This is a genomic window from Niveispirillum sp. GW835-FHT14G11, from assembly GCF_058793615.1.
On the sequence record NZ_JBXAFZ010000010.1, the window covers coordinates 173,015 to 288,357 of the forward strand.

Annotated in this window: 84 protein-coding genes (2 of these 84 running past the window's edge); 33 read left to right on the forward strand and 51 right to left on the reverse strand. The window is 66.2% G+C overall.

The genetic code is table 11. The annotated features are described in order from the left end of the window. A protein-coding gene (locus tag AC1Q7F_RS19275) for a hypothetical protein (RefSeq protein WP_492509820.1) crosses the window boundary here: on the reverse strand, positions 1-326 show its 5' portion. Its footprint begins 91 nt before the window's first position; 326 of the gene's 417 nt are visible here — the first part of the coding sequence; it begins with the start codon at positions 324-326; the stop codon falls past the left edge of the window. Between the two features lie 69 nt (positions 327-395). Further along, a complete protein-coding gene (locus AC1Q7F_RS19280) occupies positions 396-1,598 on the reverse strand; it encodes an FAD-dependent oxidoreductase (RefSeq protein WP_492509822.1) in 1,203 nt (400 codons plus the stop codon). A gap of 189 nt (positions 1,599-1,787) precedes the next feature. Here AC1Q7F_RS19280 and AC1Q7F_RS19285 point away from each other — a divergent pair, with 189 nt between their 5' ends. The 4 genes from AC1Q7F_RS19285 (at position 1,788) to AC1Q7F_RS19300 (ending at position 6,522) form a co-directional block, all read left to right on the forward strand. Beyond that, entirely contained in the window at positions 1,788-2,657 is an 870-nt protein-coding gene (locus AC1Q7F_RS19285; protein WP_492509824.1) for a hypothetical protein, read from the forward strand. 104 nt (positions 2,658-2,761) lie between these two features. Next, positions 2,762-4,258: an MFS transporter gene (locus AC1Q7F_RS19290; RefSeq protein WP_492509826.1), complete on the forward strand. Its 1,497-nt coding sequence runs from the start codon at positions 2,762-2,764 to the stop codon at positions 4,256-4,258. Positions 4,259-4,326: 68 nt separating this feature from the next. Beyond that, positions 4,327-5,673 (forward strand): metal-dependent hydrolase family protein, encoded by a 1,347-nt coding sequence (locus tag AC1Q7F_RS19295; RefSeq protein WP_492509828.1) that lies wholly within the window; start codon positions 4,327-4,329, stop codon positions 5,671-5,673. A gap of 273 nt (positions 5,674-5,946) precedes the next feature. Then, positions 5,947-6,522, forward strand: a complete 576-nt coding sequence (locus tag AC1Q7F_RS19300; RefSeq protein ID WP_492509830.1) for a hypothetical protein — start codon at positions 5,947-5,949, stop codon at positions 6,520-6,522. Here AC1Q7F_RS19300 and AC1Q7F_RS19305 read toward each other — a convergent pair. Then, on the reverse strand, positions 6,495-7,415 hold the full coding sequence (locus tag AC1Q7F_RS19305) for a LysR family transcriptional regulator (protein ID WP_492509832.1): 921 nt from the start codon (positions 7,413-7,415) through the stop codon (positions 6,495-6,497). The two genes, AC1Q7F_RS19300 and AC1Q7F_RS19305, sit on opposite strands and share 28 nt — an antisense overlap. A gap of 101 nt (positions 7,416-7,516) precedes the next feature. Between AC1Q7F_RS19305 and AC1Q7F_RS19310 the strand changes: the two genes are divergently transcribed. Further along, complete coding sequence (locus AC1Q7F_RS19310) at positions 7,517-8,509, forward strand: aldo/keto reductase (RefSeq protein WP_492509834.1); 993 nt, start codon at positions 7,517-7,519, stop codon at positions 8,507-8,509. A gap of 184 nt (positions 8,510-8,693) precedes the next feature. Here the strand turns inward: AC1Q7F_RS19310 and AC1Q7F_RS19315 are convergent, their stop codons facing one another. Continuing rightward, positions 8,694-9,332: a TetR/AcrR family transcriptional regulator C-terminal domain-containing protein gene (locus AC1Q7F_RS19315; RefSeq protein ID WP_492509836.1), complete on the reverse strand. Its 639-nt coding sequence runs from the start codon at positions 9,330-9,332 to the stop codon at positions 8,694-8,696. 134 nt (positions 9,333-9,466) lie between these two features. Here AC1Q7F_RS19315 and AC1Q7F_RS19320 point away from each other — a divergent pair, with 134 nt between their 5' ends. The 4 genes from AC1Q7F_RS19320 (at position 9,467) to AC1Q7F_RS19335 (ending at position 15,235) form a co-directional block, all read left to right on the forward strand. Beyond that, positions 9,467-10,573, forward strand: a complete 1,107-nt coding sequence (locus AC1Q7F_RS19320; protein ID WP_492509838.1) for an efflux RND transporter periplasmic adaptor subunit — start codon at positions 9,467-9,469, stop codon at positions 10,571-10,573. Continuing rightward, the gene (locus AC1Q7F_RS19325) at positions 10,570-13,662 is read left to right on the forward strand and encodes an efflux RND transporter permease subunit (protein WP_492509840.1); all 3,093 of its coding nucleotides are present in this window, start codon (positions 10,570-10,572) and stop codon (positions 13,660-13,662) included. Before AC1Q7F_RS19320 ends, AC1Q7F_RS19325 begins: the two co-directional genes overlap by 4 nt. A 188-nt stretch (positions 13,663-13,850) precedes the next feature. Further along, entirely contained in the window at positions 13,851-14,435 is a 585-nt protein-coding gene (locus AC1Q7F_RS19330; RefSeq protein ID WP_492509842.1) for a PadR family transcriptional regulator, read from the forward strand. A gap of 2 nt (positions 14,436-14,437) precedes the next feature. After that, complete coding sequence (locus AC1Q7F_RS19335; protein WP_492509844.1) at positions 14,438-15,235, forward strand: siderophore-interacting protein; 798 nt, start codon at positions 14,438-14,440, stop codon at positions 15,233-15,235. A gap of 45 nt (positions 15,236-15,280) precedes the next feature. On the opposite strand, the gene AC1Q7F_RS19340 is transcribed toward AC1Q7F_RS19335, so the two are convergent. Then, on the reverse strand, positions 15,281-15,886 hold the full coding sequence (locus tag AC1Q7F_RS19340) for a DedA family protein (protein WP_492509846.1): 606 nt from the start codon (positions 15,884-15,886) through the stop codon (positions 15,281-15,283). 311 nt (positions 15,887-16,197) lie between these two features. On the opposite strand from AC1Q7F_RS19340, the gene AC1Q7F_RS19345 reads away from it, so the two are divergent. Then, the gene (locus AC1Q7F_RS19345) at positions 16,198-16,431 is read left to right on the forward strand and encodes a hypothetical protein (RefSeq protein WP_492509848.1); all 234 of its coding nucleotides are present in this window, start codon (positions 16,198-16,200) and stop codon (positions 16,429-16,431) included. Between the two features lie 108 nt (positions 16,432-16,539). On the opposite strand, the gene AC1Q7F_RS19350 is transcribed toward AC1Q7F_RS19345, so the two are convergent. The 3 genes from AC1Q7F_RS19350 to AC1Q7F_RS19360 all read right to left on the reverse strand — a co-directional run bounded on the left by AC1Q7F_RS19350 (position 16,540) and on the right by AC1Q7F_RS19360 (position 21,813). After that, positions 16,540-17,871, reverse strand: coding sequence for an MgtC/SapB family protein (locus AC1Q7F_RS19350; protein ID WP_492509850.1), 1,332 nt, complete (start codon positions 17,869-17,871; stop codon positions 16,540-16,542). A 145-nt stretch (positions 17,872-18,016) separates the two neighbouring features. After that, the gene (locus tag AC1Q7F_RS19355) at positions 18,017-18,349 is read right to left on the reverse strand and encodes a PilZ domain-containing protein (protein ID WP_492509852.1); all 333 of its coding nucleotides are present in this window, start codon (positions 18,347-18,349) and stop codon (positions 18,017-18,019) included. A gap of 218 nt (positions 18,350-18,567) precedes the next feature. Then, a complete protein-coding gene (locus AC1Q7F_RS19360) occupies positions 18,568-21,813 on the reverse strand; it encodes a TonB-dependent receptor (RefSeq protein WP_492509854.1) in 3,246 nt (1,081 codons plus the stop codon). Positions 21,814-22,099: 286 nt separating this feature from the next. Between AC1Q7F_RS19360 and AC1Q7F_RS19365 the strand changes: the two genes are divergently transcribed. Then, the gene (locus AC1Q7F_RS19365) at positions 22,100-24,061 is read left to right on the forward strand and encodes a bifunctional 2',3'-cyclic-nucleotide 2'-phosphodiesterase/3'-nucleotidase (protein WP_492509855.1); all 1,962 of its coding nucleotides are present in this window, start codon (positions 22,100-22,102) and stop codon (positions 24,059-24,061) included. After that, positions 24,058-24,588, forward strand: a complete 531-nt coding sequence (locus AC1Q7F_RS19370; protein ID WP_492509857.1) for a nucleoside 2-deoxyribosyltransferase — start codon at positions 24,058-24,060, stop codon at positions 24,586-24,588. Before AC1Q7F_RS19365 ends, AC1Q7F_RS19370 begins: the two co-directional genes overlap by 4 nt. Positions 24,589-24,600: 12 nt before the next feature. Here the strand turns inward: AC1Q7F_RS19370 and AC1Q7F_RS19375 are convergent, their stop codons facing one another. Next, positions 24,601-24,810, reverse strand: a complete 210-nt coding sequence (locus tag AC1Q7F_RS19375; protein WP_492509859.1) for a hypothetical protein — start codon at positions 24,808-24,810, stop codon at positions 24,601-24,603. A 145-nt stretch (positions 24,811-24,955) separates the two neighbouring features. Beyond that, positions 24,956-25,429, reverse strand: a complete 474-nt coding sequence (locus AC1Q7F_RS19380; RefSeq protein ID WP_492509861.1) for a MaoC family dehydratase — start codon at positions 25,427-25,429, stop codon at positions 24,956-24,958. Between the two features lie 170 nt (positions 25,430-25,599). Between AC1Q7F_RS19380 and bfr the strand changes: the two genes are divergently transcribed. Next, positions 25,600-26,076 (forward strand): bacterioferritin, encoded by a 477-nt coding sequence (bfr, locus tag AC1Q7F_RS19385; protein WP_492509863.1) that lies wholly within the window; start codon positions 25,600-25,602, stop codon positions 26,074-26,076. A gap of 99 nt (positions 26,077-26,175) precedes the next feature. Next, positions 26,176-26,625: a hypothetical protein gene (locus AC1Q7F_RS19390; protein ID WP_492509865.1), complete on the forward strand. Its 450-nt coding sequence runs from the start codon at positions 26,176-26,178 to the stop codon at positions 26,623-26,625. 196 nt (positions 26,626-26,821) lie between these two features. Here the strand turns inward: AC1Q7F_RS19390 and AC1Q7F_RS19395 are convergent, their stop codons facing one another. The 5 genes from AC1Q7F_RS19395 to AC1Q7F_RS19415 all read right to left on the reverse strand — a co-directional run bounded on the left by AC1Q7F_RS19395 (position 26,822) and on the right by AC1Q7F_RS19415 (position 35,370). Next, positions 26,822-30,319, reverse strand: a complete 3,498-nt coding sequence (locus AC1Q7F_RS19395) for a hybrid sensor histidine kinase/response regulator (RefSeq protein ID WP_492509867.1) — start codon at positions 30,317-30,319, stop codon at positions 26,822-26,824. A 327-nt stretch (positions 30,320-30,646) separates the two neighbouring features. Then, the gene (locus AC1Q7F_RS19400; protein WP_492509869.1) at positions 30,647-31,618 is read right to left on the reverse strand and encodes an ABC transporter permease; all 972 of its coding nucleotides are present in this window, start codon (positions 31,616-31,618) and stop codon (positions 30,647-30,649) included. Positions 31,619-31,621: 3 nt separating this feature from the next. After that, positions 31,622-32,746, reverse strand: coding sequence for an ABC transporter permease (locus tag AC1Q7F_RS19405; RefSeq protein ID WP_492509871.1), 1,125 nt, complete (start codon positions 32,744-32,746; stop codon positions 31,622-31,624). Next, positions 32,743-34,326 (reverse strand): ABC transporter ATP-binding protein, encoded by a 1,584-nt coding sequence (locus AC1Q7F_RS19410; RefSeq protein WP_492509873.1) that lies wholly within the window; start codon positions 34,324-34,326, stop codon positions 32,743-32,745. The genes AC1Q7F_RS19405 and AC1Q7F_RS19410 overlap by 4 nt, the downstream gene beginning before the upstream one ends. Positions 34,327-34,362: 36 nt before the next feature. After that, on the reverse strand, positions 34,363-35,370 hold the full coding sequence (locus tag AC1Q7F_RS19415; RefSeq protein WP_492509875.1) for a BMP family lipoprotein: 1,008 nt from the start codon (positions 35,368-35,370) through the stop codon (positions 34,363-34,365). 273 nt (positions 35,371-35,643) lie between these two features. Here AC1Q7F_RS19415 and AC1Q7F_RS19420 point away from each other — a divergent pair, with 273 nt between their 5' ends. Together AC1Q7F_RS19420 and AC1Q7F_RS19425 are read left to right on the forward strand one after the other, a co-directional pair. Beyond that, positions 35,644-37,692 carry a PhoX family protein gene (locus AC1Q7F_RS19420; RefSeq protein ID WP_492509877.1) on the forward strand — a complete coding sequence of 683 codons (2,049 nt, stop codon included), beginning with the start codon at positions 35,644-35,646 and terminating at the stop codon, positions 37,690-37,692. A 211-nt stretch (positions 37,693-37,903) separates the two neighbouring features. Then, positions 37,904-39,505 carry an alkaline phosphatase D family protein gene (locus AC1Q7F_RS19425; protein ID WP_492509879.1) on the forward strand — a complete coding sequence of 534 codons (1,602 nt, stop codon included), beginning with the start codon at positions 37,904-37,906 and terminating at the stop codon, positions 39,503-39,505. A gap of 91 nt (positions 39,506-39,596) precedes the next feature. Here the strand turns inward: AC1Q7F_RS19425 and AC1Q7F_RS19430 are convergent, their stop codons facing one another. The 16 genes from AC1Q7F_RS19430 to ccoN all read right to left on the reverse strand — a co-directional run bounded on the left by AC1Q7F_RS19430 (position 39,597) and on the right by ccoN (position 53,662). Continuing rightward, positions 39,597-40,259, reverse strand: a complete 663-nt coding sequence (locus AC1Q7F_RS19430) for a response regulator (protein WP_492509881.1) — start codon at positions 40,257-40,259, stop codon at positions 39,597-39,599. 173 nt (positions 40,260-40,432) lie between these two features. Continuing rightward, on the reverse strand, positions 40,433-42,145 hold the full coding sequence (locus AC1Q7F_RS19435; RefSeq protein ID WP_492509883.1) for an MFS transporter: 1,713 nt from the start codon (positions 42,143-42,145) through the stop codon (positions 40,433-40,435). Positions 42,146-42,376: 231 nt separating this feature from the next. Continuing rightward, positions 42,377-42,883, reverse strand: coding sequence for a GAF domain-containing protein (locus AC1Q7F_RS19440; protein ID WP_492509885.1), 507 nt, complete (start codon positions 42,881-42,883; stop codon positions 42,377-42,379). A gap of 95 nt (positions 42,884-42,978) precedes the next feature. Then, on the reverse strand, positions 42,979-43,803 hold the full coding sequence (locus AC1Q7F_RS19445) for a ParB/RepB/Spo0J family partition protein (protein ID WP_492509887.1): 825 nt from the start codon (positions 43,801-43,803) through the stop codon (positions 42,979-42,981). A 76-nt stretch (positions 43,804-43,879) separates the two neighbouring features. Continuing rightward, positions 43,880-44,476 carry a helix-turn-helix domain-containing protein gene (locus tag AC1Q7F_RS19450; RefSeq protein ID WP_492509888.1) on the reverse strand — a complete coding sequence of 199 codons (597 nt, stop codon included), beginning with the start codon at positions 44,474-44,476 and terminating at the stop codon, positions 43,880-43,882. Positions 44,477-44,689: 213 nt separating this feature from the next. Beyond that, a complete protein-coding gene (locus AC1Q7F_RS19455) occupies positions 44,690-44,869 on the reverse strand; it encodes a hypothetical protein (protein WP_492509890.1) in 180 nt (59 codons plus the stop codon). Continuing rightward, complete coding sequence (gene ccoS / locus AC1Q7F_RS19460) at positions 44,866-45,060, reverse strand: cbb3-type cytochrome oxidase assembly protein CcoS (RefSeq protein ID WP_492509892.1); 195 nt, start codon at positions 45,058-45,060, stop codon at positions 44,866-44,868. The genes AC1Q7F_RS19455 and ccoS overlap by 4 nt, the downstream gene beginning before the upstream one ends. Next, positions 45,057-47,432, reverse strand: a complete 2,376-nt coding sequence (locus tag AC1Q7F_RS19465; RefSeq protein ID WP_492509894.1) for a heavy metal translocating P-type ATPase — start codon at positions 47,430-47,432, stop codon at positions 45,057-45,059. The genes ccoS and AC1Q7F_RS19465 overlap by 4 nt, the downstream gene beginning before the upstream one ends. Beyond that, on the reverse strand, positions 47,429-47,908 hold the full coding sequence (locus tag AC1Q7F_RS19470; RefSeq protein WP_492509896.1) for a FixH family protein: 480 nt from the start codon (positions 47,906-47,908) through the stop codon (positions 47,429-47,431). The genes AC1Q7F_RS19465 and AC1Q7F_RS19470 overlap by 4 nt, the downstream gene beginning before the upstream one ends. Positions 47,909-47,911: 3 nt before the next feature. Next, positions 47,912-49,456 (reverse strand): cytochrome c oxidase accessory protein CcoG, encoded by a 1,545-nt coding sequence (ccoG, locus tag AC1Q7F_RS19475; protein ID WP_492509898.1) that lies wholly within the window; start codon positions 49,454-49,456, stop codon positions 47,912-47,914. A 146-nt stretch (positions 49,457-49,602) separates the two neighbouring features. Continuing rightward, positions 49,603-49,854, reverse strand: a complete 252-nt coding sequence (locus AC1Q7F_RS19480; RefSeq protein ID WP_492509900.1) for a toxin-antitoxin system HicB family antitoxin — start codon at positions 49,852-49,854, stop codon at positions 49,603-49,605. After that, positions 49,851-50,288, reverse strand: a complete 438-nt coding sequence (locus tag AC1Q7F_RS19485) for a putative toxin-antitoxin system toxin component, PIN family (protein ID WP_492509902.1) — start codon at positions 50,286-50,288, stop codon at positions 49,851-49,853. The genes AC1Q7F_RS19480 and AC1Q7F_RS19485 overlap by 4 nt, the downstream gene beginning before the upstream one ends. Before the next feature lie 92 nt (positions 50,289-50,380). Further along, positions 50,381-51,250, reverse strand: a complete 870-nt coding sequence (gene ccoP, locus AC1Q7F_RS19490) for a cytochrome-c oxidase, cbb3-type subunit III (RefSeq protein ID WP_492509904.1) — start codon at positions 51,248-51,250, stop codon at positions 50,381-50,383. 4 nt (positions 51,251-51,254) lie between these two features. Next, on the reverse strand, positions 51,255-51,425 hold the full coding sequence (locus AC1Q7F_RS19495; RefSeq protein WP_492509906.1) for a cbb3-type cytochrome oxidase subunit 3: 171 nt from the start codon (positions 51,423-51,425) through the stop codon (positions 51,255-51,257). A 13-nt stretch (positions 51,426-51,438) separates the two neighbouring features. Further along, entirely contained in the window at positions 51,439-52,167 is a 729-nt protein-coding gene (gene ccoO, locus AC1Q7F_RS19500) for a cytochrome-c oxidase, cbb3-type subunit II (protein WP_492509908.1), read from the reverse strand. 13 nt (positions 52,168-52,180) lie between these two features. Further along, positions 52,181-53,662 carry a cytochrome-c oxidase, cbb3-type subunit I gene (gene ccoN, locus AC1Q7F_RS19505; protein ID WP_492509910.1) on the reverse strand — a complete coding sequence of 494 codons (1,482 nt, stop codon included), beginning with the start codon at positions 53,660-53,662 and terminating at the stop codon, positions 52,181-52,183. A gap of 343 nt (positions 53,663-54,005) precedes the next feature. Between ccoN and AC1Q7F_RS19510 the strand changes: the two genes are divergently transcribed. Beyond that, on the forward strand, positions 54,006-54,806 hold the full coding sequence (locus tag AC1Q7F_RS19510) for a DUF2189 domain-containing protein (RefSeq protein ID WP_492509912.1): 801 nt from the start codon (positions 54,006-54,008) through the stop codon (positions 54,804-54,806). A gap of 15 nt (positions 54,807-54,821) precedes the next feature. Here the strand turns inward: AC1Q7F_RS19510 and AC1Q7F_RS19515 are convergent, their stop codons facing one another. The 3 genes from AC1Q7F_RS19515 to AC1Q7F_RS19525 are packed head-to-tail and all read right to left on the reverse strand — an operon-like array spanning position 54,822 to position 58,588. Next, positions 54,822-55,565, reverse strand: coding sequence for a polysaccharide deacetylase family protein (locus AC1Q7F_RS19515; protein WP_492509914.1), 744 nt, complete (start codon positions 55,563-55,565; stop codon positions 54,822-54,824). Positions 55,566-55,625: 60 nt separating this feature from the next. Further along, the gene (locus AC1Q7F_RS19520) at positions 55,626-56,141 is read right to left on the reverse strand and encodes a DUF6702 family protein (protein WP_492509916.1); all 516 of its coding nucleotides are present in this window, start codon (positions 56,139-56,141) and stop codon (positions 55,626-55,628) included. Then, positions 56,138-58,588 (reverse strand): M1 family metallopeptidase, encoded by a 2,451-nt coding sequence (locus AC1Q7F_RS19525; protein ID WP_492509918.1) that lies wholly within the window; start codon positions 58,586-58,588, stop codon positions 56,138-56,140. Before AC1Q7F_RS19525 ends, AC1Q7F_RS19520 begins: the two co-directional genes overlap by 4 nt. A gap of 274 nt (positions 58,589-58,862) precedes the next feature. On the opposite strand from AC1Q7F_RS19525, the gene AC1Q7F_RS19530 reads away from it, so the two are divergent. Continuing rightward, a complete protein-coding gene (locus AC1Q7F_RS19530) occupies positions 58,863-59,633 on the forward strand; it encodes a 4'-phosphopantetheinyl transferase family protein (RefSeq protein WP_492509920.1) in 771 nt (256 codons plus the stop codon). Between the two features lie 182 nt (positions 59,634-59,815). Here the strand turns inward: AC1Q7F_RS19530 and AC1Q7F_RS19535 are convergent, their stop codons facing one another. Together AC1Q7F_RS19535 and AC1Q7F_RS19540 are read right to left on the reverse strand one after the other, a co-directional pair. Further along, the gene (locus AC1Q7F_RS19535) at positions 59,816-60,847 is read right to left on the reverse strand and encodes a LacI family DNA-binding transcriptional regulator (protein WP_492509922.1); all 1,032 of its coding nucleotides are present in this window, start codon (positions 60,845-60,847) and stop codon (positions 59,816-59,818) included. 130 nt (positions 60,848-60,977) lie between these two features. Further along, positions 60,978-66,827: a pre-peptidase C-terminal domain-containing protein gene (locus AC1Q7F_RS19540; RefSeq protein ID WP_492509924.1), complete on the reverse strand. Its 5,850-nt coding sequence runs from the start codon at positions 66,825-66,827 to the stop codon at positions 60,978-60,980. Between the two features lie 184 nt (positions 66,828-67,011). Between AC1Q7F_RS19540 and AC1Q7F_RS19545 the strand changes: the two genes are divergently transcribed. Continuing rightward, on the forward strand, positions 67,012-67,884 hold the full coding sequence (locus AC1Q7F_RS19545; RefSeq protein ID WP_492509926.1) for an alpha/beta hydrolase family protein: 873 nt from the start codon (positions 67,012-67,014) through the stop codon (positions 67,882-67,884). A gap of 6 nt (positions 67,885-67,890) precedes the next feature. Here the strand turns inward: AC1Q7F_RS19545 and AC1Q7F_RS19550 are convergent, their stop codons facing one another. The 7 genes from AC1Q7F_RS19550 to AC1Q7F_RS19580 form a co-directional block, all read right to left on the reverse strand. Continuing rightward, on the reverse strand, positions 67,891-68,343 hold the full coding sequence (locus AC1Q7F_RS19550; protein ID WP_492509928.1) for a Crp/Fnr family transcriptional regulator: 453 nt from the start codon (positions 68,341-68,343) through the stop codon (positions 67,891-67,893). A 196-nt stretch (positions 68,344-68,539) separates the two neighbouring features. Next, positions 68,540-70,483: a CHASE2 domain-containing protein gene (locus AC1Q7F_RS19555; RefSeq protein WP_492509930.1), complete on the reverse strand. Its 1,944-nt coding sequence runs from the start codon at positions 70,481-70,483 to the stop codon at positions 68,540-68,542. A gap of 5 nt (positions 70,484-70,488) precedes the next feature. Further along, positions 70,489-71,169, reverse strand: coding sequence for a hypothetical protein (locus AC1Q7F_RS19560; protein WP_492509932.1), 681 nt, complete (start codon positions 71,167-71,169; stop codon positions 70,489-70,491). A gap of 4 nt (positions 71,170-71,173) precedes the next feature. Then, a complete protein-coding gene (locus AC1Q7F_RS19565; RefSeq protein WP_492509934.1) occupies positions 71,174-74,185 on the reverse strand; it encodes a CHAT domain-containing protein in 3,012 nt (1,003 codons plus the stop codon). After that, the gene (locus AC1Q7F_RS19570; RefSeq protein WP_492509936.1) at positions 74,185-83,706 is read right to left on the reverse strand and encodes an MBG domain-containing protein; all 9,522 of its coding nucleotides are present in this window, start codon (positions 83,704-83,706) and stop codon (positions 74,185-74,187) included. The genes AC1Q7F_RS19565 and AC1Q7F_RS19570 overlap by 1 nt, the downstream gene beginning before the upstream one ends. A gap of 11 nt (positions 83,707-83,717) precedes the next feature. After that, positions 83,718-85,400: a ShlB/FhaC/HecB family hemolysin secretion/activation protein gene (locus AC1Q7F_RS19575; protein ID WP_492509938.1), complete on the reverse strand. Its 1,683-nt coding sequence runs from the start codon at positions 85,398-85,400 to the stop codon at positions 83,718-83,720. Between the two features lie 196 nt (positions 85,401-85,596). Next, entirely contained in the window at positions 85,597-86,448 is an 852-nt protein-coding gene (locus AC1Q7F_RS19580) for an MBL fold metallo-hydrolase (RefSeq protein ID WP_492509940.1), read from the reverse strand. A gap of 209 nt (positions 86,449-86,657) precedes the next feature. Here AC1Q7F_RS19580 and AC1Q7F_RS19585 point away from each other — a divergent pair, with 209 nt between their 5' ends. After that, positions 86,658-87,389 (forward strand): cyclic nucleotide-binding domain-containing protein, encoded by a 732-nt coding sequence (locus AC1Q7F_RS19585; RefSeq protein WP_492509942.1) that lies wholly within the window; start codon positions 86,658-86,660, stop codon positions 87,387-87,389. A 15-nt stretch (positions 87,390-87,404) separates the two neighbouring features. Here the strand turns inward: AC1Q7F_RS19585 and AC1Q7F_RS19590 are convergent, their stop codons facing one another. Further along, positions 87,405-90,059, reverse strand: a complete 2,655-nt coding sequence (locus AC1Q7F_RS19590) for a calcium-binding protein (RefSeq protein ID WP_492509944.1) — start codon at positions 90,057-90,059, stop codon at positions 87,405-87,407. A gap of 89 nt (positions 90,060-90,148) precedes the next feature. After that, positions 90,149-91,180 (reverse strand): substrate-binding domain-containing protein, encoded by a 1,032-nt coding sequence (locus tag AC1Q7F_RS19595; protein WP_492509946.1) that lies wholly within the window; start codon positions 91,178-91,180, stop codon positions 90,149-90,151. A gap of 226 nt (positions 91,181-91,406) precedes the next feature. On the opposite strand from AC1Q7F_RS19595, the gene pgmB reads away from it, so the two are divergent. The 3 genes from pgmB to AC1Q7F_RS19610 all read left to right on the forward strand — a co-directional run bounded on the left by pgmB (position 91,407) and on the right by AC1Q7F_RS19610 (position 98,320). Then, positions 91,407-94,409, forward strand: coding sequence for a beta-phosphoglucomutase (gene pgmB / locus AC1Q7F_RS19600; protein WP_492509948.1), 3,003 nt, complete (start codon positions 91,407-91,409; stop codon positions 94,407-94,409). 96 nt (positions 94,410-94,505) lie between these two features. Next, positions 94,506-96,950 carry a TonB-dependent siderophore receptor gene (locus AC1Q7F_RS19605; RefSeq protein WP_492509950.1) on the forward strand — a complete coding sequence of 815 codons (2,445 nt, stop codon included), beginning with the start codon at positions 94,506-94,508 and terminating at the stop codon, positions 96,948-96,950. 152 nt (positions 96,951-97,102) lie between these two features. Further along, entirely contained in the window at positions 97,103-98,320 is a 1,218-nt protein-coding gene (locus AC1Q7F_RS19610) for an MFS transporter (RefSeq protein WP_492509952.1), read from the forward strand. 34 nt (positions 98,321-98,354) lie between these two features. Here the strand turns inward: AC1Q7F_RS19610 and AC1Q7F_RS19615 are convergent, their stop codons facing one another. The 3 genes from AC1Q7F_RS19615 to AC1Q7F_RS19625 are packed head-to-tail and all read right to left on the reverse strand — an operon-like array spanning position 98,355 to position 100,947. Then, positions 98,355-98,867, reverse strand: coding sequence for a HutD/Ves family protein (locus AC1Q7F_RS19615; RefSeq protein ID WP_492509954.1), 513 nt, complete (start codon positions 98,865-98,867; stop codon positions 98,355-98,357). Further along, on the reverse strand, positions 98,864-99,598 hold the full coding sequence (gene hutC, locus AC1Q7F_RS19620) for a histidine utilization transcriptional repressor HutC (protein ID WP_492509956.1): 735 nt from the start codon (positions 99,596-99,598) through the stop codon (positions 98,864-98,866). Before hutC ends, AC1Q7F_RS19615 begins: the two co-directional genes overlap by 4 nt. After that, entirely contained in the window at positions 99,595-100,947 is a 1,353-nt protein-coding gene (locus tag AC1Q7F_RS19625; RefSeq protein ID WP_492509958.1) for a formimidoylglutamate deiminase, read from the reverse strand. The genes hutC and AC1Q7F_RS19625 overlap by 4 nt, the downstream gene beginning before the upstream one ends. Positions 100,948-101,265: 318 nt before the next feature. On the opposite strand from AC1Q7F_RS19625, the gene hutI reads away from it, so the two are divergent. From hutI to AC1Q7F_RS19660, 7 genes are all read left to right on the forward strand, one after another. After that, entirely contained in the window at positions 101,266-102,474 is a 1,209-nt protein-coding gene (hutI, locus tag AC1Q7F_RS19630; protein WP_492509960.1) for an imidazolonepropionase, read from the forward strand. Then, positions 102,471-104,003 carry a histidine ammonia-lyase gene (gene hutH, locus AC1Q7F_RS19635; RefSeq protein ID WP_492509962.1) on the forward strand — a complete coding sequence of 511 codons (1,533 nt, stop codon included), beginning with the start codon at positions 102,471-102,473 and terminating at the stop codon, positions 104,001-104,003. The genes hutI and hutH overlap by 4 nt, the downstream gene beginning before the upstream one ends. Positions 104,004-104,075: 72 nt before the next feature. Beyond that, a complete protein-coding gene (hutG, locus tag AC1Q7F_RS19640) occupies positions 104,076-104,915 on the forward strand; it encodes an N-formylglutamate deformylase (RefSeq protein ID WP_492509964.1) in 840 nt (279 codons plus the stop codon). Next, complete coding sequence (hutU, locus tag AC1Q7F_RS19645; RefSeq protein ID WP_492509966.1) at positions 104,912-106,570, forward strand: urocanate hydratase; 1,659 nt, start codon at positions 104,912-104,914, stop codon at positions 106,568-106,570. The genes hutG and hutU overlap by 4 nt, the downstream gene beginning before the upstream one ends. A 66-nt stretch (positions 106,571-106,636) precedes the next feature. Beyond that, entirely contained in the window at positions 106,637-106,837 is a 201-nt protein-coding gene (locus AC1Q7F_RS19650; RefSeq protein WP_492509968.1) for a type II toxin-antitoxin system HicA family toxin, read from the forward strand. Between the two features lie 35 nt (positions 106,838-106,872). Further along, the gene (locus AC1Q7F_RS19655; RefSeq protein ID WP_492509970.1) at positions 106,873-107,256 is read left to right on the forward strand and encodes a type II toxin-antitoxin system HicB family antitoxin; all 384 of its coding nucleotides are present in this window, start codon (positions 106,873-106,875) and stop codon (positions 107,254-107,256) included. Between the two features lie 79 nt (positions 107,257-107,335). Continuing rightward, positions 107,336-107,956 (forward strand): hypothetical protein, encoded by a 621-nt coding sequence (locus tag AC1Q7F_RS19660; protein WP_492509972.1) that lies wholly within the window; start codon positions 107,336-107,338, stop codon positions 107,954-107,956. A 196-nt stretch (positions 107,957-108,152) separates the two neighbouring features. Here the strand turns inward: AC1Q7F_RS19660 and AC1Q7F_RS19665 are convergent, their stop codons facing one another. Next, positions 108,153-110,375, reverse strand: a complete 2,223-nt coding sequence (locus AC1Q7F_RS19665) for a TonB-dependent receptor (RefSeq protein WP_492509974.1) — start codon at positions 110,373-110,375, stop codon at positions 108,153-108,155. A gap of 513 nt (positions 110,376-110,888) precedes the next feature. On the opposite strand from AC1Q7F_RS19665, the gene AC1Q7F_RS19670 reads away from it, so the two are divergent. Next, on the forward strand, positions 110,889-112,187 hold the full coding sequence (locus tag AC1Q7F_RS19670) for a cation:proton antiporter (RefSeq protein ID WP_492509976.1): 1,299 nt from the start codon (positions 110,889-110,891) through the stop codon (positions 112,185-112,187). A gap of 261 nt (positions 112,188-112,448) precedes the next feature. Here AC1Q7F_RS19670 and AC1Q7F_RS19675 read toward each other — a convergent pair whose 3' ends face one another. Both AC1Q7F_RS19675 and puuE read right to left on the reverse strand, forming a co-directional pair. Continuing rightward, positions 112,449-112,976 carry a hypothetical protein gene (locus tag AC1Q7F_RS19675; protein ID WP_492509978.1) on the reverse strand — a complete coding sequence of 176 codons (528 nt, stop codon included), beginning with the start codon at positions 112,974-112,976 and terminating at the stop codon, positions 112,449-112,451. A 1-nt stretch (position 112,977) separates the two neighbouring features. Then, positions 112,978-113,931, reverse strand: coding sequence for an allantoinase PuuE (gene puuE, locus AC1Q7F_RS19680; protein WP_492509980.1), 954 nt, complete (start codon positions 113,929-113,931; stop codon positions 112,978-112,980). Positions 113,932-114,028: 97 nt separating this feature from the next. Here puuE and uraD point away from each other — a divergent pair, with 97 nt between their 5' ends. After that, the gene (gene uraD, locus AC1Q7F_RS19685) at positions 114,029-114,568 is read left to right on the forward strand and encodes a 2-oxo-4-hydroxy-4-carboxy-5-ureidoimidazoline decarboxylase (protein WP_492509982.1); all 540 of its coding nucleotides are present in this window, start codon (positions 114,029-114,031) and stop codon (positions 114,566-114,568) included. Continuing rightward, positions 114,565-115,343, forward strand: partial view of an NAD(P)-binding domain-containing protein gene (locus AC1Q7F_RS19690; protein WP_492509984.1) — the 5' portion only. The gene runs 658 nt beyond the window's last position; 779 of the gene's 1,437 nt are visible here — the first part of the coding sequence; the start codon lies at positions 114,565-114,567; its stop codon lies beyond the right edge, outside the window. Before uraD ends, AC1Q7F_RS19690 begins: the two co-directional genes overlap by 4 nt.

The following is a 115,343-nucleotide window of genomic DNA, read 5'->3' on the forward strand; positions in this document are numbered from 1 at the left end:
ACCGGACTCAAATTCCACCACCACACCACTGGACCTGTGGCCAGACCCCACAGCAATCCCAACGCCATTCCCGACAGCCCGCCGGCCAATATATAGGACCATGCGGCCTGCCAGCCCCGGCGCTGCATCAGCCGGTCGACAGGAATGCCGATGGTCACGGCCAGGACCAGCACGACGGGGAAGGCCATGACATAGCCAAGGAACATGGCCTTTGCCAGAAGTGCCGCAGCGTCCGGCCCGAACCTCAGGTCGGAAAAATACGTGCCGACACCGGCAATCAGCGCCGGCTTCACCAGCAGCCACGGCCCGACCAGGGCGCCAACCATGACTGCCTTCAGCAACCGCCATAGCATCGCGCGCTCCGTTCTGGTGGCAAACTCACGGGCCTGATCCTATCAAACCCCGGTGAACAGGCCCGCGATGGTGGTGACGGCGCGTTCGGCCTCGGCCCGGTCGGGCGTCGTGTCCTCAATCCCGAAGCCGTAATATTCATCCGGTCCCGTCACCTGGAACACCCAGCCGTCACGGCGCGGCACAAAGGACACCTGGTTGAAGTACAACCCATGGCGGATGTCCCCATCCGGGATCATGCGGGCCAGCTGCCCGCGCACAGGCACCAGGGACTCATCCCCGAACAGGGCCTTGGCGCCATAGCCGGTGCAATTGACCAGGGTTTTCTGCGGCAATGCCGACAGTTCGGCCGGGCTGTGGAATGCCCGCACCTCGATCCTGCCGCCCAGTTCCAGGAAGCTGGACAGCAGGTAATGGGAATATGAGGCGATGTTGAACATCAGGCCGGACACGGACAGAACCTCGCGGTCACCGAACGGGTGGCTGCCGGGGCCATAGGTCACCCGCGGCGCCCGCAGTTCCGGCGCCATTTCCGATGTCAGGGAATGGGCGAAGGCAGGGCGGTCATCGGCGGCGGGAACCGGGGCCGGCGCCGCAACCTTGCGCGGGGTGCGGACGATATGGGTGTCGATCCATTCGATGGGCGTGCCTTCCAGCCCCAGCAATGTCTGGTACCGGTCAAAGCTGGCCCGCGTCATGGCCGCCCACAGCACCTTGAAATCCGGGGTGGCGTGCGCTTCCAGGCAGATGCGGCTGTCGGGCGACCAGACACCGGTGGCCAGGGACGACCGGGTCTGCGGCGGCAACTCCTTGGCATAGATCGTGACCTTGGCGCCGGCGCGCTGCAATTGCAGGGCCGTGGTCAGGCCGATGGCGCCACAGCCGATGACGGCAATATCCGTTGCCCCGGTGCGCATGGCCAGGTCGGTGGCGATGCTGCCCGATCCCCAGGACAGCGACCATCCCGACCCGCCATGGCCGTAATGATGCACCAGATCCTTGTCGCCCATCTTCACCCGTTCGATCCGGGGCCCTTGCGGCCGGAACGGGCGGGTGCAGACAGTGATCTGGGTGATCCGGTCGCTGCTGGCGCGCAAGGGGGCCAGGGACAGAACGGGACCCTTGGGGGCGGCCACCACAGCGCGATGCCCCACCCCACCCGTGGCGCAGCCGCCCAGCAGGGCCATGGATAGGGCGGCACTTCCGCCGGTCAGCAGGGAACGGCGGGCGAGGATGGGTTGGGTCATTCGGGGCCTTTTCGCTTTCGGCGCATGGTACGGGGCGAAGCGTAAGCTATCAGGTCTCCAATAACAAAGGCCTGGCATTGATACATTCCCACCCGATCCACGATTTTTGCTCGGGCTTGCCCCCAAGTTTTCCTATGGCAGCATGCCGGGATGCCGCATGCTTCCGTCCTGCTCCCCTGGAGGCATTCGATGCCCGCTTTCCGCGTATTGGCTGTCTGGGCCGTACTATTGTGCCTGCCGCTGCTGTCGGCCTGTACCGGCGGGCTGGCGCCATCGGACGCCGCGTTCAGCAAGCGCCAGCTCTGGGACATGCCGGCCGATACCGCCGCCGCGCGGGTGATGGCGCAGATCACCGGCCGGCTGGAACCGCAACCCGCCCACCGGAAAGGCCAGCCGCCGACCCGGATGCTGGGCAGCTGGTTCAGCAGCATGAAGCCCGTCTCCACCGCCTTCGACGGCCTTTGCCGCCGGGACATGCTGCGGGTCGGGTTCGAGGCGGTGGGCCAAGTGATAACGGGGGAGGAGGATGCCGATACGCGGGTCCAGGCCCGGACTCTGGATGTCTCTCACTACTATACCATGCAGGGCACGCCCGATCCCACGGCCTGGCCGGAACCGCGCTACCAGGAACGGCGCACGGACTGTACCGGGATGCCGTCGAGCGAGTTTGACATGTTCGCGGCCGATGATGACGACACCGCCGCCGCCGGCTATTGGCTAACGGCACGGGTGCAAGACGCGCTGGCGGCGGGCCGGCCGCTACCCTTGACTCTTGACTGCAGCCAGCCCGAAGGCTGGACGGGGCCGAGCTGCATGGACGAGATCGTCCGGGACGTCCGCACCGGCCGGCTGCGCGAGGTGGTAGCGCTGGATGTCGTCTCGCGCTGTGCCGATGGCTTGCCGAAGCAGGCCGCCTATCGATGCTACCGGCTGGATTTCACCGATACTGTCCTCATGGCGGTGGCGGATGTCGATCGCGTATCGAAGGAGGGGCCTGGTGGTATCGTCAGTCTGGAGGCCAGCTCACAGATCGTGATGTGGCATGAGCGGGTGGAATAGCCCCGTCTGACTACGTATTCAACCGGGCCGCCCGTTGACCTGTATCCCCACCCCCCGCATGGTCGCCGGCAAGAAAACATAAATCTTCAGGGGGGAACGGGACCATGCAGAAGCCCAGGCTGAGCCTGATCCAGATCTGGAACATGTCCATCGGCTTCCTGGGCATCCAGGTGGCCTTCGGCCTGCAGAACGCCAACGCCAGCCGCATCTTCCAGACGCTGGGCGCGGATATCAACGAACTGGCCATCCTCTGGGTCGCGGCCCCGTTGACCGGGTTGCTGGTGCAGCCGATCATTGGGCACCTGTCGGACAAGACCTGGGGGCGGCTGGGTCGCCGCCGGCCCTATTTCCTGCTGGGCGCCATCCTGGTCACGCTGTCGCTGCTGATCATGCCGTCATCGCCGGCCCTGTGGTTCGCGGCATCGATGCTGTGGATCCTGGATGCCAGCATCAACATCACCATGGAGCCGTTCCGTGCCTTCGTGGGTGACCTGCTGCCCGATGAACAGCGGATGAGCGGCTTTGCCGCGCAGAGCTTCTTCATCGGCGTCGGTGCCGTGGGTGCATCGGCCTTGCCCTGGGTGCTGACCCACTGGATCGGCATGGACAATACGGCGGAGCCGGGTGTCGTGCCACTGACGGTGCATGTCGCCTTCTATGTCGGGGCCGCCGCCATCCTGGTTGCGGTGCTGTGGACCGTGCTGACCACCAGGGAATATTCACCCGAAGAGATGGCGGCATTCGAGGTGGCACGACTGGCCCAGCGCGGGGTCGATACGGTCGCCCGTGCCGCAAGGCCGGCCAGCACCTTCCGCCGCTGGGGCCTGCTCTCCGCGATCATCGGCGTCGCCATCACCCTGGCGGTGGGAGCCGCCGGGCTGGAGAAGGAGGTCTATATCCTGGGTGCGGGGTTGATCGGTTTCGGTGCCGCCCTGCTGGTCCATGCCGGGCTGAAGGCGGGTGGCAAGGGCGATAACGGCTTCAGCGAGGTGATGGAGGATCTGTTCGCCATGCCTTCCGTCATGCGCCGGCTGGCCGTGGTGCAGTTCTTCAGCTGGTTCGCCCTGTTCGCCATGTGGATCTACACCACCTCGGCCGTCACCGGCTTCCATTATGGCACCAGCGATACCGCGTCCCAGGCCTATAATGACGGGGCCGACTGGGTCGGCCTGCTGTTCGCGGTCTATAATGGCGTCGCCGCCGTGGCCGCCTTTCTGCTGCCCGCCATCGCCCGGCTGCTGGGCCGGCGGGGCGCGCATATGGTTTGCTTGGTCCTGGGCGGGGCGGGGCTGATCAGCTTTCCGCTGATCGCCGATCCTTCCCTGTTGTGGCTGCCGATGATCGGGGTGGGCTTTGCCTGGTCATCGATCCTGTCAGCCCCCTATTCCATCCTGTCGGCGGCGGTGCCGGCGGCGAAGATGGGGGTCTATATGGGCATCTTCAACATCTTCATCGTCGTGCCGCAGGTCCTGGCCGCCAGCATCCTGGGCGCGGTGCTGCGCGCCGGCTTCGGCGGGGAGGCGATCTGGGCCCTGGTGCTGGGGGGTGGGTCGATGATCATGGCGGCACTGTCCATGCTGGCCGTCAGGGATGAAAGCTGACGCTTGCCTTCCCTGCCCAACCCGGTCATTCCATCCGTAACGGAAAACAATACCGGGTGAGGCAATCCATGTCGTTTCCTTCCAACTGGACCCGCAAACTGGCCGGGGCCGCCGCCACGGTCGCGCTGCTGACCGGCACTGCCGGGGCTGAGACCGTCCTGATCCAGGCCGGCACGCTACTGTCGGTGCCGGGCAAGGCACCCCTGTCGCAGCAGACCCTGGTCGTCACCGACGGCAAGGTCAGCGCGGTCAAGGCCGGCTATCTGGATGCCGCCGGGGCCGGGGCGCCGGCCGGGTCGCGCGTCATCGACCTGCGCGACAGTTTCGTGCTGCCCGGCCTGATCGACTGCCATGTGCATCTGACCGGTGAGCTGGGCCCCCGCTCGCAGCTGGCCGAGGTGCAGGACGATCCGGAGGAGACGGTGCTGGACGGCGTGGCCTATGCTCACCGCACCCTGATGGCCGGCTTCACCACGGTGCGCGACCTGGGCGCGCCGGCCCGCACCGGCTTTGCCCTGCGGGACGCCATCAACAAGGGGGAGGTGCAGGGCCCCACCATCCTGGCGGCGGGCATGATGATCTCCATCACCGCCGGCCATGGCGACGTCAATGGCTTCAGCGAGGAGGTCACCCACGCGCTGCGACCCGAAAGCATCTGCAACGGCGCCGATGATTGCCGCCGCGCCGTGCGCGAGCAGATCCGCAAGGGGGCCGACGTCATCAAGCTGGCCACCACGGGCGGGGTGCTGTCCAACATCGCCGCCGGCACTGGTCAGCAGATGTTCGATGACGAAGCGAAAGCCATCGTCGACACGGCCCACCTGATGGGCAAGAAGGTGGCCAGCCACGCCCATGCGGCCGGCGGCATCAACCTGGCCCTGCGCAGCGGTGTGGACAGCGTCGAACATGGCTCCTATCTGGATGCGGAAGGCATCAAACTGCTGAAGGAACGGGGGGCCTATCTGGTGCCCACCTTGCTGGCGGGATACACGGTCGTCGGCATGGCCAAGGCCAGCACGACCCTGACCCCGGCCCAGGCGCAGAAGGCGCTGGAGGTGGGTGAGCGCATGAAATCCAGCTTCGGCAATGCCGTGAAGCAGGGTGTGAAGGTCGCCTTCGGCACCGACAGCGGTGTGTCCGCACATGGCACGAATGCTTACGAGTTCACGTTGATGGTGGAGGCCGGGATGCCCGCCTCCGACGCCATCAAATCCGCCACCGTCAACGCCGCCGACCTGCTGGACCGCGGCACCCGCATCGGCACGCTGGAGTCCGGCAAGGATGCCGACATCATCGCCGTGGCCAAAAGCCCGCTGGACGATGTGACGGAACTGTCCCGCGTGCGCTTCGTCATGCGCCAGGGCACGGTACACAAGGAAGCTGGCGCCCCGGTCGCCTTCGTGCCCAAGACCTGAGGTGTGAACGGAAATCCGGAATGGTCATGGCAATCATTCCGGATTTCCGTTTCAAAATCGCCCAAGTGAAACATGATGCAACATAGAACGCGTTGCGGTTTCACCTGCGGATCGGATTTCCGGAATATCCTCAGATAGGATATATTACCTATACCCGATATCGACATGCCGGGCAATAATCCCGGCGGTCACCCTGTTGCCCGCTGGCACGCTCCCGTTTGCCATCCGCCATCGTCAGGTGTTTCTCGCCGCGCCACGCGCTGAACAGGACCCATGCCGCTTTATAAAGACCCTGAAGGCCATCTCTACTGGCGTGATCGCATCGCCGCGACGCTTGCCCCGGTGGCGCCGACCGAACAGCAGGCCGCGCACGGCATCTGGCCCAAGATCGCCCGTATCCGTCCGGATCGCACGGGGTGGCTGCAACAAGGCAGCCTGGGCCTGATCGCGGCTTCACTGGCGCTGGCCGCCCTGTCGATCCCGGTGGCGTCGCATGACTGGCCGCTGTCCCTGGGGCTGGCCGTCCTGGGCTTCCTGGTGGCGGCGTTTGCGAAAATCTTCTTCATCGAGACGCTGTGTTCGCAGCGCGTGCGGTTCGACCGGTCGCTGACCCTGGCACCGGCCCAGCCCTGGGCGTCGGGCTTGCTGAGGCTGGCCCTGGTTCTGTCGCTGGCCGGGCCGGTATATGTGCTGACCTGGGAAAAGGGGCTGGACGGGATGGGCGGCCCATCGGTGCTGTCCGCCCTGGTCTGGGTCTGGCTGGTCTGGCGGCAGGTACGGCGCTGGGGACGGATGCGCAGGGCCGTGGCATCAACCGTAGGTCAGGGCTCGGCTGACGCCTCGACCTGACCGACGGCTTGGCGCAGCCACTCCACCAGCGCCCTGAGCGGCCCCGGCACATGCCGGCGGCTGCTGTAATAAAGGTAAGGTCCGGAGAACCGCAGCGACCAGTCCGGCAGCGCCTCCACCAACTCCCCCGCCGCGATGTGCGGGGCCACCAGTTCCGCGAACGTATAGATCCAGCCCAGCCCGTCCAGCGCGGCACCGGTCAGCACATGGCTGTTGGAGGCGACCAGGGGGCCGGACGGGTTCAGCTTCACGCCCTGCCCGTCGCGCTCGAACTCCCAGGGCAAGAGCGCGCCGCCGGGGAAGGACTGGCGCAGGCAGGGGCGCGACAGCAGGTCGGTGGGATGAAGCGGCAGCCCATGCTGCGCAATATGGGTCGGGGACGCGGCCAGAACATAGCGCTGCACGCGCGGCCCCATCGGCACCGCCACCACATCCTGGGCCAGCGCCTCCTCATACCGCACACCGGCATCGAAGCCGGCGGCGAAGACATCGACGAAGGCGTTCTCCTCCTCCACCTCCACCCGCACGCCGGGATGCGCCGCCATGAACGGGCCGAGAATGCCGGGCAGCACCACCCGCGCCACGATGCCTGGCACGTTCAGGCGCAGGGTGCCGAACGCCGTACCGCGATATTGGTCCAGGCCATCCAGCGCCTGGGTCACCGCCGCCATGGCCGGGGTCAGGCTGTCCACCAGCCGTTGGCCTGCCTCCGTCGGTGTCACACTGCGCGTTGTGCGGTGCAGCAAACGCATGCCGGTGGCTTCTTCCAGATCGCGCACGGCCTGGGACAGGGTGGAGGCGGAAACACCGCGTTCACGCGCCGCGCGGCGGAAGCTGCGGTGCCTTGCCACGCACAGGAAGGCGTCCAGGTCGGCCAGGGAATGTGATTTCATTGTACGGATTTCCGAACAGGTCATTCAGATATGCACGGATTATCGCATAATCCAGGTTCTGGCAGAATGGCGCCATTGCAATCTTCTGCCGGAGCCGCACCATGCTGAACCGCCGCAATCCCTGGGCCCATGGGCCCGCCACCGCCCCGCTGGCCCTTGGCTGCATGGGCATGTCCGACATGTATGGCCCGTCCGACCGGGCCGAGAGCATCGCCACCCTCCATTCAGCATTGGATGCCGGCATCAACCTGCTGGATACAGGCGATTTCTATGGCATGGGCCATAATGAGATGCTGATTGCCGAGGCGTTGAAGGAACGCCGTCGCGAGGATGTGGTGATCTCCGTCAAGTTCGGTGCGCTGCGCGGACCGGATGGCGCCTTCCTGGGCTATGACGCCCGGCCCAAAGCCATCCGCAATTTCGTATCCTACAGCCTGAAGCGGCTGGGCACCGACCATATCGACATCTACCGCCCGTCGCGCCTGGACCCCGACGTGCCGATCGAGGACACGATCGGCGCCATCGCCGATCTGGTGAAGGAAGGCTATGTCCGCCATATCGGCCTGTCGGAAATGGGGGCGGACACCATCCGCCGCGCCGCATCCGTGCATCCGATCAGCGACCTGCAGATCGAATATTCGCTGATCAGCCGGGGCATCGAAGACGCGATCCTGCCCACCTGCCGCGCGTTGGGCATCGGCATCACCGCCTATGGCGTGCTGTCACGCGGCCTGATCAGCGGGCATTGGACCAAGGACCGGAGCAGCGCCGGTTTCCGCGCCATGAGCCCGCGCTTCCAGGGTGACAATCTGGACCACAATCTGGCCCTGGTGGAGACCCTGCGCGGCGTGGCCGACCGGATCGGCGCCAGCGTGGCCCAGGTGGCCATCGCCTGGGTCGCGTCGCGCGGGCCAGACATCGTGCCGCTGATCGGCGCGCGGCGCCGCGACCGGCTTGCCGAAAGCTTAGGCGCGGCGGGTCTGGTGCTGTCGGCGGACGAACTGGCCGCCATCGAGGCCGCGATGCCCGCCGGTGCGGCGGCCGGCGACCGCTATCCGGCGGCGCAGATGCACCATCTGGATAGTGAGCGCTGAGGAAAGTCAGCTTTCCTTCTGATCGCCTTCCCGGCGAAGGCCGGGACCCAGGGGCCGCCGGATCAAGCCTTTACGCAGCGTCGATCAAAGCTGCCGACAGGTCGGGCGCGTGGCCCCTGGGTCCCGGCCTTCGCCGGGAAGGCGGTTAACAGCATCCAAGCCATTATTATGGCTGGGCTTCTTCTTATGGCACCGCCACCATCCGCATGAACATGTCCACCATGGTCCGCACATGCCGCTCCCGCTCCGCCGGGTCCAGCGGGGGGCGCAGGCCGGTGGCGATGCGGAAGAATTGTTCGCCATGCACCATCATGCAGAAGGACTCCGCCCCGGCCATGGCATCGGGGCAATGAACCGCGCCACGTTCATGCAGCCCCGCCAGATAGTTGCGCAAGGCCGCCAGCAGGATGTCCGGGCCGCAGCGGAAATAGATCTCCGCCAGGCCGGGGAACTTCACCCCCTCCCCCATCACCATGCGCCACAGGCCCTGGGCTTCGGGGTCCATCAGCAGGTCCAGCAGGGCACGCGCGATGCGGGTCAGCGTCTCGCGCGGGCATTGCGCCGAGAGATCGGGGGCCGACAAGGGCTCCATGATTTCCCCGCAACGCTGGGTCATCATGGCCTCGAACAACCCCTCCTTGCTGCCGAAAAGTTGGTAAAGTGTGGACAGCGAGCCGCCCGACCGCGCCACGATGGCGGAAAGGCTGGCCCGCTCGAACCCGTGTTCGAAGAAAATGGCGGCGGCGGCATCGATCATGGCCTGGCGCCGGGCAGCCATGCGGGGGGAATGGTCGGCGCTGTCGGCGGCTTGTTCGGTTGTCATGGCACCGATCTTGGCATTTCCGGTTCGCGTCCCGCAACGATCGGGAAAGCGGGCGTGATCACCGTCACTGGCGAAGTGTAATGTAGGTTACATTATCCTACCCATCATCATAGGGTTTTTCGGGGGATCGTGACATGGCGGGGGTTCGGGGCGCCGGCGGCGTGCGGCGGGGGGCGGTTCTGGCCGTGCTTTTGCCATTGGTGCTGGCCGGCTGCGGCGGCAAGGAGGCGGAGACCGCGCAGGTCCGGCCTGTACGCGTGGCGCCGGTCAGCTTCAAGGACAGCCATGCCGACCGCGGCTTCACCGGCACCATCGTGCCCCGGACGGAGGTGCAGGCCGGCTTCCGCGTCGGCGGGCGCATCGCCGCCCGGATGGTGGAGGTGGGCGACCGGGTGAAGCCCGGCCAGGTGCTGGCACGGCTCGACCCGACCGATCTGGCCCTGTCGCTGCAAGCCGCCGAGGCGCGGCTGGCCCAGGCCGAAGCGCAGTATCGCCAGGGGGCCGCCGACCTGAAACGCTATACCCCGCTGCTGGCCAGCGGCACGGTGTCCCAGGCGCAGTATGACCGGGTGCGGGCCACCGCCGATGCCGCGTCCGCCCAGCGGCGAGAGGCGCAGTCCGCGCTGGAGATCGCACGCAACCAGCGCGCCTATGGGTCGCTGACCCTGGACCAGGGTGGGGTCATCACCGCCGTCCTGGCCGATGCCGGGCAGATGGTGGGCGACGGTCAGACCGTGCTGCGCATGGCCACCGACCTGGGCAAGGAGGTGGCCATCGACGTGGCGGAAGCCGACCTGGCCCGCCTGTCGGTGGGCGGCCCGGCCCAGGTCTCGCTGTGGGCCGACCGCGACCTGACGCTTTCCGGCACGATCCGGGAGATCACGCCGGTGGCCGATGCGGCCAGCCGCACCTTCCGCCTGCGCATCTCCCTGCCTGCCGATGCGCCCGACATCGTGCGTCTGGGCATGACGGCCAATGTCCGCTTCCCCGATGCCGGTGCGCCGTCGCTGGCGCTGCTGCCCTCATCGGCGCTGTTCCAGCAGGGCAACAAGCCCGCAGTCTGGGTCCTGGCCCCATCGCGTGACCGGGTGCAGCTTCGCCCGGTGGAGGTCGCCTCCTACCGCCCCGACGGGGTGGCGGTGAAGGCGGGCGTCAAGGAAGGCGAGCTGGTGGTCACCGCCGGCGCCCACCGGCTTGACGCCAACCTGCCCGTGCGCGTCTGGGATGGGGGCCTGCCGTGAGCGGATTGAACCTTTCCGCCTGGGCCATCCGGCATCAGGCGCTTGTGCTGTTCATGATCGTCATGTCGCTGGCCGTGGGCGCCTATGCCTTCGTGACGCTGGGCCGCGCGGAAGACCCGCAATTCGCCATCCGCACCATGGTGGTCACGGCCCAGTGGCCGGGGGCAACCGCGCGCGAGGTGCAGGAACAGGTCACCGACCGGATCGAACAGACCCTGCAGCAGGTGCCGAACTATCACTTCACCCGGTCCTATGCGCGGCCGGGGGAGACGGTGATCTTCATCAACCTGCATGATTATACCCGCTCCGACACCCTGCCCGACATCTGGTATCAGGTGCGCAAGCGGGTGGGCGACATGGCCAACACCCTGCCCGCCGGCGTGATCGGGCCGCAATTCAATGACGAGTTCGGCGACACGTTCGGCATCATTTATGCCTTCACCGGCGACGGGTTCAGCCAGACGGAAATGCGTCAGGTGCTGCTGGCCGCGCGTCAGCGCCTGCTGACGCTGCCGTCCATCGGCAAGGTCGATCTGCTGGGCGTGCAGGAGGAGAAGATCTATGTCGAGTTCGACACCGGTCGCCTCGCCTCCCTGGGCATCACGGTTCAGCAGATCGGCCAGGCGCTGGCCGCGCAGAATGCCGTCAGCCCCACCGGCACCATCGATACCGGCACCGACCGCATCCGCGTGCGGGTGACCGGCGCCTTGAAGACCGAGGATCAGGTCCGCAACGTGCCGATCCAGGCCGGCGGCCGCTTGCTGCGCCTGGGCGACATCGCCACGGTCCAGCGCACCGCACAGGACCCGGCGGAAACGCTGATGCGCCATAATGGCCAGCCGGTCACCGGCTTGGCCATCGCCATGGCCGCCGGCGGCGACATCCTGAAGCTTGGCGACGCCGTGAAGGCGGAGATGGCTTTGGTTCAGGCGGCATTGCCGCAAGGCATCGACATCTCCCTAGTCGCCGACCAGCCCACGGTGGTCCGCGAAAGCATCAATGAATTCGCCTCGGCCCTGGCCGAAGCCCTGGCCATCGTGCTGGTGGTCACCTTCCTGAGCCTGGGCCTGCGCACCGGCATCGTCGTAGCCCTGTCGGTACCGCTGGTGCTGGCCGTCACCTTCGCGGTGATGAAGGCGGCGGGCATTGATCTGCACAAGATCTCCATCGGCGCCCTGATCATCGCCTTGGGCCTGCTGGTGGATGATGCCATCATCGCGGTGGAGATGATGATGGTGAAGCTGGAACAGGGTTGGGACCGGGCCAAGGCCGCGGCCTTTGCCTGGACCTCCACAGCGTTTCCCATGCTGTCAGGCACGCTGGTCACCGCCGCGGGTTTCGTGCCCGTGGGCTTCGCCCATTCGGCGGCGGGCGAATATACCGGTGCCATCTTCTGGGTGGTGGCCACGGCCCTGCTGGTCTCCTGGCTGGTGGCGGTGATCTTCACCCCCTATCTGGGCTTCAAGATGCTGCCGCAGGCCCATGAGCCGGGCCCGGCGGAGGACCACAACGCCGCCTATGACAAGCCGCTTTATCGCCGCCTGCGCGCCAGCCTGGTCTGGACCGTGCGGCACCGCTTCATCGTCATTGCGGCAACGGTGGGGGCCTTCGTCCTGTCCATCGTCGGCTTCGGCTTCGTGCAGCAGCAATTCTTCCCCAATTCCGCGCGCCTGGAGCTGGTGGTGGATCTGGAACTGCCCGAAGGCACTTCCATCAACGTCACCGCCGCCCGCGTGCATGAGCTGGAAGCGGTGTTCGCCAAGGATGCCAGCCTGGAAAGCTACAGCGCCTTCATCGGCAGCGGCGCTCCGCGCTTCTATCTGCCGCTGAACCAGGAGCTGAAGCGGCCCAATTTCGCGCAGTTCATTATCGTCACCAAGTCGCTGGAACGCACCATCGAGCTGGCCAAAAGCCTGCCGGGCGAACTGGAAACCCGCTTCCCCGATGTGCGCACCCGTGTGGCCCGGCTGGAGAATGGCCCGCCCGTGGGCTATCCGGTGCAGTTCCGCATCATGGGCCGCGATCCGGAATTGCTGCGCAGCATTGCCGGTGAACTGCGCGACCTGATGCGCACCAATCCGCATACCACCGACGTCAATCTGGACTGGACGGAGAAGGTCAAATCCGTGCGGCTGGTGGTGGACCAGGACCGCGCCCGCGCCCTGGGCGTCACCAGCCAGGACCTGGCCCAGTCGCTGCAGACGGTGATGACCGGCTATACCGCCACGCAGTACCGCGAGGGGATCGAGCTGATCGACGTCGTCCTGCGGGCCGGACAGGATGAGCGGGTGGCATCCGACCGCCTGGCCGAGCTGCGCCTGCGCGGACCCAACGGCCCGGTGCCGCTGTCGCAGGTGGCGCGGCTGGAATATGGGCTGGAGGATGGCATCCTCTGGACCCGGTCACGCGACCTGACCCTGACCGTGCGCGCCGATCTGAAGGGCAATGTCCAGGCCCCGACGGTGATGGCGGAGATCGAAGGGGTGCTGGGCCCCCTGCGCGCCAAGCTGCCCACCGGATACCGGATCGAGGTGGGCGGGGCCGTGGAGGAAAGTGCCAAGGGTCAGGCATCCATCATGGCGGTGGTGCCGGTGATGATCGTCCTGATGCTGACGGTGCTGATGGTGCAGCTGCAAAGCTTCCAGCGGGTGGTACTGGTGTTCCTGACCGCACCCTTGGGCCTGATCGGGGTGACCATCGCCCTGCTGCTGTTCAACCAGCCCTTCGGCTTCGTGGCGCAGCTGGGCGTCATCGCCCTGGCCGGGATGATCATGCGCAATTCGGTGATCCTGGTCGATCAGATCGAACAGGACATCGCCGCCGGCCATGGCCGTTTCGACGCCGTGGTCGACGCCACGGTCCGCCGCGCCCGGCCCATCGCGCTGACCGCCGCTGCCGCCGTGCTGGCCATGATCCCGCTGTCGCGCAGCAATTTCTGGGGTCCCATGGCCATCGCCATCATGGGCGGCCTGATCGTGGCCACGGCGCTGACCATCTACTCCCTGCCCGCCATGTATGCCGCCTGGTTCCGCGTCAAGGCCGACGAGACCGGCCCGACGGCGCCGGGCGGATGGGGTGCGGCGGAGTAGGCTCCGACCCTGCTTGTTCATCGCCTTCCCGGCGACGGCCGGGAAGGCGATGAATGTCGGGGTGGCGTTCAGCCCCGCTATCTCGTCATAACTCGATATATCTGATATGCATCGAATCCCTATCGACTTTGCCGGTGCTCGCGCTCATATCAGATATATCGAGTTACGATCTGATAGGGAGACACGACATGCGCGGTTTCTTTGGACGCGGTGGCGGGTTCGGCCGGGGCGGGGGCTTCGGCGGCGAGGATGAGGACGATATGCGCGACTTCGGGCGCGGTGGGCATCATGGCGGCGGGCGTGGCCGGCACGGGCGCGGCTTCGGCCATGGCGGGCTGCGGCTGGTGCTGCTGAAACTGATCCAGCACAAGCCCAGCCATGGCTATGAGTTGATCAAGGAGATCGAGGAACGGTCGCAGGGCCGTTACGTCCCCTCCCCCGGCGTGGTCTATCCGGCGCTGAGCTGGCTGGAGGATGGCGGCTTCATCACCATCGAGGCGGGGGAGGATGGCCGCAAGCTGGCCCGCATCACGCCGGCAGGCGGAAAATTCCTGGAGGAACAGGCCGGCGAGGTGGACCGCCTGGCCGCCATGATGCAGGGCGGCGCCGAGGAGGGGCATGGCGGCATCCATGAATATGCCGCCCTGTTCCGCGCCATGCACAATCTGAAGGGGGCCTTGCGCACGCGCGGCCTGCGCCCGCTGTCCAAGCCAGAGGTGGAGACCATCGTCGACTGGATCGACGAACTGGCCCGCAAGATCGAAAGGCAATAAGCATGCCCGATACCATCATTCCGGCCCGCGAGCCGCGCCGCGTCCGCTTCGACGCGCGCCGCCGCGACCTGACCGTCACCGCCACCAGCCTGCTGTCCCCGCATATGAAGCGCATCGCGCTGTCGGGCGATATGGAGGGGTTCCAGTCCCTGGGCTTCGACGATCATCTCAAGCTGTTCTTCCCCGATCCGCAAACCGGCCAGATCGCCTTGCCGGGCGGGGAGGCCAAGCCCATCGGCCGCGACTATACGCCCCGCTTCTTCGACGTGGCGGCCGGTACCCTGGTCCTGGATTTCGCCCTGCACGGGATCGATGAGGGCACTGCCGGCCCCGCCACGCGCTGGGCGCATGACGCCCGGCCGGGCGACCGGCTGGTGCTGGGGGGGCCGCGCGGGTCGGCTGTCTGGCCGATGGATTTCGCCCTGCATCTGCTGATCGGCGACGATACGGCCCTGCCCGCCATCGCCCGCCGGCTGGCGGAACTGCCGGAAGGGGTGCGCGCCATCGTGCTGGCCGCCGTGGACAGTCCCGACGACCGGCTGTCCTTCACCACCAGGGCCGATGCCAGTATCCATTGGGTGTTCCGCGACCCGGCCCATGGCGGGCACGATCTGGCGGCGGCCGTGGCCGGCCTATGCCTGACGGAACGTGACGTCTTCGCCTGGGTGGCCACGGAGGCGGCCCAGGCCCGCCTGATCCGCGAGGACCTGGTGGGGCGCAAGGGGCTGAACCCCAGCCATCTGAAGGCCGCCGGCTATTGGCACAAGGGCGAAGCCGGGGCGCATAGCACGATCGGGTAGACAGGCAACGGCCCGGCGGCCATCAGGACCGCCGGGCCGCCGCCCCTACCGCTTGCGCCGTACCAGTCGCCAGGCCATACGGCCCAGATAGATCGCGATACAGCCATAGACCACGATTTTGGACACCGGATCGACCCAGCTTTCCACCCGGTCGTAATGGTTCTCCAACAGATAGCCCGCCGCCGTCAGAAACCCGGTCCAGACCAGCGATCCGGCGGTGGTCAGCGCCAGGAACAATGGCATCGGCATGCGGGCCATGCCGGCCGGCACGGAGATCAGAGTGCGGATGGCCGGCACGATGCGGCCGATCAGCACGGCCTTGTGCCCATGCTTGCTGAACCAGCCGAAGGCCATCTCCACGTCCGGCGGGTCCATGGTCATGATGAAGCCGAACCGGTCCGACAGGGCGATCAGCCGGTCATGGCCGAAGAAACGGCCAAGATAATACCAGGGCAGCGCCCCCAGCACCGACCCGGCGGTGCCGACCAGCACCACCAGGATTGGGTCCATCTTCCCCTGCGCGGCCAGGAACCCGCCCAGCGGCATGATCAATTCCGACGGGATGGGCGGGAACAGATTTTCAAGGAACATCAGGAACAGCAGGCCCCAATAGCCCATCTGATCCACCAGATTCAAAAGATTGTCGAACATCTGTCTTTCCAGTCGGCGCCCTGCTTCCCGTCCCTGTAGCGCATCGCCGCATCCGCCGCCATGGCAAAGGTGTTTTGGCACCTTCTACCCGTTCGACAGAGCTTCACGCATGAATCACCCCATGACCTAAGCCGGATGGTCTATTCCTTAGGGGCAAATTTCGGCTATCATAAGGGCGTGGGTAAGGTATTCTTGCGTGATCCCCGCTCAATGGCGCCGACCTGATAGGGTCTGGCGGCCAGTTGGCAGCGGTAACCGGTTTCGCCACCGTTCCGGATGGAAACGGCGGCGCGTCGTTCAGGAGAGTGGCTATGGTGTTGTCCAGGCGTGTGGCGGAGCCCCCCAAGGCCGGGGAATGGTTGGAAGAACTGAAGATGCCGCGGCGCCGGTTGCTGGTGCATGCCGTGCATCAGCATACCGCCCGTCCCACGCATGTGGAGTTCCTGGTCGAAGGCCGCAACAGCGACCGGTTGTCGCTGGCGCTGGAAGTGGTGCTGGACGCCACCCGCTTCCGTCGCCTGGGGCCCAGCCAGCACGCCGCCTGACGCCTGTCCCCGGCCATCCCCGGAATGATGGACGCCGCCAGGCCCTCCGGGGCCGGGGCGGCGTTTTGATGATGGGCGGCTCAATTCGGCCGGTTGTGCGCCCGCGTGTCATCCCGCCTGCGTCTGGAACGCCAGCAGCCAGTAGGCGGCACCCCCCGCCGCCATGGCCAGCAGGCTGGGCAGCGCGACAAACAAGCCCAGGCGGCCGCCCCCCACCGATCCGGCCATCACCGTCTTGGACAGGGTATTGACACCCACCGCCAGCAGGATTGCGGCCGTGGGCAGGTGGAAACCCGCACCGGCGACCGGCGCGCCGCCCTGACGGGCCATGGCGATGGTGATGGCATCCACGTCGGCAATGCCCGACACGGCCGCCCCCAGCAGCAGGCCGGCATCACCCACGAACCGGCGCAGCAGCTCCGCCCCGATCAGTACGAAGGCGATGAAGGCCGCCAGCTTCAAGGCCGTGCCCAGTTCCAGCGGGTTGGACAGGGTCAGGCCACCCTGCGTATCATCGGCGCCATCCGCCTCCCCCCCCTTGCCGCCCAGGGGGCCGCCATCCCTGTCGCCCCGCCATACCATCAGGCCGGCGGCGACGCCCAGCACCAGCAGCATGGCGCCCGCCGGCCCGGCCAGGGGCATCAGCAGCGACCGGTTCAGCAGGCTCGCTACCAGCACGACGCGAGCCACCATCACCATGCCGGCGATCAGTACCCCCGCCGCCAGCAGGCCGGTCCCCCCCTCCTGCTGTCTGGCCAGCCGGGACAGCGTCAGGGTGGTGGCCGTGGATGAGGCCAGCCCGCCCGCCGTGGCGGCCACCAGGATGCCGCGCCTTTCCCCGAACAGGCGCACGGCGACATAGCCACCGAAGGAGATGGCGGCGATCAGGATGGCCAGGAACCAGATCTCCGCCGGGTTCAGCACCCCCCACGGGTCCAGCGGCCGGTTGGGCAGGATGGGCAGGGCCAGGAAGCTCATCACCGCCAGGATCAGCACGGCCTGGATCTCCGCCCATTTCAGCTGCTTCAGCCAGCCATGCAGTTGATCGCGCAGCAGCAGCAGCAATGTGGCGGCCACACCGGCGGCCACCGCCACCCGCACCTCCCCCAGCACGGCATAGGCGCCCAGCAGGAAGACCAGCAGGCCGGAAATGACGCCGGTGACGGAATTCTTCCCCTCCTCCCGCGATTCCTTCCAGTGGAAGATCGTGAAGGCGCCGGTGAAACCCAGGAAGGCCATGCCCAGGAAGGGGAGGTTGTCCAGCCCATGGGCCAGCGCGCCAGCCACGCCGCCCAGCAGGCCGGAAATGGCAAAGGTGCGCAGGCCTGCCGCGCGCTGTCCCTCCGCCATCTCACGCTGCTGCCAGCCGCGTTCCAGCCCCACCAGCAAGCCAATGGCCAGGGCCACGCCCAGGCGCATCAAGAGTTCAAGATCGGTCACGTCGCTTCCCCCGCGGAACCGTTGACCGGCCCGCCCAACTGCCATTGAAGCGTATCGGCGTGCATGCCGCCTTGCGCCTTGTCAATTCCCGGTATGCCGGGGTTTCAGGCGAGGGAACGAGGGCAACAGGGTGGTTGTTCCGCCCTTAAGCCCGGGCCAGGGAATGGTTGAACAGTTCCAGCAGCAGCGGGAAGGCCGACAGCCGGTCGACCAGCATCACGCCCAGGGCGCCCCGGTCGTCATGGTCGATATGGCGGATGGTGACGGGCAGCCGGGCCCAGCTGTGCCCGTCGGGGCGCAGCACCGTGACATCCACGCGCTGGCCGATGACGAAACCACCCGCCCCTTCCTCCGTCCGCACGCGCAGGCCCCCGAACGACCAGTCGAGCAGGCGTGCAGGACGGCCAGCCACCATCAAATAGATGGGCTCCGTCGGGTTGCGCGGATGGGTCCGGCGTTCGGCCGGGGTGTCGGACATGGCAATCATGGATACAAATTTATCAAAATGTATCCCAATCCGATACTGCCCGGAGGATATAGAAAGATCATTACCGACCGCGCGCAATGCAAAGCTGCCATTTGCTTTCGCATTCCCTCAAGGACAGAGGGCAGCGGCCGCCACCGTGGCCCTGAAACGAAAAAGGGCAGCCCGCAGGCCGCCCTTTCCCAACACGTTGATCCGGCGTGAAACCAGGATCAGAAGTCGTACTTCACGCCCAGCTGAATCTTCCAGACCGACTCACGGTTTCTGATCGACTCAGTCACGTCGCGGCCGACGGCCGAGAAGACGTACTTGCCGTCGCTCCCGATCGTGGCGGTCGGGCCAGCGATGGACTGAAAGAACGCCACGCTCTGCTGACGACCCCAGTTCTTGTTGAGCAGGTTCGTCAGGTTCAGGATATCCAACGTGACCGTTGCCTTGTGGCCTTCGATCGGCGCCGGGATTTCCTGGGCCAGCTTGGCATCGACCGAATAGGTCCAGGAGCTTTCCAGCGCACCGCGCGGAATGATGCCGCCACGGTACTTGTCCAGGCCGTTGCGGGCGATATAGGCGTCCATCACGTCGGCCTTGACCGTGCTGGCCGTCCAGTTGACCAGCGGGTCGCTGGCACCGTTCGGCACATACATGGCCTGACGCGAACGGTTGCTGCGGCAGGCCGGATCGCCGAACGGATTAGCCGTGGACGAGCAGGTGAAGCTGAACGTATAGGGCTTGCCCGAATTGGCCTGGCCGAACAGGCTGAGCGACGACTTGAACCCGTCGAAATATTCGATGCTGTAGCTGGTGTTCAACGTGACGCGATGCTTCGTCTCGTAAGACGAGGTGCCCAGCAGATCCGTGTTCGGATCGGTGGTCACGAACTGCTCGTAGTTGGAGCTGGCCACCGAGCTGGTGCCCTGGCTGGCATCATCGCTGTCCTGATAGGCATAGCCCGTGCCGAAATCGATATCGCCATACTCGGTCTCCCAATATTTGGAAGCGTACAGCGTCAGGATCAGGCTCTTGCCCTTGTCGGTGTTGGTCAGCAGCAGGTCGGAACCATTGCCGCGCGTATCGCCGGCCTGGATGTTCTGGGTGTAGATCGGGCGGCCATCGGGGGCCGTGCCGGTCTTCACCAGACGCAGGTCGCGATAGAAGTTGGCGTCCTTCACGCGGGTATAGATCGCCTCGCCGGTGAACAGCCAGTTATCGCCCAGGCCCGGAATATCCAGTGTCTGATCGACGGCCAAGCTGAACTTCCAGGAGGACGGCATCTTGTAGTTCGGGTCGAGCGCATTGACGAAGCCCTCGCCGACGGTGGTCAGGCGGGTGGTCGCCGAACTCGGCACCTGACCGGTGACGCCGTTCAGCAGCAGGGCGTTGGCGGCGCTCAAGGTGCCGGAGCGGGAAATATCCAGCGAACGCTGGGTCACACCGTCATTGCTGTAGCCATTGGACAGCCACACGGCCGCACCGACGCCGGAGAACAGGCCGGCACCACCGCGGACAACCGTGCTTTCCGTGGCGTCATAGGTGAAGCCCAGGCGCGGCAGCCACAGGTCGGCACCATCGATCGTCGCGTTGTTGGAGAAGCCGTAGCGCGTGAGGAAGTTGGCGTTGGCCAACGGCTCATCATCGGTCTTGTACAGCTCATAGCGCAGACCGCCCTGGAGCTGGAAGCCCGGGGTGATGTCCCACGTATCCTGCAGGTAGAACGAGTGGACGGTGTAATCCCACTTGGCCGCCGCATCTTCCGGGTTGCCCGAAACGGCGTTGGCGTACCGGAAGCGCTGGGCCTGGCGGTTCTGGAAGGCCTCGATAGAAGCGAACTCCCAGTAGCCCAGGCTGCGCTGCAGGAACAGGTTGTAATAATCGACGTTTTCGTATTCGTAGCCGCCGGTGATCTTGTGATCGCCCAGCAGGTAGGTGCCCTTCAGCTTGGCGCTGTCGGTCTTCGTGCTCAACACATTGCTGTGCGACGAGATGTCGGGACCGATAACGACCTGGCCGAAGCCGTTATTATTGACGGCCAAGCCGGTCGGGTTGGTGCTGATGCGCATCTCGGCAAAGCCGAGGCCGTTCAGCGGCAGGCGCAGGCTGTCCACTTCCTTGCGGGCTACCTTGACCTCGGTGGAGAAGTCCGACGTCCAGTCGGAGAACAGCTGGAACGAGTAGCTGTCCATGATCTGGGTGTAGTCGTAATAGTTCGACAGCAGCGACAGCGAGCGCGGGGTGGCGCTGGTGCTGGACCCGCCGTCACGGATGTTGTTGCCCTCATTGTGCTGATAGGCGAACGAGGCGCGGTGGTCGTCCGTGATGTTCCAGTCCAGCTTGGCGAGGATCTTCTCATCCTCTTCCGGCAGGCTGCCGTCGGGCAGATCCAGCGTGTCGTAGCCATAGACGCTCTGCGCAATCGCGCGGATCTGGGCGACCTGGGCGGAGGAGACACCGGCGACGGCGTTGGCAAGCCCGCTGTCGGACGTGCCGAACACGACCGGCGCCTGGCTCTTGAACTTCTCGTAGCTCGTGTAGAAGAACACCTTGTCTTCGATCAAGGCGCCGCCCAGCGAACCGCCCCAGGTCTTTTCCTTGTACGGGCTGATCAGGTTGGTGCGGCCGCCCGAGCGGTTGCCCGACAGGCTGTCATCGCCATAATAGTAATAGAAGGAGCCGTGCGGATCATTGGTGCCGGACTTGGTGACGATGTTGATCGTGCCACCCTGGAAGCCGGAATATTCGACGTCATACGGAGCGGTCAGCACCGACAGGCCTTCGATGGCGTCGATCGACAGCGGCGAGCGCTGGGTCGGATAGCCACCGGCGTTCAAGCCGAAATCGTCGTTCTGCTTCACGCCATCGATGGTCAGGCTGTTGAAGCGATTGCTGGAACCGGCGATCTGGATCGAGCTGGAATTGGTGATGTCGATGAAGACCTTGGGATCGTTGCGGATGATGTCCTTCAGGTCACGGCTGATGGACGGCGCGTTGGCGATCTGCTCTTCACCGAAATTCGTGCCGATGCCGACGGTCTTCGCAGCGATGCGCTGACCGGAGACCACGATCTCTTCCATCTGGCTGCCCAGCGCCAGATCCAGGGCGAACGGCTCGCCCAGGGAGATGAAGATGCCTTCCAGCACCTGCGGCTCGGTGCCGGAGGCGGTGATGGTGACGGTGTAGGGGCCGCCGACGCGCAGACCGCCGGCCTGGAAGCGGCCACCCTCGTTCACGGTGGTGACGGAGCGCGTGCCCGACGGCGTATGGACGATCGTGACCTCGGCGCCGGCGGCCGGCGCGCCCGAAGCGGTCGTGATCTGACCCGTCATGGACGAGGTCGTCTGCTGCGCGATGGCCGGAATGGCCCAGGAAGACGCCACGGCCAGCGCCAGCGCGCCCGTGCCGATATTCAAAACGGAAAGCTGACGGCGGAGGATGGCCGCCGCCTTGTTATTTTCGATGGTCATACGAAAGCCCCCAATAAGCCGGACCGGATCGGATTGCGCGGACAACACCAGATGCCCATGACGCTTAGGTAACGAATAAATTACAGTTCCATGACAAGCACCTCCCGAGCTATGCCTGCAGGGGCCTGGGCGGCTATATCTCGGGCAGCGTATCATTAGCGCCACAGTTTTGCGGCGCAGCATGCCGGTTCCGGGGGGCTCCACCCGCGTCCCCTGCATTTTTTAACCGCGTTTGCTGCGACGCACCTGCTGCGTGGCGGCAACAGAGCCCGATGGAGCGTGTCCCGTGATTCGTAGCTTGCGCGCAAGCACCCTGATGGCGGGTGCCCTGTTCCTGGCCCTGGCGGGCAATGTTGCCGCCCAGGAGAAGGTCGAACTGCAAGTCCTGTCGACCACCGACTTGCACATGTATTTGGAAGATTATGATTATTATGCGGATCATACGGATGCGGGCGTCGGCCTGGTTCGGGTGGCGCCGCTGATCCGGGCGGCGCGGGCGGCCAATCCCAACACGCTGCTGGTCGATAATGGCGATCTGATCCAGGGCACGCCGATGGGCGACTGGGTGGTGCGCGAGCGCGGCGTGACCAAGGACAAGCCGGCCCACCCCGCCATGGCCGCCATGAACCTGCTGAAATATGACGCGGCCATCCTGGGCAACCACGAATTCAATTTCGGGCTGGAGGTGCTGCAGAATATCTATGCCAGTGCCCAGTTTCCCGTGCTGTCCGGTAATGTCTTCAAGGTCGATGGGGCCAAGAGCGACCAGCTGATGTTCAAGCCCTACGCCATCCTGGACCGCACGGTCACGGACGCCAATGGGGCCAAGCACAAGATCAAGGTCGGCATCCTGGGCCTGCTGCCGCCACAGATCATGATCTGGGACAAGGACAAGCTGGAAGGTCGTGTCACCACCCGCGACATGGTGGACATGGCCAGGATCCATGTGCCGCAGATGAAGAAGGAAGGGGCCGACGTGGTCATCGCCGTCGCCCATACCGGCCTGACCTTCCTGAACCGCGAGGGCGGGGAGGAAAATGCCGCCAACTATCTGGTGGAAATCCCCGGTGTGGACGCCCTGGTCACCGGGCACAGCCACCGTGTCTTTCCGAGCAAGGAGTATGAGGGCCTGCCCAAGTCCGACCTGAAGCAGGGCACGGTCAACGGCAAGCCCGTGGTCATGGCGGGATATTACGGCTCCCACCTGGGCGTCATCACCCTGTCGCTGGAAACCAAGGGCAAGGGCTGGACCATCACCGGCGGCAAGGGTGAGGTGCGGCCCATACAGGAACGCCAGGACGGCCGCACCGTGGCGACCGATCCCGATGCCGAGGTGGCGACCCTGCTGGCGCCCAGTCATGAGGGCACGCTGGCCTATGTCCGCCGCCCGGTGGGCAGGACCACAGGCCGCATCCATTCCTTCTTCAGCTTCCTGGGCGACAGTGCCGGGGTGGAACTGGTGGCCGAGGCCCAGCGCGCCTATGTGGCCAAGGCGCTGGCCGGCACGGCCGACGCCAGCCTGCCCATCCTGTCGGCCGTGGCGCCGTTCAAGTCCGGCGGCCGTCCGGGGCCGAAATTCTATACCGACATCCCGGCCGGCGAGATCGCCATCCGCAATGTCGCCGACCTCTATGTCTATCCCAACCAGATCGCGGCCGTGAAGCTGACGGGTGCGCAGGTCAAGGACTGGCTGGAAATGGCCTCACGGGCTTTGTCGGTGATCGATCCCAAGAGCAATATCCAGCAGCCGCTGGTGAATACCAAGGTGCCGGCCTATGTCTTCGACATCATGGACGGCATCAATTACACGATCGACCTGACCCAGCCGGAACGGTTCGACCGTGACGGCAAGCTGGCCAATGACCAGGCGCATCGCATCAAGGATGTGATGTTCCAGGGCAAGCCGCTGGACGACAAGCAGACCTTCATCGTCGTCACCAACAATTACCGCGCCAATGGCGGCGGCTCCTATCCGGGCCTGGACGGCACCACCGTCATCTATCAGTCGCCGGACACGGTGCAATCGGCGGTCATCGACTATATCCGCGCCAAGGGTGTGATCGATCCGTCCACCGACCACAGCTTCCGCCTGGCGCCGATGCCGGCCAATGTCAATCTGCTCTATGAAAGCGCGCCGCTGGCCCAGGAACTGATCGCCGAACAGCCGGCGCTGACCTATGAGGGACCGGGCGAGAACGGCTTCGCCCGCTTCCGCGTCGATCCTGTGAAGGTGGGGGGCCCCAAGTGACGGCCCGCCCCCGGCTTTATCTGGCCGGCCCTGACGTGTTCCTGCCCGACCCGCTGGCCGCATCCCAGTCGATGAAGGCCATCTGCGAGGAGCTGGGGCTGGAGGGCATGTTCCCCATGGACAATGCCCTGTCCCCGGCCGTGGGCGAGGGCGGGGCGGCGTTTGCCGCCCGCATCCGCCAGGCCAACCTGGACCTGATCCGGGCTGCCGATGGGGTCATCGCCAACTGCATGCCCTTCCGCGGGCCCTCGGTCGATGATGGTACGGCCTATGAAATGGGGTTTGCGGCGGCCCTGAGCAAACCGGTCTTTCCCTGGTCGGGCGATATCCGCCCGCTGCTGCAACGCACGCAGTCGCGCCAGTATCTGGCCCATGATGGCCGCGTCTGGCGCGATGCCGACCAGATGGAGGTGGAGGAGTTCGGGCTGCCCGTAAACCTGATGCTGGTCGACCCGGCCACCGGCCCCGTGCATCCCAGCTTCACCCAGGCCGCCCGCGCGGCGGCGGCATGGTTCAGGGCGGGGTGAGGGGCGCCTCCCTCAGCGCACGCGGCGGAAGCGTTGCAGGTCGGCCAGGGCGAAGATCGACAGGCTGAGCCGGTGGACGGGGTTGCCGTCAACCGCCAGTTCGACATTCGGCGCCGGCGTTCCGGGCTTGGTATGGACGGCCATGATCTGAAACCGCCGCTTCGGCGGCGTCAGTTCCTCCACCCATTCACCCGGTGAAAAATCAATCACTTCCCGCGCCATGATGGCTCCCATTGCACCGTCTGGGGGACATCATACGCGATTTCCCAACCTTTTGGGAAGGGTGCTGGAAGAGAGGGATAGTCCATTCGGAGTAACCCAACCCGACGCCTATGTCAAAACACGCCTGTGATCCGATTTTAACAAGTTAACTTGGCGAATTTTCAGCAATCGTGCGGGCACGGACCATGCCGATGGAAATCGTCGACATGACGACTTCATCCTTGTGGTTCAGTACCTCCGTCGTCTGGTGGATGGTGCCCATGTCGGGGCGCGAGCGCGAGCGCTTCACTTCCTGGATGCACACCCGCACCCGCAGCCGGTCGCCCGGCCGCACCGGCTTCAACCAGCGCAGCTGGTCCAGGCCGGGGGAGCCCAGCGATGTCTGCGGCGACAGCATATTGTCGACCAGCATGCGCATCATGAAGCCTGCCGTCTGCCAGCCGCTGGCCACCAGCCCGCCGAAATGGGTTTGCTTGCCCGCCTCCTCATCCAGGTGGAAGGGCTGCGGATCGTACTGGCGCGCGAACGCCACCACCTCCTCGGCGGTGACCAGGCGGTCGCCGAATTCGAACACCATGCCAGGGGCGAAATCCTCCAGGTAACGGACGGGCGGGCTCATGCTACTCCTTTCGAATTGGGATGCACGCGATTGGTTATCAATCGCTTTTCCCTTCAATTGCAAGACGTTATCAGAAGACAAAGCCGGTCGGGCATGCCAGTATCGGGGTATGGAAACGGGCTGCCGGCCTGATCCGAATCAATTGCAAACCGAACATTGCGAAGGTCCCCATGCAAGGCGACGCCACCGTCATCCGCCATCTCAACACCATCCTGGTCAACGAGTTGACGGCGATCAACCAGTATTTCCTGCACGCCCGCATGCTGAAGAACTGGGGCTTCCTGCGCCTTGGCAAGAAGGTGTACGAGGAAAGCATCGGGGAGATGAAGCATGCCGACCTGCTGATCGAACGGGTGCTGTTCCTGGAAGGGCTGCCGAACCTGCAGGATCTGCACAAGCTGAGGATCGGTGAGGATGTGCCGGAATGTTTTGCGGGCGACCTGTCCATCGAAACCCGCAACCGCACCGAGCTGCTGGAGGCCATGCAATATTGCGAGACGGTGCGCGATTACCAGTCCAAGGAGATTTTCCGCCGCATCCTGGAGGATACGGAGGAGCATATCGACTGGATCGAGACGCAGCAGGCCCTGATCAAGAGCGTCGGTCTGCAGAACTATCTGCAAGAACAGATGGGCCGCGACGACTGATCCCTTATCCAGGCACCCCGGCCCGCGCCCGAATTGGGACCCTCGGGCCGGGTAACTTGCGATAAGCTCCCTCCCCAGATCAAGCGGGGGGAATTGACGATGGCACGACTGGCACCGACGATCACCCTGGCGGGTCTGGCCGGTGCCGCCATCGACGGGGCCTATGCCTCTTCTCTGGGCATCATCCGAGATATCGGCGTGATGCGCGTCTGGCAGGGTGTGGCGGGCGGCTGGATGGGTCCGGCGGCGCGTGAGGGCGGATGGGCCACCGCCCTGCTGGGCGTCGCCACCCATATCGCGATTGCCCAGGTGATGGCGGCACTTTTCGTACTGGCCCTGGCGCGCCTGGAAACGCTGCGCCGCCACCGCTGGGCGGCGGCCACCGCCTATGGGCTGGTTCTCTACGCGGTCATGTATCTGCTGGTCCTGCCGCTGCGCTGGCCGGAAGTGTTCCCCCGCTGGACCGGCCTCTATTCCCTCACCGACATCGCCGCCCATATCGCCGTCGCCATGGCCATCGCCGCCGTGGCGAAATGGCGGGGCGTGTAGGCGTCTTCGTGGCGCGGGTTAGGATTGTCTGGCCCAGATGGAATCTTCTTTCCCGCCTTCCCGGCGAAGGCTGGGACCCAGGGGCCACAGGATCGAACCTCGAAGCTGCCTTGATCAAAGCAGCCGATAGGTTGAGCGTTTGGCCCCTGGGTCCCGGCCTTCGCCGGGAAGGCGGACTACGCTACGCTAATCCGCTCTACGCTGCCCGGCCCCGCCGTTTCTCCGCCAGCATGTGCGACAGCAGGGCCCGCAGGGCCCCCGGCTTCACCGGTTTGTAAAGGATGCGGCAGCCGGCATGGGCGACGCTGTCCTTGACCGCGTCGGTGCGGTCGGCGGTGATCACGGCGGCCGGCAGGTCCGCACCGTGCCGCGCCCGGATCAGGGCCAGAGCCTCCAGCCCGCTCTTGCCATGGTCCAGGTGATAATCGGTCAGCACCACATCGGGCACCTTTGAACCCAGTGCCGCCAGCGCCTCCTCCCCCGTCGGCCCCCAGATCACCTCGCACGACCAGCCCGACAACAGCGCCATGGTGGCCTGGGCAATGGCGGGTTCATTCTCCACGCACAGCACCAAGGTACCCTCCAGACCCGTCACGCTGGGCCCGGCCACCGGCCGTGCCGGGTCGGCGGCACGGGTCGACAGCGGCACCTCCACCGCAAAGCACGACCCCTTGCCCACTTGCGACCGCAAGCTGACGCGGTGGCCCAGGATGGCCGCAAACCGCTCCACGATGGACAGGCCCAGGCCCAGCCCCTTGTCGCGGTCGCCCTGGGCGTTGCCCAGCTGGCGGAATTCCTGGAAAATCTCCAGCCGTTTTTCCTCCGGAATGCCCGGCCCCGTATCCCACACCTCCACCCGTACCGCACCGGACAGCCGGCGGCAGCCCACCAGGATGCGGCCGCGCGGGGTATAGCGCAGGGCATTGGCCAGCAGGTTCTGCACGATGCGGCGCAGCAGCACGGCATCGGTATCCACCGTCACCGTCGACGGCACCCAGTCCAGGCGCAACCCGTGGCGCTGCGCCACCACCGCCAGCTCATCCGTCAAGGGGCGCAGCACATCGTCGATGCACACGGCCGTGCGGTTGGGCTTGACCACGCCCGTATCCAGCTTGGTGATGTCCAGCAGGTCGCCCAGCAGCTGTTCCACCGACCGGAGCGCCGCATCCGCCTGATTGACCAGCGCGTCGGGCCCCCGGTCCAAGGCGGCGGAGATGAACAGGCGGGCGGCGTGCAGCGGCTGCAACAGGTCGTGGCTGACGGCGGCCAGCAGGCGGGTCTTGGACTGGTTGGCGCGGTCGGCATCCGACTTGGCGACGGCCAGATCGATGGTGCGCTCCGCGATGCCACGCTCCAGCCCTTCATTGGCGGCGCGCAGATCCTCGGCCGCGCGGTGGCGTTCGGTGACATCGGTATAGACGGCCACGAACCCCCCGTCGGGCAGGGGGTTGGAGATGATCTCCAGCACCGACCCGTCGGGCCGCACACGGTGGAAACTGTCGGGCTGGTCGCGGCGCCTGGGGTCCAGGCGGCGGGCGAACAGCGTCTCCACCTCACCGCCCTCTCCGAACTCGCCCTGGCCCTGCAGGTAATTGACCAGCTCGCCCATGGGCGTGCCCACCTTGATCAGCCCGTCTGGCACCTCCAGCATCTCCAGGAAGCGGCGGTTCCACAGGCGCAGGCGGAAATCCTTGTCCACGGCGCAGATGCCCTTGCCGACATTTTCCAGGGTGGAGCGCATCAGCACATGGCTGTCCAGGATGGCGCGTGACGCCTCGTCGATGATCGACCGCGCGTCGGACCGCGACAGGCGGCGGTCGGACAGCAGGCTGGCCACCACCACGCGGGCCGACGCCGACCCGATGGCGCCGGCCAGCAGCCATTCGGTGGCGGCCACCGCCTCCTCATCGATGCGCAGTTTCAGCCCTTCCTCGAAATCCTCCTCGCCGGGCGTGCGGGTGGCGGCCAGTTCGCGGAAAACCGGATCGGCGCGGGTCCTGCCGACATAGCGGGCGGCCAGTTCGTACAGGTCGGCCAAGGTGGCACCGCGCGCCGGCCCCACCCCGTCATGCGCATCATGGCGCATGGAAACGAAACGGCGGGCCTGCTGCTTCTCCAGGTCCGACTGACCGGTGATGCCCGATACCAGGGCGATCATGAACAGGTTCAGCGCCAGGCTGGTCAGCGCGCCATGGGCCAGCGTGTCCAGGTCATGGATGCCGCCCAGCCCGGTGGGCGTCAGCCAGTCCAGCCCGAACAGCCCCTGGTCCATCAGATGCGCCGGGATCAGGCCGGCCACCGCGAAGGACGGGATCAGCACCGTATAGACCCAGGCGCCGAAGCCGGTGATCAGGCCGGTGATCGCCCCGGCCTTGGTCACCCGCCGGAAGAACAGACCCATCAGCAGGGCCGGCGCGAACTGCGCCACGCCCGCGAAACTGACGGTGCCGATGGTGGCCAGCGGAAAGGTGGTGCCGATCAGCAGGTAATAGAGATAGGCCATGCCCAGCAGCGCCACCACGGCCAGCCGCCGCACGGTGAGCAGCATCGGTTTGGGATCATCGTGCCAGCGGCGCATGGCCGGCGGATAGGCCATCAGGATCGGCACGATCAGGTCGTTGCAGACCATGGTGGACAGGGCCACGGCGCCGACGATGATCATGCTGGTCGCCGCCGACAGGCCGCCCAGGAAGGCCAGCACCGCCATCCAGTCCATCCCCAGTTCCATCGGCAGGGTGACCAGGAACGTGTCGGCATTGACGCTGCCATCCGGGTACATCAGCAAGCCCGCCAGCGCCACGGGCAGCACGAAGAGGTTGATGGCGACGAGATAAAGCGGGAACAGCCAGCTGGCAGTGCGGATATCGCCGACATGGGTATTCTCCACCACCGTCACATGGAACTGGCGCGGCAGGCACAGGATGGCCAGCGCTGCCAGCAGGGCGATGGCCCACCAGCTGAAACCCAGATGCGGCGTCAGCAGGTGGGCCAGCCGCGGATCGCCGGCCGCGCGTTCGAAAATGCCGGCCGGCCCGCCCGCCACCGCGAAGATGATCCCCGCCCCCACCAGCATGGCGGCGGCCAGCTTCACAAAGCTTTCGGTGGAAATGGCCATCATCAGGCCGCGATGATGCTCGTTCGCATGGATGTTGCGCACCCCGAACAGGATGGCGAACAGGGCCATGGCGCAGGTGATGATGAAGGTGGTCTCGCCCGGTATATCCATCACCCGGTTGGCAAACGGATCGCCGGCCAACGCCTCCAGGCTGATGGTGATGGCCTTCAATTGCAGGGCGAAATAGGGCAGCACCACCGTGACGGCCATGATGGTGATGATGGCGGCCAGTGCCCGGCTCTTGCCATAGCGGGCGGAGATGAAGTCGGAGATGGAGACGGTGTTCTCCGCCTTGGCCACCCGCACCATCTTGGCCAGGATCGGCCAGCCCAGGCCGAACAGCAGGATCGGCCCGACATAGATCGACAGGAAATCCCAGCCGCTGGACGCCGCCCGCCCGATGGCGCCATAGAAGGTCCAGGACGTGCAATAGACGGCCAGCGACATGGCATAAAGCAGGGGGGCACGGCGCTCCTGCACCTGCGGCTGGCGCGCGGCATGGCGGTCGCCCCACCAGGCGATGGCAAACAGGGTGGCAATATAGCCCAGCGCCAACCCCAGTACCGGCCAGTTCGACATGGATGCCCCTTCGCCTGTTTTTAAGGGCAGTCTACGCCGGTTCGGGGGCCGGCGTCAGGGGGGGCGATGGTCGGGGGGCGGGTGACGTTTGGGCTGCCGGGGCCCCACCAATATCCACCGTCACCCCGGCGAAACTCTTGGGCACCGTCGGTGCCACTCTCTCTACCGTCACCCGGGCGGAGGCCGGGGCCCAGATGATAAGCGCTTCGCTCTACGAAATGGGCCCCGGCCTCCGCCGGGGTGACGGTAGATATTGTGGAGCCCTCACAGCGCAGACTTTCGCAGAGGTCTCGCTTTCCCGCGGATGACGGCAGAGAAGGCGCCCCCTCACCGGTCCTTCACATAGGGCCGGCCACTGGCCTTGGGCGGCACGGCCTTGCCGACAAAGCCGGCCAGCAGCAGGACCGTCAGCAGATAGGGCAGCGCCTCGATCAGCTGCACCGGCACCTCGCCGATGCCGGGTAGGGACACGCCCTGCAACCGTGTCTGCAGGGCATCGGCAAAGGCGAAAGCCAGACAGGCGAACAGGGTCGGCACCGGCTTCCACTTGCCCAGGATCAAGGCGGCCAGGGCCAGGAAGCCCTTGCCGGCCGTCATGTTTGTCTGGAACCCCGCACCCTGCGCGGTGGACAGGTAACTGCCGGCGATGCCGCAGAGCACACCCGCGATCAGCACCGCCTGATAGCGCAGGGCCGTGACCGAGATGCCGGCCGTGTCCACGGCCGCCGGATTCTCCCCCACCGCGCGCAGGCGCAGGCCGAAACGGGTGCGATAGGCGATCCACCAGGTCAGCGGCACGATGGAAAGCGCCAGATAGACCAGGATATTATGGCCGCTGATCAGCTCGTAATAGAGCGGGCCGATCACGGGCACGCCGCGCAAAGCTTCCGCCAGCGGCAGCGTGATCTCCCCGAACCTGGCATCGGCCGGCAGGTTGGGCGTGCGGCCCCCCATCTGGAACCAGGCATTGCCCAGCACCGCCGTCAGGCCCAGGGCCACGATGTTCAGCGCCACGCCGGAGACGACCTGATTGCCCTTATGCGTGATGCAGGCGAAACCGTGCAGCAGGGCCAGGGTCAGCGAGGCCAGGATGCCGGCCCCCAGCCCGACCCAGGCGGAACCGTAAATGGCAGCGGCGGCGGCCGACGCGAAGGCCGCCACCAGCATCTTGCCCTCCAGCCCGATATCCACCACACCGGCGCGTTCGGAATAGAAGCCGGCCAATGCTGCCAGCAGCAGCGGCGTGGCCAGGCGGAATGTGCTGTCCAGCAGCGACAGGAGGCCCAGAAGCGTATCCATGGCTCAGGCCCCCGCCGGCTTGGCTGCCGCTGTCGGGCGGCGGGTGAACAGGCGCACCAGCGCCGGGCGGAACATATGTTCCAAGGCACCGGCGAACAGGATCACCACGCCCTGGATCACCACCACCAGCTCCCGGCTGATATTGGGATAATCGAACACCAGCTCGGTGCCGCCCTGATACAGCGCGCCGAACAGGATGGCGGCGGGGATGATGCCGGCCGGATGGTTGCGGCCCATCAGCGCCACGGCGATGCCGGTGAAGCCCAGCCCGGCCGGGAAATTCAACATCAACCGGTGCTGCACCCCGTGCAGCTCGTTCACGCCCAGCAGACCGGCCAAGGCACCCGACAGGGCCATGGTGACGACGATGATCCTCTTCGGGTCGATGCCGGCATAAAGGGCGGCATTCTCGTTCGCCCCCGTGGCACGCAGCGCGAAGCCCCAGCGCGTGTGCCAGATGAAGGCCCAGACGGCCGCACAGGCCAGCAGCGCCAGGAACAGGGAGAAGTTCAAGGGCGAGCTATCCATCTCCACCCCGATGGCGGCCATCATGTCGGCCATCATCGGCAGGAACATCGACGCGCTGAACGCCTCGCTCTCCGGCGACATCTGGCCCGGCTTGATCAGCACATTGACCATCAAATAGACCATCAGCGACGACGCGATGAAATTGAACATGATGGTGGTGATGACGATGTGGCTGCCGCGATAGGCCTGCAGCCAGCCCGGAATCGCCGCCCACAGCGCCCCGAACGCCGCCCCGCCCAGCACCGACAGCGGCAGGGCCGCCCACCAGGGCCAGCCGGGCAGGGCCAGGCAGACCAGCCCAACGCCCAGCCCGCCAATATAGGCCTGGCCCTCGCCGCCGATATTGAACAGCCCGCCATGGAAGGCGATGGCCACGGCCAGGGCCGTGAAGATCAGGCTGGTGGCGTAATAAAGCGTATAGCCGATGCCCTCCCCCGTGCCGACGGCACCGCGCAGCATGGTGCCCAGCGCCCCGACCGGGTCCTCGCCGATGGCCAGGATGACCAGGGCGGAGACCAGCAGCGCCAGGGCGACATTGATCACCGGCAGCAGCAGGCCCGTCACCCACCAGGGAAGATTGTCGGAACCGCCCGCACTCATGCCGACACCCCTTCAGCAACAACTTCCGTGGCGGGTGCGTCCTTGATGCCCGCCATCATCGTGCCGATCCGGCCTTCGGTTGCCTCTTCCGCCGACAGCTCGCCCACGATTTCCCCGTCGCACATCACCAGGATGCGGTCGGACAGGGCCAGGATCTCGTCCAGCTCGGCCGAGACCAGCAGGATGGCCCGGCCCCGGTCGCGCAGGCCAACCAGCTGGCGGTGGATGAAGGCGATGGCGCCGATATCCACGCCGCGAGTCGGCTGGCCCACCAGCAATATATCGGGCTCGCGCTCCATCTCCCGCGCCATCACCAGCTTCTGCTGGTTGCCGCCGGAGAACAGGGAGGTGCGCAGATGCGGGTCGGCCGGGCGCACATCAAACCGTTCCATCAACGAAACGGTCTTGGCAATCGCTCGCTTCCAATCCAGTCGCCAGCCCCTGGACAGCGCCTTGTCCTGGTGATAGCCCAGGATGGCGCTCTCATGCGCCGGGAATTCCTTGATCACGGCCAGCTTCAACCGGTCTTCCGGCACATGCGCCAGACCGCGCCGACGCGCCTCGGCCGCGTCATATTTGGCCGACGGGCCGATCTCCCCGCCCTTCAGCGTGATCATTCCGCTTTCGAAACGGGACATGCCGGACAGCACTTCCAGTAATTCCGACTGGCCGTTGCCGGCCACGCCGGCGATACCCACGATCTCGCCGGCCCGCACGCTCAGGCAGGCATCCTTCAAGGTGGTGACCCCGCGCCCGTCGACCACGTTCACATGCTGCGCCGACAGCAGCACCGCACCCGGACTGGCCGGCGCCTTATCCACTAAAAGCGAGGTCTTGCGGCCCACCATGGCATCGGCCAGGGCCTGACGGTCGGTGTCGGCGGTGACGAATTCCGCCACCACCTGCCCCCGGCGCAGCACCGACACGCGGTCGGTGATGGCCATGATCTCTTTCAGCTTGTGGGTGATCAGCAGGACGGTGCGGCCCTGCTGGCGCAGCCGTTCCAGGATGCGGAACAGCTGCTCCACCTCCGGCGGCGACAGCACGGCCGTCGGCTCGTCCAGAATCAGCACCTCCGCCCCGCGATACAGCGCCTTCAGGATCTCCACCCGCTGCTGCACGCCCACGGGCAGGTCGCAGACCAGGGCGTCCAGCGGCACTTCCAGGCCGAACTGCCGCTCCAGTTCCCGCACTTCTGCCCTGGCCCGCTCCATGGCCGGGCCCAGCACGGGCCCGCCCTCATGACCCAGCAGCAGATTCTCCAGCACCGTGAAGGTCTCCACCAGCATGAAATGCTGGTGGACCATGCCGATGCCCAGCTTGATCGCATCCTGCGGCGTGCGGATGGCGACCTGTTTGCCGCGCACCAGGATGTCGCCCGCATCGGCCTCGTAGAAGCCGTACAGGATGCTCATCAGGGTCGACTTGCCGGCCCCGTTCTCGCCCACCAGCCCATGGATGCTGGCCGGCGCGAAACGCAGCGTCACGTCGCGATTGGCATGGACGGGGCCGAATCGCTTGTCGATGCCGACAAGCTCGACCGCCCAGGCGGGGGAAACAATGTTATGGGCGGCCGACATGGTACCTGCTCAAACGCGGAGATCGGAACAAGGCGATCAGTATTTGCAGCCCTTGGCGTCGTCATAATTGGCGACGACACGGGTGCCGGCCTTGATCTCCGCCGTGGCCTTGTCCACAGCCGCCTGCATGGCGGGCGTGATCAGCGCCTTGTTATTGTCGTCGAAGGCCCAGCCCACGCCGTCCTCCTTCAGGCCCAGGCGGCGATGGCCGGCCTTCCAGGTGCCGTCCTGCGCGGTCTTGAACGCCTCATAGGCGGCGACATCCACGCGCTTGACCATGCTGGTCAGGACCTTGCCGGGGAACAGGTGGTTCTGGTTGCTGTCCACACCGATGGACAGCTTGCCGGCATCCGATGCCGCCTGCAGCACGCCCATGCCGGTCTGGCCGGCGGCGGCGAAGATCACGTCGGCCCCGCGGTCGAACTGGCTCTTGGCCAGCTCGCTGCCCCGGGTGGGGTCGGCCCAGGCGGCAGGCGTGCTGCCGGCCATGTTGGCGACGACATTCGCCTTGGCATTGGTGGCCTTCACGCCCTGCTCATAGCCACAGGCGAAGCGGCGGATCAGCGGGATGTCCATGCCGCCGACAAAGCCGACGGTGCCGGTCTTGCTGGCCAGCGCCGCCAGCACACCGACCAGATAGGAACCCTCATGCTCGGCAAACTCGATCGACTGCACATTGGGCAGGTCGACATTGCCGTCGATCAGGGTGAAACGGACATTCGGGAACTCCTTGGCCACCTTCTCCACCGACGGCGCCATGGAGAAACCGACGGAGACGATGATGTCGGCATTGCGGCTGGCCAGCCGGCGCAGGAACTGCTCGCGCTGCGCCTCGTTCGTCACCTCGAACCAGCGGAAATTGACGCCGGTATCCTTCTTGAACTTCTCCGCCCCGTTATTGGCGCCTTCATTGAAGGACTTGTCGAAGCGGCCCCCCATGTCGAAGACGATGGCGGGTTCGAATCCCAAGGCCGGGGCAAAGGTCGCGGCGGTGGACATGAACAGGGCAAGGGCCGCACAGGCGGCACGACGGGTAAACTTCATCGGCTCCGTTCCGAACAGCGGGCCCGTGGCGGCCCCCCTGCTTCAGGGCACCACCGGGAAAGGGTCCCAGCAATCATACCAGCCTGTGAAGCTAGCCAGTTCGCAGGCGCACGGCAAGGTGACAAAGCCCCCTTCCCTTGCCTGCGATGCGGAATCTGTCGGCTGTGTCACATCGCCGCCGTGCCGGTATGGCTTGCAGCTGTCAAATAACTGTAGCATCCGGAGCGTATGAACCGGACAAGTCCCATCACCATTGCACTGGAGCCCCCGCCCATGGCCGACAATCGATTCCTGACCCAAGAAGAGTTCGAGGCCATCCAGGACACGGGCTCCTCGCCGGAAACCGAGCCGACTTTCGGCGAAGTGGTGCAGCAGCGGCTGGGAAGGCGCGACATCCTGCGCGGCATGCTGGGTACCAGCGCCATCGCCGCCTTCGCCCCCGCCATCCCGGCCCCGTTCCTGACGGGGGAGGCCCACGCCCAGGCCGCCGGCGGCCAGACCGGATTCGGCTTCAAGTTCGAGGAACTGGCCCGGGGCGTCGATGCCAAGCACCATGTGGCGCCCGGCTATGACGCCGACGTGCTGATCCGCTGGGGTGACCCTTTGTTCGCCGACAGCCCGGAATTCGACCCGTTGAAGCAGACGGCCGAGGCCCAGCTGAAGCAGTTCGGCTACAATAACGACTTCACCGCCTTCTACCCGCTGCCCCAGGGATCGAAGAATGCCGACCACGGCCTGCTGTGGGTGAACCATGAATATACGCAAGCCGAGATGATGTTCCCGGGCCTGGTGCCCGAGGGCCAGGACCGGTACCCACCCGAAGCCGTCACCAAGGAGATGGTGGATATCGAGATGGCGGCCCATAGCGGCACCATCGTGGAGGTCAAGCGCGGCGCCAATGGCAAATGGGCCTATGTAAAGGGCGGCAAATTCAACCGTCGCATCAACGCCCTGAACACCAGGATGGCCGTGACCGGTCCCGCCGCCGGTCATGCGCGGATGAAGACCAAGGATGATCCTGAAGGCCGCACAATCATCGGCATGCTGAACAATTGCGCCGGTGGCGTCACCCCCTGGGGCACGGTCCTGTCGGGGGAGGAGAATATCGACGGCTATTTCATGGGCACGATCGACCAGTCCCATCCCGAACAGCGCAATTACGACCGCATGACGGTGCCGTCGCCCTGGTACCAGTGGGGCCGGTTCCATGAAAGGTTCCATATCAACAAGGAGATCTATGCCGCGAATCGCTATGGCTGGATCGTGGAGATCGACCCCTATGACCCGACCAGCACGCCGCGCAAGCTGACGGCGCTGGGCCGGTTCAAGCATGAAGGTGCTGGCGTCACCCTGAACAAGGATGGCCGCGCCGTCGTCTATATGGGCGACGACCAGCGGTTCGAGCATGTGTACCGCTTCATCTCCAAGGGCACGTACAACCCGGCCGACCGCAAGGCCAACATGAAGCTGCTGGACGAGGGTACCTTGTCCGTGGCGCGGTTCGATGCCGATGGCACGGTCAGCTGGCTGCCGCTGGTCCATGGCCAGGGGCCGCTGACGGCGGCCAACGGTTTCAAGGACCAGGGCGACGTCGTCATCTCCGCCCGCATCGCCGCCACCCTGCTGGGAGCGACGCGCATGGACCGGCCGGAGGATATCGAGGTCAATCCCAAGACCGGCCTGGTCTATGTCATGCTGACCAACAATGACGACCGGCTGCCCGACCTGCCCCATCATGCATCCCAGTCCAAGCCAAACGCAGCCAATCCGCGCCCGGCCAACAGTTGGGGCCATATCGTGGAGATGCACCCGCCCGGCGGCGACCATGCTGCACCTAAGTTCAAATGGGAAATCCTGGTCAAGGCCGGCAACCCGGCCGATCCCAAGACCGGCGCCAGCTTCAACAAGGCGACGACGGAGAATGGCTGGTTCTCCTGCCCCGACAATTGCGCCTTCGACAGCACGGGCCGCCTGTGGGTGGGCACCGACCAGGGGGCCAAATGGCAATGGACGTCCGGTTCGTCGGACGGCATCTGGGCGGTAGAGACCGAAGGGCCGATGCGCGGTACCGCACGGCTGTTCTTCCGCGTGCCGGTGGGGGCGGAACTGACCGGCCCCAGCTTCACGCCCGACGACCAGAGCCTGTTCATCTCCGTCCAGCATCCGGGATCGGATGCGGTGGATCAGTTCACCAAGTCCCACAACAAGCAGGGCACCTTCGCCGATCCCGGCACCCGCTGGCCCGACTTCAAGGACAATATGCCGGCCCGCCCGTCGGTGGTGGCCATCACCAAGAAGGGCGGGGGCGTGATCGGGGTGTAAGCGGGCTGGCGGCGGTGGCGGGCGTGCCACCGCCCTGCCCCCCTCCTCGTCATGTTGCAACGCATCGGACACTTGCAAATCCGCCCCGACCTCTGTCACAAGCAGAAGTGACGAAACCGGCCGGCCGGCTCGTCCCCCTTTGCACATGCGCTGTCTGACCGGCCCGCCGTGGCGGCGGCCTGGACGGGGTGTTTTCCATGGGTCGTCCTTGATGAAATCCGTCCTGCCGTCCACGCTTGCCTTGTCCCGCCGCCAATTGCTGCGCGGGGCCGGCGCCCTGGCGGTGACGGCATTGGCGATCCCGGTGGCCCCCCGTTTGGCCTTCGGCGCCGTCAATTTCATCGATTATCCGTTCCAGTTGGGCGTGGCCTCGGGCGAGCCCTGGCCGGATGGTTTCGTGATCTGGACGCGGCTGGCGCCCCGGCCGCTGGACCCCTTCTATGGCATGTCCAGCGACATCATCCCCGTCGATTGGGAAGTGGCGGAGGACCGGCAGTTCCGCAAGGTGGCGGCCAAGGGCACCGCCCTGGCCCACCCCGAACTGGGCCATGCCGTGCATGTGGAGGTGGCGGGGCTGCTGCCGGCCCGGCCCTACTGGTACCGGTTCCGCTGCGGCGACCATCGGTCGTTGCAGGGCCGTGCCGTGACCGCACCCGCCGCCGGTGGGCCCGTGCAGAAGGTGCGCTTTGCCGTCGCCGGCTGCCAGAATTACGACCAGGGGCTGTTCACCGCCTTCGACCATCTGTCGCGGGAGGAGGTGGATTTCGTCTATCATTACGGCGACTACATCTATGAAGGCGTGTCGCGGCCGTTCTTCTTCAGCCGGCATCTGGACGACACCGTGCCCACGCCGCGCCGGGCCGACCTGCCCGACCCCGTGTCGCTGGACGACTATCGCCGTCGCTATGCCAAGTACAAGCTGGATACCGACCTGCAAAAGGCCCATGCGGCCGCCCCCTGGATCGCCGTCTGGGACGATCATGAGATCGTGGATAACTGGGCCAGCGACTTCAACTGGGACGGCACGCCACCGGACATCTTTCGCCTGCGCCGGGCCGCCGCCGCCCAGGCCTATTACGAGCATCTGCCGTTCCGCCGCACCTCCCTGCCCGACGGCGCGCGCATGCAGCTGTACCGGAAATTCGCTTTCGGCGACCTGATCGACATGCATGTGCTGGACACCCGCCAGTATCGCAGCGACCAACCCTGCCGCGACGGCTTCCGCCCCGCCTGCCCCGATATCGACAATCCCGCCCTGACCGTGCTGGGCGAGGCGCAGGAGAAATGGCTGTTCGACGGTCTGGCGGGTGGCAAGGCCCGCTTCAACCTGCTGGCCCAGCAGGTGATGCTGATGCCGTGCGACCGGGAGCCGGGCGAGGCCAATATCCGCAACCTGGATACCTGGGACCCGTACCGCGTGGCGAGGGCCCGCCTGCTGCGCCAGATCGAGGGCAACAATATCCGCAACGCCGTGGTCCTGACCGGCGACGAGCATCAGAACATCATCGGCAACGTCATCTATGACGACAAGGACCCGGCCAGCAAGGTCGTGGCCAGCGAGTTCGTCATCACCTCCATCTCGTCCGGTGGCGATGGCGGGCTGGAACGGCCGGCGGCCAAGGGCATGCTGGCGGAGAACCCGCATATCAAGATGATCAACGACCAGCGTGGTTACGGCCTGTGCGAGGTCACACCTAAGCAGCTGACCATGGACCTGAAAGTGCTGGACCAGGTGACGACGCCCGGCGGCAAACTGTCCTCGCGCGCCAAGTTCGCGGTCGATCCGAACAAGCCGGGGGTGCAGAAGGGGTAGGAGGCGAGGTAGCTCGCAGACCTCTATATTGCCGCCTTCCCGGTGAAGGCCGGGAAGGCGGGAGAGAAGATTCTATCTCAACCCGACACCCTCAGGACGCCTCCGCCTGCGCCTCCACCGGCGACAAGGCCAGTTTGCTGGCCACGATGGCGGCCTGGGTGCGGCTGACCACGCCCAGGCGGCGCAGGATCACCGTGACATGGGCCTTCACCGTGGTTTCCACCACGCCCATCTCATAGGCGATCTGCTTGTTCAGCTTGCCCTCGGCGATGCCGGCCAGCACGCGCAGCTGCTGGGGCGTCAATCCTGCCACGCGGGCCGCCATGTCGGCGTCGGGCGCCGGCGCCGCGCCGGCCCCGGTGCCCGCCCGCGGCAACCAGACAGCCCCGTCCAGCACGGCGCGGATGGCCTCGCCGATATGGGTGATGGGGGCCGATTTCGGCACGAAGCCGGCCGCCCCATATTCCATGGCGCGGTGGATGGTGGCCGCATCCTCCGATGCCGATACCACGATGATGGGAATGGTCGGGTGTTCGTTGCGCAGCAGCGCCAGGCCGATCAGCCCGTTCATCCCCGGCATGTGCAGGTCCAGCAGGATCGCATCGATCCCCGCCTCGCGCTTCAGCGCCGCCTCCACCTCCGAAAAGCAGGAGGCCTCCATCGTGGACAGGTCGGGCACATTGCCCGTCACCGATTGGCACAGGGCAGCCCGCATCAATGGATGATCGTCGGCCACCAGAACCCGGATCGCCATTCCCTTTGCCCCTCCCCAAACCGTTGTCCCCGTGGCTGTGCCGCCACTGTCATTATGAAGGATTGAATGCGCATCCGGACCAAGGACGCAAGCGCGCATTTGCTGAAAAAGAATATGGCGGGTGGTTTTGCACCACCCGCCAAGTTGCTTAGGGGGAAATCGACAGAACCGGATCAGTCGTCGGCGTAGATATCCACGTCCTTGGTTTCCTTCACGAACAGCAGGCCGATGACCAGCGTACCGGCCGCGATGATGATCGGGTACCAGAGACCGGAATAGATGTCGCCGGTGGCCGCCACGATGGCCAGGCTGGTGGTCGGCAGGAACCCGCCGAACCAGCCATTGCCGATATGGTAGGGAAGCGACATCGAGGTGTAGCGGATGCGGGTGGGGAACAATTCCACCAGCATGGCGGCGATGGGGCCGTACACCATGGTCACATAGATGACCAGGATGGTCAGCAGCAGCACGACCATGGGCTTGTTCATCGCCGCATTGTCGGCCTTGGCCGGGAACCCGGCGGCGACCAGCGCGTCGCCCACCGCCTTGGTGAAGGCGGCACCGGCGGCCTTGGTATCAACCGGGGCGGCGGCCGGGCTATGGCCCAGGTTCACCTCGGTCTTGGTGGCCATGCCGCTGCCATCATAGCTGTCGATGACGGTGTCGCCGACCTTGATCTGGGCGATGGTGCCGGCGGGGGCCGCCTCGTTGGTGTAAGGAACGCCCTTGGCCACCAGGGCCGACTTGGCGATGTCGCAGCTCGACGTGAACTTGGCCGTCGCCGTCGGGTTGAACTGGAACGAGCATTCGTTCGGGTCGGCGATCACCACCACCGGGGAGGTGGCGACCGCCGTTTCCAGGGCCGGGTTGGCGAAGTGGGTGATGCCCTTGAACAGCGGGAAATAGGTGACGATGGCCAGCGCCAGGCCCGCCATGATGATCGGCTTGCGGCCGATCTTGTCCGACAGGCTGCCGAAGAAGATGAAGAACGGCGTGCCGATGGCCAGCGCGATGGCGATCAGGATGTTCGCCGTGAAGGCATCGACCTTGAGGATCGAGGTCAGGAAGAACAGGGCGTAGAACTGGCCCGTGTACCAGACCACGGCCTGACCGGCGACCAGGCCCAGCAGCGCCAGGATGACGATCTTCAGGTTCTTCCAGTTGCCGAAGGCTTCGGTCAGTGGCGCCTTGGAATGCTTGCCTTCCGACTTCATCTTCACGAAAGCCGGGCTTTCATTCAGCATCAAGCGGATCCAGACCGAGATGCCCAGCAGCAGGATCGAGATCAGGAACGGAATGCGCCAGCCCCAGCTCTCGAAATCCTCGACCGACATGTTGGAGCGGCAGGCCAGGATGATCAGCAGCGACAGGAACAGGCCCAGCGTCGCCGTGGTCTGGATCCAGGCCGTGTAGTTGCCGCGACGGCCATGGGGCGCGTGCTCGGCCACATAGGTTGCCGCACCGCCATATTCACCGCCCAGCGCCAGGCCCTGCAGCAGGCGCAGGATGATCAGGATGATCGGCGCCGCGATGCCGATGGAGGCATAGTTGGGCAGGATACCGACGATGAAGGTCGATGCGCCCATGATCAGGATGGTCACCAGGAAGGTGTATTTGCGGCCGATCATGTCGCCCAGGCGACCGAACACCAGCGCACCGAACGGACGCACGAAGAAGCCGGCGGCAAAGGCCAGCAGGGCGAAGATCAGACCCGCGGTGGGGTTCACACCGGAGAAGAACTGCTTGGCGATGACGGCCGCGAGCGAGCCGTACAGGTAGAAGTCGTACCATTCGAACACGGTGCCCAGCGAAGAGGCGAAGATCACCTTCTTCTCTTCCTTGGTCATCGGGGCCGGGGTCGCCCCGCCCACTGCCACATTAGCCATGTGCCCTCCCTTTATTCGCACGTCGCGTCAGACGGAACCGGCCCTGGCGTTTGTTATGCGCCGCCACGCCGGGCGGCTTATTGGGCGTCCGGGTCGGTCCTGAGGCTTGCACGATGGGACAGGCGGAAGGTTAACACAGCCCCGACCTTGGTCGCTTCGACCTTGGTCCAGAGACTTGAAACCATTATGTAATTTGTGCGCCGCAACATCGACGCCCGTTAATATTTGTTATCAAACGCGCTTGCGCATCTCGCGGTGCAGGTCAAAGGCCACACCCAGCAGGATGGCCATCTGCTCCAGATAGGCGGCGTCCTCGTCCGACCATCGCCGCAGACGCCCACCCTGTTCACAGCACAGCACGGCCACCGCCCGCCCATCGGTGCTGACCACATGGTCGAGCAGGGAGCGCACGTCGCGGTGGAGCAGATAATTGGCAAGGCAGGCGGTGTCCGGATGGGTGGCCGCCTCATCGGCCATCACCCGGCTGTCGCGGCGCAGCGCCTGGAAATAGGCGGCCGAATCCGCCTCCCGCAGCCGGGAACCGCGCAGCAGGCGGGCATCGCGGGCATCGTACAGTGCTGCGCATTCGATAGCGGACCTGTCATCGTCGAAGAACCAGACGCTGCCGCTGCTGACGCCCAAATCCTCTACGATGTCCCGGCAGGCCGCCTCGAAGACCGGGGGCAGATCGTCTGCCCGTCCGCGAAACACCGCCAGGGCCGCCCGAACATGCCGCATGCACGCCCCCGTCCCGTCGCCCCCGCAGTTCCCCCGCGGCGAAACGATTATTCCCCGGCGCGTCATCGGCCGCAACCTTATATCGCACCGCAATATCAGCCCATCAGGGCACTGATCCGGCGGGACAAAGCCGCCAGATGCGCGCGCTGGCCGTCGGTAAGGCCGGATGGCCCCACCTTCAACTGCTCCAGCGCCGTGACAGTTCGATCGACCTGACGCAGTGCAACGGTCACCTTGTCGTTGGACAGGCCCGCGATAGCCGGATTGGCGGGGGCATCGCCCGCCTTTTCGGCGCGAATCGCGCGCACGGTCAGCGATCCCTGGCAGGCACGCTCCCAAAGCGCCATCTGGCGCTCCGGCTCATCGACGGTGGCCAGTTCCACCAGCATGGACCGCGATACCAGCCGCTCATGCTGCGGAAAGCCCTTCAGGATGTCGGGATGCAGGGTCAGCAGGCGCAAGGTGGAGCTGATCTGGCCCTGGGTGCGGCCGATGGCCCGTCCCAACGCATCCTGGGTATAATGATGCTTGTCCATCAGGCGCTGCAGCGCGGCGGCCTCCTCCAGCGCGTTCAGATCCTGGCGCTGGAGATTCTCGATCAGGGCGATCTCATCCACATCGCCGGTCGTCACCAGGGCCGGCAGCCAGCCCCAGCCCAACCGGCGGGCGGCCCGCCAGCGCCGCTCCCCCGACACGATCTCAAACAATCCGTCGCCATCCCCGGCGGGGCGCACCAGCAGCGGATGCAGCACGCCGACCCGCGCCATGCTGGCCGCCAGCTCGTCCAGCGCATCCAGGTCGAAATGCCGGCGCGGCTGGTCGGGTCGGGGGCGCAGCCGGTCCAGTTCCAGGGCAAGCACCTGGGGCGCCTGGAATTCGGCATCGTCCGGATCGGCGGGAAAGGAAGTAGTCGGCAGCATGGGAGGACCACGGCAGAATCGCAGCAATGGCCTTAAATCAATCATCCGGCCCCGTCAACGCAAGCGGGACAACGCCTCAAGCCACCATGCTGTCGAGCGGCGTGAAAGTGGGCACGGTGGGCAGCGACAGATAAGCCGACGGTGTCACCGTGCGGCGTTCATACAGGCAGACCGGCGTGCCGTCCGGCAGGCGCATCGGCACCCAGCGGGTCAGCGCATGGCGCACCGTCATGCCGCCCTGCACATATTGCAGCCAGATCTGCCGCATGGTGGCCATCACCATCTCGCCACCAAAAAAATCGCCATGGCTGTTCAGCATGGCGTCGGTTTCCGCCGTCAGTTCCACCTGCTGATAGGTGCGCGGCTGGAAAAACACCTCTCGGCCCAGCGGCTGTTCGGCGATCAGCGCACTGCTCAATTCCAGGATGCGGCTGGGCTTGCCCACCTGCGGGGGACGGTCGGCGCGGAAAAGATAGCGCGACGCCTTGCTGTCGCGAACCAGGGCGGCCAGTTCCGCAGCGCCCACCGGCTGTCCCAGCAGGTCACGCACCAGACGCTGGACGGCTGGGTCGGGCAGATCGGCACCATTCTCCCAGCTGCGCAGCGCACTGGGCGAAACCTTCAGCTGGGCCGCCATCTGGGCAAGCGTCCAGAAGCGTGTGCCGCGCGCCATGCGCAGCATATCCGGCCAACAGATCCTATCGCCCCCAACCACCTGCCCGTTCATGCGCCCCAACATGCCGTCGCTGATTGCTTTTGTTTCTTTACACTGATTCCAGACGTGGCATGAAGCGCGAAATGGGTAAGGTAAATAAAAAATAAATATCCAGCTGAATCAATGCGCAGAAAGCCGGGGTGGCGGCAGGCGCCACCCCGGCCCTGGCCTTCAGGTGCCTTTGGAAAGGTGCGGATAATCCTGGGCAATCAACCAGAAATTCAGCGCCACACCGAAAAGACAGAATAGCAGCCCGCCCAGGAACATGCCCGGGTCCTTTGCACCCGCCGCCAGGAACAGGCCCACAAAGCCCAACAGAACGCCCAGCAGGCGCAGAACGACATTATTCACGCTTCATCTCCTTGAGGATTGGATGGTGTCCGGGTTGGCGGCGGCAGGGGCCGCCCGTCATCGAACAGGACGCGGGCACCGGCCCCGTCCAGGTCTTCGAACTGTCCGCTGCGCACGGACCACAGGAAGGCCAGAAGACCCACCAGGCCCATGCCCAGCGCAATGGGGATCAGGAACAGCAGGCTGGTCATCGCACCCCCCCCTTGCCCGCCCGCGACAGGCGCAGCGCATTGCCCAGCACCACCAGGGACGAACTGGACATGGCCAGGGCCGCGATCAGCGGTGTGGCATGGCCCAGCATGGCAATGGGTACGGCGCAAAGATTATAGACGAGCGAAAAGCCCAGATTCTGGAGGACCAGCCGGTCGGCCTTTCGCGAAACCGCCAGCAATTCGGCCAGCGGCGCCAGCCGTTCCCCCTGGAACACGGCATCGGCCGCCGTCTGGGCGACGTCCACGGCGCTGCCGGGTGAGGCGGAAACATCGGCTGCCGACAAGGCGGCGGCATCGTTCAGCCCATCGCCCACCATCAGCACGCAACGCCCCTGTGCCTTCATCTCGGCCAGCGCCGCCGCCTTGCCGGCCGGATCGACACCGGCCCGCCAATCCTGGATGCCCAGCCGGTTGGCCATGGCGGCCACCACCGGTTCCCGGTCGCCGGAGATCAGGGCCAGGCGATAGCCCTTGTCGCGCAGCCCCGCCACCACCTGCGCCGCGTCGGCGCGCGGTGCGTCGGCGAAGGTGAAGCGGCGCGGCTGCCGCCCCGGCCGGGACAGCCACAGTTCCGGCCCCTCGATCAGGCTGCGGGGCAGGCTGACCGGCCCCACGAAGCCGCGCCGTCCCAGGCGCACCGTGCCGTCCGGCCCCTGCCATTCCAGGCCCGCCCCCGGCACCTCTCGCACGCCATCGGCCACGGGCCCCGGCCCGGCGGCCCGGGCGATGGCGCGCGACAAGGGGTGGCGGCTGGACCGGGCCAGCGTCGCGGCCAGTTCCAGGTCGGCCGGATCGCGTTCCGCATCGGGAAGCAGGTCGGGCCGGCCCAGGGTCAGCGTGCCGGTCTTGTCAAACACGATGGTGTCGACCTTGGCCAGCCGTTCCAGTGCGGTGGCCGATTTCAGCAGGATGCCGCCACGCAGCAGCCGGCCCGTGGCCACCACCTGCACCGCCGGTACGGCCAGCGCCAGGGCGCAGGGGCAGGTGATGATCAGCACGGCCACCGCGATGAACAGCGCCTGCTGCCAGGCGATGCCCACCCACAGCACCCAGACCAGGAAGGTGGTCAGGGCGGCCGTATGCACGACGGGGGTATAGGACCGTGCCACCCGGTCGGCCAGCGCCACATAGCGGGCACGCCCCTGTTCGGCCGCCTCCATCAGGCGCACGATCTCCGCCAGCAGCGTGCCCTCGCCCCGCGCCGTCACGGTCAGGCGCAGCGGCGCCGTCAGGTTGACCATGCCGGCGAACAGCCGGTCGCCGGGCCGGGCCGGCTGCGGATGGCTCTCGCCGGTCACCAGGGATGTGTCGATATCCGACACGCCATCGGCCACGGCACCATCGACGCCAATCCGTTCCCCCGCCGCCACCAGCACCATGGCGCCCACCGGCACCTGGGCCGGGGCCATGGGCACGGCCAGCCCGGCCTCGTTCAGCATCATCACCGGTGCCCGACCCAGCGCCAGCAGATGTTCGGCCGCACTGCGCGCCCGACCCCGCGCGCGGGCATCCAGGAACCGCCCGATCAGCAGGAAGAACAGCAGCATGACGGCGCCGTCGAAATAGGCGTGCGGCCCGTGCCGCGCCGTCTCCCACAGGCTGACACTGGTGGCCAGCGTCACACCCAGGGAGATGGGCACATCCATATTGGTGCGCCCCGCCCGCAGCGCCGTCAGCGCGGAGCGGAAGAAGGGACGGGCGCAATAGGCGACGATGGGCACGGCGATCAGGGCCGACAGCCAATGCATCAGGGTGCGCGTCGCCTCCCCCATGCTGCCGGCATGGCCGGACCAGACGGAGACGGACAGCAGCATGATGTTCATCATGCCGAAACCCGCCACGGCCATGGCGCGCACCAGCTCGCGCTCCGACTTTTTCTGCTGATCGTCGGCCTGTTCGGTACCGGCCACGGCGGGGCGATAGCCCAGGCGGCGGACGATGCCGGCCAGCCGTTCGGCCATCCCCGCCTCACCGGTCCAGGACACCGACAGGCGCCGCGTCGTCAGGTTCACCCGCGCCGCAATCACCCCCGCCTCCCGGCGCAGCGCGCTCTCGATCAGCCAGACACAGGCCCCACAGGTCACCCCATCCACCACCAGGCGCAGGCAATGCGCCCCGTCGGCGCCCGTCTCGATGGCCGACGACAGGTCCAGGGCGACGGCATCCTCCCCCGCGGGGGCCGGGGCATTGGCGTCGCGGCGGGCGTAATAGGCATCCAGCCCCAGATCATGGATCAGGGCATAGGCCCCGGCGCAGCCCGTGCAGCAGAAGCGCTCGCCCCCCGCCACGGGCTGGCCGCAATGCACGCAGCCCTCCGCCGGCGCGGGGGTGAACGCGACCATCCGGCTCATTTCGCCACCATGATCCGGTGGACCAGCAGATATTGGTCCTCGCCATGACGCAGGGCCGCCTTCACGTCCCACTGGCCGGGATGGGGGGCATTCAACTGCGCCACATAGCGGCCATCACCCCTATTGGTGAAGGCAAGCGGCAGCGGCGCCTCGTTGCTGACGGGCCGTTCCAGCTTGCCCGTGATGCCGGTGCCGTTCAGCGGCTGCCCGTCGCGGTCCTGCAGGCGCAGCACCAGTTGGCTCCCCTCCACATTGACCGACACGCGCCAGCCCAGCGCGTCCTGCCCCTTCTGGGCGGCCAGCACCTCATTGTAATGCACGCCGCGCTCATAGGGCTTGTCCACCGCCAGGCCGGAGAAGGATGACAGGGCATAGGTCACCATCACGGCATTGACGGCGATGACGAGCAGCATGGCGCCGACGAAGACCCAGGGTATCCAGGCGCTCTTGCGCGGTTGATCGATGGTCATGGCCATGGCTCAATCCCTGTCGTGATGGTGGCGGACATGGGGACCGACGAACACCGCGTCATAGGCGTCGCCCTCCCCGCGCACCGGGTTGGTCAGCACGAACTCGATCTCCACCCGCTCATCGCGCGTTCGATCGGGCGGGGCCGTTACGAACACGCGGAAGGTGGCGACCTTGTCGGGCTTGGCGTGCAGGATAACCGATTGGCCATCCCCCGCCTCCCCCACATCCTGCACCAGAAGCTGGGCATGGGGCAGGCCCTTCAGCGCCAGCAGGAAATCCACATCCTCCCGGCGCTTGTTCAGCACCTTCAACGTATAGCCGTTGCGCACACCGCCATCGGAAAGCGTCACGAACAGGGGTGCCCGGTCACGCTGGACATTCACTTCCACGGTCGTGCGCATCATCAACGCGGCCAGCATCACAGCAGAAACCAGCGCCAGCATCGCTGCATAGATGATGGTGCGCGGCCGCACGATCTTCCATTTGGCGCGGCCCCCCTTGGCGCGCGCCTGCTGCCGCGCCTCGGTGTCGAAAGTGATCAGCTCGCGCGGGCGGCCGACCTTGTCCATGATCTGGTTGCAACTGTCGATGCACAGGCCGCAGCCGATACATTCCAGCTGCAACCCGTCGCGGATATCGATGCCGGTGGGGCAGACGGCCACGCATTGCCCGCAATCAATACAGTCGCCGCGCCCCTCCCAGCTGGTGCCCGCCTTGTGCGGCCCGCGCTTTTCCCCGCGCCAGCCCTCATAGGTCACCACCATCGACTGATCGTCCAGCATGGCGGCCTGGAACCGCGGCCAGGGGCACATATAGGTACAGACCTGTTCGCGCGCCCAGCCGGCCAGGACATAGGTGGTGGTGGTGAACAGACCCACGAAGAAATACTGGACCAGCGTCGCCTGACCGGTGAAGAACTGCACCACGAAGGTCGGCGCGTCGTTGAAATACAGCGCCCAGGCACCGCCGGTCGCCAGCGCGATCAGCAGCCAGGACGCATGTTTGGCCGTGCGCTTCAGCACCTTCTCGGCGCTCAGCGGCGCCTTGTCCAGGCGCATGCGGGCACCGCGATCCCCCTCGATCCAGCGTTCGACCAGCATGAACAGGTCGGTCCAAACCGTCTGCGGACAGGCATAGCCACACCACAGCCGCCCGAACAGGGCCGTGACCAGAAACAGGGCCAAGGCACCCAGCACCAGCAGCCCGGTGATGAAATAGACCTCCTGCGGCCAGATCTCGATCCCGAACAGATAGGCGCGCGGCGCCCCCATATCGATCAGCAAAGCCTGTGACGGTGCATCCGGCCCCCGGTCCCAGCGGACCCAGGGGGCGAGGTAATACAGCGTCAGGCAGAAGATCAGCACCGCCCATTTGATGGTGCGGTACTTGCCCGTCACCGATTTGGGCTGCACCTTGACGCGCGCCGCATAGAGTGAGGGCGCCGGCACATCGGCCGCCTTGGGTGCGGCCGCAGGCTTGCGCCCGCCCTCAAACGCCGCCTGCGCCGCATCGGCCGCAGCCGCCTTCTCCAGCAATGTCTCCGGCCCGGCCATCGGGGCACCCCTTGGAAACGGTCATGAACAGTTCGGTGGCCAACCCACCCTGACCGTACCCTAGGCCTGTGCGCCGCGGCGCGCGTTGCGATAAATCAAATGACGGGGGAATGATTGGGATGGGGATGATTGGTCGCAGGCCCCCTCTACTCCACACGGTCCCCATCCGCCGGCGGCTGACCGCCCTCCCGGCTCATGATCCGGTCGAACGCATCGAAATCCGCGCGCCCACGCCGTTCGGCAAAGAAATCCGCCGTGTTCATAGCGGATAGTTTCTCCGCAGCTGCCGTCGCGATGAATTGATTGATGCTGATACCGTCTTCACGGGCGCGCCTCTCCACCTCTGCCTTGATCGAGGAGGGAAGCCGAAGCGGGAATGTGCTCTGTTTCGTCTTCATTGCCTTATCCTCCTCAAGACCGCCGCCGGCCCCATGATTTCCACACCGAACCGGGCAGGAACGGCGCCGAAATCCCGTTCATTGAAGGTCGATATGATGCTGGCGCGACCATTAACGGCGACCTCAAGCACCATTTCGTCCCCGGGGTCGCGCAACTGTGGCCGCCAGTGGAAATAGGTGCGCACAGGTTCTGCCATCGCCAAGACCGCGTCGACAAAAATCATGGCATCACGGATACCAAGGCCGGCAGCTTCAACATGCATGGGCGCTGTACAGATCGCCTCATACTCCAAGGCCAACGCAACCGAACAAAGCATATGCACCCGTCCCTCGCGGACAGAACGGAGCAGATGCGCCGATGCTCCCGTTGGTGAGCGCATGGCCGCGACCACCACATTGGTATCCAGTACACATCGCATTCCAGACGATAACATCACCTGTGATGTCGCGCACTCCAAAACAAAACACCCCGCCGGTCTCTCTCCGGCGGGGTGCAAGTCAGGTGGGGGCAAAGGGGCTGGGCGGGTTACTGCCCGCCACCAAGGGCGTGAACATACGTGGCCAGCACCTTCACCGTGGCCGGGTCCAGGCGTTCGATCCAGGCCGGCATGTTGCCGCGCCTTGCATAGGTGATGGTCTCGATCACCGTCTTGCGGTCGCCACCATAGAGCCAGATGCCGTCCGACAGGCGGGGGCCGCCCATATCTTGGACACCTTCGCCCTTCTCACCGTGACAGGCCGCACAATTCTCGGCAAAGACCACGGCCCCGCGTTCGACGGCGTCGGCCTTGCCCGCATTGCCCGACAGCGACAGGACATAATCGGCCACGTCACCGATCTGTTCCTTGGTCAGCAACGCGTCGGCACCGAAGCGCGGCATGTCGGAGATGCGGCTGTTCTCGTTATTGTTGCGCACACCATAGGTGATGGTCTGGAGGATCTGGTCCGGCTTGCCGCCCCAGATCCAGTCATCATCGGCCAGCACGGGGAAGCCCACCGCCCCGGCGCCGCCGGCACCGTGACAGCCTGCGCAATTATCGGCGAAGGCCACGCGGCCCGCCGCCTGGACATAGCCCATCAGGGCCGGGTCCTTGCGGATGCTCTCGATATCCAGGGCCACGATCTTTTCACGGATATCGGCCTGGCCCGCCTTCTGCGCCGCCAGCGTCTCCGCCACTTCCGCGCGTTGCGAATAGCCGGCGGTGCCACCGAAATGGCTGGACAGGGTGGGCCAGGACGGGAACATGACCGTATAGATCACGCCCCAGACGATGCAGGCATAGAAGGTGTAGAGCCACCATTTCGGCAGCGGCGTGTTCAGTTCCTTGATGCCGTCCCACTCATGGCCCGTCGTATCCGTGCCCGTGGCGGCGTCCTTTTCGATCTTGGTCGGCATGGGATCACCTGTTGTTGCGGGCGGCCGGCCCGGCATCGTCGTTCAGCGGGATCATGGCATCGGCCTCGAACCGGCGGCGCGCGCCGGGTCGGAAGGCCCAGAACACGATGCCCAGGAACAGCACCAGGAACCAGACCAGCCAGAGCTGCTTCAGCAGGGGGAGGAGTTCATGCATGGTTGTGCCCTCCTCACTGCTTCAGGTCTTCGGGATTGATCTTGGTGAAATCGACCAGCGTGCCCAGCATCTGGAGATAGGCGACCAGCGCGTCCATCTCCGTCACCTGTTCCGGCTTGCCGTCGAAATCGCCCAGATGCGCCTTGGGATAGCGGGCCAGCAGGTCGGCACTGTCCGCGTCCGGCAGGGCACCGGCCTGCAGCTTCAGGTCCTTGCCGGCATTGGCGATGTCATCTTCCGAATAGGGCACACCCACCATGCGCAGCGTCTTCAGATGATCGGCCGCATCATCGAACTTCAGCGGACGGTTCAGGAAGGCATAGGTGGGCATGATCGATTCCGGCACCAGGGCACGCGGATTGTTCAGATGCGCCACATGCCAGTCGTTGGAATATTTGCCACCGACACGGGCCAGGTCGGGACCCGTGCGCTTGGAGCCCCACTGGAACGGGTGGTCGAACATGCTCTCGGCGGCCAGGGAGTAATGGCCGTAACGCTCGACCTCGTCCTTGAAGGTGCGGATCTGCTGGCTGTGGCAGGTGTAGCAGCCTTCGCGGACATAGATGTTGCGGCCGGCCAGTTCCAGCGGGCTGTAGGGACGCATGCCCTCCACCCGCTCGATGGTGGTTTCCACCGTGAACAGCGGCACAATCTGCACCAGACCACCGATAGAGACGGTGATCAGGGTCAGGACGGCCATCAGGATGACGTTCTTTTCGATGATCGCGTGGGAGAACTTCATGGTTCCGTCCCCCTTATTCGGCTGCCACAGCGGCACCCTGCGGCACCGGCTCCAGGGCCGGGCTGCTGGTAACCGTGCGGATCAGGTTGATGACCATCAGGATGGCGCCGGTCAGGAACAACAGACCGCCGATGCCACGAATGACGTAGTAGGGATGCATGGCCTGCACCGTTTCCACGAAGGAATATTGCAGGAACCCGTACTCGTCATAGGCGCGCCACATCAGACCCTGCATAATGCCGCTGACCCACATGGCGGTGATGTAGAAGACGATGCCCAGCGTCGCCGTCCAGAAGTGCCATTCCACCAGCCTGGTCGAATAAAGCCGCTGCTTCTTCCACAGGACCGGCACCAGATAATAGATCATGCCGAAGCAGATGAAGGCGACCCAGCCCAGGGCACCGGAATGCACATGGCCGATGGTCCAGTCGGTATAGTGCGACAGGCCATTGACCGCCTTCACCGACATGACCGGGCCTTCGAACGTGCTCATGCCATAGAAGCCGACGGCGGTGACGGAGAAGCGCAAGGACGGATCGGTGCGCAGCTTGTCCCAGGCGCCCGACAGGGTCATGATCCCGTTGATCATGCCGCCCCAGCTGGGCATCCACAGCACGACCGAGAACACCATGCCCAGCGTCTGCGTCCAGTCGGGCAGTGCGGTATAGTGCAGATGGTGCGGACCGGCCCAGATATAGAGGAAGATCAGCGCCCAGAAATGGATGATCGACAGGCGGTAGCTGTAGATGGGCCGCTGCGCAGCCTTGGGGATGAAGTAATACATCATGCCCAGGAAGCCGGCGGTCAGGAAGAAGCCGACAGCGTTATGCCCGTACCACCACTGGATCATCGCGTCCTGCACGCCGGCCCAGGCCACATAGGACTTGGTGCCTGTCAGGCTGACCGGCAGCGACGCATTATTGACGATATGCAGCATCGCGATGGTGATGATGAAGGCCAGATAGAACCAGTTGGCCACATAGATATGCGGCTCGCGGCGCTTGATGATGGTGCCGACGAACACGACCAGATAGACGACCCAGACCAGGGTCAGCCACAGATCGACATACCATTCCGGCTCGGCATATTCCTTGCCCTGGGTGATGCCCAGCAGATAGCCGGTGGCGGCCATGACAATGAACAGCTGGTATCCGAAGAAAATGAACCAGCCCCATTCGCGCCCGCCGAACAGCGGCGCGCGGCAGGTGCGCTGCACAACATACAGCGACGACCCGATCAGGGCGGAACCACCGAAGGCGAAGATCGCAGCGGAGGTGTGCAGCGGCCGCAGCCGCCCGAAGGTCGTCCATTCCAACCCTAAGTTCAGGTCGGGGAAGGCCAGCTGGAAAGCGATATAGACACCCGCGGCAAATGCCGCGATGCCCCAGAACATGGCGGCCACGACGAAGGCGCGGACAACGTCCTCGTGATACGCCTCGACGGGAGCGGCCTTGGCCACGCCCCCATACGCCCCGTCGGCGATTGCTACACCCATGACAAACCCCCGGTGTCGGCGGAAACTTTGGATAAGGACCGGGCCCATGCCCGATCCCCGACCCTGCCTTCATGGGCCATGCCGGGGGCATGCGCATTGACATGCATCAAGGCGCCGATGGTTCGGGGGGGAAACATCCGGTGGGTGGAAGATCAAGGGGGTGGGGGCGTGCGGTTCTCCCCTCCCACTCCCTTCGTCATCCCGGCGAAAAGCCGGGATGACGAAGAGATTTTCACACCCCAATATTCGCCAAAAGCATAGCCCCCCTTCCCCTGCTCCCGAAACCTGCCATACTCAACAAAAGCCGCGCAAAGCGACATTCGCCAAACTATTGGGGTAGGAAATGACAATCGACCATGAAGATGATGTCGGCCCCGTCCCTGTATTCAGCGGACCGGTCCCCCATATCCGTCACGTTCCCGTGGACCGGCCCTGGCACTGGCTGCAACTGGGCATGGCCGACCTGGGCGCCGCCTGGCGGGTCAGCCTGGCCTATGGCGCGCTGATCGCGGGGTTCAGCCTGGGGCTGGCCCTGCTGGTGGTGGGGTCGGGGCATGTCATGCTGATGCTGCCGCTGACATCGGGCTTCACGCTGGTGGCGCCGCTGATCGCCGTCGGGCTCTATGCCACCAGCCGCGACCTGGGCCAGGGCCGCGTGCCGGACCTGCGTCGGGCGCTGCAGGCCTGGCGGGTCAACCCGTTGCAGGTGGGGTTCCTGGGCGTGCTGCTGCTGCTGCTGCACCTGTTCTGGGTGCGGGTGGCGACCTTGATGTATGCCCTGTTCTTCGCCGACATGGCGCCGACCCTGGACGGGCTGACCGCCACCTTGTTCCAAAGCGGCGCCAGCCTGCCCTTCCTGATCGCCGGCACCTTGATCGGCGCTGGATTCGCGGCCGTGGCCTTTGCCGTCTCCGTCGTGTCCATCCCCATGCTGATGGACCGGCAGACCAATGCCTTCACGGCCATGGCCACCAGCATCATGGCCGTGCGCGTCAACCTGCCGGCCATGGCGCTGTGGGCCTTCATCATCGTCTTCCTGACGGCGATCGGCATCGCCACGATGTTCGTGGGCCTGATCGTCACCCTGCCACTGATCGGCCATGCCAGTTGGCACGCGTATAAGGAGCTGGTGGTGGAGGGATGAGGGGCGAAGGCCCCCTCAATCCGCCCAATGCAGATGCACCAGCCGGTACCCCTTTTCCTTCAGCAGGCGCAGCAGCTTGGGTGCGGCCTCGGCCGTGGGGGCGTTGGCGTCGTGCAGCAGAATGATGCCCCCACCCTTCTCCGCCAGCTTCTTGTCCAGCCGTTCCACCAGCATGTCTGTGGTGTCGGCCGGCTGCCAGTCGGTGATGTCCAGGTCGATGGAGAAGACATCCACCCCCTGCTGCTTCAGGGTGGATAGCAGCGCCGGCGTCTCCTCCAGGAAGGGGAAGCGCCAGGCCGGCGCCGGTCGCCCGAACAGCCTGATATAGGCCGCCTGCGTGCGCGCCAGATCGGCCAGCTGCGCCGCCTCGGTCAGGGTCTGCAGATGCGGGTGGCTATAGCTGTGAATGCCGGCCGAATGGCCCTCGGCCACCGCGCGGCGGGCCAGATCGCCATTCAGGTCCAGGTTGGCGCCGGTCATGAAGAAAGTGGCAGAGGCGCATTCCGCCTTCAGCGCATCCAGCACCCTCTCCGTCAACCCCCGCGCCGGCCCGTCATCGAAGGTCAGCACTACCTCGCCCTTCTCCAGGCCCGGCAGCGGCGCATGCTGCACCGTGCCAAAGGTGCCGCCCGTACCCCGCTTCAGGGTGAGGGTGCGGCTGGTGCCCAAGGCGTCCGGCCCGCAATCGGCGGCCAGAGCGGGGGCGGCAGTCAGGATGGACAGGGATAGAAGGGGGACGAGCAGAGGGCAGCGCTTCACAGGTGATCCTCCCGGTTTGCCACCTTGGGGCGGCTTGTTAGCGCTACCGTATCGCGGATCCTATCCCAGCACCACGTCCTTCTCCCCGTCCCCACCCAGGAAACTGAGGGTGCGAATACGCTCTGGGTCACCGCTCATGTCGAAATTCACCTGATTGATCTGCACGGCGAACAGGTCGCGCAGGATGCCGTTCCGCACGATCAGGCGGGTGGGCGGTGCGGTCAGGGCGACCTCCTGATAGACATGGACAGTATCGCCCTCCTGCTCCGCCCCCAGCAATTTCAGGGGCAGCGGCCCCACCCCCGGCACCGACAGGGCAAACCGCGCCTCCACATACAGCGCCAGCCGCGCCCGATCCTCCAGGCGCGACAGGTCCGGGGCGGTCACATGCGCGACCTGATCCAGGGCCATTTCCGCATCGTGCCCGTGTAGGGAATGGTCGATCTCCAGCAGGCCCGCCGCCTTGTTCCAGGTGACCAGCGTCAGCGCCGACCGGGCCCGGTGGGCAAAGGCGGGGCCGGCCAGCAAACCGGCGCCGGCCAGCACAAGCAACCGGCGCCGGTTCAGCGCCGTCACTTGCTCCCCTCGGCCGGGGTCAGCGGCACATCCTTGCCGCCCTCCTTCTTGCCCTCGCCTTCCTTCTTGGCCTTCAGCTCCACCAGCATGTCGGCCATCAAATCCTGGGTTTCGTCCTTGGCCTTGTACAGTTCCAGGCGCGAGGCCGCGATCTTGCGCGGGAAAGCGTTGTTGGACGGGTTGGCGTCGGCGATTTCCTGACGCGGGTCCAGCTCGATCCCCACCACCTGTTTGGGGCGGATCAGCATCCGGGTCACAGCCTTGGCATTGTAGCGCCAGATCTCCGCCGGGATCATCAGGAACTCCTCCGTCCCGTCGGCGTACTTGATCTGCAGCGGCAGGGGCATGACCAGCCCGCCCTTGTTGGCGAAATCGATGAAATAGACCCAGTCGCCATCCTTCTCCGCCCGCGCCAGCGCATCGCGCTCCCAGGGTTCCAGTCCTTCCAGCAGGTCGGCATACTTGTTGCGGTCCTTGTTGGTGGGGCTGAACTTGTCGTTCTCGTTATAGAAATCCTTCAGGTCCGGTTCCCGCTCCAGCAGGGTCTTCAGCCCTTCCTCGCGGTTATGGATCTGGGCCAGCGGCTCGACATTGTTGCGGCGGTATTCATCGCGCTGGAACGCCTTTTCCACATCGGGATTACCGGTGGAGATGCGGTATTCGCGCACCGACGCCAGATCGATGTCGACATGATCGGTGGTGTAGAACCAGCCGCGCCAGAACCAGTCCAGGTCCACGCCCGACGCATCCTCCATAGTGCGGAAGAAGTCGGACGGGGTCGGGCGTTTGAATTTCCAGCGCTGCGAATATTCGCGGAAGGCATGGTCGAACAGCGCCCGGCCCATCACCGTCTCCCGCAGGATGGTCAGGGCCGTGGCCGGCTTGGTATAGGCGTTGGGCCCGAATTGCAGCACCGAATCCGACTGAGTCATGATCGGCACCTGACCCTGGCTGGTCATGTAGCTGGTGATTTCCGAGGGCAGGTTGACCTTGCGGCGATGCTCCCCGAAATTCTCCTCCCATTCCAGATGCGCCACGTTCTGGACGAAGGTGTTCAGGCCCTCATCCATCCAGCTCCATTGCCGTTCATCGGAATTCACGATCATCGGGTAATAGAAATGCCCGACCTCATGGATGACCACGCCGATCAGGCCATATTTGGCATTGGCGGAATATGTCCTCTTGCCGGTCTTCTTGTCGGTGGTCGGGCGATATCCGTTGAAGGTGATCATCGGATATTCCATGCCGCCACCATCCCAGGTATTGACCGACTGGGCCGTGGGATAGGGGTAGGCGAAGGAATATTTGCTGTAGGTCTTGATGGTGTGCGCCACCGCCCAGGTGGAATATTTCGACCAGAGCGGCTCCGCCTCGTTCGGGTAGAAGGACATGGCCAGCACGGGGTTGCCGGCCGGGTTGTCCTGGCTGACCCCCATCGCGTCCCAGATGAACTTGTTGGAACTGGCAAAGGCGAAGTCGCGGACATTCTTGGCAGCAAAGCGCCAGGTCTTGGTGGCCTTGTCCGTCTCCTTCTCATTCGCCAGGGCTTCTTCCGGCGTGACGATGAACATCGGCTTATCGGCCTTGGCGGCCTTGGCCAGCCGGTCGCGCTGTGCAGATGTCAGCACGTCGCCCGGATTCTGCAATTCGCCAGAGGCACTGACCAGATGGTCGGCGGGCACGGTGATGGCGACATCGTAATCGCCGAATTCCAAGGTGAATTCGCCACGGCCCAGGAAAGCCTTGTGCTGCCAGCCGGCATAGTCGGTATAGGCCGCCATGCGCGGGAACCACTGGGCGATGAAGAACAGGTCGGTATTGTTGTCGCGGAAATGCTCGTAACCCGAACGCCCGCCGACAATATCCTGATTGATGATGTTGTGCGCCCATTCCACCTTGAAGGTGAAGCTGGCATTGGGCGACAGCGGCCGGGGCAGGTCGATGCGCATCATCGTGTCGACCACGGTATAGGACAGCTTGGCCCCCGACCCGTCGGTGACCGACGCGATCTCCATCCCGTAAGCTGTGTCCTTCAGCGCCTGGGCGCGGGCCAGCGCGCCATAGGTGATCTGGTCGCCGCCATCCTTGGCCGGGCTGGCCGTGCGGGTCAGTTCGGCGATGGAGCCGTCCTTATAGATATTCTGATCCAGCTGCAGCCAGAGATAGCGCAGATTGTCGGGGGAGTTGTTCTGGTATCGCACCGTCTGCCGCCCGGTCAGGCGCTTGGCGGCCGCATCCAGCTTGACGTCGATGCTGTAATCGGCGCGCTGCTGCCAGTACTGGTGCCCCGGCGCACCGGATGCCGTGCGGTAGGTATTGGGGGTGGGAAGATCCACGTCCAGCTGGCGGAACTTGTCCTGCCAGTCGCCCTTGGTCTGCACGATGGCATCCGCGGATGCCATATTGGCCGACAACACCAAAGCAGCGGCCGCCATCAGACGCGCCACGCGTCCCTGCCAGTACCCCATCAACAACCCCCGCGTCACGGCCGGGCCCGCGTCCGAACGCACCCGCTGCCGACAAGGTCCTGATCATGCGAGAGCTAATGGCCGGGCTCAAAGCATTATCGGCGTTGAAAACACGGGATTCTTGTAACGGAACAGTAACACCCCGCCCTTCGGGATTCGCGGGGCGGCCTTCACCCTGCGTCGGGGCTTCTTTCCTTACCAAAGGGCTGGCAAACGCCTATCATCCGCGCTTTCTGGAAACGGGGGACATCGGATGCGGGACGGTTTTGCCGTGCGTGGCGACTGGCGACATGACGTGATCGTGGTGACCCTGGCTGTCGATGGGCTGGGAACGCGGGAACTGGCGCCCCTGTCGCACACGCTGGACCCGGCCGAGCGGGAGCGCGCCGCGCGTTTCCAGTTCGATGCCGACCGCAATGCCTATATTGCCGCCCATGGCCTGACGCGCCTGTTCCTGTCGGCCTGGACCGGACGGTCGGCCGGCGGGCTGGCCTTCAATGACGGCCCCTATGGCAAGCCGGTGCTGGTGCGCGGCGGGGCGTCCTTCAACCTCTCCCATTCCCGGTCGATGGTGGCCGTGGCCGTGTCGGCCCAGGGCGAGGTCGGCGTCGATATCGAACCGCTGGTGCCCGCGCGCAATGTCGAACTGGACATCGCCGACCGCTGGTTCTCGCCCGAGGAAGTGGCCCAGGTCGGCGCCGAAGAGGATGACGCGGCCAAGCGCGCCCGCTTCATGCGCATCTGGAACCTGAAGGAAGCGGTGATCAAGGCCACGGGCCGCGGCCTGTCGCAGGAACTGACCGGCTTCACCGTGACCCCGCCCACGGGCGATGCCGGCCCGGTGCTGGCCCTGCATGAGGAATGGCTGCGCGCCGCTGGCGACTGGCGCCTGTCGCAATGGGATGTGGACGGCCATGTCCTGGCTGCCGCCAGCCTGAATGGCCCCCCCGGCACCCTGCGCCACCTGCGCGTCACCGCTGACGGCCTGGCGGCATTGGCTGATGGGGCGCCGATTCTGGTGTGAGGTTGGGGCGAACAGGGTGACAATTGCTTTTCCCGCCTTCCCGGCGAAAGCCGGGACCCAGGGGCCACAAAGGCAACCCTCTACGCAGCGTTGATCGACATTGGATGAAAGGTTGGGCACGTGGCCCTGGGCCCCGGCCTTCGCCGGGGAGGCGATAAATGGGGGGCGATTAAGCCATCACCCTACCGCGCCATCGTCGATCCCCGCACCACCAGCCGCGCCGGAATGATGGTCCGTTCCAGCGGCTGGTCATTCATCAGGCGCAGCAGGTTTTCCACCAGCAGTTCGCCGGCCGCCACCGTATCCTGGCGCACGGTGCTGAGCGGCGGGTTGGTATAGCTGGCGGCCTGGATATCATCGAACCCCACCACCGACACCTTCCCCGGCACCGACACGCCGCGGTCGCGCAGGGCATGCAGGCTGCCGATGGCCACCAGGTCGCAGGCGGCCACGATGGCATCGAACCGCCTTCCACTGTCCAGCAGGCGCAAGGCGGCGGCAAACCCCGCCTCCTCCGACGTCTGGGCATCCAGGCGCAGGGCCGGGTCGGGTGTCAGCCCGGCCGCCCGCAGCGCCTGCACATAGCCCTGGTGCCGGTCGCGATATTCCGGACAATTCTCCGAAATGTCGCCCAGGAAGGCGATGTCGCGATGGCCGGTGGCGATCAGGTGGCAAACGGCCTCGGCCGTGCCCTGCACATTGTCCGACCCGATGAAATGGCCGGGCTGGCCCGGTATCACGGGGCCCCAGGTGATGTACTGGATCCCCGCCTCGTCCAGCGACGATATCTTGTCCAGATAGGCGGTATAGTCGCCATAGCCTAAGAAGATGATGCCGTCGGCGCGCTTGGACGCGGCATAATCGGCGTTCCAGTCGGTGCTGGATTGCTGGAACGAGATCAGCAGATCATAGCCGCGCCGGGCCGATGCCCGCGTCACACTGCCCAGGATGGACAGGAAGAACGGATTGATCAGGCTCTCCGACGTGCCCGGATCCTCATAGAGCAGCAGGGCCAGCGTATTGGTGCGCTGGGAGCGCAGGTTGCGGGCATTGACATCGACCTTGTAGTTCAGCAGGCGCGCCGCCTGCTCCACCTTCAGGCGCGTATCCTCGCTGACCATGCTGTCCCGGCGTAGCGCGCGCGAGACCGTGGATTGCGAAACGCCCGCCATTTCAGCGATATCGAAGGATGTCGGCCTCTTCGCCCGCATCATTGTCCCGGCTTCTGCCCGTTTTCTCCCCAAGCGCCTGAGCATATAGGTCCGGCCGGGGGTCTGGCAATCGGCGCGAAAGGTTGGGGGACCGGGGCGGTTTTATTCCGCATCCGGTACAATATTTAATTGCCTAACCGAAATAATCCCAATCCACGGCGGCCAGCCGCCCTTCGCCATAGCCGAAATCCAGGAAATGCTTCAACCCGTTCAACCCGGCCGCCGCCACATCGGGATTTGCAGCCAGATAGGCGGCGGCATTGAAGAAGGGGGTAGCGGCCCGGCCTTCGGCCATGCCAAAGGACAGGTAATGGTCGATGGCCGTGACCGCCCCGGCCCGCACCGCCACCGCCACGTCCGGGTTCTCCGCCAGGTAATAGCCGGTATCGAAGAACAGGGACGGGTTGCGCCCCTCCGCCCTTCCATTGGACAGCCAGTGCGCCTGACCGCTGCTCAGCGCGCCGCTTTGCACGGCGGCGGCGATGTCGGGATATTGCGCCAGATAAAAATCCTCATCAAACCAGTCCAGGGCGGACCGTCCCTCCGCCCGTCCATAGGCGTCGTAATGCACCCGGCCCGAGGTGAAGGCGCCAGCCTGCACCGCCGCCGCCACGTCGGGATTGTTGGTCAGATACGTCGCCTCATCATAGAAGGACACGCCCGGCCCCGACAGCAACAGGGCGCCGCGGTTGAACATCGCCACTTCCACCTGGCTCAACCGGTCCGTGCCCTCCGGCCCGGTCAGGGTGAACCCGTCACCATCGCGGGTCAGGGTGAAGCTGCCGCGCGGATTGTCATAGAACGCGATATCGATGCCGCCGCCGCCGGTGATGCGGTCATCACCCGCCCCGCCCGTCAGCCGGTCGGCCCCGGCCCCGCCGGTCAGCGTGTCGGCCCCGCGCCCGCCCAACAGCGCGGACCCGGCCGATGCCGCCGTCAGGCTGTCGGCGCCGTCGCCGCCCACCGCCCGTTCGAACACCCCGGCGGTGAAGCTGATCGCCTTGTCGCCGATGGCGCCCGTGCCGGCGGACAGGTTGAAGCTGACAGAAGCCGTCACGGCGGCGGCGTTCAGGCTGTCATAGCCGCCATCGGTGTCGGTGATGGTGGCGCGACCGGCATTGGCCGTCACCAGGGTCGCGAATTCATCGGTGAAGACATGGTTGTCATCGGCACTGCCGGCATTGCCATAGGCGCGCAGGCCCCAGCTTGTCAGGGAACCGGTAATGCCGCCATCGCGGTCGGACAGCGACAGGCGCCATTCGCCCGATGCCTGTTCGCCCAGCAGCCCCGCCACCCCGAAGGTGAAGCCGACATTGTCCTGCGATGATCCCAGGCTGGTCAGCCGCCCCTGGCCCGGCCGATCGACCAGGGCATAGGTCGTGCCCGACGGAGAGGTGAGGGTGACAAGCAGATCGCCGATCCAGCTATGGGCGATGTTGAGGTCCACCTCCACCCGGTCGATGGTCAGGTCCCCGGACAGGCGCAGAATGGTGGACACGCCGGTGGCGTTATCGTCGGGGATCGTCAGCGTCGGGGCCAGGGTGGCGCTGGCCGACAGCACCGCCTCATTGGCGCTGGTCTGCTGCCCGCGCCAGGTCTCCGCCAGGCGCACGGCGGCGCGGGCATCCACCAAGCCGAAGCCGAAACCGTCGCTGTAATGCAGGGCGCCGCCGTTCCAGGTGCGGGCCCCGTTGCTGGACCAGCTGCTGGCCGTGGCGCTGATCTGCCGGGCCGACAGGGCCAGGATCTCCTGCACGTCGCGATAGCCCAGGTCGGGATTGGCCTCAAGCATCAGCGCCACCACGCCCGCCACGGCGGGGGCGGAAAAGCTGGTGCCGTCCAGGGTGGCACTGTCCCCGCCTTCATACCCGGCCGCACCCGGTCGGTCGGCCGTGACGATGTCCACACCGGGGGCGGCCACCAGCACCGAGGCGCCGGGCGTGCTGAAGCTGGCCAGGACGCCATTGCTGTCGGTGGCGGCGACGGTGATGACGAAGCGGCTGTTCTGGAAATTATGCAGGTTGGTATCGTCGCCATATTGGCCGGTATTGCCGGCCGACTGCACCACCACCGTGCCCTTGCCCCCCCGCCCCTCCGCCGCCAGCCGGGCCAGGGCGGCACCGGAGACATTGAACGGATTGCTGTCGAAATCGTCCAGGAAGGCGCGGTTGGGCGTGGATTTGAAGAAATTGCCGAAGCCCCAACTGTTGTTCAGCACATCCACCGCCCCGATGGCGCGCAGGAAGGTGGCCGATGTGGTGGCGGCAAAGACCGTCGTCGAACTGTCCAGCGGATCGTAATAAGCGACGAGATCGGCATTATAGGCCACGCCCACCCCGCCCGACCCGTTGCGTTCGGCGGCGATGACGCCGGACACGGCGGTGCCGTGATTGTCGTCACCGGTCTGCGGCGCGCCGCCCGCCGCCCCGGTGGCGGCCACGCCGGACAGCGCCATCAGCAGATTGTCATCCAGGTCGCGGTGGGTGGGATCGATCCCCTGGTCAAGCACGCCGACACGCACGCCGGCGCCGGTATAATCGGCCCAGACCGGCAGGACATTGATGCCATAGGTGCCGTTCAGGTGCCATTGCTGGGCATAGAGCGGGTCGATGGGCGTACCGCCCAGCGGGCCGGCCGGGTCGGGTGTGGCGGGTTCCTGCACATCGGCCGACAGGCGATAGGTGCCGGTCTCCGTATCCGTCGCCCCTTCCGCCGACAGGTAATAGCGCCCGCTGGTGGTGGCGGTGAAGGTCAGCAGGCTGTCCAGCCCCGTACCGCCATCATCGTCCGACGCCAGCTGCTGTCCCGCCGCGTCCAGCAGGCGCAGCCAGGGATCATCCAGCGAGCCGCCGCCGCCATCCAGGCCCGACAGGGTGAAGCTGTAGGTGCGGCCCGCCACCAGATCGATGGCGAACCAGTCCTGGTCGGCGGCGTTCTCCAGCCGGCCCGTCACCGACCCGCCCACCGCCACCACGCCCTGCGTGGCTGTGGTGCCGGCATAATCGTCGGCCGCCGCCTGGGTCACCGCCACCCGGTAGGTGCCGGTATAGCTGCCATCAAAGCCAGTGGCGGCGATATAGTAGCGCCCGCCGCTGGTGGTGGTGAAGGACAGTTCGCTATCCGTGCCGATGCCGCCATCATCATTGTCGCTCAGCAGCGTGCCGGCGCTGTCGCGCAGTTGCAGCAGCGGGTCGGACAGGGTGCCGCCGCCGCCATCGCGGCCCGACAGGCTGATCACATAGCGGGTGCCGGCCACCAGATCGACGGCGAACCAGTCGCTGTCGCCCAGCACCTCCAGATTGCCGGTGGCGGTGCCACCCACGCTCACGCGCCCCGTGGTGCCGGTACTGCCGGCATAATCGTCCACCACCTCCACCCGGCTGGCCGTCAGGCGATAGCTGCCCGTGGTCGGGGTGACCAGGGTATCGGCATCGACGGCAAGATAGAGCCGGCCCGTGCTGGTCGCCGTATAGGTCAGCAGACTGTCGAAGCCGGTGCCGCCATCATCGTCGAAGGCCAGCAGCGAACCGGTGGCGGAACGCAGTTCCAGCGCGGGATCGGCCACCGTTCCGCCGCCGCCGTCACGGCCCGACAGGCTGAACCGGTACTGGCTGCCCGCCGTCACGTCGATGGCGAACCAGTCCACGTCGCCCGGCACCTCGATCGTGCCGGCGATGGAGCTGCCGATGGCCAGCGTGCCGGCACCCGCACTCGTGGCACCGTAATCGTCGGTCATGGCGGAAAGCTGGTAACGGCCGGTCAGACCAGGGCTGCCGGCCGCCGCCGACAGATAGAGCCGGCCCGTGCTGGTCGCCGTATAGCTGATCAGGCTGTTCAGCCCGGGGCCGCCATCATCATCGATTGACAGAAGCGTGCCGGTGACCGACAGCAATTCCAGCTCCGGGTCCGACAGGGCCGATGTGCTGGCGCTGTTCAGCTGGAAATAATATCGGGTGCCGGCGGTGACATCGATGGCGAACCAATCCTTGTCGCCCGGCGCCTCGATCTGGCCGGTCACGGTGCTGCCGCCGGCCGTCACCAGGCCCGTGGTCGCCGTGCTGGCCGCGTAATCGTCGGCAACCCCCAGGGAAGCGGCCGACAGCCGGTAGGTGCCGGTGGACAGCATGCCGGCGGCCGACAGGTAAAGCCGGCCCGTGCTGGTCGCGGTATAGGTGATCTGGCTGTCCAGGCCCGTGCCGCTGTCATCATCGCCGGCCAGCAGGGTGCCGCCGGCCGACAACAGTTCCAGATAGGGGTCGGACATGGTGCCGCCGGCCCCATCCAGGCCCGACAGGGTGAACCGGTACTGCGTGCCCGCCGTTACATCCACGCCGAACCAGTCCTTGTCGCCGCTTGTCTCGATATTGCCGGTGGTGCCCGTGGCCCCCACCGTCACCCGGCCCGTCGTGGCCGTGCTGGCGGCATAATCGTCGACAATTCCCAGGGAGGTGGCCGACAGCCGGTAGGTGCCGGTATAGCCGCTGAGAAGGCTAGCCGCCGACAGATAGACCCGGCCCGAACTGGTCGCCGTATAGATGATCTGGCTGTCCAGGCCGGTGCCGCTGTCATCGTCGGACGACAGCAGCACGCCGCTGGATGACAGCAGCTGCATGTACGGGTCGGCCAATGTGCCGCTGGCCCCGTCCAGGCCCGACAGGGTGAAGCGATATTGCGTGCCCGCCGTGATATCCACGGCGAACCAGTCCTTGTCGCCCGCCGTCTCGATATTGCCGGCCGTGCCCGTGGCGCCCACCGTCACCCGGCCCGTCGTGGCCGTGCTGGCCGCGTAATCATCCGTCACCGGTGTCGTCAGGGCCACCGCCGAGAGCCGGTAGGTGCCCGTGCCCGTGCCCGAGAACAGGGAAGTCGCCGACGATGTCGCGAGATAAAGCCGGCCGGTGCTGCTGGCCGTATAGGTGATCTGGCTGTCCAGACCCGTGCCGCTGTCATCATCGCTGACCAGCAGGATGCCGCTGGATGACAGCAATTGCAGATAGGGGTCCGACAGGGTACCGCCGAGGGTGTCGAGGCCCGACAGGGTGAAGCGGTATTGGGTGCCGGCCATGACATCCACGGCGAACCAGTCCTTGTCGCCCGCCGTCTCGATGCTGCCGGTGGTGCCCGTGGCCCCCACCGTCACCCGGCCCGTCGTCGCCGTGCTGGCCGCGTAATCATCCGCCACCGGTGTCGTCAGCGCCACGGCCGACAGCCGGTAGGTACCCGTGTCCGCGAACAGGAAATCCGCCGAGGAGGCGGCCAGATAAAGGCGGCCCGTGCTGCTGGCCGTATAGGTGATCTGGCTGTCCAGTCCCGTGCCGCCGTCATCATCGCTGGTCAGCAGCCCCCCGCTTGACGAACGCAATTCCAGATAGGGGTCGGAAAGGGTGCCGCCGGCGCCATCAATTCCCGACAGGGTGAAGCGATACTGCGTGCCGGCCGTGACATCCACGCCGAACCAGTCCGCGTCACCCGTCGTTTCGATGCGGCCAGCGACGCTTGTGCCGCCCACCGTCACCCGACCCGTGGTCGCCGTGCTGGCGGCATAATCATCCGCGTTCACCGAATAGACGCTGGCGCCGTTCACGTCGCGGATACGCGACCATTGCGACTGGCCCACCCCCTGCAAGGTGACGGCGGTCAGACCGAAGATGGACATCACGGTATTGCCCGAGGCATCCAGCCGCAGAGTCACCTGACCCTGCGCCACCCAGGTGCCGGCATTGATACGATCGACCTCCGGATCGAAATCCTGCACCAGATCGTTGCCCGAGGCGCTGTTGAAGGTGAAAATGTCGGCGCCGGTCCCGCCGCGCAACGTGTCATTGCCGTAATCCAGCGCCAGCAGGTCATCGCCGGCCCCGCCATCGACGCTGTCATTGCCGAAACCGCCATCCAGCGTGTCATTGCCGGCCCCGCCGGACAAGGTATCCGCAGTGCTGCTGCCCACCAGTGAATCGTTGCCCGGTGTGCCATTCACTTGCATCGCAGCCTCCGCTGATCCTAAAGGACTACCAAGATAGTGAAATGCAATTATGGCGGCAATGATTACTGCCAGTATCAATCAATTGTCACGTGAGGGGCGGGATTGTGTTTAGCACGATCGTTCGTTATCTTGACCCCTCCTGGGGATAGGACGCCGGCGACCGGCGACATGAAAGGGAACCGCCATGCAAGCGGACAGCGCAAGCATCGAACACCCCGCCAGCATCCGTTGCCCCGACGGGCGCACCCTGGCCGGGCGGCTGTTCCTGCCGGCCGGCAATGTGATGCCGGAACTGGCGCTGGTGCTGCACGGGGCCACCGGCGTGCCGCGCGACTATTACGCCAAGTTCGCCGCCTGGCTGGCCGGATACCGGCGGGCCGCCGTGCTGATCTATGATTACCGCGATTGCGGCCAGTCCGCCCAGGGACCCGTGCGCCGGTCGCGGGCCGACATGGGCGACTGGGCCGTCACCGATCAGGGTGCGGCCCTGGACTGGATGGCCGACCGCTATCCCGACCTGCCCCTGGAGGTGATGGGCCATTCGCTGGGCGGCATGGGCCTGCCCTTCCATGAAAAGGCCGGGCGCGTGCGTCGCCTGACCACCGTGGCCACCGGTCCCTCGCACTGGACCCGCCATCCGGCGCATTTCATCTACAAGGCGGCGGCCTTCTGGTTCGTGCTGGGACCGGTCACGACCCTGGTGCTGGGATATATGCCGGGCTGGGCGCTGGGCCAGGGGGCGGACCTGCCGGCCCGCGCCTTCTGGCAATGGCGGCGCTGGTGCACGACGCGTGGCTTCTACCGCACCGACTGGGGCCGTACCCTGCCGCAGCCGGACCTGTCACGGATGACGGGGGAGGTGCGGCTGATCGCCATCGCGGATGACGAGATGATCCCGCCCCCCGTGGTGCGCGACCATGCCGCTTTCTTCCCGGCGGCGACGGTGACCCATCATGTCATCCCCGTGGAAGCCGCCGGCGTGCGCGCCATCGGCCATCTCCGGGTATTCTCCGAACGCTGCAAGACCGCCTGGCCGCTGCTGGCGGACGCGGTGTAGCGCGGTTCAGTTGCCAGCCGCCTCATCCAGGTTCTTGACATCCTCGTTGGGGGCGATCTCGCGGGCCTTGATGGCGCTGACGGCCAGCACCTGGCCCATCAGCCCTTCCAGATGGTCGTTGGCGGCGCGCAGGTTGCGGGCCAGGATGCGCACGATGCTGGCCACGAACGGGTCGGCCTCCGCCAGCCGCTGGCGCACCTTCTCGCCGGAGATGACGATCAGGGTCGTATCCTCCACGGCATGGGCGCAGGCCGAGCGCGTGCCATCATCGATCAGCGCCATCTCCCCGAACAGGCAGTTGGGTCCCACCTCCGCCAGGATGACGGGATGCTCGGGCTCACCCCGCCAGATGCGGATGCGGCCCGACTGGACCAAGTACATATGGTCACCGCGTTCCCCCGTCAGAAACAGCTGCTTGCCGGCGGGCACGAACTTGCGGTTGAGGATACCTTCGGCCATTTCACGACCCCTGAGAGAGCATACGGCTGTTATCGGTCCCGGCAACCGTACTAGCAAGGTTTTGTTGGCGGATTACACCGGAGCGCGATGTTGTTCGTCGTGCTCCGGTTGGCGCATTGAGCGCCCGCGACCCCATGGTCGCGTGAAACCAAGCCGCCGGATGGCGGCGCCCGGCGCTTGAGGGCGCATACAGGTACTACTTGTCGCTCATCACCACCAGATCACGGTTGCCCCCCATGGCCAGCCGTTCAAGGTGCAGACTGGACGGGCCGTCATCGGGCCGCTCCGCCGCCAGTGCGGCAAAGGCATCCAGGGCCCCCGCCTCTCCCGCTGCCATGGCCGCATAGGCGGCACGATAGGCGACCATGAAGGCGCTGTCCGCCTCGGTCGCGTCCAGCGGCTGATGCACCTCGATCGGTTCCGTCTTGCCCTTCAGCACGACACGGCCGATGGGCCGGCGGGCCAGATCGGGACAGCGCCCGGCCGTCGCCCCGCTCATCGCCACGCGGGTGCCGAAATATTTGTTCAGCCCCTCCAGCCGGGCTGCCGTATTCACCGCGTCGCCCAGGGCGGTATATTCGAACCGCGCATCGGACCCGAAATTGCCCACGCTGGCAGGTCCCGAATGCACCCCGATGCGGGTAAGCCCGAACGGCCGTCCGGCCGCCACCTCCGCCGCCAGGAAACCTTGCGCGAACCGGTCCAGGTCCAGCGCACAGGCCGCGGCGCGCGCCGCATGGTCGGGCATGTCGCGCGGGGCCCCGAACAGGGCGAAGACGGCGTCGCCGATGAACTTGTCCACCATGCCGCCATGGGCGAACACCACCTTGACCATGCCATCCAGGTAGCGGTTCATGACATCGGCCAGGGTGGCGGCGTCCATCCCCTCCGATATGGTGGTAAAGCCCGCCACATCGGTGAAGACATAGGACATGTCGCGGCGCTTGGGATCGATGGACAGCTTGGACGGGTCCTTCATCAGGTCATCCAGCAGCACGGGCGACAGATACTTGGCAAAGGCCGCCTGCACGAAGCGCCTTTGGTCGCGCTCCCGCCGCCCCCGCCAGATATCGGTCAGCCACAGGCCCAGCAGCACCGACAGCGACGGCCCGATCTGCGGCAGCAGGATATGGGCCCGCGCATAGGCCGGACCGGCCAGCAGCCACAGAACGGCGATCACCGCCAGACCCAGCAAGGCCCGCAGCCACAGCGATATCTCCACCAGACCCAGCGCCAGACCCAGGCCTGCCGCCACCAGCCCCGCCACCACGGCCAGCGCCACCCCCTGTTCCGGTGGCGCGCGTCCCTCCAGCAACTGCGACAGGGCATGGGCATGGATACTGATGCCGGGCAGCACCCCGGCATTGCCGGCAAAGGCCGTGCGGAACGGCGTGATATGCCGGTCGCGGTCCGACAGGTCGGCACCGACCAGGACGATCTTGTCCTTGAACCAGGCCGGTGGCAGCAGCGCCACGGCATGGGCCGGGAACTGCCGGAAGGGTGCAGTCGCCGCATCCGGCCGCCCGCGCCAGGCGATGGGTACCGGCTCGCGCGGCGGGCTCAGGCCCAGATGCGCTGCCAAAGCCGGCACCACCCCCGCCTGCCAATGCCCGTCCGGGGCGGCTTTGCCGGGGAAGATCCAGCGCACCGTGCCGTCGAGATTATCCTTGACCAGATTGGCCCAGCCGCGCCGGTCGGCCGGCACGAACGCGTCGATATAGGCCACCTGCGCCTCGGTCAGCCCCTCGGCCGCCCCGCCATGGCTGATCACCAGCGGGATGTTCAGCTCCCGGATCACCTCCGCCAGCGCCTCGTCCTTGGCCGGCTCCGTCGGCTGGTCCAGCAGCACGTCCAGCAGCACCGCCTTCGCCCCCTTCGCCTCCAGCACCCGCAGCAGATCGGCCAGGAAGGCGCGGTCGACGGGGGAGCGATAGGGGAACCGCGCCAGCGTATCCTCGGTAATGGCGGCGATGACGATGTCGGGCTGCTGCGGGGCGGGCGGGGTGCGCGTCGCCACCCGGTAATCCGCCACCCAATTCTCGATCCCCTGCAGAAACGGGGCCGCCCGCACCAGCACCACGGGTGCTAGACCCGCCAGCAGCAGGATGGCCAGGATGATGGGCAGGCGGCGCAAATCCATGGCCGTCAGTTCGCGGCCAGCAGGGCGCGGGCCTGGCGGTCGCATTGCTTGGCCGCCATCCAGCCCGCCGCCATCTTCGGCGCCGTCACCGCTGCCGGCAGCAGGTGGAAGGTGACGGCCGCCGCCGCCCCATCCAGCTCGAACAGCAAGGTGCCACCATCGGTGATGGGCAGTTCCGGCAAAGCCAGCCGCCCCTCCCCCGCCGGCCACTCGGCATTGGCGGTCCAGGCGCGGTCGGCCGGCATCAGGGTCAGGCTGGCCGGCTTGGCGGCGTCGGCGCGCCACAGCACGACCTCCTGCCCCGGCTTCACGCAGGCCGACCCCGATGATGCCGGATCGACCAGCCAGGGATCGGGCAGGGCCGCCTTGGGCCCCGCATCGCGCACGGCACCCAGGCTGGTCGCATCGGTGCCACGGGCCGACAGCAGGCCGGCCAGCTGCTGCTTCGCCCCCTGGCCGGCGCCGGCCGGTGTGCCCTTGAACGGCCCGCGCAGCGTCACCTGCGACCCATCCTCCCCGATCAGCACCAGCCGGGCGCCATCGGCCAGGGTCAGCAGCACCTTGTCGTCAACGGTGGCGCCGGGGGCCAGATCGATGCCCTTGGCCTCCACCACCACCAGCGGCGCGGCAAAGGCGGGGGCGGCGAACAGCAGGGCGAGCGCCACAAGCGGGGCGGGGCGGATCATGGGATCAGGCTCCATTGCCAGGGTTGGCGGCCGCACCGACCAGGGTGAAGGCCGCCCAGTTGAAAGGATGCGCCGTCGCCGGCGACGACGCCAATGATCGCTGTGCCGCCGCCAGGGCGGCCGCCTTGTCCAGGCCGGGATCTTGCGCGAACAGCCCGGTCATCAGCCGCACGGTGGGGGCCGAGGGCACCTGCCAATGGCTGACCAGCAGACCGCGCGCCCCGGCAAAGAAGAAGCTTTCCGCCAGCCCGGACAGCGCCTCACCCCCCAGCTTGGCGTCGCCGCCCGCCGTGTTGCAGGCCGACAGCACCACCAGATCGGCATTCAGGCGCAGCAGCGCGATGTCGGATGCGGTCAGCAACCCGTCATCGGCCGCACTGGCCGGCGGCGTGTCGGGGGGGGCCAGGGCCAGCCCCGGCTGCGACTGGCAGCGCAGCTCACCCGGCAGCAGGCCATGCGTGGCGAAATAGACGATGCGATACTGGTCCAACCCCGCCGCGCGTACCGCCGCCTTGGTCACCGCCGGCCCCGTCATCAGATCGGCCGGGGTGGCGCCCAGCCGCCGCCCGATCTCCCCGATCTCCCCCGCCGTCTCCGGCAAGGGCGCCAGGGCCCGCAGCAGGGCAGGGTCCAGGGCGGCATCGGTGCGGCAATCGTCTGCCAACGCCGTCAGCCCGCCCGCATCCTTGCCCTGGAAGGGCGGGGCGGCGAAGCCGATGAAGGGTTTGGCCGCCGGTGCCCGTGTGGCGGCCCCCGACAAGGCCAGGAAGGCCGGCACCGATGGCACCACCGACAAGGCCATGTCCCGCACCAGCCACGCCGCACCGGCATAGTCCCCCGCCTGCGGCTTCGCCCGCACCAGCAAAGCCGGCGGCAGGCTGGCCAGCGCTGCCGACGGCACCAGCACCAGATGCTTTACGCCGACCAGCGCATCGCCGGCCCCGCCGAACAGCCGGACATAAAGATCATGCGACAGGTCCAGGTCGAAGGGCGGCAGCAATCCGGCGCGCGGGGTGATCGACCGCCGTAGTTCCGCAACCTGATCCTGCAACGCCGCCCGCCCGATCGTGACCGAATACGCAGTGATGCCAGATTTCGTCAGGATGAACCCATAGGAGCCGGCGGAGGCAAAGGCGAACTGCACCAGCGCCTGCCCGTCGCGCAGTCGGGCCCGCAGCGCCGCCGGTTCCACCGGCGCCGGCTTGGTCAGGCGGGCATAATCGGGAAAGGCGGCCTGCAATTGCCGCTCCAGCCCCTGCGCCTCGACTGTCGCCGTCTCCAGCTGCTTGGCCAGTTCGGCCTCCCGTGCCCGGTCACGCTGTGCGTCGGGCTTGGCGGTTTCCGCTGCGGCCTCGATGCGCAGGCGATCACGGTTGCGCACCGCATCCTGCTGCCGGCGGATCAGGTCGGACACGCCCGCATCGGCGCTGGCGAAGCGGGCGGCAGCGCGGGTGATGGTCTGGCCCACCACCCCTTCGCGCACCGCCTGCACCGCCCCGAACATCTCGGCATGATAATCCACGCGCCGGTCGGGCTCGGCCTGCGACCGGCGATACAGCACATCCAGGAACGGGGCCAGCCGGTCCAGCGGCAATTGCCCCCGATCGGTGTCCAGCCCGGCCAGCATGGTCAGCGCGTCGCGATAGATGGCCAGCGCCTCATCATCCATGCCGGCCTGGGCATAGACCCGGCCCAGTTCCAGCATGCTGGATGCCACCGGCCAGCCGGCCCCGAACAGCTGCTTGTTGGACGAAACCGCCTTGGACATCAGGGCGGCCCCGCCGGCCGCGTCACCCTTGCCGGCCCTGGCCAGCCCCTGGATGCCTAGGATGCGCGCATGCCACCAGGGCGGCAGGCCGCGCGTGCGGCTGAACAGGGTCGCCGCCTCCTGCGCGGCGGCATCGGCCAGACCATACTGCTCCAGGCGCAGGGAAACCGTGGCCTCCAGCAGCAAGGAATGGATCAGGTCGCCCCGCGCGGCCGCCAGACTGCCCAGCACCGCGCGGTTGGCGCCGCCGCCGGCCTGTTCCTCCAGATCATCGACGATGGCGCGGCGGGTGGCGCTGCTCTCGCGCCCCAGCGACAGGGCCCGGCGCGCATCGCCGCCATTAGCGGCATGGAAGGCCATGTAACTGCCCAGCCGGGCGCGGGCCGCCTTGTCGAAGCTTTTCTGCAGCAAGGCATCGGCGCGGCGGAACAGGGCATCGGCCTCCGGCCCCCGCCCCTGGTTGGAGACCTCCAGCGCCAGCGCCATCAGCGTGTCGCCGGCACCCGGACTGTCATCGCTCAGCGCCTTGGTCTGGATGGCCAGCGCCTTGCGATAGGCTGACTCCGCACCGGCATAATCCTCCACCGAATTGGACAGGCGCCCCACCTCCGACGTCCGCTCGAACGCGTTCAGGTCGCCGCGCCCGAAGGACAGCGCGCCATCGCCCAGTGATGCGCGAAGCGCCATCGACCAGTCGTTCGCCCCCGCCGCACCCGTGACCGGTTCCGCCTTCAACCGGCGATTGGCATCCATCAGCAGGTCGGCCAGGGCCGGGATGCCGTCAGCCTGCACCATGCGCTGCCCATCGAACAGGGTGACGGCCAGATAGGGCCAGCCCCCCTCGCGCAGCTGGCACTGGCTGACCAGTGCCGGCTGGCCGGACGGGCTGGTCTCATGGATCGGCGGCCGGCAGATGGCCTTCTGCGCCAAGGCCCCGGCCCAGGCGGTGCGGCCATTCTCCAGCAGCATCTGCCGTTCCGACGCCGCCTTGTCCTTGGGCAGCGGATCATAGAGGTCGGTGACGGAAAGCCCGCCGCTGGGCTGTTCCCAGCTGCCGCAGAACAGGGCATAGGCCTTGCCCTCGGCACTCTCCAACGGCACGGCGCGGCATTCCTCACCGATGATGTTGCGGCCCATGGCGGTCGGGCCGGCGGCGGGGGCAGCCGGTTTCGCAGGCGCCGCCATCCCCTCGGCGACACAACCCAGCAGCAGCAAGGCCAGGAACAGGGGGGCGAGCGGCCGCGCCATCACCACACCCTTCCCAGGTTGGGGAATTGCTGTTCCAGGCCGGGCGTGCCCTCCGGCGCCTCGCCGGGCAGGCGCCGCTGCTGCGACAGCAGGCCGGGGATCATCTCCTCCGCCGCGCTGTCATCATCGGCGGCCGACCCGCTGGCCGACTGCACATTCTGGTTTACCGCCGCCAGGGCCGCCGACGCGCCATCGACGGTGGGGGCCGGCGTGCTGCTGGCCGGTGCCGGCGGGGGTGCGGTGGGGGCCGCCACCACGGGGGCGGCCACCGTCACGGTGGGCACCACCGGGGCCCGCGCCGGCTGGGTGATGGTGGTCACCGGCGCCGCTTCGGCCACGGCGGGCGGCAGGACGCCACCACCGGTCACGGTCAGTTGCCCGGCGACATAGGTGATCTGGTAATTGCCGTTGGTGATCCCGTCGGCATTGATGGCATAGGGACCGGCGGCAGCGGTCGCATCGGCCAGGGTCTGGAAGCGCAGGCCCGTCAGGCTGTCGCCCGTATCGCCATTGACCAGGCCCTGGAACTGCGCCGTAAATACCGGGTTGGCGGCGCCATAGGCCCGTGTCACGCTGTCCACCAGCACCGACAGCGGCGCGGGATTGATGGTCAGGTCCGCGCCCTGGAAGCTGATCTGGTAATTGCCATTGGCCGCCAGTGTGCCCTGACGGATGGCATAGCGTCCGGCATTGCCGCCCCCATCGCGCACCAGCGCGCCCGACAGCACGGTGCCGGCACTGTCCCCGCGCTTCAGCCCCGCCACCGCATAGGTCAGGGCCGGATCGGCGGCGCCATACAGCCGGCTGACCGCATTGGCCGTCACCGACAACAGGGCCGGATTGATGGTCAGCTGCCCACCCGTGAAGGACATTGTGTAGTTAGCACTGTTCAGCGCCAGGCTGCCCAGGCCGATAGCATAGGTTCCCGCATCCTCACCGCCCGCCCGCGCCAGCCCGCCCGACAGTACCGAACCGGCCGTATCCCCGCGCTTCAACCCGCTGACGCTGTAGGTCAAGGTGGGGTCGCCATCGCCATAGGTCCGCGTCACCATCATCGCCGCCACCGACAGGTTGGCGGGATTGATGGTCAGGGTGCCGGGCGTGAACGCTATGATGTAATTGGCACTGGTGCTGGCAAGGCTGCCCTGATTGATGGCATAGGTCCCCACATCTTCGCCGGCCACCCGCGACAGGCTGCCGGTCAACACCGCTTCCAGCGTGTCGCGCCCGCGCAGGCCGGTGGCGGTGAAGCTGAGGTTGGGGTCGGCGTCGCCATAGATCTTGGTCAGGTTGGCGGCCACCACCGACAGGGTCAGGTTGGCCGGCAGGATGGTGAATTCCGCGCCGGTGAAATTCAGCCGGTAATTGGCATTGGCCACCAGCCCGCCCTGGGTAATGGCATAGGTGCCGACATCGGTACCGGCGGCACGGACCAATGTGCCGGACAGGACCGCACCCGCGTCATCCCCGCGCTTCAGCCCGGACACCTGATAGGTGAGTTCCGGATCACGATCCATATAGAGGCTGGTGATGGCATCGGCCGTCACACTCAGCGCCGCCGGATTGATGGTCAGCGCCCCGCCCTGGAACCTGACCGTATAATTCGCCCCGGCATCCAGGCTGCCCTGGGTAATGGCATAGGTCCCGACATTCTCCCCCTGGGTGCGGGCCAGTTCGCCGCCCAGACTGTCACCCGCCACCAGGCCGGAAACGCTGTACCCCAGGCTGGGATCGGCATCGCCATAGATCTTGGTCACCGACGCGGCGGTGATGGTCAGGGCGGCCGGCGTAATGGTCAGCGACCCGCCCTGGAAGCTGACATTATAGTTGGCCCCCGCCGTCAGGCTGCCCTGACTGATGGCATAGGTGCCGACATCGCGGCCCCCCGCCCGCTCCAGCGCCCCTGACAGGCTGTCCCCCGCCAGCAGCCCGGCAACGCTGTAGGAAAAGGCCGGATCATCCGTGCCATAGACCTTGGTTGCCGACCCGGCGGTGATGGTCAACGCCGCCGGTGTCACGGTCAGGGACCCGCCCTGGAACGTCACATCATAGTTCGGCCCCGCCGACAGGCTGCCCTGGCTGATGGCATAGGTGCCGACATCGCGGCCGGGCGCGCGGGTCAGGCTGCCCGACATTGTGTCACCGGCCGCCAGCCCCGTGACGCCATAGGTCAATGCCGGATCATCCGCGCCATAGACCTTGGTCACCGACGCCGCGCTGATGGTCAGCGGGGCCGGAGTGATGGTCAGGGTCCCCCCCTGGAACGTCACAACATAGTTCGACCCCGCCGCCAGGCTGCCCTGGCTGATCGCATAGGTCCCGGCATCGCGGCCGGTGGCACGGGTCAGGCTGCCTGACAGGCTGTCACCGGCCACCAGCCCCGTCACGCCATAGGTCAGGGCCGGATCATCATTGCCATAGACCTTGGCCACGGAGGCGGCGGTGATGGTCAAGGCCGCCGGATTGATGGTCAGGGTGCCAGCCTGGAAGCTCAGCGTGTAATTGCTGCTGGCCGACAGGCTGCCCTGATTGATGGCATAGGTACCGACATTGCGGCCCGCGACACGGGTCAACGCCCCCGACAAACTGTCGCCATTGACCAGACCGGTCACGCTATAGGTCAGGGTCGGATCATCCGTGCCATAGATCTTGGACAGACTGGCCGCCGTCACGGTCAGCGCGGCCGGCGTCACCGTCAGGCTGGATGTGAACGGCCCGCCCTGCAGCACATAGTTGGCCGCATCGGCCCCGGACAGACCGGTCACCCGCTGCGTATAGGACCCCGCCGCCAGCGTCGGCCCGACAGTGACACTGCTCCCCCCCGCCTCCACCACCAGATCGCCGGTGACGCTGTCGCCCGTCACCAATCCGGTCAGGCTGACCGCACCGGGGGTGATCCCCTGGCCATAGGTGCCGCTGACGCTGGCGATGCTGGCCGTCAGGGCCTTCTGCGCGATGGTCAATGTGCCGTTGCGGTTGCCGCTGCCGGCCAGCACGTAATTGGCCGACGATGTGCCCGCCAGACTGCTCAGCACCAGATTATGGGTTCCCGCCGACAGCCGGTTGGTCAGGGTGCCGCTGCCCAGCAGCACGTCGGCCGTGACAGTGTCCCCCGTCTCCACCCCCGTCAGGACCGGATTGCCCAGCACGGCCAGGGTGCCATAGGTGGAGCTGACATCAGAAATCGTATAGGTGATCTGCTTGCGCGCCACCGTCAGCTGGCCCACCGAATGGCCGCTGGCATAGCTGTAATTGCCCAGATCGGCCCCGCCCAGCGTCACCGTCTGATCATAGGTGCCGGCGGCCAGCTTGGCCGCCAGCGTCCCGCCCGACAGGGCGACACTGGCCGTCACATCATCGCCCGACACCACACCGGTCAGCACGGCACTGGCCAGCGTCGCCAGCGTGCCATAGATGCTGTCCACCGCCGCCACGCTATAGGTCAGGGCCTTCTGCGCGATGGTCAGGGTACCGTCGGTATTGCCCGTCGCCGCGATCTCATAATTGCCGGCATCGGTGCCGGTCAGGCCGGTGACCTTCTGCGTCAGGCTGCCGACATCGGTGCGCACCGCCAGCGTTTCGGCCGTGGTCCCGCGATAGGTGGTGACGGTGCCGGCCAGATCGTCACCATCGACCAGCCCCGTCCATGTCACCGCCCCGTCACCGGCCAGCGTGCCATAGGTCGTGCTGCCATTGGCCACGGCATAGGTCAGTGCCTTCTTGGTCACCGTCAGCGTGCCGGTGCCATAGCTGAACCCATATCCCAGATCCGACGCCAGCGTCCCCGCCCCCGCCGTCAGGGTATAGGCACCGACATTGCGCCCGGCCCCGGTGATGGTGCCCGTGCCGCTGACGGCATCCGACAGGCTGTCCCCCGTGACCAGTCCGGTGATCGAATACTCCAGACCGGTGATCGTGGACCCGGTATAGGTGCGACTGACACTGTCCGGCGTCACGGTCAGGGTGGGCGCGTAGCTATAGACGAAGCGGTTGCCGGTATTGGACACCGTTGAATAGGTACGACCACTGAAGGTGAAGGCGCGGTTATAGAGCGGCAAGGCGGAAACCCCACCCGTGCTGCTGGTCGATGGCGCGTTGGAAAACACCAGAAACCGCCCGCCACCGGCCACAGTCAGGGCGCCTGACCCGCCATTATTGATGAAATTGCCATTGGCGGCCAGGACCAGGGCATCGTCCGTGCCACCGGCCGATACCGTGGCCCCCGACGCGATGGTCAGATTGCCACCCGTGGTCAGCGCCGTGGTGCCGCTGGTGGTGATGCCCGTGACCGACCCGACCGTGCCGACGCTGCCCGCCCCCGACAGGCCGAGATCGACGGCGCCGGTATTGGCGGCAACAGTGGAAACGGCATTCGACGCATGGGCCAGCACATAGGCCCCCCCCGTCCCGGTCAGGGCCAGACCGGCGGCGGTGATGGCGGCGGTCTGCGTGACCGTCCCCGTGCTGGTCAGCGCCAGATTGCCGGTACCCAGCGACACGCCGGCCACGCTGTCCACGGTGGCGACAGCAAAGCCGGTATCGTCACGCAACGCGACATTGCTGTTGCTGGCGCTGGCGGCAAAGCTGGTGACCGCATTGTTGGCCGACGCCAGGGCCACCGCCCCCGTGGCCGTCACCGCCAGATTGGCGACGGTGATCGCCCCGGTCTGGGTGATGCCGGCCCCGCTGCGCAGATGCAGGGTGCTGGATTGGGAGGGAGCGATGGCCTGGGTCACGCTGATGGCGCCGGCACTGCTCGACCCGACCCGGATGATCCCCGCCTTCACAAGGTTCAGCTCTGCGCTGGAAATCTCCAGCGCCGTGGCCGCATCGGTGGCCGACCCCAAATCGATGGCACGCGCCGCCGTGGCCGTGGTCAAGGTGGCAATGGCCGTGCCCGCATCCAGGCTGCCGGTCAGGTTCAGCCGGTCGGCGGCCAGCGTGATATCCTGGTTCTGCGTGCTGATGGCCGCACTGACGGTCAGCAGCCCCCTGGTTTCCACAGACACGGCGCCAGCATTGGTATCGGTCGTGGAAAGCGCACCGGCGATGGTGATGGCGCCGGTGCCACCCTGGATCGTGACATTGTCCTTGAAGGTGGCGCCGGCGACGCTGATAGCGCCCGTGCCATCCGACCGGCCGATGGTGATGCTGCTGAACCCGTCGCGGAAACTATCCAGTTCCCCCTGGCCCAACCCCAGATCACCGGATCCGGTACCCAGGCCAATGCTGGCATTGGCGCTATAGGACTGCAGAACCAGATTGCCGGAACCACCGATAGACAGTGCGGTACCACCCGACCCGTTGGACAAGCCCATATCGTCGGCCGTCAGCGTGACGGTGCCGCCGCCGGCAGTGGTCCCGTTCCAGCCGATGAACGCGCGGCTGAACTCCGCCCCGCTGTCACGGTTGGCCACCAGCCGCGCGCCGGCCCCCACAGCCGTCAGCGAGACGGAGCCGCCGCCCGTGGAATAGATGGCGCTGCGCGTGGCATCGCTGCTGCCGGGATCGGCGCGCAGCAGGATGCCGTATTTGTTCGTGCCGGTCGCGGCTTGCGTGCCGTTGAGGGCAAGCGCGCCGGTGGCCGTGCTCATGACGCTGTGGGCACCGATGGCGACACCGATGGTCAGATCGTTACCGGTCCCGCCCGTACCGTTCAGTGTGATGGTCCCGGCACCGGTTGCGGTCAGGTTGCCACTAGAGACATTGATGCCGATGCCGGTATCATTGCCGGCCCCGCCCGTGCCGTTCAGGGTGATGGACCCGTTGCCCGCGACAGAGAGAGTGCTTCCGCCGGAGATACTGATGCCGATACCCGTGGTGCTGTTGGTGCCGCTGGCGGCACCCTGGCCAACGATCCTGATATCGCCACCGCTTCCGGCATTCAGCGTGCTGGATGTGACATTCACGCCGATGCCGGTATCGGCCTTGCCGACGGCACCCTCAAGACAGCCGGTCGTGACACCTATCGCGCAGAAGGCGATGCCGGTGGAATTGATGGTGCCGAGGTTGACCTCATCCTCGCCGATACTGCCGACATAGATATCGCCGCCATTGGTCTGCAGCACCGCTCCATTGATGGACACCTTGCCCGCTGTCCCCGCCTGGTTCCCGTCGGCGGCCAGCACGATGTTCAGCTTGCCGGTTCCGGTCACGCCGATATTGGCCCCGACCGCCACGTCGATATCGCTGGACACTGTCAGCGTCCCCGTGCCCGACCCGGCATAATTGACGGCCTGGTTCAGGCTGATCAGGGCGTCGGCAGCATAGAGACGGGCATTTCCCGTGAAGGTCAGGCCCGTGGTGCCTGCCACCGTGCCGACGATCAGGGACAGGTTGCTGCGGAAATCCACCGACCCGGTATTAGCGGCCAGCGTCGTGACATCGTTGCCGGTGCGGGTCAGAGTGAAGCTGCCGCCCGTGCCCAGCAGGGCCAGATTGGCGACATTGATATCCGCCGTCTGCGTCACCGACCCGCCGCTGGCCAGTTCGACCGTATCGCTGGCATGGCTCAGCGCGCTGCTGATCACCATATTGCCGCCATAACTGGCAGTACCGTCGTCCGCAAGGCCCAGGCGCAGTACGCCCGCACTGACCTGATTTATCTCCCCTTGGGACACGTGCGTCACACCACCACCGGAATCCGTGGAGCCGATATTCATCTGGCCGCCGGACGCAAAGGGGCGAAGCACGACGCGTCCCGTGCTGGTGATGCTGGTACCGGTCAAGGTGATGTCGCCGCCGGCCAGCACGATGGTGCCGGCCCCGGATGTGACATTCATGCCGGACAGGGTCACGCCCGTCCGGCCGGCCAGCGCAACGGTGCCGCCATTGCTGGTCCAGGCGCTGTTGCCGCTGCCGTTCAGGGTGCCCGTGGTCGTATAGCCGGCGGTGAAGTCCAGGTTGAACAACCCGTTGCTGCCCACGAAATCCACGCCGGGGTCAATGGTCAGGTTGCCGCCGGCCCGCAGGGTCAAGGTGGCGGCGGTGCTGCCGCTCTTGTTGATATTGTTGGAGACGGTCATGGCGCCGTCACTGACCAGTGTCACGTTCCGGCCGGCATTAAGGAAGGTCTGGGCGAGGCCGGGCAGGCCGTTGCTGGCATTCGCCACCAGGGCGGCGCCACTGATCTCCAGGGCGCCGATGCCACTGGTGCCGGGATTGGCGTCCACGCTGATGCTGCCGGTATGTTCCGAATGGCCAAGCGCCAGCGTACCCGCCGTCACCGTGGCCAGTTCGGTGCCGGACAGGGCCAGGCCCAGACTGTCATCCGTCCCGCCGATAATCAGATCGCGGCTGGCGGTACGGGTGCGCAATCGAACGGTTCCCGACGACCGGATGCTGGCACCGGTCAGATACATGCTGTCGGCACGCACCTCGATGTTGCCGCTCTGGCTGCTGCTGCTTCCGCCGAAATTGCCGCTGCCGCTGAACAGCAGGTCGTTGCTGCCGGTCCCGCCCGTGGCTGTCACGGTCAGCGTACCGGAACCCGACGTAACCCCGAACCCGCCCATGACCAGCACGCCATGATTGGCCGTGCCGGTGCCACTGGCGCCGGTACCGGTCAGGGTGACCGCGCCTGAGGATGCGCTGATGCCGCCGCCGCTGGTCCCGTCCAGCCGGATGCCGATGGAACCGGCACCGGTGCCGTTGGAGGTGCCGCTGACCGTAACCGTGCCATTGCCCGTGGCGGATGCGGTGCCATAGGCGAAATCCACGCCCACTGCACCCGTACCGGTCACGGCTATGCCGCCATTGCCGGCCGACAGGCTGGACCCACCGCCCAGATACACGCCCGTCGCCGATCCCGTGCCCACCAAGGTCAGGCTGCCGGAACCGGTAGTGAAACTGGCGCCGGACAGGTTGATACCGGTGGCGGCACCGGTGCCGGTGGCGCGGATATCGATGCTGCCGCCATTGCTGGTGAAACTGCCGCTGGTCGCCTGGAATGACCGGCCGGCATCGAAATCCATGGACAGCGCGCCGCTGCTGGACGTCACACCCACGCCCGACGCGAAGGTCAGGTCCCGGCCGGCATCCAGCTTCAGGGTGGCATTGTTGTTGCCCGAATTCTTGGCAATCGAATTGTTGACATTGATGTCGTTGCTGGCCGCCAGGGATACGCTGGTGCCATTGTTCAACAGCGCATTGATGGCCGATGCCGTGATCAGGCTGGTGACGCTGCCATGATCGCCGGACCCGATGGTGCCATTGGCCGGGATGTCATCATCCTGTGCGCCCGCCCCATCAATATCCGCCACCGTCCCGATGGTGATATTGGTCGGGTCCAGCAGCAATTCCCCCGCCTTGCCCCCCGCCCCGCCGGCCAGATCGGCCGTGCCGGCAAAGCGCAGGCTGCCCTTGCCCGACACTTCGGCAAAGCCGCCATCGCTGGCACCCCGCGCACTGATCGCCCCGGCATAATCGGTGCGCCCGTCGGCCCAGACGATGACCCGCCCGCCGGCCCCGGTGGCGCCATCGGCGCTGATCCGGCTGTCGGCATCGATGCGGGTGGTCTGGGCGCGATGCAGGTCGCCACCGCCCTGAAAATCCCCGCCGATCCGCACGCTGCCGCCATCGACGGCACCGGCGGCATCGATGGTCGCCCCGGTCAGCACCACCTTGTCGCCAAGAATATCGACGGACCCGCCCGCGGCCCGCACGGTGCCGGTAATCTCTGTCTCCGTCCCCTCGCCACCGATGATGATGCGGCCATCCACCTCCCGCGCTGTGGTGGCTTCCACCAGACCCCCGGCATTGACCACCCCGGCCATGCCGTCACGCGCTGCCCGCGCCGTCATCAGCACCTGGGCCCCCGTCAGGGTGCCGTCATTGACCACCCGGCCCGCGACATCCCCCGGCAGTTCGAACCGCAGCAACCCGTCGCCAGCCAGATCCAGCGTGAACCGCTCCGCACCCGCCAGCACGACACGGCCCAGGCGGGCCTCCACCAGGCCACCATTGCGCACCTCCGCACCCGCCAGCACGGCATAGCCGCCCTCGGCCACGCGGATCGTGCCCTCATTGACCACCGAAGCCCCGGCCAGCCCCGCCTTGCCGAAGATCAGGCGCCCGGCGGCAACATCCGCATTGTCGATATCGGCGGTGGTGGCCAGGAAGGATCCGGCATCCACCCGCGCCCCGCGCCCGATGATGATGCCGGCCTTGTCGATGACCACCACCTGGCCATTGGCGCTCAACGACCCGTCGATGCGCGTGCCGGACCCGTTACCGGTCACGCGATTGACCAGCAGCGACCCCGCCCCCGGCTGGGTGACCCGCACCGACGCGTCCTGGCCGATATCGAAGCTGCGCCAGTCGATCAGGGCGCGGTCGCTGGTCTGGTTGATCAGGGTCTGGCCGCCCTGGCCAGCGGTAATGGTGGCCCCGCCCACGACCACGGTGCCGCCCTGGGGGGATTGCGCCGCTGCCGGCAGAGTGAAGACGGACGCCAGCGTCAGGGCGCGGAACCCCCGCCCCCATCGCCTGTCCCGTCCTGCCTGCCGCCGCACCGCCGTCATTGCCATCCCCGTCAGATCTGAACCGTGAGGTCGATGAACAGGCGCGTGCGCCGCCCCTCCGCCCCCGGCAGGGGCAGGGAACGCAAGGTGCGGGCCAGCTCCGCCGACAGGCTGGCCTTGCCGAACAGGCCCAGCCGCACCCCACCGCCGGCCGAGACCAGATGCGTGCTGGCCGCCACGCTGTCCCAGACCCGGCCTGTATCCAGGAACCCGTACAGGGTCAGCCCATCCACCCGCTCGATCCCCGGATTGAAGCTGCGCCGCAGTTCCAGCCCGCCGCCCACGCCATTGGGGCCCGACAGGTCACCGCCATTATAACCGCGGCCGAACCGGCTGCCGCCCAGCGCGAACTCTTCGCCGGCCAGCAGCGTGTCGGGCGTGTATTGCCCGGCGACCGTCAGGGTGGCGCCGATATCGGCAGGCAGGCGATAGCCATAGGCCAGTTCCGCATTGAACTTGGAATACCAGGGCTCCGGCCGCAGGCGCGAGGCACGGACATCGCCGCGCCCCGTCGCTCCGGCGACGTTCAGCCCCTGGGTCACGCCGACCTGGGCATACAGGTCGCCACCCAGGAAACGCAGCTGGCTATAGGTGGCGCGGGCATCCAGGCTGCGCCACCGGTCACGGCTGAAGGGCAGGTTCAGCAGCGCGACAGTCGCGGCCTGGGCGTTCCACCCCGCCTCCAGTGTCAAATTGCGGGCGCGCGAGCGGATCACGGCCACGGACAGGCGCTGGCCCATGCCATAGGATTCGGTGGCCACCGCAAAGGGCTTCAGCGACGCGCCGGGCCGCCCCCGGCTGTAATTGACATTGCTGGTCAGCGACAGGCCGGAGCCTTCCAGCGGCTGCACCCAGCGGCCATTGGCCGACCGCTGTTCCTTGATCTGCGGGGTGGCGGACAGGGTGACGCCCAGCTGCTCCCCCATCCCCAGGGCGGAATTGGCCGCCAGATCGACAAAGGCCGACCATGGCCCGGCAAAGTCCGATCCCCGGTTGCCGATCCCGGCCACCATGGCATAGGGCGTCTCGGTATAGCCGACCAGCAGTTCCGCCGCCCCGAAACTGTCACCGGGCCGGATCAGCCCGGTCACCGTGACGCCCGGCAGATCATCGACCAGCAGCAGGCCGCGCTCGATCAAGTCCACCCGCGCCGGCCGCGCGGCCAGGGCGTCGGCCAGCCGCGCCTCCACCCGTGCCCGTGCCCGCAGGCCCCCGCCTTCCACGCGGGCGCGCTCCAGATGACCTTCGATGACGCGGATGGTGATGGTCTGGTCACGGATTTCCTGCGCCGGCACGAATACGCGGGTCAGGCCATATCCCAACGTCAGATAGCGGGCCTGGATACGGTCGGCCAGCGCCGATATGTCAGCCAGGGTCACCGGCTTGGCGATCAGTGCGGCGATATCGGCGGCGAATTCTGTTTCCGGATCGATGACCGCCGCCCCCTGCACCGCGACACGGGTCAAGGTGAAGCGCAGGTCGGCGGCACCGGCGGCCGGTGCCCCCTTGCGCTGGGCGGGGATGGAGAATTGCAGCTGCGCCTTGGGCGCCTTGCGCAACTCTTCCAGCGGGGCCGGCACGGTGGGCCGGCCGGGCTCCACGCTGCCAGGCAGGCGGCCGGGTGCGGTCTGCGCAACGGCGCCGGCCGGCGCCAGGACGGCAGCCACCCCCAGAAATGCCAAGCAGCGACGCATCTTCCCCCAGGCCTTCCCTGACGCCTTGTCTAAAGATGTAAGCCGGAGGGGGCGGGGAAGGCCAGTCGTTTATGCGTTAACACACCCGTGACAACGACATTAACCATAGAAGCGGCCAAATAGAAATACGACTGAAGGTGGTGATATACACACCCTTTGGTGGTTGCTCGCCTTCCGCGTGCCGCCGATGCTTCGATCACATCATCCGTTCGCCATCCGGTGTGATGACCTGCCCCTCCCGCGCCACCAGGGCGCCTTGGTGCAGGGCGCGCGCCTCCTCGCCGATCCGGTCCAGCAGGATATCGGTGCGTTCGGGCGCATGGTGGAAGATCACGGGATAGCGGACCCCCGCATGGGCGGCCAGGCGCAGCGCCTCCTGCCAGGTGGAATGGCCCCAGCCGACATGGTCGGCATAGTCGTCATCGCTGTAGGTGGCGTCATAGATCATCACATCGGCCCCACGCACCAGATCGGCGATGGTCTCATCCCGGCCCTGGGCCGGATGCTCGGTATCGGTGATCAGGCAGATGGACCGGCCCCGGTAATCGACGCGGTAGCCGGTGGCGCCGTTGGGATGGTTCAGCGCGCAGGTGCGGACGATCAGGCCGGGGCGCGGTTCCAGCACTTGGCCGGCCGTGAACTTGCGGTAATCCATGCAGCGTTCCAGCCCGCGCAGCGGCACAGGGAACAGGGGGGCCGCCATCAGGCCGCCCAGCACCCCGCCCAGCGTCAGGTCGGGGCCCAGATGCCCCTCCCACAGGCTGATGCGGCTGCGCCGGTCATGGAAAGGGCCGAAAAACGGGAAACCCACGACATGATCGATATGGGTGTGGGTGAAGAACAGGTCGGCCGTCACCGGTTCGCCCGCCGCCTCCAGCGCGGTGCCCAGCAGGCGGATGCCCGTGCCGGCATCGAAGATCAGCAGGTGCGGGCCGCAGCGCATCTCCAGGCAGGTGGTGTTGCCGCCATAGCGCAGCGTGTCGGCCCCCGTGGTGGCGATGCTGCCGCGCACGCCCCAGAAACGCACAAAGAAGCCGTCGTCGCTCATGTCCCCGCCCTGATCGCGCCGGACCGTGCCCCGACCCGTCTTTCCGGCACTTTCAGTCAAGGATTGGAAAAGCACAACAGTCCACACCCATCCGCCACCTGAAATCACGCCAGACCGTGCTTGCAGTCACACATGTGTGACCCGTAAATGATTAATCAATTTTCCGGGGGCAGACTGTGCCCCGCCCGTCACCGATCAGGAAACCGGAATTGGAAGAGATCAATGTCGCGCCCGGCCGGCTGCTCATCAAGGAAGGCGATAGTGGCGGGGATGCGTTCCTGATCATCGCCGGCCGGGTGGAGGTTTTCCGGGCCGTCAATGGCACCAAGCACCGGCTCGCCATGCTGGGGCCGGGGGAAATCGCGGGCGAGATGGGGCTGATCGACAATGCCCCGCGCTCGGCCTGCATCGCCACAGTGGAACCGACGCGGCTGGTCGTCATCTCGCGCGAGCTGTTCGTGAAGCAATTGCGGGCCAGCCCGCCGCTGGTGCGCTTCGTCCTGCATTCGCTGGTGCGCACCCTGCGCGCCATCAATGGCATTCCCACCGACCAGGGCGATCCCATCTTCATCGATGATCCCATCGTGTCGGAACGCACGCACAAGCTGCTGCGCCGCGACACGTTCGCCCCCGGCCGCGTCATCTTCCGTCGCGGGGACGAGGCGCACGGCGCCTATCTGATCCAGTCCGGGCTGGTGGAGATCTGGAAAGAGGCGGCCGATGACCAGGTGCTGGTGCTGGGACGGGCGGGGCCGGGGGCCGTGTTCGGAGAGATGGCCCTGCTGCGCGATGCCAACCGCGCCGCCAGCGTCACCGCGGTGGAACTGACCGTGTGCGAGGTGATCCCCCGCCAGCGGTTCGAGGAATTGCTGCGCGCCGCCCCCACCCTGATCCGCCAGCTGATCCAATCCTATGTGCAGCGCATCGAACGCGGGATGTAGAACCAGGCAGACATATTACAGAACGATATCCCCGGCCGCCAGCGTCGTCAGCGCCGTCAGGGTGACGGCGAAATCGGCCGTACCGTCGCCATTGATGTCGCCCAGCAATTGCAGATCGGTGCCCACCACCTGGATGCGCAGCTGGCCGGCGACATTGGTGAAGGCGGCCACGCCCAGGAAGGTGAAAGCATCATCGGCGGGTGTGGCGCTGTTGGCGTCGATGCCCGACAGGTCGACGCGGTCGCCCTCAGCGCTGCTGAAATCGGCGATGGTAATGGGGGTGGCCAGGGGGCTTTCCGCCACATCCGCCAAGGCGAACAGGTCGGCACCCGTCCCGCCGCTCAGCGTGTCGGCCCCGCCGCCGCCCGCCAGCGTATCGGCCCCGGTCCCGCCGGTGATGGCATTGGCGTCTTCATTGCCGGTCCCTTCGAAATTGCCGCCGCCGGTATAGATCAGGGTCTCGACATTGGCGGCCAGGGTGTGGCTGCCCAGGCTGGTGCGCACAATATCGGTGCCGCCGCCCGCATCTTCCACCACCTCATCCAATTCATCATCGACGATGAAGATGTCGTTGCCGGCACCGCCGATCAGGCTGTCCGCCCCCGCCCCACCATCCAGCGTGTCGTTGCCGGCACCGCCATCCAGCGTATCGGCGCCGTCGAGACTGGTCAGGGTGTTGTCGCCGTCGCTGCCCGTGCCCGCGAAATCATCCTCGCCGGTATAGACCAGGTTCTCCACCTCCGCCGCCAAGGTGAAGGCGGCCAGGCTGGTGCTCACCGTATCCGTGCCGCCGCCGGCCAGTTCGGTGATGTCGGCCGTCCCCGCATCGACGATATAGGTGTCGTTGCCGGCACCGCCGATCAGGACATTGGCCCCCGCCGCGCCATCCAGCGTGTCGTTGCCCGTACCGCCATCCAGCGTGTCGTCGCCAGTGCCGCCGGTGATGGCATTGGCCAGGGCGTTGCCCGTGCCCGCGAAGCTGTTCAGGCCGCCATAGACCAGGTTCTCCAGTTCCGCACCCAGCGTATAGCTGTCGGCGCGGGCGCGCACCGTGTCGGTGCCCTCGCCCGTCAGTTCCAGGATCACATCGCCGGCATCATCGACGATATAGGTATCGTTGCCGGCACCGCCGACCAGGCTGTCGGCCCCCGTCCCGCCATCCAGCGTGTCGTTGCCGGCCAGGCCGGTCAGCGTGTCCGCCCCCGACCCGCCCCGCAGGCTGTTATCGCCGGCATTGCCCGTACCCGTGGCATCGGTCGTGCCGGTGAATTCCAGCAGCTCCAGATCGGCCGTCAGCACATAGGTGGTCAGGCTGGTGCGCACCGTATCGATGCCGTCGCTGTCGGTGATGACGTCGCCGATGGCATCGATGACATAGATGTCGTTGCCGTCGCCGCCGACCAGCGTATCGGCACCGGCACCACCATCCAGCACATCATTGCCGGCCCCGCCGCGGATGGAATTGGCCAGCGCATTGCCTGTGCCACGGAAACTGCCGACCCCCAGATACAGAAGATCGTTCTCCGTCCCCGCCATCTCATAGGCGGCCGCAGTGGTATTGACCGTCACCCGCCCCCCCACGATCGTGGTGAAGGAATAGCCGAAATCCGACACGTCCAGCACGCCGGAATAGCCCTGGACCCGGAAGATATAGTCGTCGCTTCCCAGATTGGCGCTGCGCGTGGGGCCGGAAATGATGAGATAGACCTCGCCCAGATAGCTGAACAGGCCGGCCTTGTTGGTGTCGTACATCGGTCGCCCGCGTGCGAACAGGCCGTTCATCGCCTCATAGAAGGAAACGCCGGTGGCGCGGATGACGCTGCCGCCGGCCACGCTGGTCACACCGAACGGCAATTCGATACTGTCGGCCAGCAAAGTGCCGTTGCCGCCCAGATCGATATTGACCAGCGTATCCATGCTGTTGAAGGTCAGGGCCGTGGACAGGCGCGTATCGGTGACGCGGGCGAAGACGAAACGATCGCTGCCCGACCCGCCCACCAGCCGGTCCAGACCGACCCCGCCGATCAGCGCATCGTTGCCGGCCGTGGCCACCAGCGTGTCGTTGCCATGGCCGCCCTCCAGGCTGTCATCGCCATAACCGCCGACCAGGCTGTCATCGCCCGACCCGCCGATCAGCGTGTCATTGCCCAGGCCGCCATCGATCATGTCATTGCCGTCGCCGCCGTCAATCGAGTTCTCGAACCGGTCCTTGATGTCGCCGCGCAGCCGTTCGGACCGGCTGTTGTTGAAGGTCTGGACCTGCACGGTCCCCTGGATGGTTTCCGGCGTCAGGGTGAACAGGTGCGGCGCCCCGCCGGTGCCTTCGGCATCGAAGGCGGTGATGACGGCGTTCACCTTGTCCACGGCATAGATGATGACGCTGTGCGCCTCGACCACTGTGCCATTGTTCCAGACGAAATGCAGGATCTCCCCGGCCTGCAGGTTCCGGTACATGATGCCCAGGTCCGCCTTGGCGACGGTGCGATAGTCGGACCAGCTGTCCAGCTTGTCATCCACCATGCCCACGCTGTCCTGCGACCCGTTGGTCACCCGTTCCCCGCCCCAGGCCATGCCCGCCTGGTTCAACACATCGCGGAACAGCTCGATCTCGTCCGTCACGGGTTCCCCGGCGGCGATCACGCTGTCGATGACGGTCTTCAAGCTGGGCATGCGGGTAGGCTCCGGCCGGCAAATATTTCCTGGAGCACAGGGGGATTCCCGGCGTCCTGATCCTCTACAAGCAATTCATGCGCCAGCCCTCACGTCCCGCGAACGACCAGTCGCGCCGGCAGGCTGACCGAGGTTGCATTCTCGCCATTGATCAGCGCCAGGATGCGTTGGGCCAGCAATTCGCCGCCCGCCTGCCAATCCTGGTGCACCGACGACAAGGGCGGCGTCAGGCAGGCGCCGAGCGGTGTATCGTCGTAACCGATCACGGATACCGCGTCGGGAACCGCCAAACCGCGCTCCTGTAACGCCTGCATGGCGCCAATGGCCAGCATGTCGCTGGCCGCGAACAGGCAGTCGAACGCCGCCCCGCCGCCATCGATCCAGGCGGCGATGGCGGCCGACCCGGCGGAAATGCTGAATGGGCAGGAAATGCCGCCCGCCAGTTCACCGCCGCTGGCCAGCAGGGCCTCGCGGAACCCGGCATGGCGCTGTTCGATCTCCGCATGGCTGGTATCGCCCAGGAACAGGCCGCGCCGGCGCCCGATGGACAGGAAATGCCGGGCGGCCAGCGCCCCGCCCTGCCTGTTGTCGGACCCGACGGTCAGGTAATCATGCTCCGGCGCCTCGGCCCCCCAGACGACCAGGGGCACGTCGGCATCGGCCAGTTGCACCGCCGCCTCGTCATGACTGCCCTGGCCCAGCAGGATGATGCCATCGGCGGTCTGCACGGCCGGCATATGAACCCCGTCACGGGTGGTCAGCACCACGGCATAGCCGATGCTGGTCAATTCCTGGCAGATGCCGCCCATCAGCGCCATGGGGAACGGGTCGGACAGCGGCCGGTCGGGGCTGGGCTTCATCTCCACCACCACGGCCACGGTATTGGACCGCTGCAGGCGCAGGCTACGCGCCGACAGGTTCAGCTTATAGCCATGTTCCTTGGCCAGCGCCTGGATGCGGGCCCGCGTGTCGGGCTTCACCGTGGCGCTGTCGCGCAGCGCACGGGATACCGTGATCTTCGACACCTGCGCCAGTTCCGCCAGGTCGGCCATGGTCAGGCGACCGGCCGGCGCGGCCTTGGGTTCGATCTCGCGTCCGCGGTCGGCAACGGGCTTTGTCATGGATATCCGGCGGGGGTGACGGAAAGGGAAATGCGAGGCCGACATTCGCACGTGTGCAGGCATTTTCCAAGGCCTTGGCGGCAACCCTTCCGGGCAGGTTACAGCCTCGGCACATACGTAGTCGAAAAATGACATCGATATCTTGACATCGATATCATTGATGGTAGGTTGAAATCCAACCACCGCATCCTGGCGGGGGAGCAAGCGTATTTCGGGGAGGTTTGCCGTGGCGGAGAGAGCATCTCACGTCCGCGCAGGGGATGTGCGTGCCGATGCCGGGGATGGCTGGACCATCCGCGTGACGGGTTTCGATCCGGCCAATGCGGCGCGCGACGAAAGCCTGTTCGCGCTGGCCAACGGCGCCTTGGGCGTGCGCGGCGGCATCGACGGGGTCGACAGTTCCAGCGATGGTGCCTTCCTGGCCGGTTTCTTCGAACAGGCGCCGATCCATTACCATGAGAAATTCACCGGTTTCGCCTTCACCACCGACACCCGCGTGCCGGTGGCCGATGCCAAGCATGTGCGCATCGTGCTGGATGGTGAGACCGTCGATCTGGCCAAGGACCCGACCGCCACCCTGGTGCGCGAACTGGATCTGGCCACGGGGCGTTTCCGTACGGCACTGCGCTTCAAGGCGGCCAATGGCGGCACGGTTGAAATTGCCACCGAACGGCTGGTCAACCTCAACCGGCCGGGCCTGCTGGCCCTGAAACTGACCCTGCGGTCCATCGACTATACCGGCCCCGCCACCTTGATCTCCGACCTGCGCTGGGGCCGCCGGGCGGAAGGTCAGGGCGATGATCCGCGCATCGGCGTTTCACTGGGCAGCGGCGGGGTGGACAGCCACCCGGTGACCCATGACGGTGTCCCCACCGCCCTGCGCCAGACGGCCCGCCTGTCCCGCCGCACCGCCCTGCTGCGCCAGGACCATGTCCCCGGCAGGGGCCTGACGGCCGAAGCCCCCTTCCTGACGCTCGACAGCATCAGCCAGCCCTTCCATGCCGACTTGACGCCCGGCGACGACGTCACCCTGGTCAAGTTCGCCGCCTATGCCTGGGCCGATACGGACGGGGACGAAGCGCATCTGTTCGCCGATGCCGGCGCCACGCTGGCCGCCGCCACGGCCGATGGCTGGGACGTCATCGCCAAGGAACAGGCCGACGATCTGGCCCGGTTCTGGGCCGACGCCGATGTGGTGATCGATGGCGATGCCGGCCTGCAGCAGGCCATCCGCTTCAACCTGTTCCACCTGTACCAGTCCACGGGCCGCGACGGCGCCACCTCCATCGCCGCCAAGGGCCTGACGGGGGAAGGGTATGAGGGCCATTATTTCTGGGACACGGAAACCTTCATCCTGCCCGTCCTGGCCTTCACCGCCCCGCAGCTGGCGCGGCGCATGCTGGAATATCGCATCGGCCGCCTGGACCGGGCCCGCGCCCATGCGCGCGGCATGGGGCATAGCGCCGGCGCCCTGTTCCCCTGGCGCACCATCGCCGGCGACGAATGTTCCGCCCATTATCCCAGCGGGTCGGCCCAGTATCATATCAATGCCGACATCGCCTTCGCCGCGCGCCTGTATGAGGAAGCGACGGGCGACAGCACCTTCCTTTACGCACATGCCGCCGAGATGCTGTTCGAAACGGCCCGCATCTGGCCGCAGGTCGGGCATTTCAACGCCCGCAAGGGCGGTGCCTTCACCATTCATGAGGTGACGGGGCCGGATGAATACACCGCCCTGGTGAACAATAATTTCTACACCAACGCCATGGCCGCCGCCCATCTGGCCCACGCCGCCAACCTCTATCGCCGCATGGGCAGCGACGCGCCCGACGCCCTGGCCGCGCTGACCGCCCGCATCGGCCTGTCGGATGACGAGGTCGCCCTGTGGCAGCGGGCGGCCGACGCCATGTACCTGCCCACCGACCCCGATCTGGGCGTCAGCCCGCAGGATGATGATTTCCTGGCCAAGCCGGTCTGGCCCTTCGCCACCACGCCGGCCGACAAATATCCCCTGCTGCTGCACTATCACCCGCTGGCGATCTATCGCCATCAGGTGTGCAAGCAGGCCGATGTGGTGCTGGCCATGCTGCTGGCCGGCGACAAGTTCGGCACCGACCTGAAACGCCGTAACTTCGATTATTACGAAGCCGTAACAGTCCATGACAGTACCCTGTCGCCCAGCACCTATGGCATCCTGGCGGCGGAGCTTGGTGACAGCGCCAAGGCCATTCGTTACTTTACCGAAACGGCCCGGATCGATCTGGACGATCTGCATGGCAATGCCAGCCATGGCGTGCATATGGCGGCCATGGCCGGAAGCTGGCTGGGCATCGCCTGGGGCTTCGGCGGCCTGCGCTGGCAGGGTGGTGTCGCCCGCCTCAAACCGGTGCTGCCGCCCGGCTGGACCGGCTACAGCTTCGGCATCAATTGGCAGGGGCGCCGCCTGCGCGTTGCCGTGGATGCCGCCGGCACCACCTATCGCCTGCTGGCGGGCGACGCCCTGACCATCCACCATCATGGCGCGCCCGTCACCCTGACGCCGGGCATCGACACCACCATCGCCAGCGGGCCCTTCCCCGCCCCGATCAAGGCCATCATCTTCGACCTGGATGGCGTGCTGACCGACACGGCGGAGGGCCATTACCAGGCCTGGCAGCGTCTGGCGGACGAACTGGGCGTGCCCTTCGACCGCGACAAGAACGAGGCGCTGAAGGGCATCGACCGCATGGGCAGCCTGGAACGCATCCTGGCCGGCTCTGCCGTCACCCTGACCGACGCGGAGAAGGCGGAAGCGGCGAGCCGTAAGAACGGCTATTACCAGGACCTGATCGCCCGCTTCTCTCCCGACGATCTGTTCGAGGGCGTCCGCGACCTGCTGCTGGCGGCGAAGGCCGCCGGGCTGAAGCTGGGCGTGGCGTCGGCCAGCCGCAACGCGCCCACCCTGCTGACGCGCCTGGGCATCATCGACCTGTTCGACCATGTCGCCGATGCAGGCGCCATCCCCAATCCCAAGCCCGCGCCGGACATCTTCCTGTCCGTCGCCAAGGCCCTGGATGTCCCCGCGCCCGCGTGCCTGGGCGTGGAGGACAGCATGGCCGGGATCACCGCCATCAAGGCGGCCGGCATGCCGGCCGTCGGCATCGGCGATCCCGGCATCCTGACAGAGGCCGATGCGGTCATCGGTCACATACGCCAGTTCCGGCTGGACCAGTTCGTCCGCCCGGCCTGACAATCGGGCGGCATGTGTCAAGGCCGCCCGGCAATCCCCATACCGCCACACCCATCAACAAGAAGCATCCGGATGATGCTCATACGGGAGGTCCTCATGACCAAGTTCGACAAGAAGCTGCTGACCGGTGCCGCGTTGGCGGCCTTGCTGCTGCCCGCCGCCGGTGCGGCCCAGGCCCAGGAAGCCAAGACCAGCGACGGCGAAAGCGTGATGCTGGAAGAGATCATCGTGACGGGCGTGGCCCGCTCCGACGGTCTGAAGAAGCTGGATGCCAGCTTCTCCATCACCACCGCCACGGCCGAACAGATCGCCGAGCAGCAGCCCAGCAGCACGGCCGACCTCCTGAAGATCGTCCCCGGCGTCTGGGTGGAAAGCACCAGCGGCACCGCCGGCGCCAACATCTCCGTGCGCGGCTTCCCGGCCGATGGCGACGCGCCCTTCATCACCGTGCAGTTGGACGGGTCGGCCATCTTCCCGCCGCCCACCCTTTCCTTCCTGGAAAACTCCTCCCTGTTCCGCCTGGACGACACGGTGGAGCGGGTGGAGGTGCTGCGCGGTGGCCCGTCGCCGATCTTCTCCAACGGCCAGCCGGGTGCCACCATCAATTTCATCCAGCGCAAGGGCAAGGAAGACCCGGAGGGCAGCGTCAAGCTGACCGTGGGGGATGAGGGCCTGTACCGTTTCGACACCTATTACCAGGGCCAGCTGGACAAGGATCTGCTGTTCTCGGTCGGCGGCTTCTACCGCACGTCGGACGGCATCCGCGACACCCAGTATCCCGCCGATCGCGGCGGCCAGGTCAGCGGCAACATCACCAAGGTGCTGGAGAACGGCGAGATCACGGTCTATAGCCGCTATACCAAGGACAAGAACGCCTTCTACACCGCCATGCCGCTGGTCAATGACAATGGCAAGATCAAGGAATTCCCCGGCTTCGATGCCGGCACCGGCACGCTGCTGGGCAATGATCTGCGCAATGTCGTGCTGGAAGTGGCGCCGGGCCAAAGCATCCGCCAGGACTTCGCCGATGGCCGCGGTGTGGACGCCGCCATCGTCGGCGCCACCATGGACCTGGAATTCGGCGACTGGTCCTTCTCCAACAAGATGAACTATACCAGCGGTGATGCGAACACCCGCGGCCTGTTCACGGGTGCGAACCCGCAGACCCTGGGCAGCTTCATCAACGACACCATCGCGTCGGCCAACGCCAACGCCGCCGTGCGCGCCGCCGCCGGCCGGGCCGCCACGGCCGGCACCGCCAGCTTCGCCAACGGTTCCGGTGCCATCACCGACCTCAACACCCAGGTCATCGTCGCCGGCCTGTGGTCGGTGGACAAGCAGATCGAAAGCTTCACCGACGATCTGCGCCTCAGCCGCGAGGTGTTCGAGGGCAACACCATCACCATCGGCGCCTATTTCGCCGATTATTCGTCCAAGGATGTCTGGTACCTGGGCAATAACGCCCTGATGACCGCCACGCCCAATGCCAAGCTGGTCAATGTCGCCCTGAACAACGGTGTCCAGGCCACCCGCGCCGGCTTCGTCGGCTCGCCCTTCTTCGCGGTGAATGCCAGCTATAACGGCCAGAACCTGGCCGGCTTCATCGCCGATGAATGGGAACTGACCGAAGATCTGCGCGTCGATGTCGGCGGCCGCGTCGAACAGCAGAAGGTCAACGCGACCCTGGAAAACGTGTCCGGCGGCGTGGACCTGGATGGCAACCCGCTGACGCTCGCCAACAACAATACCTCGGTCCTGAACGGCACCTTCCGCACGCTCTCCTACAAGAACACCGAGACGTCGTGGACGGCGGGCGTGAACTATTACCTGACGCCGGACATGTCGGTATTCGGGCGCCTGAACAGCGGCTTCAAGTTCCCGCAGTTCGACAATCTGCGCGACGGCCAGAGCCAGATGCAGAAGATCGACCAGCAGGAAGTGGGTCTGAAGACCCGCACCGCCGATTACGCGGCCTATGTCACCTTCTTCCGCAACACCTTCGACGGCCTGCCCTTCCAGCAGTTCATCATCAATCCCGACGGCACCCAGACCCAGATCAACCGCATCGGCGACAGCAAGGCCTATGGTGTGGAATTCGAACTGCTGGTCACGCCGCTGGAAAACCTGGACCTGGCGTTGCGCGGCAACTGGCAGAAGGGCGAGTACAAGGATCTGGGCACCAACAGCGGCAACCAGGTGCAGCGCCAGCCCAAGATCCAGTTCAGCGTCTCGCCGTCTTATGACTTCCCCACCGATTGGGGCAAGCTGCGGGTCTTCGCCAGCTACAATTATATCGGCAAGCGCTTCGCCGATGTGGAGAACGCCCAGCGCCTGCCGTCCTACAACACCATCGATGCCGGCATCTCCGCCACCATCGGCGAGGATGTGACGGTGCAGCTGTCGGGCACCAACCTGACGGACGAGCTGGGCCTGACCGAAGGCAATACCCGCATCATCGGCGGCGCCAATTCCAACGGCGTCTTCCTGGGCCGCCCGATCTTCGGGCGCAATGTGAAGCTGTCGGTGGCGACGACGTTCTGATGAAGGGCCGGCGCGGGGGAAATTCACGCGCCAGCCTTTCTATTCGCCTTCCCGGCGAAGGCCGGGAAGGCGAAAATTAGAAGAACTTAGGCCTCCCTTTGACAATCCCCCGCAAAACCAACAAGAAACCCTAGAGGGAAGGAACAGACAATATGCGGAACGGGCGGGCGATCCTGGCGGTGGCGTTGACCTATATCGTCTTCGCGATGCTGCTGAATTCCGTGGGCACGGTCATCCTGCAATCGATCCAGAGCTTCGGCGTGACCAAGCTGGAGGCGGGACGGCTGGAGGCCTACAAGGACCTGCCCATCGCCATCACCAGCTTCATCATTGCCTCCTTCCTGCCGCGTGTGGGCTATCGCCGGGCGATGATCATCGTGCTGGTACTGGAAGGGGTGGCGGCGGCCCTGATGCCGGTCCTGTCTTCCTTCTGGGCCATGAAGCTGATGTTCTTCTGCGTTGGTGTGGGTTTTGCCGGGGCCAAGGTCGCCGTCTATTCCTCCATCGGCCTCCTGACCCGCGACAAACAGGGCCATGCCAGCCTGACCAACCTGATCGAGGGTCTGTTCATGGTCGGCGTACTGGGCGGCTATTGGCTGTTCAGCCTGTTCGTCGATCCCGCCAACCCGGCCGACCCCTCCTGGCTGAACGTCTATTGGCTGCTCTCGGTCCTGTCGCTGGCCGCCGCCACCCTGTGGGCCCTCACCCCGCTGGACGAAACCGGCGCCCATGCGCCCGACGCCAAGCCCGGCATCCGCCAGATGGCGCGGCTGGCCGTCACCCCCATTGCCGTTGTGTTTTTGGCCTCAGCCTTCCTCTATGTCCTGATCGAACAGGCCATCGGCACCTGGCTGCCCACCTTCAATGCCGAAGTGCTGCACCTGCCCGCCGCCATGTCGATCCAGGCCACCAGCATCTTCGCCGCCTGCATCGCCCTGGGGCGCTTAGGCGCCGGTGCCGCACTCTCGCGCATCGGCTGGTTCCCGTTCCTGGCCGCATGTCTGGTGGCGATGACCGCCCTGGTGCTGCTGACCCTGCCCCTGGCATCGGGGGTACAGCCGATGGCAGAGGCCAACTGGTTCGCGGCCCCCGTGGCGGCCTTCATGCTGCCGCTGATCGGCCTGTTCATGGCGCCGATCTATCCGGTGATCAATTCGGTGATCCTGTCGGCCCTTCCCCGCCACGACCATGCCGCGATGACCGGCCTGATCGTGGTGTTCTCGGCCCTGGGCGGCACTTTCGGGTCGTTTGTCACCGGCTTCCTGTTCGACCGGCTGGGCGGGCAGACCGCCTTCTACATGGCCCTGATCCCCATGGCCGCCATCGCCGTCACCCTGTTCCTGCTGAACCGCCGCACCGCCCGGGCGTAGGGCTTTCCGCTTCCGCTGGAATGACGGGTCGCCCCTAAACCGCCCAAACCCGAACCAGCAACCCTGGCCCCGTCACCGTCACCTCCCCCTCTGGCAACAGCCACGCATCCCAGCGCGTCAGGCCGGCCACCCCATCCGCCAGCGCCAGCAGCATCCGCACGCCCGGCGCGGCCGGCAGAAGACGCGGCCCCGTCACCCGCTGCACGGCATGCGCGAACCGCCCCCGCCGCGTCATGACGTTCAGATCGTGGATCGGCCCGTCCGTCACCGTGGCCATCACCGGCATCCCGCCATCGAATGCAAACGGCGCGCTCTGCGGCGTCAGCACCACCCCGTTCAGCGCCATCGCCCCGCCCGACAGGATGGTCAGCGTCCGGTCGATACCGGGAAAGGCGGAGAACGGGCCATCCCCCTCCACCCGCGCGATGGACACCCGCCAGTCGAAATCCGCCAGCCCGGCGCCTTCGGGAAACACCGCGACATTGGCCGTCTCCCCGCCGCCATTCTTCCAGGGGCTGGCCACCCGGTCCGCCGCCCGCAGGATCACGACGCCCCCGTGAACCGGGCCACCAGATCGAATCCGGCACCCGGAAATACCTGCCGCACATGGGTGATGGGCTGGTCGCCACGCCAGGTGCGGCGGTCCAGCACCAGGCACGCCGTGCCCTCCGCCACGCCCAGCGCACCGGCCAGCCGGCCGGCGGGCATGGCCATGATCCGGTGCTCCGCCTCCGTCCAGGGCACATGCGCCAGCAGCCAGGACCCTGGCGCCACCATGGTGAAGTCGGCCGTCGCCGCCTCGGGCACGGCTTTCAGGCTGATCAACCGTTCCTCCACCGCGAACGGCACCCCATCGGCCAGGTGCCGGCAGGTCAGCGCCAGCACCTTGGCGCCTCTGGGCGGCTTCATCCGATCGGCATCGACCGATGGGCCCGGCAGCACGTCGCGCGCCAGCAGTTCCAGGCGATAGGCCTGGCCCCGACCCGTCACCTCGGCCTGGATATCGGGAATGGCCAGGGCGGCCATATGGATCTGCGGGCGCGTGACAAAGGTCCCGGCCCGCTTGCGCCGCTCCAGCAGCCCCGCCTCCACCAGCCCCGACAGCGCCTTGTTCACCGTCATGCGGGCGCAGCCATATTGCGCCATCAGCTCATGTTCGAACGGGATGCGGTCACCGGGGCGCAACTCACCCGACAGGATCGCGCCCTCGATATCGGCGCGGATGCGGGCATGCAGGGGCCCCAGGGGGGGAGGAGTGACGGTCTCGGCCAGACTCATGACAGGATGGTTCCCAGGGCCAGGCGGTACCGCGCGGCGACGGCGTCGCGCACGACATGGCGGCCCCCGCTTACCACGCGCCGCCCCCGGCGCCAAACCCCGTCCACCATGCGCTGGCCCGCGAAGATATAGGCATCCAGCAGCGCATCGCCGCGCCGGACCGCCAGGCTGGGTTGCGTGGCGTCCAGCGTCACGAAATCCGCCGAGGCGCCCGCCATCAGCCCCGCCGTCCGGCCCAGCGCCCGCGCGCCGCCGGCCAGGGCACCGTCGAACAGCACCCGGCCCGTGGACGGCGTATCGCGGCGGCCCAGCACATTGCGGGCGCGATGCGCCAGACGCTGGGCGTATTCCATGCTGCGCAATTCCTCCGCCGCATCGATCAGGACATTGCTGTCCGATCCGATGCCGAACAGGCCGCCCGCCGCCTGGAAATCGCGGCCATTGAAGATGCCGTCGCCCAGATTGGCCTCGGTGATCGGGCACAGGCCGGCCACCGCCCCGCTGGCCGCCAGCCGGGCCGTTTCCGCCGCGTCCATGTGCGTGGCATGCACCAAGCACCATTGCGGACCGACATCGGCATGGGCGAACAGCCAGGAAACCGGCCGCTGGCCGGACCAGGCATGGCAATCGGCCACTTCCTTGATCTGTTCGGCGATATGGATATGGATGGGGGCTCCCTCTGCCAGCGCCGTCACCTGACCCAGGCCGGCCGGGTTCACGGCGCGCAAACTATGCGGGGCCACGCCCACCAGCCCGTCGGGCAGGGCCGCCACGGCCGACCGCGAGCGCTCCAGCAGGCGGGCGAACCCGTCCAGGCTGTTGACGAAACGCTTCTGCCCCGCTGTCGGGGCCTGCGCGCCGAAGCCACCATACTGGTACAGCACCGGCAGCAGGGTCAGGCCGATGCCCGTCTCCGCCGCCGCCGCGGCCAGCCGCACGCCCATTTCGGCGGGATTGTCATAGGAACGGCCGTCAATGTCGTGGTGGATATAATGGAATTCGCCGACGCGGGTGAAACCACCCTCCAGCATTTCCACGAACGCCATGGCGGCAATGGCCTGCATCTCGTCCGGGCCGATGCGGTGGGCGAAGCGGTACATCACCTCCCGCCAGGTCCAGAAACTGTCATCGCCCGGCCCCCGCACCTCCGCCAGCCCGGCCATACCGCGCTGAAAAGCGTGGCTGTGCAGGTTGGGCAGGCCGGCCAGGGCAATGGCGTGGCGTTCATCGGTGGGCTCCGCCGCACAGTCGGGCGTCACGGCGGTGATGACGCCATCGGCGACCACCACCCGCACCCCATCCGCCCAACCACCCGGCAGCAGCGCCTGCTGGAACCAGAACCCGGCCATCACCTGTACCCCCAGATTTTCATGCTTCCTTCATATATTAATGTATAGACATAATATATGTATAGACATAAATAGAGGGGGAGAGGCGCGCCAGACGCCGATATCAACGGCTCAGCGGGGAAAAGGGTTCGGACATGCGGCATGGTTTTTCCGGGCACCTCCCCCATCCGGCCCTTCTCCGTCATCCCGGCGAAAGCCGGGACCCAGGGGCCAAGCGCCCGACCTGTCGGCGGCGTCGAATGGCGCGAAACCGATCGTTTCTCCCGTGGCCCCTGGGTCCCGGCTTCCGCCGGGATGACGGCAAGGGAGGTCCCGCAAATGCAGGCTGACCATCTCTGGACCAACGCGCGGCTGGCCACGATGCGGGCCGACATGCCCGGCCTGGGCGTGATTGAGGATGGCATTGTTGCAGTGCAGCATGACCGAATCCTCTATGCCGGCGCCCGCAGCGACGCGCCCACCATCCAGGCCGCGCAGGCCACCGATCTCCAAGGCCGCTGGATCACGCCGGGCCTGATCGACTGCCACACCCACCTGATCCATGCCGGCGACCGCGCGCATGAGTTCGAACTGCGGTTGAAGGGTGCCACCTATGAGGAGATCGCGCGGGCCGGCGGCGGCATCGTCTCCACCATGCGCCAGACCCGCGCCGCCACGGGGGAGTCTCTGGTCTGCCAGGCCCTGCCGCGCCTGGACGCGCTGCTGGCCGAAGGCGTGACGACGGTGGAGATCAAGTCCGGCTATGGCCTGACCCTGAATGACGAGGTGAAGATGCTGCGCGCCGCCCGCGCGCTGTCCGACCACCGCCCCGTCACTATCGTCACCACCTTCCTGGGCGCCCATGCCGTGCCCCCGGAATATGCCGAGGATCACGACGCCTATATCGACCTCGTGTGCCGGGTGATGATCCCGCATGTAGCACGGCATGGGCTTGCCGACGCCGTGGACGGGTTCTGTGAGGGCATCGGCTTTTCCCTGGCCCAGGTCCGCCGCGTCTTCCATGCCGCCAAGGCCCATGGCTTGGCCCTCAAGCTGCACGCCGAGCAATTGTCCAACCTGCAGGGAGCCGCACTCGCCGCCCAGTGCGGGGCACTGTCGGCCGACCATCTGGAGCATGTGGACGAGGGCGCGGTGCGCGCCATGGCCCAAGCGGGGACGGTGGCCGTGATGCTGCCCGGCGCCTATTATTTCACGCGCGACACGCATGTGCCGCCCATCGACCTGTTCCGCATCCATGGCGTGCGCATGGCGGTGGCCACCGACAATAATCCCGGTACCGCCCCGCTGACCTCCCTGCTGCTGTCGCTGAACATGGCCGCCACCTTGTTCCGGATGAGCGTGGATGAATGCCTGCTGGGCGCCACCCGCCACGCCGCCAAGGCCCTGGGCCGCCTGTCCGACATCGGTACGCTGGAGGCGGGCAAGCAGGCCGACCTTGCCATCTGGGATATCGAACGTCCCGCCGAACTTGTCTACCGCATGGGGTTCAACCCCCTGCATGCCCGCATCCACAGGGGAATCCAATGACCGTCACGCTGCGTCCCGGTGCCGTCAGCCTGTCCGAATGGCGCCAGATCTATCAGGGTGCCGGGATCAGGCTGGACCCCGCCTGCCGCCCGGCGGTGGAACGCAGCGCCACCACCATCGCCCGCATCATCGCCAAGGGCGACCCGGTCTATGGGGTCAATACCGGCTTCGGCAAGCTGGCCTCGGTGCGCATCGCCACCGGCGATCTTGAATTGCTGCAACGCAACATCGTCCTGTCCCATGCCGCCGGCGTGGGCGATCCGATGCCTAGCCGCGTGCTGCGCCTGATGATGGCGCTCAAGCTGTCCAGCCTGGGTGTGGGGGCCTCCGGCGTGCGGCCCGAGACCCTGGACCTGCTGGAAGCCATGCTGACCCATGACATCCTGCCCGTCGTCCCCGCCCAGGGCTCCGTCGGTGCCTCGGGCGACCTCGCCCCGCTGTCGCACATGGCCGCCGCGATGATCGGCCATGGCGAGGTGGTCGCCAACGGCATCCGCCAGCCGGCATCCCAGGCGCTGTCCGCCGCCGGCCTGTCGCCCCTGACCCTGGGGCCAAAGGAAGGGCTGGCGCTGTTGAACGGCACGCAGTTCTCCACATCCTACGCTCTCGCCGGCCTGTTCGAGGCCGAACGTCTGCACGGCTCCGCCCTGGCCACCGGTGCCCTGTCAACCGAGGCCGCCAAGGGTTCAGACACGCCTTTCGACCCGCGCATCCACCTGCTGCGCGGTCACAAGGGCCAGATCGCGGTGGCCGACACGCTGCGCCAATTGATGGACGGCTCCGCCATCCGCGCCTCGCACCGTGAAGACGATTTGCGTGTCCAGGACCCCTATTGCCTGCGCTGCCAGCCGCAGGTGATGGGCGCCGCGCTCGACCTGCTGCGCCAGGCGGGCCAGACGCTGCTGACCGAGGCCAACGCCGTCTCCGACAATCCGCTGGTATTTGCCGAGGATGACAGCGTGCTGTCCGGCGGTAATTTCCACGCCGAGCCGGTGGCGTTTGCCGCCGACATGATCGCCATGGCGGTGTGTGAGATCGGCAGCCTGTCCGAACGCCGCATCGCCATGCTGGTCGATCCGGCTTTGTCCGGCCTGCCCGCCTTCCTGACCCCCAAGCCCGGCCTGAATTCCGGCTTCATGATCCCCCAGGTCACCGCCGCCGCCCTGATGTCGGAGAACAAGCAGCGCGCCTATCCCGCCAGCGTCGACAGCATCCCCACCTCGGCCAATCAGGAAGACCATGTCTCCATGGCCGCCCATGGCGCCCGCCGGCTGATGGCCATGGTGGAAAATGCCGACGGCGTCATCGCCATTGAATATCTGGCGGCCGCGCAAGGCTGCGACTTCCATGCGCCCTTGACCAGCAGCAAGGTGCTGGAGGGGGTGCGCGCCACCCTGCGCAACGTGGTGCCGTCGCTGACCGATGACCGCTATTTCCACGCCGACATCCAGGCCGCCTTGACCTTGGTCCGCACCGGTGCCCTGCTGTCTGCCGTGGCGGCGGGTGGTGTGGACCTGCCAGGGATGTAACAATAATCTTTCGCCTTCCCGGCCTTCGTCGGGAAGGCGGAGAAACGCAATGTCGGCGGAAAGTGCAATAACATGACCGAAACACCCGACTGGCTGATCATCCATCAAGGCGACGCCCCCCTCATCCTCTCCATCCCGCATGCCGGCACGGAGATCGATGAGGATGTGGAGGAGACCCTGGCCGACCCCTGGCTGGCGCGCAAGGATGCCGACTGGTGGGTGGATCAGCTCTATTTCTTCGCCCGCATGCTGGGGGCGACCGTCGTGCAGACGACGCTGTCCCGCACCATGATCGACGTCAACCGTCCGCCCGACGGCGCCTCGCTCTATCCCGGACAGGCGACGACCGATCTCTGTCCGCTGACCAGCTTCGATGGCGAACCTTTGTACCTGCCGGGCCGGGAGCCCGACGCCATGGAGACCCTGCGGCGGCGCGAACTGTTCCACGCCCCCTATCACGCCGCATTGATGGCGGAGATCTTGCGCCTGCGCCGCGCCTATCCGCGCGTCGTGCTGTATGACTGCCATTCCATCCGGTCCTTCGTGCCGCGCCTGTTCGACGGTGCCCTGCCGCATTTCAATATCGGCACGTTCGAGGGCAAAAGCTGCGATCCCGGCCTGACCAGGATGATCGAGGCGGCGTGTGACGTCACACAATTCACCCGCGTCACCAATGGCCGTTTCAAGGGCGGCCACATCACCCGCCATTACGGCCAGCCGGCCAAGGGCGTGCATGCCGTTCAGATGGAACTGGCCTGCCGCGGCTACATCATGGAGCCGGAAGACGATCTGGCGCCCGACAATTGGCCCCCCTCCTTCGACGCCGCCTATGCCGCCCCGATGGTAAAGGCGCTGACCCGCATCCTGAACGCCTGCATCGGCTGGGCGACCCATGGGGACGTAAAGCAATGAACCGCACCGACAATAGCCGCGTGATCCGCGCCGCCCATGGCACCGAACTCCAGGCCAAGTCCTGGCTGACCGAAGCCGCCCTGCGCATGCTGATGAACAATTTGGACCCCGACGTCGCGGAACGGCCGGAGGAACTGGTGGTCTATGGCGGCATCGGCCGCGCGGCGCGCGACTGGGCCAGCTTCGACCGCATCGTCGATGCCCTGAAGAAGCTTGAGGATGATCAGACCCTGCTGGTGCAGTCGGGCAAGCCGGTGGGCGTGTTCCGCACCCATGAAGATGCGCCGCGCGTCCTGATCGCCAATTCCAACCTCGTCCCGCACTGGGCCACCTGGGACAATTTCCACGAGCTGGATGCCAAGGGCCTGATGATGTACGGCCAGATGACGGCCGGCAGCTGGATCTATATCGGCACCCAGGGCATCGTCCAGGGCACCTATGAAACCTTTGTGGAGATGGGCCGGCGCCATTATGGCGGCGACCTGTCGGGTCGCTGGATCCTGACCGGCGGGCTGGGCGGCATGGGCGGGGCCCAGCCGCTCGCCGCCGTGATGGCCGGCGCCTCCTGTCTGGCGGTGGAATGCCAACCTTCGCGCATCGACATGCGCCTGCGCACGGGATATCTGGACCGCGCCACCCACAGTCTGGATGAGGCTTTGGCCATCATCGCCGATGCCAGGTCGCCCGTCTCCGTCGGCCTGCTGGGCAATGCCGCGGATGTGTTCCCCGAACTGGTCCGCCGTGGTGTGCGCCCCGATGCCGTCACCGACCAGACGTCGGCCCATGACCCGATCAACGGCTACCTGCCCGCCGGCTGGACCCTGGATCAATGGGCCAAGGGAAGGGAAGAGGACCCCAAGGGCGTGGAAAGCGCCGCCCGCGCGTCGATGGCCGTACAGGTCCGGGCCATGCTGGATTTCCACGCCGCCGGCGTGCCGACCTTCGATTATGGCAACAATATCCGTCAGATGGCGCTGGAAGAAGGTGTCACCGACGCCTTCGCCTTCCCGGGATTCGTACCGGCCTATATCCGCCCGCTGTTCTGCCGGGGCATCGGCCCGTTCCGCTGGGCGGCCCTGTCGGGTGATCCCGACGATATCTACAAGACCGACGCCAAGGTGAAGGAACTGCTGCCCGACAACGCCCACCTGCATCACTGGCTGGACATGGCGCGGGAAAGGATCAAGTTCCAGGGTCTGCCTGCCCGCATCTGCTGGGTCGGCCTGGGCGACCGCCACCGGCTGGCCCTGGCCTTTAACGAGATGGTGGCGAACGGCGAGCTGAAGGCCCCCATCGTCATCGGCCGCGACCATCTGGACAGCGGCTCCGTCGCCTCGCCCAACCGCGAGACCGAGGCGATGATGGACGGCTCCGACGCCGTCTCGGACTGGCCCTTGCTGAACGCGCTGCTCAACACCGCGTCCGGCGCCACCTGGGTGTCGCTGCACCATGGCGGCGGTGTGGGCATGGGCTTCTCCCAGCATAGCGGCGTGGTCATCGTCGCCGACGGCACCGAGGCGGCGGCCCGCCGTCTGGGCCGCGTGCTGTGGAACGACCCGGCCACCGGCGTCATGCGCCACGCCGACGCCGGCTACGAGATCGCCCGGGACTGTGCGCGGGAGAAGGGGCTGGACCTGCCGGGGATCTTGGACTGAGGCTGCCGTCCTTGCCATCGCCCGCAATTATGTGTATCAATACACACTGAACCAAGTGACGACGCCATGGGCAAGACCATCAGCAGCAGCGATGTGATCGACGCCCTGCGGGCGGCGGGGTGGGTGATCAAGGAGCAAACCGGGTCACATGTCACATTGGGAAAGAAGGGGAACCCGCTGGTGGTCACCGTTCCACACCCGAAAAAGGACCTGCCCGTCGGCACCGTGAAGCAGATTGAGCGAAAGGCGGGGATCAAGCTCCGGTAAGCCCGGCTCGCCCCCGCCTGAAAGGAGATTGCAGAATGCCCACCCGTTATTACCCGGCCATCGTGGAGCGCAGCAGCGATGGGTTGTACGCGACCTTTCCCGATCTGCCGGTCTGCATCGCCCATGGCGCGACCTGGGACGAATTGATGGTCGATGCCGAAAAGGCCTTGGCCATGCATCTGACGCATTGGCAGGGGTCGATCCCCATGCCCACGGCGATGGATGATCTTCCCAGCGATCCGGAGGTGGTTGAAGCGGGCCGTATCCTCGTGCGGTGCGAAACCCCGGGCAAAAGCGTGCGGGTGCAGATCAGCCTTGATGAGGGTCTGCTGGCGGCCATCGATGCCGCCGCCACCGGGCGCTCCATGACCCGCAGTGCCTTCATCGCTGCCGGCGCCCGCGCCATCATGGCTGACTGACCGTCCAGGCCGGCGTTTTCCTTGACGCCACCCGGCGTCGGATGCTGCCATGGGCCCCCCTTCCCCACGGCCGCCACCCATGCCCTCCCCCGTCCCCAACCATCTCGACGCGCCCCGCACCAACCTGCTGATGCGGTCAGGGCGCTGGGTCAATCTGTATGATCCCTCCCCCGCCGATATCGTGCTGGAGGATTGGGTGACGGGTGCCTCCCGCGTGGCCCGCTGGGGCGGGCAGACGCAAGGGCCGCTGGCCTATAACGTGCTTCAGCATTCGGTGCTGCTGGAACAGGTGCTGGTCACCCTGCTGGCGCCCGACGCCCCGCCAACCCTGCGGCTGGCGGCGCTGATGCATGATCTGCATGAGGGCGGCGGCTTGGGCGACGTGGTCACGCCCTATGGCAAGCTGTTCGCAACGGCGGGGTTGAAAGAGGTCAAGGCACGGCTGGACCGCGCCCTGTTCCTGGCCGCCGGCCTGCCCTGGCCGCTGCCGCCCGCCCAGACCGACCTGATCAAGAAGGCCGACAAGATCATCGCGATATCGGAGGCCATCCAGCTGATGGGCTGGCCGGAAAAGCTGGCGCGGCGCGACATTGGCGGCAATTACCGCGGCAAGCTGTGGACCGATCCGATCATCGTGGTGGATGAGGCAACGGCGCGCACCCTGTGGTGGGAACGGTACAGGGCCGTCGCCCCAGTATGAAAGAGGCCGCGCCGGTCACCCGGCACGGCCCCTCCACACGATCAGAACAATCTCAGGCAGAGCGGTTTCCGTCTTCCCGGAAACCGCTCCGGCGGCGACTGCCGCCGCGCGGCACGTGCCGCGTAAGCCAAGCCGCCGGATGGCGGCGCCCGGCGCCTGAGGGAACAGGCAAGACTCTAAACCTGCCAAGGCAGGTTTAGAACTTCGACGTCAGTTCCACGCCATAGAACGGCGCCTGGTTGACGATGCCGGTCAGGTTGTTGAAGTCGATGGCGCCTTCCAGCGACTTCTCGTTGGTGATGTTGCGGCCGAACACGGCCAGACCGAACTTCTCGTCATCCGACACGTAACCGACCTTCAGGCCGCCTTCCAGCTTGCTGTCGGAATAGAATTCCTCCGACGTGTACAGGAAGAAATTGACCTTGGAGCGATAGTTCCAGTCGGTGAACACATAGAACTCACCCGAATCCACCGGAATCCCATACCGGGCCGTGGCGGAGAAGATCCACTTGGGCGCGTTGGGGAAGGAATTGCCGTCCAACTGGGCGAAGCCGCCCGACACCGGGTCGGTGACCGTGCAACCGCCACCACAGACCGGGATGCGCAGCGTGGCATCCTTGATTTCGGTGTGGTTATAGGACAAGCCACCGGTCAGCAGCAGATTGTCGGTCGGCAGCAGTTCCAGTTCGGCCTCGAACCCATAGCCCTCGCCGCCCTTGGCATTGATCAGGGTATTGTTGTTCGACGCACCGCCGACGGCGGTGAACTGCTGATCCTCGATATCGGTATAGAAGGCGGTGACGTTCAGGCGGGCCTTGCGTTCCCACAGGTCCGACTTGATACCGGCTTCATACGACATCAGCGTCTCGGCCTTGGCCACCGACAAGGCGTCGCGGTTGATATTGTTGCCGAAATAGAACAGCGGCCGGCTCTGGATCGACGGCGCGCGATAGCCGTTGGCGATGCGGGCGAACAGGTTGACGTCGTCCGTGGCCTTATAGGTCAGGCTGGCATCCCAGGTCACCTGACCATCGGTCAGGTCGGCATTGCCGGCCGTGGAACCCGGCACGCCCGGCATGGTGCGGACGACGGTGAAGTCCTTTTCCTCGTCATTGTAGCGCACGCCACCGGTCAGGGTCACCTGCTCGGTCAGGTCATAGCTGGCTTGGCCGAACACCGCCCAGGTCTTGGTCTCCTGACGGCTGTTGGTGAAGATGGAAATGCCGCGCGGGTCGGCGGCGTTGCCATAGGCGAAGCCGTGGGCCGTCACGTCCTCGTTGAAATAGAACAGGCCACCCTGCCAGCGGAACCGCTCGCCATCGGCGTTGGACAGGCGCAGTTCCTGGGTCCATTGCGCATGGTCGGGCACGGCATCGGCCGTCTCGCTGTCGAACGGGATGAAGCCGGGGCCGGTGCCGGCCACGCCGCCATCGATATCGCCGCGCGTATAGACCTCCACTGTCTCGTAACCGGTGATGGAGGTCAGCAGGATGCCGTCGAAATCATATTCCAGCTTCAGGCTGCCGCCCTGGCTGGACACGCTGGCGTCGTTCTGGCCGTTCTGGAACACCGAGTTGCGCGAGAAGGTCGAGGACAGGTCGTTGCTGCCCTTGGTGATGGCATTGGCCACGAACACGCGGGCCGAGCCGTCCAAGTCACGGGCATGGGCGTTGAACAGGGCCGACAGCGGGCCCTTCTCATAGGCCAGCTGCAGGCGGGCCGCGACCTCATTATGGCCGCCGATGGCGTCCTTCTCACCCGTATAGGTGTTGTCGATGAAATCGTCCTTGCGGTCATATTTCATCGACAGGCGGGCCGACAGGATGCCGTCGATCAAGGCACCACCGATGGCGCCCTCCGCCCCGATGGTGTTCTTTGACCCATAGCTGGCGTTCAGATAGCCCGAGGTGTCCTGGGTCGGCTTCTTGGAGATGAAGCTGACGGTACCGGCCGGCGTGTTGCGGCCGAACAGCGTGCCCTGCGGCCCGCGCAGCACTTCCACCCGTTCCACATCGAAGACGGGGAAGCCGCGCAGCATGGGGTTCTCCTGCACCACCTCGTCGATCACCAAACCGACGGGCTGGGTGGAGGTCAGGTCGAAATCGCTGTTACCCAGGCCGCGGATATAAAAGCGCGGGAAGGTGCGGGCGAAGGTCGATTCGACATAGAGGCTGGGGACCTGGGCCGACAAGGCCAGCAGGTCGACGCCACCGGACAGGACAGCCCCCAGCTTGTCGCCGGACACGGTGCCCACGGACACCGGCACCTGCTGCTGGTTCTCGGCGCGCTTGGTCGCCGTGACGATGATCTCATCCAGGACGGCCTGGGCCTGCACGGCGGCCGGCGCCGCCATGGACAGGGCGACGAGGCTGGTGGCGCCGGCCAGCAGCCGGACAAGAGACGGATTGCCTTTACGCATTATGGAATGCCCCCTTCAGAGCCAACTTGTTTGCGGCGGTTCGTGCCGCCAGCGTCGATTCCAGTCCGAGACGCCGTTCCTTCTCTGTTGGCCTGAGGAACGTTCGTCGTAATTGCGCATGGAAAAACCCGCCCAGGTCGCCCCAGCCGGGTCCAACATGCCATGTTGCGTTACAGCATGGAGTGGGCGGCGCCGGCTTTCAAGATGGTGCAGGTCGCTGGTGTGACATGACCATGACGGTGATGCAGATTGACCACAGCAAGGTGAAGTACAGAATGCACTATGACAGTTTTGTGACATGCAGCATCCACATATTGCGCCGCAACGACTTGGGGGCCGGGCCTCGAGCGAACCGGACGGAACCCTTTCAGGCAGGTGCGCCTAAATTCCGGATGGAAAACATCGGCGCTATCCCTGGGATGACAGCGCTGATATAGCCATGGGGATCAAGAGAAGTGAAGGACGCGGCCAACGCGTTTCAGACAACGTTGTCCGATGGGAGGACAGGGGCTCATGACACCAGCACAGCTCAGTGTGGTATTCTTTCTGCAATTGGCCGTGATCATCATCGCCTGCCGGGGGGTCGGCTGGCTGGCCAAGCGCTATCTGGGCCAGCCCCAGGTGGTGGGGGAGATGATTGCCGGCGTCATCCTGGGGCCGTCCCTGCTGGGGCTGTTCTGGCCCGAAGCGCAGGGAATGCTGTTTCCCAAGGAATCGAAGGCGGTGCTGTTCGTGGGCGCGCAGTTCGGTGTGGGGCTCTACATGTTCCTGGTGGGGCTGGGCTTCCGGGGCGATCATTTCAAGTCCAATGCCGGCAGTGCGGCGGCGGTGTCGCTGTCGGGCATGGCCGCCCCCTTCCTGCTGGCCATCCTGATCACCCCCTGGCTGATGAGCCATGGGCTGTTCAACGAGAACCTGACACTGCCCCAGACCACCTTGTTCATGGGCGCCTGCATCGCCATCACGGCCTTCCCCATGCTGGCCCGCATCATCCATGAACGCGGCCTGTCGGGCACACCCCTGGGCACCCTGTCGTTGTCGGCCGGCGCCATCGATGATGCCGGCGCCTGGACGGTGCTGGCCATCGTGCTGGCCACCTTCGGCGACGGGCCGATGGTGGCGGTGAAGGCCATCGGCGGCGGTGCCGCCTTCGCCCTCTTCATGCTGACCCTGGGGCCCCGCCTGCTGGCACCGCTGGGCGCCAAGGCGGAGCGGGAGGGCAAGGTCAGCCATTCCACCCTGGGCATTGTGCTGGTCCTGTTCCTGCTGTCGGCCTGGGCCATGGATGCGGCCGGCATCCATGCGGTGTTCGGCGGCTTCCTGCTGGGCTGTGTCATGCCGCGCGGCGTGCTGGCCACCGAACTGCGCAAGCAACTGGAACCGTTCGCCGTGGTGGTCCTGCTGCCGATGTTCTTCACTTATTCCGGCCTGCATACCCAGTTGACCCTGGTGGACAATATCGGCCTGGTGCTGGTGACGCTCGGCATCCTGGCGGCGTCGGTCCTGGCCAAGGGCGGAGCCTGCTGGGCCGCCGCCCGCCTGACGGGCCAGGACAACGCCACCGCCCTGGGCATCGGCGCCCTGATGAATGCGCGCGGCCTGATGGAACTGATCATCATCAATATCGGCCTGCAGAAGGGCATCATCGGCCCGGCTTTGTTCTCCATGCTGGTGCTGATGGCCATCATCACCACGCTCATGGCCTCACCCTTGTTCGAACTGGTCTATGGCCGCAAGGCGCGGGCGCGGGGCGAGCTGGGAGAGTTGCACGAGGTCGACAGCGACTTCGCGGAGGTGCGCGAGGCGCGCTGATACGTGTCATGTTTAGATAGAATCTTCTCTTCCGCCTTCCCGGCGAAAGCCGGGACCCAGGGGCCACAGGATCAAACCTCCAAGCTGCTTTGATCGGATCTGCCGATAGGTAGGGCACGTGGCCCCTGGGTCCCGGCCTGCGCCGGGAAGGCGGGAAATATGATCCCGGGGAATGCAACTACGGCCTGAACTTTGCGCCTATGGGGTTGTCACCGGGAAGGCGAGAAGGCTGGTTCTATCTTAACCGGACAACCTCCAGGCTCAGTCTTCTGGTCGCTCGTCACCGACATCGGATGCAAGCGGCTCACGCTCTTGCATCGCCGGCTGCTCGCGGTCGGGGAAATCGATCCCCGGTTGCGTGAAGAACGCGTCCATGCTTATAGCGTCGCGTCGAGCTGCCCACCAGATCAGGCCCGTTACCCCGCCGCTCAGCGCTCCCAGGACAGGCATGAAACGCCCTGTGTTTTCCCCGAACGCAAGCATCATAACGGTGTGGACGATCAGGAACCCGAATATGGCTCCCGCCGCCAGATAGATCACCCAATATTCCCTGCCTATGCGGCGGAGAAACCACGTCAAAGGCAGGCCGATCACCAATGAGGCGAGTATATTGGTCGCCAAGGGCAAGCCGACGATGGCGGCAAGGAACAGGAGCTTTCCCCCAATATTCCACCATGTGTCGGTAACAATAAAAAAGAGAAGGATTATAAATGGTATCAATATGACAAAAACGGTGCCTGTCGTCACTGCAATGACGAAGCCGCGCATCTGCCGCCAAATCGTGGCCACCTTAAATTTCCGCGACACCATTGCCCGTCACCTTGCCCCACGGATGCACCGCCCGCCAGTGCCGGGCGATATCCACCCGCCGCGCCACCCACACCTTGTCATGCACCATGACATGGTCCAGGAACCGCTCCAGCCCCCGCACCCGCCCCGGCCGGCCGATCAGGCGGGTGTGCAGCCCCACCGACATCATTTTCGGCGCCGTTTCCCCCTCCGCATACAGCGCGTCGAAGGCATCCCTGGCATAGGTGAAGAAATCATCGCCCTGGTTGAAGCCCTGGGCCGTGCCGAACTTCATGTCATTGACGTCCAGCGTATAGGGGATGACCAGATGCGGCGCCGTCTGCCCCGGATAGGTGCCCGGCCGCAGCCAATAGGGCAGGTCGTCATCATAGGCATCCGCGTCATAAAGGAACCCGCCCTCCTCCACCACCAGCCGCCTTGTGTTCGGCCCCGTGCGGCCCGTGTACCAGCCCAGCGGCCGCTCTCCGGTCAGGTCGCGGATCGTGTCGATGGCAAGCCGCATATGCGCGCGCTCCACATCCTCCGGCACATTCTGGTAATCGATCCAGCGCCAGCCATGCGACGCGATCTCGTGCCCCGCCGCCACCATGGCCTTGGCGGCATCCGGATGGCGGGCCAGCGCCATGGCCACGGCGTAGCAGGTGATCTTGATGCCATACCGGTCGAACAGCCGCATCAGCCGCCAGAACCCCGCCCGGCTGCCATATTCATAGACCGACTCCACCGACAGGTTGCGCTGCCCCATCAGCGGCTGGGTCCCCACCACCTCCTGCAGGTACGCCTCCGAATGGGGATCGCCATGCAGCAGGCAATTCTCCCCGCCCTCCTCGTAATTCATCACGATCTGCACGGCGATGCGGGCATCCCCCGGCCAGCGCGGGTGGGGGGGATGGGCGCCATAGCCGATCAGGTCGCGGGGATAGTCCTGCTGCATGCGTCACCTCCTTGCCCCTGGGGGATAGACCCTGTCACCGCAATGATGTTGCGCATCGTTTCGCTTGCGCACAAGAAAATCCGTGGCACCATGGGACATGGTCGATGATAGAGAACACAACCCCGCCCACCCCACGCCACAGATGCTGAACGCCTTGCCGCACGCCGATTTCGTGCGGCTGCTGGCGGCGATCTGGGAGAACAGCCCCTGGGTGGCGGAGACGGCGTATGAGGCCAGGCCCTTCGCCGATATTGTTGCACTGCACAATGCCATGGTGCGCACAGTGCGGGATGCCGGCCATGCGGCCCAGCTGGCCCTGTTGCGCGCCCATCCCGATCTGGCCGGCAAGCTGGCGCGCGGCGGCGGGCTGACGGCGCACAGCACGGCGGAACAGGCGGGCTTGGGCCTGGACCAGCTGTCGGATGCCGACTATGACTGGTTCGACCGGCATAATGCGGCCTATCGTGAACGCTTCGGCTTTCCCTTCATCATCGCGGTGAAGGAGAATACCAGGGACAGCATCAAGGCCGCCCTGGCCACCCGGCTGGACAACGATCCCGCCGTGGAATTGAAAACAGCATTGGGAGAAGTCGCCAAGATCGCCAAATTCCGCCTGGAGGGGCTTCTTGGGACATGAGTGACATTGGCAGCCACACTGGTTTGGCGGCCCTGGAGGCCCAGGTCGCCCGTGATCTGACCCTGCTGGATTACCCGGCCCGCCCCTGGGTGCCGGCGCGCCCACACAAGGACGGGCATGTCTTCGACGTGGTCATCGTCGGCGGTGGCCAGGCCGGTCTGGCCACCGCCTTCGGCCTGATGCGGGAGAAGGTGGGCAATATCCTGGTCATCGACCGCAACAAGGCGGGGGACGAGGGACCATGGACCACCTTTGCCCGCATGATCACCCTGCGCACGCCCAAGCACCTGACCGGCCCCGATCTGGGCGTGCCCAGCCTGACACCCAGGGCGTGGTACGAGGCGAAGTACGGCATCGACGCCTGGGCCCAGCTGGGCAAGCTGCCCAAGGAGGTCTGGCAGGATTACCTGGACTGGTACCGAACCACCCTCAACATCCCTGTGCGCAACCAGCATGATCTGGTCCGCATTGATCCGGAAGACGATACCGGCATCCTGCGCCTGACCGTGGACACGCCGGCCGGAGAGCGCCTGATCCTGGCGCGCAAGCTGGTGCTGGCCACCGGCATCGACGGGGCCGGGCGCTGGCATGTGCCGGATTTCATCCGCGGCGTGGTGCCGGAGGACCGCTATGCCCACACCTCGGAATTCATCGATTTCGACCGGCTGCGGGGCAAGCGCATCGGCGTGCTGGGGGCCGGTGCCTCGGCCTTCGACAATGCCGGTACCGCGCTGGAGGCGGGCGTGGCCTCGGTCGATCTCTGCCTGCGCCGTCC

What these genes read in the sequence shown, in the direction of transcription:
- AC1Q7F_RS19280 (WP_492509822.1), bottom strand. Translation starts at nt 1,598, where the DNA reads ATGACCCAACCCATCCTCGCCCGCCGTTCCCTGCTGACCGGCGGAAGT.
- AC1Q7F_RS19285 (WP_492509824.1), top strand. Translation starts at nt 1,788, where the DNA reads ATGCCCGCTTTCCGCGTATTGGCTGTCTGGGCCGTACTATTGTGCCTG.
- AC1Q7F_RS19290 (WP_492509826.1), top strand. Translation starts at nt 2,762, where the DNA reads ATGCAGAAGCCCAGGCTGAGCCTGATCCAGATCTGGAACATGTCCATC.
- AC1Q7F_RS19295 (WP_492509828.1), top strand. Translation starts at nt 4,327, where the DNA reads ATGTCGTTTCCTTCCAACTGGACCCGCAAACTGGCCGGGGCCGCCGCC.
- AC1Q7F_RS19300 (WP_492509830.1), top strand. Translation starts at nt 5,947, where the DNA reads ATGCCGCTTTATAAAGACCCTGAAGGCCATCTCTACTGGCGTGATCGC.
- AC1Q7F_RS19305 (WP_492509832.1), bottom strand. Translation starts at nt 7,415, where the DNA reads ATGAAATCACATTCCCTGGCCGACCTGGACGCCTTCCTGTGCGTGGCA.
- AC1Q7F_RS19310 (WP_492509834.1), top strand. Translation starts at nt 7,517, where the DNA reads ATGCTGAACCGCCGCAATCCCTGGGCCCATGGGCCCGCCACCGCCCCG.
- AC1Q7F_RS19315 (WP_492509836.1), bottom strand. Translation starts at nt 9,332, where the DNA reads ATGACAACCGAACAAGCCGCCGACAGCGCCGACCATTCCCCCCGCATG.
- AC1Q7F_RS19320 (WP_492509838.1), top strand. Translation starts at nt 9,467, where the DNA reads ATGGCGGGGGTTCGGGGCGCCGGCGGCGTGCGGCGGGGGGCGGTTCTG.
- AC1Q7F_RS19330 (WP_492509842.1), top strand. Translation starts at nt 13,851, where the DNA reads ATGCGCGGTTTCTTTGGACGCGGTGGCGGGTTCGGCCGGGGCGGGGGC.
- AC1Q7F_RS19335 (WP_492509844.1), top strand. Translation starts at nt 14,438, where the DNA reads ATGCCCGATACCATCATTCCGGCCCGCGAGCCGCGCCGCGTCCGCTTC.
- AC1Q7F_RS19340 (WP_492509846.1), bottom strand. Translation starts at nt 15,886, where the DNA reads ATGTTCGACAATCTTTTGAATCTGGTGGATCAGATGGGCTATTGGGGC.
- AC1Q7F_RS19345 (WP_492509848.1), top strand. Translation starts at nt 16,198, where the DNA reads ATGGTGTTGTCCAGGCGTGTGGCGGAGCCCCCCAAGGCCGGGGAATGG.
- AC1Q7F_RS19355 (WP_492509852.1), bottom strand. Translation starts at nt 18,349, where the DNA reads ATGTCCGACACCCCGGCCGAACGCCGGACCCATCCGCGCAACCCGACG.
- AC1Q7F_RS19360 (WP_492509854.1), bottom strand. Translation starts at nt 21,813, where the DNA reads ATGACCATCGAAAATAACAAGGCGGCGGCCATCCTCCGCCGTCAGCTT.
- AC1Q7F_RS19375 (WP_492509859.1), bottom strand. Translation starts at nt 24,810, where the DNA reads ATGGCGCGGGAAGTGATTGATTTTTCACCGGGTGAATGGGTGGAGGAA.
- AC1Q7F_RS19380 (WP_492509861.1), bottom strand. Translation starts at nt 25,429, where the DNA reads ATGAGCCCGCCCGTCCGTTACCTGGAGGATTTCGCCCCTGGCATGGTG.
- bfr (WP_492509863.1), top strand. Translation starts at nt 25,600, where the DNA reads ATGCAAGGCGACGCCACCGTCATCCGCCATCTCAACACCATCCTGGTC.
- AC1Q7F_RS19390 (WP_492509865.1), top strand. Translation starts at nt 26,176, where the DNA reads ATGGCACGACTGGCACCGACGATCACCCTGGCGGGTCTGGCCGGTGCC.
- AC1Q7F_RS19395 (WP_492509867.1), bottom strand. Translation starts at nt 30,319, where the DNA reads ATGTCGAACTGGCCGGTACTGGGGTTGGCGCTGGGCTATATTGCCACC.
- AC1Q7F_RS19400 (WP_492509869.1), bottom strand. Translation starts at nt 31,618, where the DNA reads ATGGATACGCTTCTGGGCCTCCTGTCGCTGCTGGACAGCACATTCCGC.
- AC1Q7F_RS19405 (WP_492509871.1), bottom strand. Translation starts at nt 32,746, where the DNA reads ATGAGTGCGGGCGGTTCCGACAATCTTCCCTGGTGGGTGACGGGCCTG.
- AC1Q7F_RS19410 (WP_492509873.1), bottom strand. Translation starts at nt 34,326, where the DNA reads ATGTCGGCCGCCCATAACATTGTTTCCCCCGCCTGGGCGGTCGAGCTT.
- AC1Q7F_RS19415 (WP_492509875.1), bottom strand. Translation starts at nt 35,370, where the DNA reads ATGAAGTTTACCCGTCGTGCCGCCTGTGCGGCCCTTGCCCTGTTCATG.
- AC1Q7F_RS19420 (WP_492509877.1), top strand. Translation starts at nt 35,644, where the DNA reads ATGGCCGACAATCGATTCCTGACCCAAGAAGAGTTCGAGGCCATCCAG.
- AC1Q7F_RS19425 (WP_492509879.1), top strand. Translation starts at nt 37,904, where the DNA reads ATGAAATCCGTCCTGCCGTCCACGCTTGCCTTGTCCCGCCGCCAATTG.
- AC1Q7F_RS19430 (WP_492509881.1), bottom strand. Translation starts at nt 40,259, where the DNA reads ATGGCGATCCGGGTTCTGGTGGCCGACGATCATCCATTGATGCGGGCT.
- AC1Q7F_RS19435 (WP_492509883.1), bottom strand. Translation starts at nt 42,145, where the DNA reads ATGGCTAATGTGGCAGTGGGCGGGGCGACCCCGGCCCCGATGACCAAG.
- AC1Q7F_RS19440 (WP_492509885.1), bottom strand. Translation starts at nt 42,883, where the DNA reads ATGCGGCATGTTCGGGCGGCCCTGGCGGTGTTTCGCGGACGGGCAGAC.
- AC1Q7F_RS19445 (WP_492509887.1), bottom strand. Translation starts at nt 43,803, where the DNA reads ATGCTGCCGACTACTTCCTTTCCCGCCGATCCGGACGATGCCGAATTC.
- AC1Q7F_RS19450 (WP_492509888.1), bottom strand. Translation starts at nt 44,476, where the DNA reads ATGGCGCGCGGCACACGCTTCTGGACGCTTGCCCAGATGGCGGCCCAG.
- ccoS (WP_492509892.1), bottom strand. Translation starts at nt 45,060, where the DNA reads ATGACCAGCCTGCTGTTCCTGATCCCCATTGCGCTGGGCATGGGCCTG.
- AC1Q7F_RS19465 (WP_492509894.1), bottom strand. Translation starts at nt 47,432, where the DNA reads ATGAGCCGGATGGTCGCGTTCACCCCCGCGCCGGCGGAGGGCTGCGTG.
- AC1Q7F_RS19470 (WP_492509896.1), bottom strand. Translation starts at nt 47,908, where the DNA reads ATGGCCATGACCATCGATCAACCGCGCAAGAGCGCCTGGATACCCTGG.
- ccoG (WP_492509898.1), bottom strand. Translation starts at nt 49,456, where the DNA reads ATGGCCGGGCCGGAGACATTGCTGGAGAAGGCGGCTGCGGCCGATGCG.
- AC1Q7F_RS19480 (WP_492509900.1), bottom strand. Translation starts at nt 49,854, where the DNA reads ATGAAGACGAAACAGAGCACATTCCCGCTTCGGCTTCCCTCCTCGATC.
- AC1Q7F_RS19485 (WP_492509902.1), bottom strand. Translation starts at nt 50,288, where the DNA reads ATGTTATCGTCTGGAATGCGATGTGTACTGGATACCAATGTGGTGGTC.
- ccoP (WP_492509904.1), bottom strand. Translation starts at nt 51,250, where the DNA reads ATGCCGACCAAGATCGAAAAGGACGCCGCCACGGGCACGGATACGACG.
- AC1Q7F_RS19495 (WP_492509906.1), bottom strand. Translation starts at nt 51,425, where the DNA reads ATGCATGAACTCCTCCCCCTGCTGAAGCAGCTCTGGCTGGTCTGGTTC.
- ccoO (WP_492509908.1), bottom strand. Translation starts at nt 52,167, where the DNA reads ATGAAGTTCTCCCACGCGATCATCGAAAAGAACGTCATCCTGATGGCC.
- ccoN (WP_492509910.1), bottom strand. Translation starts at nt 53,662, where the DNA reads ATGGGTGTAGCAATCGCCGACGGGGCGTATGGGGGCGTGGCCAAGGCC.
- AC1Q7F_RS19510 (WP_492509912.1), top strand. Translation starts at nt 54,006, where the DNA reads ATGACAATCGACCATGAAGATGATGTCGGCCCCGTCCCTGTATTCAGC.
- AC1Q7F_RS19530 (WP_492509920.1), top strand. Translation starts at nt 58,863, where the DNA reads ATGCGGGACGGTTTTGCCGTGCGTGGCGACTGGCGACATGACGTGATC.
- AC1Q7F_RS19535 (WP_492509922.1), bottom strand. Translation starts at nt 60,847, where the DNA reads ATGATGCGGGCGAAGAGGCCGACATCCTTCGATATCGCTGAAATGGCG.
- AC1Q7F_RS19540 (WP_492509924.1), bottom strand. Translation starts at nt 66,827, where the DNA reads ATGCAAGTGAATGGCACACCGGGCAACGATTCACTGGTGGGCAGCAGC.
- AC1Q7F_RS19545 (WP_492509926.1), top strand. Translation starts at nt 67,012, where the DNA reads ATGCAAGCGGACAGCGCAAGCATCGAACACCCCGCCAGCATCCGTTGC.
- AC1Q7F_RS19550 (WP_492509928.1), bottom strand. Translation starts at nt 68,343, where the DNA reads ATGGCCGAAGGTATCCTCAACCGCAAGTTCGTGCCCGCCGGCAAGCAG.
- AC1Q7F_RS19555 (WP_492509930.1), bottom strand. Translation starts at nt 70,483, where the DNA reads ATGGATTTGCGCCGCCTGCCCATCATCCTGGCCATCCTGCTGCTGGCG.
- AC1Q7F_RS19560 (WP_492509932.1), bottom strand. Translation starts at nt 71,169, where the DNA reads ATGATCCGCCCCGCCCCGCTTGTGGCGCTCGCCCTGCTGTTCGCCGCC.
- AC1Q7F_RS19565 (WP_492509934.1), bottom strand. Translation starts at nt 74,185, where the DNA reads ATGGCGCGGCCGCTCGCCCCCCTGTTCCTGGCCTTGCTGCTGCTGGGT.
- AC1Q7F_RS19570 (WP_492509936.1), bottom strand. Translation starts at nt 83,706, where the DNA reads ATGACGGCGGTGCGGCGGCAGGCAGGACGGGACAGGCGATGGGGGCGG.
- AC1Q7F_RS19575 (WP_492509938.1), bottom strand. Translation starts at nt 85,400, where the DNA reads ATGCGTCGCTGCTTGGCATTTCTGGGGGTGGCTGCCGTCCTGGCGCCG.
- AC1Q7F_RS19580 (WP_492509940.1), bottom strand. Translation starts at nt 86,448, where the DNA reads ATGAGCGACGACGGCTTCTTTGTGCGTTTCTGGGGCGTGCGCGGCAGC.
- AC1Q7F_RS19590 (WP_492509944.1), bottom strand. Translation starts at nt 90,059, where the DNA reads ATGCCCAGCTTGAAGACCGTCATCGACAGCGTGATCGCCGCCGGGGAA.
- AC1Q7F_RS19595 (WP_492509946.1), bottom strand. Translation starts at nt 91,180, where the DNA reads ATGACAAAGCCCGTTGCCGACCGCGGACGCGAGATCGAACCCAAGGCC.
- AC1Q7F_RS19605 (WP_492509950.1), top strand. Translation starts at nt 94,506, where the DNA reads ATGACCAAGTTCGACAAGAAGCTGCTGACCGGTGCCGCGTTGGCGGCC.
- AC1Q7F_RS19610 (WP_492509952.1), top strand. Translation starts at nt 97,103, where the DNA reads ATGCGGAACGGGCGGGCGATCCTGGCGGTGGCGTTGACCTATATCGTC.
- hutC (WP_492509956.1), bottom strand. Translation starts at nt 99,598, where the DNA reads ATGAGTCTGGCCGAGACCGTCACTCCTCCCCCCCTGGGGCCCCTGCAT.
- AC1Q7F_RS19625 (WP_492509958.1), bottom strand. Translation starts at nt 100,947, where the DNA reads ATGGCCGGGTTCTGGTTCCAGCAGGCGCTGCTGCCGGGTGGTTGGGCG.
- hutI (WP_492509960.1), top strand. Translation starts at nt 101,266, where the DNA reads ATGCAGGCTGACCATCTCTGGACCAACGCGCGGCTGGCCACGATGCGG.
- hutH (WP_492509962.1), top strand. Translation starts at nt 102,471, where the DNA reads ATGACCGTCACGCTGCGTCCCGGTGCCGTCAGCCTGTCCGAATGGCGC.
- hutG (WP_492509964.1), top strand. Translation starts at nt 104,076, where the DNA reads ATGACCGAAACACCCGACTGGCTGATCATCCATCAAGGCGACGCCCCC.
- hutU (WP_492509966.1), top strand. Translation starts at nt 104,912, where the DNA reads ATGAACCGCACCGACAATAGCCGCGTGATCCGCGCCGCCCATGGCACC.
- AC1Q7F_RS19650 (WP_492509968.1), top strand. Translation starts at nt 106,637, where the DNA reads ATGGGCAAGACCATCAGCAGCAGCGATGTGATCGACGCCCTGCGGGCG.
- AC1Q7F_RS19655 (WP_492509970.1), top strand. Translation starts at nt 106,873, where the DNA reads ATGCCCACCCGTTATTACCCGGCCATCGTGGAGCGCAGCAGCGATGGG.
- AC1Q7F_RS19660 (WP_492509972.1), top strand. Translation starts at nt 107,336, where the DNA reads ATGCCCTCCCCCGTCCCCAACCATCTCGACGCGCCCCGCACCAACCTG.
- AC1Q7F_RS19665 (WP_492509974.1), bottom strand. Translation starts at nt 110,375, where the DNA reads ATGCGTAAAGGCAATCCGTCTCTTGTCCGGCTGCTGGCCGGCGCCACC.
- AC1Q7F_RS19670 (WP_492509976.1), top strand. Translation starts at nt 110,889, where the DNA reads ATGACACCAGCACAGCTCAGTGTGGTATTCTTTCTGCAATTGGCCGTG.
- puuE (WP_492509980.1), bottom strand. Translation starts at nt 113,931, where the DNA reads ATGCAGCAGGACTATCCCCGCGACCTGATCGGCTATGGCGCCCATCCC.
- uraD (WP_492509982.1), top strand. Translation starts at nt 114,029, where the DNA reads ATGGTCGATGATAGAGAACACAACCCCGCCCACCCCACGCCACAGATG.